The organism is Streptomyces sp. NPDC002698 (genome assembly GCF_042888945.1).
Taxonomy (GTDB): Bacteria; Actinomycetota; Actinomycetes; order Streptomycetales; family Streptomycetaceae; genus Streptomyces.
The window spans coordinates 441,877-548,674 of record NZ_JBIAQM010000001.1; the positions used below are offsets into that span (position 1 = coordinate 441,877).

Annotated in this window: 91 protein-coding genes, 1 tRNA gene and 1 pseudogene (1 of these 93 cut by a window edge); 60 read left to right on the forward strand and 33 right to left on the reverse strand. The window is 70.7% G+C overall.

Features of this window, described 5'->3' with window-relative positions; all coding sequences use genetic code 11:
• The 4 genes from ACFYW9_RS01955 to ACFYW9_RS01970 form a co-directional block, all read left to right on the forward strand.
• Positions 1–989, forward strand: the 3' portion of a protein-coding gene (locus ACFYW9_RS01955) for a replication initiator (protein ID WP_389143351.1). It extends 352 nt beyond the left edge of the window; the window shows 989 of its 1,341 coding nt (coding positions 353–1,341); the start codon falls outside the window, past its left edge; the stop codon is at positions 987–989.
• 20 nt (positions 990–1,009) lie between these two features.
• Complete coding sequence (locus ACFYW9_RS01960) at positions 1,010–1,180, forward strand: AlpA family transcriptional regulator (RefSeq protein WP_266765852.1); 171 nt, start codon at positions 1,010–1,012, stop codon at positions 1,178–1,180.
• Positions 1,177–2,550, forward strand: a complete 1,374-nt coding sequence (locus ACFYW9_RS01965) for a tyrosine-type recombinase/integrase (protein WP_389143354.1) — start codon at positions 1,177–1,179, stop codon at positions 2,548–2,550. The genes ACFYW9_RS01960 and ACFYW9_RS01965 overlap by 4 nt, the downstream gene beginning before the upstream one ends.
• A gap of 107 nt (positions 2,551–2,657) precedes the next feature.
• Entirely contained in the window at positions 2,658–3,536 is an 879-nt protein-coding gene (locus ACFYW9_RS01970) for a nuclease-related domain-containing protein (protein ID WP_389143357.1), read from the forward strand.
• Between the two features lie 215 nt (positions 3,537–3,751).
• On the opposite strand, the gene ACFYW9_RS01975 is transcribed toward ACFYW9_RS01970, so the two are convergent.
• Complete coding sequence (locus tag ACFYW9_RS01975) at positions 3,752–4,534, reverse strand: DUF3592 domain-containing protein (protein ID WP_389143360.1); 783 nt, start codon at positions 4,532–4,534, stop codon at positions 3,752–3,754.
• A gap of 272 nt (positions 4,535–4,806) precedes the next feature.
• Positions 4,807–4,878 (reverse strand) — tRNA-Arg (locus ACFYW9_RS01980).
• A gap of 256 nt (positions 4,879–5,134) precedes the next feature.
• On the opposite strand from ACFYW9_RS01980, the gene ACFYW9_RS01985 reads away from it, so the two are divergent.
• From ACFYW9_RS01985 to ACFYW9_RS02110, 26 genes are all read left to right on the forward strand, one after another.
• Positions 5,135–5,545, forward strand: a complete 411-nt coding sequence (locus tag ACFYW9_RS01985; protein WP_389143363.1) for a response regulator — start codon at positions 5,135–5,137, stop codon at positions 5,543–5,545.
• Positions 5,546–6,264: 719 nt separating this feature from the next.
• A complete protein-coding gene (gene nrtL, locus ACFYW9_RS01990; protein ID WP_389143366.1) occupies positions 6,265–7,452 on the forward strand; it encodes an ArgS-related anticodon-binding protein NrtL in 1,188 nt (395 codons plus the stop codon).
• A 42-nt stretch (positions 7,453–7,494) separates the two neighbouring features.
• The gene (gene lysA / locus ACFYW9_RS01995; RefSeq protein ID WP_326785502.1) at positions 7,495–8,886 is read left to right on the forward strand and encodes a diaminopimelate decarboxylase; all 1,392 of its coding nucleotides are present in this window, start codon (positions 7,495–7,497) and stop codon (positions 8,884–8,886) included.
• A 257-nt stretch (positions 8,887–9,143) separates the two neighbouring features.
• Entirely contained in the window at positions 9,144–10,436 is a 1,293-nt protein-coding gene (locus ACFYW9_RS02000; protein ID WP_351859459.1) for a homoserine dehydrogenase, read from the forward strand.
• A gap of 6 nt (positions 10,437–10,442) precedes the next feature.
• On the forward strand, positions 10,443–11,501 hold the full coding sequence (gene thrC / locus ACFYW9_RS02005; RefSeq protein ID WP_326785500.1) for a threonine synthase: 1,059 nt from the start codon (positions 10,443–10,445) through the stop codon (positions 11,499–11,501).
• 690 nt (positions 11,502–12,191) lie between these two features.
• The gene (gene thrB, locus ACFYW9_RS02010) at positions 12,192–13,121 is read left to right on the forward strand and encodes a homoserine kinase (protein WP_328671426.1); all 930 of its coding nucleotides are present in this window, start codon (positions 12,192–12,194) and stop codon (positions 13,119–13,121) included.
• Positions 13,122–13,509: 388 nt separating this feature from the next.
• Entirely contained in the window at positions 13,510–15,564 is a 2,055-nt protein-coding gene (rho, locus tag ACFYW9_RS02015; protein ID WP_351859463.1) for a transcription termination factor Rho, read from the forward strand.
• Positions 15,565–15,742: 178 nt separating this feature from the next.
• Positions 15,743–17,560, forward strand: coding sequence for a trypsin-like serine protease (locus tag ACFYW9_RS02020; protein WP_389143374.1), 1,818 nt, complete (start codon positions 15,743–15,745; stop codon positions 17,558–17,560).
• 212 nt (positions 17,561–17,772) lie between these two features.
• A complete protein-coding gene (locus ACFYW9_RS02025; RefSeq protein ID WP_389143377.1) occupies positions 17,773–18,909 on the forward strand; it encodes an LCP family protein in 1,137 nt (378 codons plus the stop codon).
• A gap of 202 nt (positions 18,910–19,111) precedes the next feature.
• Positions 19,112–19,333: a 50S ribosomal protein L31 gene (rpmE, locus tag ACFYW9_RS02030; RefSeq protein WP_100595864.1), complete on the forward strand. Its 222-nt coding sequence runs from the start codon at positions 19,112–19,114 to the stop codon at positions 19,331–19,333.
• Between the two features lie 170 nt (positions 19,334–19,503).
• On the forward strand, positions 19,504–20,580 hold the full coding sequence (gene prfA, locus ACFYW9_RS02035) for a peptide chain release factor 1 (RefSeq protein ID WP_389143383.1): 1,077 nt from the start codon (positions 19,504–19,506) through the stop codon (positions 20,578–20,580).
• A gap of 78 nt (positions 20,581–20,658) precedes the next feature.
• Positions 20,659–21,498 carry a peptide chain release factor N(5)-glutamine methyltransferase gene (gene prmC / locus ACFYW9_RS02040; RefSeq protein ID WP_351859471.1) on the forward strand — a complete coding sequence of 280 codons (840 nt, stop codon included), beginning with the start codon at positions 20,659–20,661 and terminating at the stop codon, positions 21,496–21,498.
• Between the two features lie 119 nt (positions 21,499–21,617).
• Positions 21,618–22,265, forward strand: a complete 648-nt coding sequence (locus ACFYW9_RS02045; protein ID WP_103550972.1) for an L-threonylcarbamoyladenylate synthase — start codon at positions 21,618–21,620, stop codon at positions 22,263–22,265.
• A gap of 52 nt (positions 22,266–22,317) precedes the next feature.
• A complete protein-coding gene (locus ACFYW9_RS02050) occupies positions 22,318–22,965 on the forward strand; it encodes a protein-tyrosine-phosphatase (RefSeq protein ID WP_351859475.1) in 648 nt (215 codons plus the stop codon).
• Between the two features lie 71 nt (positions 22,966–23,036).
• Complete coding sequence (glyA, locus tag ACFYW9_RS02055; protein ID WP_389143388.1) at positions 23,037–24,275, forward strand: serine hydroxymethyltransferase; 1,239 nt, start codon at positions 23,037–23,039, stop codon at positions 24,273–24,275.
• A gap of 129 nt (positions 24,276–24,404) precedes the next feature.
• A complete protein-coding gene (locus tag ACFYW9_RS02060; protein ID WP_389143391.1) occupies positions 24,405–25,760 on the forward strand; it encodes an MraY family glycosyltransferase in 1,356 nt (451 codons plus the stop codon).
• 293 nt (positions 25,761–26,053) lie between these two features.
• The gene (locus ACFYW9_RS02065; RefSeq protein WP_389143394.1) at positions 26,054–26,491 is read left to right on the forward strand and encodes a hypothetical protein; all 438 of its coding nucleotides are present in this window, start codon (positions 26,054–26,056) and stop codon (positions 26,489–26,491) included.
• Between the two features lie 225 nt (positions 26,492–26,716).
• On the forward strand, positions 26,717–27,538 hold the full coding sequence (gene atpB / locus ACFYW9_RS02070; RefSeq protein ID WP_351859483.1) for a F0F1 ATP synthase subunit A: 822 nt from the start codon (positions 26,717–26,719) through the stop codon (positions 27,536–27,538).
• A 72-nt stretch (positions 27,539–27,610) separates the two neighbouring features.
• Positions 27,611–27,841, forward strand: coding sequence for an ATP synthase F0 subunit C (gene atpE / locus ACFYW9_RS02075; protein ID WP_028804225.1), 231 nt, complete (start codon positions 27,611–27,613; stop codon positions 27,839–27,841).
• A 42-nt stretch (positions 27,842–27,883) separates the two neighbouring features.
• Positions 27,884–28,429, forward strand: a complete 546-nt coding sequence (locus tag ACFYW9_RS02080; RefSeq protein WP_389143398.1) for a F0F1 ATP synthase subunit B — start codon at positions 27,884–27,886, stop codon at positions 28,427–28,429.
• The gene (locus ACFYW9_RS02085) at positions 28,426–29,247 is read left to right on the forward strand and encodes a F0F1 ATP synthase subunit delta (protein WP_389143401.1); all 822 of its coding nucleotides are present in this window, start codon (positions 28,426–28,428) and stop codon (positions 29,245–29,247) included. Before ACFYW9_RS02080 ends, ACFYW9_RS02085 begins: the two co-directional genes overlap by 4 nt.
• Positions 29,248–29,374: 127 nt before the next feature.
• Positions 29,375–30,964, forward strand: a complete 1,590-nt coding sequence (gene atpA / locus ACFYW9_RS02090; protein ID WP_328671437.1) for a F0F1 ATP synthase subunit alpha — start codon at positions 29,375–29,377, stop codon at positions 30,962–30,964.
• A gap of 21 nt (positions 30,965–30,985) precedes the next feature.
• On the forward strand, positions 30,986–31,900 hold the full coding sequence (locus ACFYW9_RS02095; RefSeq protein ID WP_326785482.1) for a F0F1 ATP synthase subunit gamma: 915 nt from the start codon (positions 30,986–30,988) through the stop codon (positions 31,898–31,900).
• Positions 31,900–33,336 carry a F0F1 ATP synthase subunit beta gene (gene atpD / locus ACFYW9_RS02100; RefSeq protein WP_387306056.1) on the forward strand — a complete coding sequence of 479 codons (1,437 nt, stop codon included), beginning with the start codon at positions 31,900–31,902 and terminating at the stop codon, positions 33,334–33,336. Before ACFYW9_RS02095 ends, atpD begins: the two co-directional genes overlap by 1 nt.
• Before the next feature lie 127 nt (positions 33,337–33,463).
• Positions 33,464–33,838 (forward strand): F0F1 ATP synthase subunit epsilon, encoded by a 375-nt coding sequence (locus ACFYW9_RS02105; protein WP_328448111.1) that lies wholly within the window; start codon positions 33,464–33,466, stop codon positions 33,836–33,838.
• Between the two features lie 160 nt (positions 33,839–33,998).
• The gene (locus ACFYW9_RS02110; RefSeq protein ID WP_351859494.1) at positions 33,999–34,445 is read left to right on the forward strand and encodes a DUF2550 domain-containing protein; all 447 of its coding nucleotides are present in this window, start codon (positions 33,999–34,001) and stop codon (positions 34,443–34,445) included.
• A 222-nt stretch (positions 34,446–34,667) separates the two neighbouring features.
• Here the strand turns inward: ACFYW9_RS02110 and ACFYW9_RS02115 are convergent, their stop codons facing one another.
• Complete coding sequence (locus tag ACFYW9_RS02115; RefSeq protein WP_351859496.1) at positions 34,668–36,494, reverse strand: glycoside hydrolase family 18 chitinase; 1,827 nt, start codon at positions 36,492–36,494, stop codon at positions 34,668–34,670.
• 370 nt (positions 36,495–36,864) lie between these two features.
• A complete protein-coding gene (locus tag ACFYW9_RS02120; protein WP_103550959.1) occupies positions 36,865–37,437 on the reverse strand; it encodes a cob(I)yrinic acid a,c-diamide adenosyltransferase in 573 nt (190 codons plus the stop codon).
• A gap of 74 nt (positions 37,438–37,511) precedes the next feature.
• On the opposite strand from ACFYW9_RS02120, the pseudogene ACFYW9_RS02125 reads away from it, so the two are divergent.
• From ACFYW9_RS02125 to ACFYW9_RS02140, 4 genes and pseudogenes are all read left to right on the forward strand, one after another.
• Positions 37,512–37,851, forward strand: a pseudogene (locus ACFYW9_RS02125) (TetR/AcrR family transcriptional regulator); the annotation flags it as partial.
• Positions 37,852–38,001: 150 nt separating this feature from the next.
• Positions 38,002–38,850, forward strand: a complete 849-nt coding sequence (locus tag ACFYW9_RS02130) for a 3-hydroxyacyl-CoA dehydrogenase family protein (RefSeq protein WP_326785474.1) — start codon at positions 38,002–38,004, stop codon at positions 38,848–38,850.
• 216 nt (positions 38,851–39,066) lie between these two features.
• Complete coding sequence (locus ACFYW9_RS02135) at positions 39,067–39,390, forward strand: STAS domain-containing protein (RefSeq protein WP_261707178.1); 324 nt, start codon at positions 39,067–39,069, stop codon at positions 39,388–39,390.
• 272 nt (positions 39,391–39,662) lie between these two features.
• Positions 39,663–42,161: an ATP-binding protein gene (locus tag ACFYW9_RS02140; protein ID WP_389143412.1), complete on the forward strand. Its 2,499-nt coding sequence runs from the start codon at positions 39,663–39,665 to the stop codon at positions 42,159–42,161.
• A gap of 94 nt (positions 42,162–42,255) precedes the next feature.
• Here ACFYW9_RS02140 and nucS read toward each other — a convergent pair whose 3' ends face one another.
• Entirely contained in the window at positions 42,256–42,927 is a 672-nt protein-coding gene (gene nucS, locus ACFYW9_RS02145; RefSeq protein WP_328448097.1) for an endonuclease NucS, read from the reverse strand.
• 364 nt (positions 42,928–43,291) lie between these two features.
• Here nucS and ACFYW9_RS02150 point away from each other — a divergent pair, with 364 nt between their 5' ends.
• Positions 43,292–43,684 carry an SCO5389 family protein gene (locus ACFYW9_RS02150; protein ID WP_037624912.1) on the forward strand — a complete coding sequence of 131 codons (393 nt, stop codon included), beginning with the start codon at positions 43,292–43,294 and terminating at the stop codon, positions 43,682–43,684.
• A 104-nt stretch (positions 43,685–43,788) separates the two neighbouring features.
• On the opposite strand, the gene ACFYW9_RS02155 is transcribed toward ACFYW9_RS02150, so the two are convergent.
• Positions 43,789–44,817 carry an LLM class flavin-dependent oxidoreductase gene (locus tag ACFYW9_RS02155; RefSeq protein ID WP_389143417.1) on the reverse strand — a complete coding sequence of 343 codons (1,029 nt, stop codon included), beginning with the start codon at positions 44,815–44,817 and terminating at the stop codon, positions 43,789–43,791.
• A 254-nt stretch (positions 44,818–45,071) separates the two neighbouring features.
• Here ACFYW9_RS02155 and ACFYW9_RS02160 point away from each other — a divergent pair, with 254 nt between their 5' ends.
• Complete coding sequence (locus ACFYW9_RS02160) at positions 45,072–45,404, forward strand: ATP/GTP-binding protein (RefSeq protein WP_389143420.1); 333 nt, start codon at positions 45,072–45,074, stop codon at positions 45,402–45,404.
• 55 nt (positions 45,405–45,459) lie between these two features.
• Here ACFYW9_RS02160 and ACFYW9_RS02165 read toward each other — a convergent pair whose 3' ends face one another.
• The 3 genes from ACFYW9_RS02165 to ACFYW9_RS02175 all read right to left on the reverse strand — a co-directional run bounded on the left by ACFYW9_RS02165 (position 45,460) and on the right by ACFYW9_RS02175 (position 48,703).
• Complete coding sequence (locus ACFYW9_RS02165; protein WP_389143423.1) at positions 45,460–46,317, reverse strand: ABC transporter permease; 858 nt, start codon at positions 46,315–46,317, stop codon at positions 45,460–45,462.
• Positions 46,314–47,585, reverse strand: a complete 1,272-nt coding sequence (locus ACFYW9_RS02170) for an ATP-binding cassette domain-containing protein (RefSeq protein WP_389143426.1) — start codon at positions 47,583–47,585, stop codon at positions 46,314–46,316. Before ACFYW9_RS02170 ends, ACFYW9_RS02165 begins: the two co-directional genes overlap by 4 nt.
• Positions 47,586–47,812: 227 nt before the next feature.
• Positions 47,813–48,703, reverse strand: a complete 891-nt coding sequence (locus tag ACFYW9_RS02175) for a hypothetical protein (protein WP_389143429.1) — start codon at positions 48,701–48,703, stop codon at positions 47,813–47,815.
• Positions 48,704–48,974: 271 nt separating this feature from the next.
• Here ACFYW9_RS02175 and ACFYW9_RS02180 point away from each other — a divergent pair, with 271 nt between their 5' ends.
• The gene (locus ACFYW9_RS02180) at positions 48,975–49,919 is read left to right on the forward strand and encodes a hypothetical protein (protein WP_389143432.1); all 945 of its coding nucleotides are present in this window, start codon (positions 48,975–48,977) and stop codon (positions 49,917–49,919) included.
• Here the strand turns inward: ACFYW9_RS02180 and ACFYW9_RS02185 are convergent.
• From ACFYW9_RS02185 to mce, 5 genes are all read right to left on the reverse strand, one after another.
• Positions 49,900–50,667 carry an ABC transporter permease gene (locus ACFYW9_RS02185; protein WP_389143435.1) on the reverse strand — a complete coding sequence of 256 codons (768 nt, stop codon included), beginning with the start codon at positions 50,665–50,667 and terminating at the stop codon, positions 49,900–49,902. The two genes, ACFYW9_RS02180 and ACFYW9_RS02185, sit on opposite strands and share 20 nt — an antisense overlap.
• Positions 50,668–50,672: 5 nt before the next feature.
• The gene (locus ACFYW9_RS02190; protein ID WP_389143438.1) at positions 50,673–51,683 is read right to left on the reverse strand and encodes an ABC transporter ATP-binding protein; all 1,011 of its coding nucleotides are present in this window, start codon (positions 51,681–51,683) and stop codon (positions 50,673–50,675) included.
• A gap of 95 nt (positions 51,684–51,778) precedes the next feature.
• Complete coding sequence (locus tag ACFYW9_RS02195) at positions 51,779–52,714, reverse strand: cellulose-binding protein (protein ID WP_328671456.1); 936 nt, start codon at positions 52,712–52,714, stop codon at positions 51,779–51,781.
• A 229-nt stretch (positions 52,715–52,943) separates the two neighbouring features.
• Positions 52,944–56,792 (reverse strand): polarized growth protein Scy, encoded by a 3,849-nt coding sequence (gene scy / locus ACFYW9_RS02200; protein WP_389143442.1) that lies wholly within the window; start codon positions 56,790–56,792, stop codon positions 52,944–52,946.
• A 243-nt stretch (positions 56,793–57,035) separates the two neighbouring features.
• Positions 57,036–57,476: a methylmalonyl-CoA epimerase gene (gene mce / locus ACFYW9_RS02205; protein ID WP_351859524.1), complete on the reverse strand. Its 441-nt coding sequence runs from the start codon at positions 57,474–57,476 to the stop codon at positions 57,036–57,038.
• A gap of 148 nt (positions 57,477–57,624) precedes the next feature.
• Here mce and ACFYW9_RS02210 point away from each other — a divergent pair, with 148 nt between their 5' ends.
• The 3 genes from ACFYW9_RS02210 (at position 57,625) to ACFYW9_RS02220 (ending at position 60,418) form a co-directional block, all read left to right on the forward strand.
• Complete coding sequence (locus ACFYW9_RS02210) at positions 57,625–58,827, forward strand: acetyl-CoA C-acetyltransferase (RefSeq protein ID WP_351859526.1); 1,203 nt, start codon at positions 57,625–57,627, stop codon at positions 58,825–58,827.
• A 40-nt stretch (positions 58,828–58,867) separates the two neighbouring features.
• A complete protein-coding gene (gene meaB, locus ACFYW9_RS02215; RefSeq protein ID WP_328448070.1) occupies positions 58,868–59,824 on the forward strand; it encodes a methylmalonyl Co-A mutase-associated GTPase MeaB in 957 nt (318 codons plus the stop codon).
• 375 nt (positions 59,825–60,199) lie between these two features.
• Positions 60,200–60,418: a hypothetical protein gene (locus ACFYW9_RS02220; protein ID WP_389143448.1), complete on the forward strand. Its 219-nt coding sequence runs from the start codon at positions 60,200–60,202 to the stop codon at positions 60,416–60,418.
• A 368-nt stretch (positions 60,419–60,786) separates the two neighbouring features.
• On the opposite strand, the gene ACFYW9_RS02225 is transcribed toward ACFYW9_RS02220, so the two are convergent.
• From ACFYW9_RS02225 to ACFYW9_RS02240, 4 genes are all read right to left on the reverse strand, one after another.
• Positions 60,787–61,263 carry a MarR family transcriptional regulator gene (locus ACFYW9_RS02225; RefSeq protein WP_326785460.1) on the reverse strand — a complete coding sequence of 159 codons (477 nt, stop codon included), beginning with the start codon at positions 61,261–61,263 and terminating at the stop codon, positions 60,787–60,789.
• 104 nt (positions 61,264–61,367) lie between these two features.
• Positions 61,368–62,168 carry an AIM24 family protein gene (locus ACFYW9_RS02230; RefSeq protein ID WP_326785459.1) on the reverse strand — a complete coding sequence of 267 codons (801 nt, stop codon included), beginning with the start codon at positions 62,166–62,168 and terminating at the stop codon, positions 61,368–61,370.
• Positions 62,165–62,815, reverse strand: a complete 651-nt coding sequence (locus ACFYW9_RS02235) for an AIM24 family protein (RefSeq protein ID WP_389143453.1) — start codon at positions 62,813–62,815, stop codon at positions 62,165–62,167. The genes ACFYW9_RS02230 and ACFYW9_RS02235 overlap by 4 nt, the downstream gene beginning before the upstream one ends.
• A 1-nt stretch (position 62,816) precedes the next feature.
• Positions 62,817–63,449, reverse strand: a complete 633-nt coding sequence (locus ACFYW9_RS02240) for an AIM24 family protein (RefSeq protein WP_351859643.1) — start codon at positions 63,447–63,449, stop codon at positions 62,817–62,819.
• A 227-nt stretch (positions 63,450–63,676) separates the two neighbouring features.
• Here ACFYW9_RS02240 and ACFYW9_RS02245 point away from each other — a divergent pair, with 227 nt between their 5' ends.
• From ACFYW9_RS02245 to ACFYW9_RS02260, 4 genes are all read left to right on the forward strand, one after another.
• Positions 63,677–64,021, forward strand: a complete 345-nt coding sequence (locus ACFYW9_RS02245; protein WP_351859532.1) for a DUF3817 domain-containing protein — start codon at positions 63,677–63,679, stop codon at positions 64,019–64,021.
• Entirely contained in the window at positions 64,018–64,311 is a 294-nt protein-coding gene (locus ACFYW9_RS02250) for an MTH1187 family thiamine-binding protein (RefSeq protein WP_351859534.1), read from the forward strand. Before ACFYW9_RS02245 ends, ACFYW9_RS02250 begins: the two co-directional genes overlap by 4 nt.
• Positions 64,312–64,503: 192 nt before the next feature.
• Positions 64,504–66,318 carry a glycosyltransferase family 2 protein gene (locus tag ACFYW9_RS02255; protein WP_389143458.1) on the forward strand — a complete coding sequence of 605 codons (1,815 nt, stop codon included), beginning with the start codon at positions 64,504–64,506 and terminating at the stop codon, positions 66,316–66,318.
• Positions 66,319–66,321: 3 nt separating this feature from the next.
• Positions 66,322–68,328: a galactose oxidase-like domain-containing protein gene (locus ACFYW9_RS02260; RefSeq protein WP_389143461.1), complete on the forward strand. Its 2,007-nt coding sequence runs from the start codon at positions 66,322–66,324 to the stop codon at positions 68,326–68,328.
• A 27-nt stretch (positions 68,329–68,355) separates the two neighbouring features.
• On the opposite strand, the gene ACFYW9_RS02265 is transcribed toward ACFYW9_RS02260, so the two are convergent.
• Together ACFYW9_RS02265 and ACFYW9_RS02270 are read right to left on the reverse strand one after the other, a co-directional pair.
• Complete coding sequence (locus tag ACFYW9_RS02265) at positions 68,356–69,354, reverse strand: glycoside hydrolase family 6 protein (RefSeq protein ID WP_389143464.1); 999 nt, start codon at positions 69,352–69,354, stop codon at positions 68,356–68,358.
• 108 nt (positions 69,355–69,462) lie between these two features.
• Positions 69,463–70,443, reverse strand: a complete 981-nt coding sequence (locus ACFYW9_RS02270) for a DUF5937 family protein (protein ID WP_351859541.1) — start codon at positions 70,441–70,443, stop codon at positions 69,463–69,465.
• Positions 70,444–70,516: 73 nt separating this feature from the next.
• Between ACFYW9_RS02270 and ACFYW9_RS02275 the strand changes: the two genes are divergently transcribed.
• From ACFYW9_RS02275 to ACFYW9_RS02290, 4 genes are all read left to right on the forward strand, one after another.
• Complete coding sequence (locus tag ACFYW9_RS02275) at positions 70,517–71,974, forward strand: MFS transporter (protein ID WP_389143467.1); 1,458 nt, start codon at positions 70,517–70,519, stop codon at positions 71,972–71,974.
• A 210-nt stretch (positions 71,975–72,184) separates the two neighbouring features.
• Positions 72,185–72,694, forward strand: a complete 510-nt coding sequence (locus ACFYW9_RS02280) for a MarR family transcriptional regulator (RefSeq protein WP_351859544.1) — start codon at positions 72,185–72,187, stop codon at positions 72,692–72,694.
• A gap of 98 nt (positions 72,695–72,792) precedes the next feature.
• Positions 72,793–73,131, forward strand: a complete 339-nt coding sequence (locus tag ACFYW9_RS02285) for a DUF3817 domain-containing protein (RefSeq protein WP_389143472.1) — start codon at positions 72,793–72,795, stop codon at positions 73,129–73,131.
• Between the two features lie 75 nt (positions 73,132–73,206).
• Entirely contained in the window at positions 73,207–74,907 is a 1,701-nt protein-coding gene (locus tag ACFYW9_RS02290) for a methylmalonyl-CoA mutase family protein (protein ID WP_351859548.1), read from the forward strand.
• A gap of 446 nt (positions 74,908–75,353) precedes the next feature.
• On the opposite strand, the gene ACFYW9_RS02295 is transcribed toward ACFYW9_RS02290, so the two are convergent.
• Positions 75,354–76,010, reverse strand: coding sequence for a TetR/AcrR family transcriptional regulator (locus tag ACFYW9_RS02295; RefSeq protein WP_389143477.1), 657 nt, complete (start codon positions 76,008–76,010; stop codon positions 75,354–75,356).
• Positions 76,011–76,255: 245 nt separating this feature from the next.
• Between ACFYW9_RS02295 and ACFYW9_RS02300 the strand changes: the two genes are divergently transcribed.
• From ACFYW9_RS02300 to ACFYW9_RS02315, 4 genes are all read left to right on the forward strand, one after another.
• Positions 76,256–77,236, forward strand: coding sequence for a tetratricopeptide repeat protein (locus ACFYW9_RS02300; protein WP_351859552.1), 981 nt, complete (start codon positions 76,256–76,258; stop codon positions 77,234–77,236).
• A 620-nt stretch (positions 77,237–77,856) separates the two neighbouring features.
• Complete coding sequence (locus ACFYW9_RS02305; protein WP_351859554.1) at positions 77,857–78,492, forward strand: DUF6230 family protein; 636 nt, start codon at positions 77,857–77,859, stop codon at positions 78,490–78,492.
• Positions 78,493–78,613: 121 nt separating this feature from the next.
• On the forward strand, positions 78,614–79,189 hold the full coding sequence (locus ACFYW9_RS02310; RefSeq protein ID WP_389143481.1) for a DUF6114 domain-containing protein: 576 nt from the start codon (positions 78,614–78,616) through the stop codon (positions 79,187–79,189).
• Positions 79,179–80,492, forward strand: a complete 1,314-nt coding sequence (locus ACFYW9_RS02315; protein ID WP_389143484.1) for a hypothetical protein — start codon at positions 79,179–79,181, stop codon at positions 80,490–80,492. The genes ACFYW9_RS02310 and ACFYW9_RS02315 overlap by 11 nt, the downstream gene beginning before the upstream one ends.
• A gap of 91 nt (positions 80,493–80,583) precedes the next feature.
• On the opposite strand, the gene pyk is transcribed toward ACFYW9_RS02315, so the two are convergent.
• From pyk to pta, 3 genes are all read right to left on the reverse strand, one after another.
• Positions 80,584–82,014 (reverse strand): pyruvate kinase, encoded by a 1,431-nt coding sequence (gene pyk / locus ACFYW9_RS02320; RefSeq protein ID WP_351859560.1) that lies wholly within the window; start codon positions 82,012–82,014, stop codon positions 80,584–80,586.
• 96 nt (positions 82,015–82,110) lie between these two features.
• Positions 82,111–83,313, reverse strand: a complete 1,203-nt coding sequence (locus ACFYW9_RS02325) for an acetate kinase (protein ID WP_389143600.1) — start codon at positions 83,311–83,313, stop codon at positions 82,111–82,113.
• 56 nt (positions 83,314–83,369) lie between these two features.
• Positions 83,370–85,460, reverse strand: a complete 2,091-nt coding sequence (gene pta / locus ACFYW9_RS02330; RefSeq protein ID WP_389143488.1) for a phosphate acetyltransferase — start codon at positions 85,458–85,460, stop codon at positions 83,370–83,372.
• A 251-nt stretch (positions 85,461–85,711) separates the two neighbouring features.
• Between pta and ACFYW9_RS02335 the strand changes: the two genes are divergently transcribed.
• On the forward strand, positions 85,712–86,737 hold the full coding sequence (locus ACFYW9_RS02335) for an ATP-dependent 6-phosphofructokinase (RefSeq protein WP_389143491.1): 1,026 nt from the start codon (positions 85,712–85,714) through the stop codon (positions 86,735–86,737).
• Positions 86,738–86,889: 152 nt separating this feature from the next.
• Here ACFYW9_RS02335 and ACFYW9_RS02340 read toward each other — a convergent pair whose 3' ends face one another.
• From ACFYW9_RS02340 to ACFYW9_RS02350, 3 genes are all read right to left on the reverse strand, one after another.
• On the reverse strand, positions 86,890–87,603 hold the full coding sequence (locus ACFYW9_RS02340) for a helix-turn-helix domain-containing protein (RefSeq protein ID WP_389143603.1): 714 nt from the start codon (positions 87,601–87,603) through the stop codon (positions 86,890–86,892).
• Between the two features lie 208 nt (positions 87,604–87,811).
• Positions 87,812–88,489, reverse strand: coding sequence for a response regulator (locus tag ACFYW9_RS02345; RefSeq protein ID WP_389143494.1), 678 nt, complete (start codon positions 88,487–88,489; stop codon positions 87,812–87,814).
• Positions 88,486–90,360, reverse strand: a complete 1,875-nt coding sequence (locus tag ACFYW9_RS02350; protein WP_389143497.1) for an ATP-binding protein — start codon at positions 90,358–90,360, stop codon at positions 88,486–88,488. Before ACFYW9_RS02350 ends, ACFYW9_RS02345 begins: the two co-directional genes overlap by 4 nt.
• 303 nt (positions 90,361–90,663) lie before the next feature.
• Here ACFYW9_RS02350 and ACFYW9_RS02355 point away from each other — a divergent pair, with 303 nt between their 5' ends.
• Positions 90,664–92,052, forward strand: a complete 1,389-nt coding sequence (locus tag ACFYW9_RS02355; RefSeq protein ID WP_389143500.1) for a cation:dicarboxylate symporter family transporter — start codon at positions 90,664–90,666, stop codon at positions 92,050–92,052.
• A 105-nt stretch (positions 92,053–92,157) separates the two neighbouring features.
• On the opposite strand, the gene ACFYW9_RS02360 is transcribed toward ACFYW9_RS02355, so the two are convergent.
• Positions 92,158–92,775: a TetR/AcrR family transcriptional regulator gene (locus ACFYW9_RS02360; protein ID WP_326790790.1), complete on the reverse strand. Its 618-nt coding sequence runs from the start codon at positions 92,773–92,775 to the stop codon at positions 92,158–92,160.
• 178 nt (positions 92,776–92,953) lie between these two features.
• Here ACFYW9_RS02360 and ACFYW9_RS02365 point away from each other — a divergent pair, with 178 nt between their 5' ends.
• Both ACFYW9_RS02365 and ACFYW9_RS02370 read left to right on the forward strand, forming a co-directional pair.
• Complete coding sequence (locus ACFYW9_RS02365; protein WP_389143503.1) at positions 92,954–94,840, forward strand: MFS transporter; 1,887 nt, start codon at positions 92,954–92,956, stop codon at positions 94,838–94,840.
• 69 nt (positions 94,841–94,909) lie between these two features.
• Positions 94,910–95,674, forward strand: a complete 765-nt coding sequence (locus ACFYW9_RS02370; protein ID WP_389143506.1) for a DUF2127 domain-containing protein — start codon at positions 94,910–94,912, stop codon at positions 95,672–95,674.
• A gap of 90 nt (positions 95,675–95,764) precedes the next feature.
• Here the strand turns inward: ACFYW9_RS02370 and ACFYW9_RS02375 are convergent, their stop codons facing one another.
• Together ACFYW9_RS02375 and ACFYW9_RS02380 are read right to left on the reverse strand one after the other, a co-directional pair.
• Positions 95,765–96,664: an aldo/keto reductase gene (locus ACFYW9_RS02375; RefSeq protein WP_389143509.1), complete on the reverse strand. Its 900-nt coding sequence runs from the start codon at positions 96,662–96,664 to the stop codon at positions 95,765–95,767.
• 1 nt (position 96,665) lies between these two features.
• Positions 96,666–97,568 carry an NAD-dependent epimerase/dehydratase family protein gene (locus tag ACFYW9_RS02380; protein ID WP_389143512.1) on the reverse strand — a complete coding sequence of 301 codons (903 nt, stop codon included), beginning with the start codon at positions 97,566–97,568 and terminating at the stop codon, positions 96,666–96,668.
• 148 nt (positions 97,569–97,716) lie between these two features.
• On the opposite strand from ACFYW9_RS02380, the gene ACFYW9_RS02385 reads away from it, so the two are divergent.
• The 4 genes from ACFYW9_RS02385 to ACFYW9_RS02400 all read left to right on the forward strand — a co-directional run bounded on the left by ACFYW9_RS02385 (position 97,717) and on the right by ACFYW9_RS02400 (position 101,521).
• Positions 97,717–98,238: an Lrp/AsnC family transcriptional regulator gene (locus ACFYW9_RS02385; protein WP_389143515.1), complete on the forward strand. Its 522-nt coding sequence runs from the start codon at positions 97,717–97,719 to the stop codon at positions 98,236–98,238.
• A gap of 66 nt (positions 98,239–98,304) precedes the next feature.
• Complete coding sequence (locus ACFYW9_RS02390) at positions 98,305–98,733, forward strand: MerR family transcriptional regulator (RefSeq protein WP_351859584.1); 429 nt, start codon at positions 98,305–98,307, stop codon at positions 98,731–98,733.
• Positions 98,730–99,062, forward strand: a complete 333-nt coding sequence (locus tag ACFYW9_RS02395; RefSeq protein ID WP_328671486.1) for a thioredoxin domain-containing protein — start codon at positions 98,730–98,732, stop codon at positions 99,060–99,062. The genes ACFYW9_RS02390 and ACFYW9_RS02395 overlap by 4 nt, the downstream gene beginning before the upstream one ends.
• Positions 99,063–99,193: 131 nt before the next feature.
• Complete coding sequence (locus ACFYW9_RS02400; protein WP_389143608.1) at positions 99,194–101,521, forward strand: HelD family protein; 2,328 nt, start codon at positions 99,194–99,196, stop codon at positions 101,519–101,521.
• 57 nt (positions 101,522–101,578) lie between these two features.
• Here the strand turns inward: ACFYW9_RS02400 and glgB are convergent, their stop codons facing one another.
• The 3 genes from glgB to ACFYW9_RS02415 all read right to left on the reverse strand — a co-directional run.
• Positions 101,579–104,017 (reverse strand): 1,4-alpha-glucan branching enzyme, encoded by a 2,439-nt coding sequence (gene glgB, locus ACFYW9_RS02405; protein WP_389143520.1) that lies wholly within the window; start codon positions 104,015–104,017, stop codon positions 101,579–101,581.
• A 47-nt stretch (positions 104,018–104,064) separates the two neighbouring features.
• On the reverse strand, positions 104,065–105,471 hold the full coding sequence (locus ACFYW9_RS02410; protein WP_389143523.1) for a maltokinase: 1,407 nt from the start codon (positions 105,469–105,471) through the stop codon (positions 104,065–104,067).
• Positions 105,472–106,474: 1,003 nt separating this feature from the next.
• Positions 106,475–106,798 (reverse strand): alpha-glucosidase C-terminal domain-containing protein (locus ACFYW9_RS02415; protein WP_389143526.1); only part of this gene is annotated, 324 nt, incomplete at its 5' end.

Genomic DNA, 106,798 nt, shown 5'->3' on the forward strand with positions numbered 1-106,798 from the left:
CCACCTTCACCGCACCGTCCTTCGGCCCCGTCCACAACCGACCCGGTGGCGGCCGTTGTCGGTGCGGGCGCCTGCATGCGGACGGAGACGCCGAGCTTGGCACCCCGTTGAACGTGGACCGCTATGACTACCGTGCCGCCGTCCTGTGGAACGCCCACGCCGGTGCCTTATGGGCCCGTTTCGTCACGTACCTGCGCCAACAGCTGGCGTCCCGCGCGGGCATCGGTCGCTCGGAGCTGCGCGACTGCCTCAAGGTGTCGTACGCCAAGGTCGCCGAGTACCAGCGACGGGGTGCCGTCCACTTCCATGCCGTGATTCGCCTCGACGGGCCGGACGGTGCCGAGGATGCCCCGCCGGCTTGGGCCAGCACCGAACTCCTCACCGACGCCATCCACTCGGCCGCCGCTCTCGCCGAGATGCCCGGCCCGGTCCTGGAGGGCCGCGCGCACACCTTCCGCTTCGGCGAACAGCTCGACGTCCGCCCCATCCAGTCCGCCGACTTCACCGGGCCCACCAATCTGAGCAGCCGTGCCGTCGCCGCGTACATCGCCAAGTACGCCACCAAGGGCGCAGAAAGCGCGGGCACCCTGGACCGCCCCATCCGCAACCCCGTCACCGACCTCATCGGCGCCGAAGTCACCGACCACGCAAGGCAGATGATCCTCACCTGCTGGCGCCTCGGCGCCCTGCCCGAGCTAGGAGAACTGCGCCTGCGCAAGTGGGCCCACATGCTCGGCTTCCGTGGCCACTTCTCCACCAAGTCCCGCGCCTACTCCGTCACCCTCGGTGCCCTCCGCCAGGAACGCGCCGATCACAACGAAGCCCTCACCCGCGAACGCGCCGCCGGGTCGGGCCACCCGTTGCCCGACCCGGACACCGTCCTCGTCCTCTCGCACTGGAGCTTCGCCGGCACCGGCCTGACCGACGCCGAGACCTTGTTCGCCGCAGCACGACACCCCGCCCCCGAGACAGAAGGAGAACCGACGTGAGCTCGCATCGAGACGAGTTGATGACTGTTCGCCAGGTCCTGGACGAGCTGGGCGGGGTATCGCGCCGGACGTTCTACCGCTGGCGTGAGCTGGGGCATGGGCCGGCCGCATTCAAGCTGCCCAACGGGGAGCTCCGGGTGTGGCGGAGTGACTTCTCCACGTGGCTGCGAGAGCTGGAGGCCGCGGCGTGAAGTCTCTCGACGTGAAGGTCTGGGCCGTACGGAAGCGCGATACGAAGACGCCCTCATACGGCGTGCGGTGGTCTGTAGCGGGCAACGTCTTCTCAGACTCGTTCCGCACGAAGGCACTCGCCGACCACTACCGCTCGAAGCTGATGCGGGCGATGCGCGACGGCGAGGAGTTCGACAGGGGATCCGGGCTTCCGGACTCGATGGAACCGAAGAAGTCGGCTGTGTCCTGGTACGACTTCGCCCTTCGGTACCTCGCCATGAAATGGCCCCATGCCGCCCCCAATACGCGCAACGGCATCAACGAGTCGCTCACCAGCGTGACCGTGGGGCTCCTCGATGAGCGGGCTGGACGGCCGTCCGATCAGGCCATCCGCCAGGCGCTCCGCAACTGGGCCTTCGTCCTGCCGGGGCCTGATGACCGAGACGTCCCGGACGACGTGCGGAACGTCCTTCACTGGGTGTCGAAGGCATCGCGGCCGCTGGCCGATCTTGCTGAACCAGCTACGGTGCGTGCGGTGCTGGACTCGCTGAAGCTCAAGCTCGACGGCACGGCCGCGGCAGCCGAGACCGTGCGGCGTAAGCGGCGGACCCTCGTCAACGCCGCCAGTTACGCGGTCGACCTGGGGGAGCTGCGCGAGAACCCGATCACAGCCGTCCGCTGGCAGAAGCCGAAGGTCTCCAACCAGGTCGACCCTCGCGTTGTCGCGAACCCCGAGCAGGCTCGGAATCTCCTGGCGGCCGTCTCCTACGTGGGCGGCTACCGGCGGGCCCGTGGTCGGCGCCTGGTGGGTCTCTTCGCCTCGATGTACTTCGGCGGTCTCCGGCCGGCTGAAGCGGTCGGCCTCGTCGAGACGGACCTGAACCTCCCCGAACAGGGGTGGGGATCGGCACTGCTCCATCGGACTCGTCCATCGGTTGGCAAGCAGTGGACCGACTCGGGGGAGACCCACGACGACCGAGGTCTGAAGAACCGGCCTGTTGAGGACGTCAGGCGGGTGCCTATCCCGCCCCACCTCGTTTCCGCACTCCGCGAGCACCTGGCCACCTTCGGCACGGCGGACGACGGGCGGCTCTTCTTTAGCGAGAAGGGCTCGGTCGTTCCGTCCTCGACCTACTACCGCGTCTGGCAGGAGGCCCGTCTCATCGCGCTCCCGCCGTCCGCCGCGGCCTCGCCGCTCGCGAGCCGTCCGTACGACCTGCGACACTCGGCGCTGTCGACATGGCTCAACGCCGGTGTCGACCCCACCGAGGTGGCCGAGCGCGCCGGCAACAGCGTCGAGGTCCTGCTGACCCGCTACGCGAAGTGCCTCGACGGGCGGCAGGACGTCGCCAACCGGCGTATCGAGGACCTGTTGCGCGAATACGAGTGAGACACCCTGCACCCCACCGAGGCCCCGGGCAACTTGTCCGGGGCCTCTCTCGTCATGAGCCCTACCTGCTGCGACGCTTCGAGCCGAGAGCGGACGAGGGGGGACTCGTGGAGCTGAAGGTCACGCGCTGGAAGCGGTACGGACATGATCGCCTGTACGCGAACCTGCCTGATGGCACGGCGGTCGGCTGGGCGGATGTGAAGACGGGGGACATCACGGTTCTGGTCGCCGAGTATCGCGACGACGTGATCGCTGTGCTGACAGACCACTTACAGAACAACCCCGAACCGGTCCCGCCACACAAGACGCCCAGGACGCCCGAGGCTGAGGCGCCCCCACTACTGCCGCCTCTGACGGTGGCCGACGACCTGTCCGCCAACCGTCCCGGCGAGTCTCTGCTCGACAAGTCTGGGCCGGGCCTGATCAAGCGAGTCGTCTCACAGCTTCTGCGGCGCCCCACCGAATGGGACTCCTGGCGGAAGGGCCTGGCGGGGGAGAAGAGGGTGGGAGCCGAGCTGAACCGTTTGGCACGGCACGGCTGGCGCGTCCTGCACTCCATCCCCCTGGCCGACAAGGTGGATGTCGATCACTTGCTGATTGGACCTGGCGGAGTGTTCAGCATCAATACAAAGCACCACCACAAAAGGGCTGTATGGGTCGGCAACGACTCCGTAAAGGTTGATCACGGAAAGCCGGCGCCCTACGCGCGCAAAAGCCGGGCGGAAGCCAAGCGAGTAGCTCGAGTGCTTGAGCGTTATTGCGGCTTTCCCGTACCGGTGGAGCCGGTGCTCGTCTTCGTCGGCGTGACCGATTTGAAGGTGGTCGCCACGCAGCTCAGCGTGCGCGTGTACCAGGAGCGAGAGGTATCGGCACTGGTGCCGCTCTCAGGAGTGCTGACGGCCGAGCAGGTCGAGCAGGTGTATGGCGTCGCACGCCATCGCCAGGCTTGGAGCCAGGTCCCGCCGGCTGCGACACGAAGGGGCTGACCCGCTACGCGAAGTGCCTGGACGGACGGCGGGACGTTGCTGACGTATCGAGGACCTGCTTCACGAGTACGAGTAGCAATCCTGCCCGCATCCGAGGCCCCTGGCGTTCAGTCCAGGGGGCCTCGTCCTTTCCGCCCGGCACTGTGTGGTGGCCTGTCAGATCGGCAAAGCCGGGCTGAAATCGCAAGGCATGATCACGAGTTGCATAGTGGCGTTCAGGCTCCGGGGCGGGGGGTGTCCGCCTTGCCTGCTTCCGTCTGCTCCTTGACACGCACCACTTCCCGGACGGTCCCTACCAGAAAACCTGCCGCGACCAGCCCGAACACCACAGAACCCAGTCGAATCCCGTCGGCGTCGGATCCGTCCAGACGGTCAGCGTGACGGAGCTCCGTGGGGTCCGACGGGTTGTAGACGATGGGTACGTGGCCTCCGGGCTTCGCGTCGTTTCCCGAGCCGTCTCCGACATCGATGTCCGCTTGCACCGTGTCGGACGGTGTGCTGAAGCGCACGGTTAAGGAGTGCGTCCAGCCTTCCTCCGACCGGTCGGCAATGGCGACCACGGTCGCTTCGGTCCTGTGCCCGTGCTCCCGGAGGTTCTGCACTGTCTGGTCCTCCTGGCCGGCTTTCCATCCCATGAATCCGGCCACGGTGCCGAACATCAGGACACCCACAGCAGTCGCCCGGGCTCTGGCCCAGCGGGGGTCCTGCAGCGCCGATGGCACACCAAGCCCGGAGACCAGCCCTGCCGCGAGGCGGCCCGGCGGAGGAATCCGGCCGGCCCAACGACGAGCCCAGCCCCACCGGTGTAACAGCAAGCTCGCGACAGCGCCCGCTGCGGACAGCGCCACCGCGCCGCCGAAAACCTGGTTCCAGGTCAGCTCGAACGGATCGAATGCGAGCCACACCACGAAGGCCGTGACGCCTGCCAGCGAGGTCCACCCATAGAGAGAGTGGTACTTCCCCCGGCTGTCGCTCTGTACGGACCTGCGCTCACTCATCTGCGCCTCCTCGCCCCGTTACGAGCTAGGACACACCGGTCGCCGTAGAGGTTGCAGTGGTAGCCGACTCTGTGTCCGAGGCCCCGCGTTCCTGCCCGGAGGATGTGTTCGTTTCCGGGCTTGGCCTGCGGCAATAGACCAAGATCCCGTCCACGCCTCGTCCACAGACCTCGACATGGAGCGGCTTCGGGCTGCATCCGCCTGCACATACGCGAAGACCCCGGCCTCAGCGTTTCCGCTGGTGACGGGGTCTTTGGGCACCTCATGAGGGGTGCCCCCGGCAGGATTCGAACCTGCGCACACGGCTCCGGAGGCCGTTGCTCTATCCCCTGAGCTACGGGGGCGTGTCGGGCGCTTTGTGTGCGGCGACGGGTAGAACCCTACCAGCTCTTTCAGGGGTGATCGCCACGTGTTTTGGTCGGGGTCGGGTGGTGTTGCGGGAGTGGGGGAGGAGTGCGGGGCGGGTGTGGCGGGTGGCTGGGGTGGGGCTGTGGGGGGTGGTGTGGGCCGCACGGGGTGGAAGTGGGGAAAACCCGGACGCGGCAGTGGGCGCGGACCTACTCTCGAGTTGTGCCAGGCGTGTCCGGTCGGGTGCTTGTTGTGGACGACAACAAGGTCATCCGGCAGCTGATCAGGGTCAACCTCGAGCTGGAGGGTCTCGAGGTCGTGACCGCGGCTGACGGTGCCGAGTGTCTGGACGTCGTCCATCAGGTTCGGCCCGATGTCGTCACTCTCGACGTCGTGATGCCCCGGCTCGACGGTCTGCGTACCGCTGCTCGGCTGCGTGCCGACCCTCGGACCCGGAACCTGCCCCTCGCCATCGTCAGTGCCTGCACGCAGTACGAGGTCGAGAGCGGGCTCGACGTCGGTGTCGACGCCTTTCTCGCCAAACCTTTCGAGCCGTCCGAACTCGTCGACCTTGTAAGGCGGTTGATGGGGCGGCGTGAAGTGGGCGGTGTCACGGACGCCACCGTTGAGGAGACCGAGCGCGCGGGGCGCAGTGGTCATTGAGGCGTGTGGGTGTGTGGATGCGTGGGCGTCGGGGTGTAGGGGTGTAGGGGTGTAGTAGGGCTGTATCGGGTGGGGTGGGGCGTTCGTTGAGTTCCCGGGCTGGGGCAACGGGGTCTTCTTCGCTGGTCGGTCGGCGGGCTGTGTCGAGTACCCGTTCCGGTTGACGCCTGCGTACGTCGGCCCGCCGTCGATCACCGGGTCGCGCTCGTGTCCCTTCCGCGCTCGCCTCCTCGCCCCCTCGCCTGCTCGCGCCAGGTTCACGGACCTCGGCTCGCATGGACGAGCTCGGCTCAGCTGTACCGGTTATACCTGTCCGGCTTCGCCTCCCGTCTCGACGGTGGCCGGCTTCGGTGGCGTCCGTCTGCGCGCCTGGCCTCGACGGCGAGACTCATCTCTCCCGGTCCAGTACCTCCGCTCTCCCGGTCCAGTACCTCCGCACGCCGGCGACGGCAACGCCGCCCCCTGCCGACCCGTGCTCTGACCCCGGCATCAGCCCTGGCGTCAGCCCCCGGCATTAGCACCCCCCAGCATCAGTCCTCAACAACCGCGCCCCCGCAGATCGCCCCGCCGACCGCCCCCACCCCTCGGTCACGCCCCCTGGTGACTCCCCTCGGCCGCCCCCGCCTCCCTCCCTGCTCCCTCCCCACCCCCGTCCACATCCCGGACCATCACCCAAACCGGCTCGCTTTCACACCCCCCTTCTCCCCTAGGCTTGTGCCGTGACTCCCGTCGAGCTCTCCCGTACCGTGCTGCGCGCGGTGCGTTGTGCTGTCGACGGGGGGGAACTGAGCGTCTCCGTGCCCGCGAGTGCGGTGGTCACTCCGCCGGGGCCGGGTGGGTGCGGGGACTACGCGACGAACATCGCGTTGCGGCTCGCCGGGCCGGCCGGGCGGCCGGCTCCTGAGGTCGCCGAGATCCTGCGGCCGTACGTCGCCCGTGATCCCGGTGTCGCCGACGTGACCGTCACCGGACCCGGTTTCCTCAACATCACCCTCGCGGGTGGCGCCCTCGCCGACCTGGTGGAGGTGGTTCTGGAGCAGGGGACGCGGTACGGGTACGGCGACACCCTCGCGGGGCAGGTCGTCGAGCTGCGCGTGCCCTACGACACCCGGGCCGAGATCGTCGCCGACGCCCTCGTACGGATCGTCGCCACCCAGGGCGGACGTGTCGAAGTCCGCCACCTCGAGCCGGTGAACCTCCGGCCCGTGCCCGCGCCCGAGGACCCCGCACCCCTCGGCCACGACGCCGCCCGCTGGGCACTGCTCCACCCCGCGTCGCACGACCGGCCCCGGATCAGCGCCGACCATCTTCTCCAGCGCGAGAGCAACCCCCTCTTCCGCGTCCGTTACGCCCACGCCCGCACCCGCGCCCTGCGCCGCAACGCCGCCGCCCTCGGCTACACCGGCGCCCCCTTCCGGGAAGTACGTCCCGCGGGACGTTCCGGTGTTCTCGCTGGTGCTGGTGCTGGTGCCGGTGTGGGCGCGGGTGCGGGTCCGGGTGTCGGCGGCCCCGGTGGCGCCCGTCGTGCGGGTGTCCCGCCCCTGGCAACCGGCTCCCCCCTCGTCGGACCCGCCTCCGCCGAGTCCGATCTCCTGGTCGGATCCACCCCCGCCGAAGTCGATCGCCTCCTCGGACCCACCCCCGCCGAGTCCGACCTCCTCACCGCCCTGGCCGAATATCCGCATGCCCTGCGTCTCGCCGCGCGGCATCGGGCGCCCGACCGGCTGGCGCGGCATCTTGTCGTGACCGCTGACGCTGTTCTCGGTTTTCAGCACGTCGTGCTGCCGCTCGGCGACGAGAAACCCTCGGCCGCCCACCGTGCCCGGCTCGCGCTCGCCGAAGCCGCCGGGACGGTGCTGGCCGGCGGCCTGTCCCTGCTCGGCATCAGCGCACCCGAACATCTCTGATCAGCAGATGACACAGATGACACAGCAGAAAGCCCTACAGACATGAGCCGTTCCGCACACCCCGCCGGGCCCCGTCACGCCGACGTCCTCACCGAGGGCCACTACAGCGCCCCGCCCGCCGACCTCAACGCCCTCGACCCGAAGGTGTGGTCGCACACCGTGAGCCGTACGGAGGACGGTGTCGTGACCGTCGGCGGGCTCGAAGTCACCGCGCTGGCCGAGGAGTTCGGCACTCCGGCGTACTTCCTCGACGAGAGCGACTTCCGGGAGCGGGCGCGTGCCTGGCGCACCGCGTTCGGGCACGACGCCGATGTCTTCTACGCGGGCAAGGCCTTCCTCTCGCGCGCCGTCGTGCGGTGGCTGCACGAGGAGGGGCTCAACCTGGACGTGTGTTCCGGGGGTGAGCTGGCGACCGCCCTCTCCGCCGGGATGCCCGCCGACCGCATCGCCTTCCACGGCAACAACAAGTCCGTGAACGAGATCCGTACGGCCATCGAGGCCGGTGTCGGGCGGATCGTGCTCGACTCCTTCCAGGAGATCGTGCGGGTCGCCCACATCGCGCAGTCCCTGGGCAAGCGGCAGCGGGTGCAGATCCGGGTGACCGTGGGCGTCGAAGCGCACACGCACGAGTTCATCGCCACGGCGCACGAGGACCAGAAGTTCGGGATCGCGCTCGCCGACGGGCAGGCCGCCGAGGCCGTGCGGCGGACGCTGGCGCTCGACGCGCTCGAACTCGTCGGGATCCACTCGCACATCGGCTCGCAGATCTTCGACATGGCCGGCTTCGAGGTCGCCGCCCGACGGGTCGTGGCGCTGCTGGCCGCCGTGCGCGACGAGCACGGCGTCGAGCTGCCCGAGATCGACCTCGGCGGCGGTCTCGGCATCGCGTACACCAGCGACGACGACCCCCGCGAGCCGCACGAGATCGCCAAGGCGTTGAGCGAGATCGTGACGCGTGAGTGCGAGGCGGCGAAGCTGCGCACGCCGCGCATCTCCGTCGAGCCCGGGCGGGCCATCGTCGGGCCGACCGCCTTCACGTTGTACGAGGTCGGCACGGTCAAGCCGCTCGACGGGCTGCGGACGTACGTCTCCGTCGACGGCGGCATGTCCGACAACATCCGGACCGCGCTGTACGACGCCGAGTACAGCGTCGCCCTCGTCTCGCGCACCTCCGACGCCGAGCCGATGCTGGTGCGCGTCGTCGGCAAGCACTGCGAGAGCGGGGACATCGTGGTCAAGGACGCCTTCCTGCCGGCCGACCTCGCCCCGGGTGACCTCATCGCCGTGCCGGCCACCGGCGCGTACTGCCGGTCCATGGCCAGCAACTACAACCACGCCCTCCGCCCGCCGGTCGTCGCCGTGAAGGACGGCGCGGCGCGGGTGATCGTCCGCCGTGAGACGGAGGAGGACCTCCTGCGTCTCGATGTCGGGTGAGCGGGTGAGCGGGTGGGCCTGGGAGCAGGAGCGACGGCGTGGTTCCCGGTCGTTCAGGGATGACGTCAAGTGACAGGAGGTGACTTCAGGTGGTCGGATGGACCGGATCGGCCGGGTGCGGACCGGGACGGAAGATCTCCTGTCGTCACCTACCAGAAAAATGAAATGGACGTCTCACGATCCGGACGAAGGGTAGAAACTCCCGTCCGGTGAGTGAGACTGGTCCAACCGAAGACGGTATGAGGAAACGAGGTCGGATGATGCGTACGCGTCCGCTGAAGGTGGCGCTGCTGGGCTGCGGGGTTGTCGGCTCAGAGGTGGCGCGCATCATGACGACGCACGCCGACGACCTCGCGGCCAGGATCGGAGCCCCCGTCGAGCTGGCGGGCGTGGCCGTCCGCCGGCCCTCCCGGGTGCGCGAGGGCATCGACGCCGATCTCGTCACCACCGACGCCACCGCCCTCGTCAAACGCGGCGACATCGACGTGGTCGTCGAGGTCATCGGCGGCATCGAGCCCGCCCGGGCGCTGATCACCACCGCGTTCGAGCACGGCGCCTCCGTCGTCTCCGCGAACAAGGCGCTGCTCGCCCAGGACGGTGCCGCCCTGCACGCGGCGGCCGAGGAGCACGGCAGGGACCTCTACTACGAGGCCGCGGTCGCCGGTGCCATCCCGCTGATCCGGCCGCTGCGCGAGTCCCTCGCCGGCGACAAGATCAACCGGGTGATGGGCATCGTCAACGGGACCACCAACTTCATCCTCGACAAGATGGACTCCACGGGGGCGGGTTACCAGGAGGCCCTCGACGAGGCCACCGCGCTCGGGTACGCCGAGGCCGACCCCACCGCCGACGTCGAGGCCTTCGACGCCGCCGCCAAGGCCGCCATCCTCGCCGGGATCGCCTTCCACACGCGGGTGCGCCTCGACGACGTCTACCGCGAGGGCATGACCGAGGTCACCGCCGCCGACTTCGCCTCGGCGCGGGGGATGGGCTGCACCATCAAGCTGCTCGCCATCTGCGAGCGCGCCGTCGACGGGGGCTCGGTGACGGCGCGCGTCCATCCCGCGATGATTCCGCTGACCCACCCCCTCGCCTCCGTGCGCGGCGCGTACAACGCCGTGTTCGTCGAGGCGGAGGCCGCCGGTCAGCTCATGTTCTACGGGCCGGGCGCCGGCGGCGCCCCGACCGCCTCCGCCGTCCTCGGCGACCTGGTGGCCGTCTGCCGCAACAAGCTCGGCGGTGCCACCGGCCCCGGCGACTCCGCGTACACCCAGCTTCCCGTCTCGCCCATGGGCGATGTCGTCACGCGGTACCACATCAGCCTCGACGTGGCCGACAAGCCCGGTGTCCTCGCCCAGGTCGCCACGGTCTTCGCCGAGCACGGGGTGTCCATCGACACCGTGCGCCAGTCGGGCAAGGACGGCGAGGCCTCCCTCGTCGTCGTCACCCATCGTGCGTCCGACGCGTCCCTCGCCGGGACCGTCGAGGCGTTGCGCAGCCTCGACACCGTGCGGGGTGTCGCCAGCATCATGCGGGTTGAAGGAGAGTAACCAGCAATGACCCACCAGTGGCGCGGAATCATCGAGGAGTACCGGGACCGGCTTCCGGTGTCCGACAGCACGCCGGTCGTGTCGCTCCGCGAGGGCGGCACGCCGCTCGTACCCGCGCAGGTGCTCTCGGAGCGCACGGGATGCGAGGTCCACCTCAAGGTGGAGGGCGCCAACCCCACCGGTTCCTTCAAGGACCGCGGTATGACCATGGCCATCACGCGGGCGAAGGAGGAGGGCGCGAAGGCCGTCATCTGCGCCTCCACCGGCAACACGTCGGCGAGCGCCGCGGCGTACGCCGTGCGCGCCGGGATGGTCTGCGCCGTCCTCGTGCCGCAGGGCAAGATCGCGCTCGGCAAGATGGGCCAGGCGCTCATCCACGGCGCCAAGATCCTCCAGGTCGACGGCAACTTCGACGACTGTCTGACGCTGGCGCGCTCGCTGTCCGACAACTACCCGGTGGCGCTGGTCAATTCGGTCAACCCGGTGCGTATCGAGGGCCAGAAGACCGCCGCCTTCGAGATCGTGGACATGCTCGGCGACGCGCCCGACATCCATGTCCTTCCGGTGGGCAACGCGGGCAACATCACCGCGTACTGGAAGGGGTACACGGAGTACGCCGCCGACGGCATCGCCGGACGGACCCCGCGCATGTGGGGGTTCCAGGCCTCCGGCTCCGCGCCCATCGTGCGCGGCGAGGTGGTCAAGGACCCGTCGACCATCGCCACCGCGATCCGGATCGGCAACCCGGCCTCGTGGCAGTTCGCGCTGGCCGCCCGGGACGAGTCGGGCGGCCTCATCGACGAGGTGACGGACCGTGAGATCCTGCGCGCCTACCGGCTGTTGGCGGCACAGGAGGGCGTCTTCGTCGAGCCCGCGTCCGCCGCGTCCGTCGCCGGTCTGCTGAAGGCCGCCGAGCAGGGCAAGGTCGACCCGGGGCAGCGCATCGTCTGCACCGTCACCGGCAACGGTCTCAAGGACCCCGACTGGGCCGTCGCCGGCGCTCCCCAGCCGGTCACGGTCCCGGTGGACGCGGCGACGGCGGCGGAGCGGCTCGGTCTGGCGTAGTCCCGGGCCCGCTCCGGCCGAGGTCCAGGACCGGTCCGCCGGTCCGCCGGTCGAGGGTTCAGGACCGGTCCGTCGGCCGTGGTGCAGGACCGGTCCGGTGGGAAGCCGGGCCGGGTCTGCTGCCAGGGCAGGGGCAGGGGGCAGGGGGCAGGTCAGGGGCAGGTCAGGGCCGGTCCGGTCCGAAGTCGCTCTCGATCCGGGGTGACGTCACGACCGGTCCGGTCCCGGAGCAGGCCCGGATTGGCGGAAAACCGGCCCCGGACTGGCGCGAAGTCAGGCCTTGTCCGGCGTGAATCCGCCGGTGGTGACACGCCGGGCGTGAACCCGGAGCGCGGGCCGGGCGGACTCTTCTCGAGCCGTCCGTCCCGGGGAACTCGCTGTGAACGGGCGGGAAACCGTCCGAAAGCCGACGGAAACCGCCCGCTCGCGGGGGGTATCCCCATGTCGACCCGACGGGGGGTGCACGAGGGGCTTACGACACGCATCGTGCGCCTCCTGTGCGCCCTATGTCGCCACAGAACCTTCCTTCGATAGGCTGTACCGAACCCGCCCGCCGCATATGCCGCGGTGCCGCGCGGTCTTTGCGGACTCCGGGTCCTGGTTGCCCGTCCGTCGCAGTTCGTCTCGTGGTTCATCTCGCAGTTCTCGGAAATCTCGTACATCACGCAGCTCAAGGAGAGTCATCGAGCGATGGCCGGTCCAGCGTTCCGCGCCGCCGCCGTCCGGGTGCGCGTCCCCGCCACCAGTGCCAACCTCGGCCCGGGTTTCGACGCCTTCGGCCTGTCACTGGGGCTCTACGACGACGTGGTCGTCCGGGTGGCCGACTCAGGACTGCACATCGACATCGCGGGTGAGGGCAGCGAGACGCTGCCGCGCGACGAGAAGCACCTCCTCGTACGTTCCCTGCGCACCGCTTTCGACCTGCTCGGCGGACAGCCGCGCGGCCTCGAGATCGTCTGCGCCAACCGCATCCCGCACGGCCGGGGTCTCGGCTCCTCGTCGGCCGCCATCTGCGCCGGCATCGTCGCCGCCCGCGCGGTGACGATAGGCGGGGACAACAGGCTCGACGACACCGCGCTCCTGGAGCTCGCCACCGAGATCGAGGGACACCCCGACAACGTCGCGGCCTGTCTGCTCGGCGGGTTCACGCTCTCCTGGATGGAGTCCGGTGCCGCGCGGGCCATCAGGATGGACCCCGCCGACTCCATCGTCCCGGTGGTCTTCGTCCCCGGGAAGCCCGTGCTCACCGAGACCGCGCGCGGCCTGTTGCCGCGCACCGTCCCGCATGTCGACGCCGCCGCCAACGCGGGCCGCGCCGCACTGCTCGTCGAGGCGCTGACCCGGCGTCCCGAGTTGCTGCTGCCCGCGACCGAGGACCGGCTGCACCAGGAGTACCGCGCTCCGGCGATGCCGGAGAGCGCCGCCCTCGTGGAGCGCCTGCGCGCCGACGGCATCCCGGCGGTGATCTCCGGCGCGGGACCCACGGTCCTCGCGCTGGCGGACCGCGCGTCGGCCGACAAGGTGGCTGATCTCGCAGGTCAGAGCTGGGCCGCCAACCGTCTGGACCTCGACGCACAGGGGGCGTGCGTGCTGCCCCTCGCACCCGTCGAGGTCGATTGACGACGCACGGTCGCCGGATTTGGAGAGGGGGAATGTTTGTTGGATCCGGTAGTGTTAACCTCAAGTCTGCACCCGACCCCACCATGGCGAGGTGCTTCGCGTCCCTGTCCGGGACACCCATTCTTCCGGGAGCCTCCCAAACTGCTACGTGCCTTGCATTGGGTGCTATGCGCTGAGCAGTGCTGAGCACGCTCCGGAACCGGCGTGACCGAGCCGATGACACCGAACCTCAGTGCCACGGCTCCGGAACCGTCATCATCTGCAATGTCTTCCGCCGCTTTGGCGGACCACCGCCCCGGCACGGTCCACACAGCAAGGGCCAATGCCGGACAGCACAACCGGTCGCCGAGCCAGACAGGCCGACGTCCGCTCCAGGGAAGGACCCTTCGTGAGCGACACCACCGATCTGATGGGCGCACGTGTCGAGGAGACCGCTGCCGCGCCCGCCACGGACGCCTCCGCGCCTGCCACCGGTGCCGGCTCCAGGCGACGCCGCGGTACCGGCCTCGAAGGCATGGTGCTGGCCGAGCTGCAGCAGGTCGCATCCGGCCTCGGAATCAGGGGCACCGCGCGGATGCGCAAGAGCCAGCTGATCGAGGTCATCAAGGAGGCGCAGGCCGGAGCGGGCGCTCCGGCCAAGACGGCGTCCGACGCCGCCGCCGAGACCAAGCCGAAGCGCCGGACCGCCTCGAAGGCCCGTACGGGTGACGAGGCCGCCGCGCCGGCCGAGGCCAAGGCCGAGAAGGCCGCCGAGAAGGCCGTGGCCCAGCAGCAGATCGAGATCCCCGGCCAGCCGGCCGGAGGTCCCTCCCGCCCGAGCGAGGCCGACCGCGGGGGAGACGACGCCCCCGCCGAGCGCCGCCGTCGCCGTGCCACCGCCGAGGCGGGCAGCCCCGAGACGGTCACCGCCGAGGCGAAGACCGAGACGCAGGGCGACGCCGAGAGCGCCGAGGGCCGTCGTGAGCGCCGTGACCGCCGTGACCGCGACCGGGGCGGCCGTGACCGCGACCGCCGTCCGGTCAAGGGCGACGAGCAGCAGGGCGGCCAGGGTGCCGGCCAGCAGCGCCCGGACCGTCAGGAGCGCCAGGACCGTCCGGACCGTCAGCAGCAGGGCGGCGGCCGTCAGGACCGTCAGCAGCAGCCGCGTGACAGCGGTCCCCGCGACAACGGTCCCCGTGACAACGGCCCGCAGGACGACGACGACTTCGAGGGCGGGCGCCGCGGGCGCCGCGGCCGCTACCGTGACCGCCGTGGGCGTCGTGGACGCGACGAGATCGCCGAGCCGCAGGTCGCCGACGACGACGTGCTGATCCCCGTCGCGGGCATCCTCGACATCCTCGACAACTACGCGTTCATCCGTACGTCGGGCTACCTCCCGGGTCCCAACGACGTGTACGTCTCCCTCGCCCAGGTCCGCAAGAACGGCCTGCGCAAGGGTGACCACGTCACCGGTGCGGTCCGTCAGCCCAAGGACGGCGAGCGCCGCGAGAAGTTCAACGCGCTCGTGCGCCTGGACTCCACCAACGGCATGGCCCCCGACTCCGGTCGCGGGCGCCCGGAGTTCAACAAGCTGACGCCGCTCTACCCGCAGGACCGGCTCCGTCTGGAGACCGACCCGGGTGTGCTGACGACCCGCATCATCGACCTCGTCGCGCCCATCGGAAAGGGCCAGCGCGGTCTGATCGTGGCCCCGCCGAAGACCGGCAAGACCATGATCATGCAGGCGATCGCGAACGCGATCACGCACAACAACCCCGAGTGCCACCTGATGGTCGTCCTGGTCGACGAGCGTCCGGAAGAGGTCACCGACATGCAGCGGTCGGTCAAGGGCGAGGTCATCTCCTCGACCTTCGACCGTCCGGCCGAGGACCACACCACGGTCGCCGAGCTCGCCATCGAGCGTGCCAAGCGCCTGGTGGAGCTGGGCCACGACGTCGTCGTGCTGCTCGACTCGATCACGCGTCTGGGCCGTGCGTACAACCTCGCCGCCCCGGCCTCCGGCCGCATCCTGTCCGGTGGTGTCGACTCGACCGCGCTCTACCCGCCGAAGCGCTTCTTCGGTGCCGCGCGCAACATCGAGGACGGCGGCTCGCTGACCATCCTGGCCACCGCGCTCGTCGACACCGGCTCGCGCATGGACGAGGTCATCTTCGAGGAGTTCAAGGGCACCGGCAACGCCGAGCTCAAGCTCGACCGGAAGCTCGCCGACAAGCGTGTCTTCCCGGCGGTGGACGTGGACGCGTCCGGTACCCGTAAGGAAGAGCTCCTGCTCGGCAGCGACGAGCTCGCCATCACCTGGAAGCTGCGTCGCGTGCTCCACGCGCTCGACCAGCAGCAGGCGATCGAGCTGCTGCTCGACAAGATGAAGCAGACGAAGTCGAACGCCGAGTTCCTGCTCCAGATCCAGAAGACGACGCCGTCGCCGGGCAACAACAACGACTGACGTCTTCACGGCCGAGGTCGTCCGCGACCGGAGTTCGCAGGGCAGAAACCGCAAAGGGCCGCCCCCGTCACCCAGGTGACGGGGGCGGCCCTTTGCGCTGTTCGGCACACGTGTACGATCGCGCCCTTGAACACCTGCTGAAGCAGATCTGAACTCTTATCTCTGAGGGGGGACTTGAGTGGATACGTCCACGCCCGGGGGCGGTAGGCACAGACGCCGCATACGGATCGCCGTTCCGGTCGTCGCGGCCGGCCTCGCCGCCGCCGTCGCCGGTGCGCTCCTGGTGTCGTCCGCGAACGCCACGCCCAGCCCGACGCTGCCCACGCCCACCGTGCGGCTCGCCAACGCCACGCCGTCCCAGGCCGCGCTGGAGAAGCGCGTCGCGGGCGCTCTGGCCGGTGACGACACCGCGGGCCGGACGACCCGGAAGGCGTCCCTGAGCGCCGCCACGAACACGGCGCGCGTCGACCCGAAGATCATCGGCGGTACCACGACCACCATCTCCACGGCCCCGTGGATGGCGCAGCTCTGGTACTACGACGACAAGGGCACCACCAGCGAGGCCGACGACCTCGGCTTCTTCTGCGGTGGCTCCGTCGTGTCGCCGACGAAGATCCTCACCGCCGCGCACTGCGTCAAGGGCTACGACTGGAAGGCCAACGGCGCCGTCATCACCGGCACCGCCCAGCTGCCGACCAGCGACTCGGCGGGCAACACCAACCTGCACGGCGGTACGGTCACCGGCGCCTGGCGCCAGTGGAACCACCCGTCGTACAGCTCGACGACCATCGACAACGACATCGCGGTCATCACGCTGGCGAGGCCCGTCACGGCCAAGCCGATCCGCATGACGACGTCCGGTGACACCACGTCGTACGCGTCCGGCACCAACGCGACGCTGTACGGCTGGGGCCGCACCACCTCCACCACGCAGGACATCTCCGAGACGCTGAAGACGGCCACGCTGCCGATCAACTCGGACACCACCTGCTCCGCCGCCTACGGCAGCGACTTCGTCAAGGGCCACATGGTCTGCGCGGGCAAGAAGGCGACCGGCTCCGACGCCGGCACCACCACCGCCTGCAACGGCGACTCGGGCGGCCCGCTGATCGTCGGCGGCCGCATCGTCGGTGTCGTGTCCTGGGGTGTCGAGGACTGCGTCGCCGCCGGCGCGTACAGCGTCTTCTCGAAGGTCAGCACCTACGTCGGCGCCGCCTGGCCGCGCGTCGAGGACAGCAACCTGAACGACGACCACAAGGCCGACCTGTGGGTCCGTAACTCGTCCACGAAGACGGGCTACGAGAAGGACTCCAACGGCACCTCGTTCGGCGCGCGCCAGTCGTGGGGCTCGTGGGACGGCGTGAACGTCGTGCTCCAGGCCGACCTCAACCGGGACGGCTACCAGGACTTCGTCGTGCGCGAGAGCGCCACCGGTGACGTCCACTGGATGCACTGGCTGCCGTCCACCGAGGAGTGGGGCAACGACAGGATCTTCACCAACTGGAAGACCCGCACCCGGATCATCGCCCCCGGCGACCTCACCGGCGACGGCCTGCCCGACATGCTCTCCGTCGACTCCGCCGGAGCGATGTGGGAGTACCCGGGCAAGGGCAACGGCACCTTCTCGGCGCGCGTCCAGGTCCGCACCGGCTGGAACCAGTACAACTCCATCCGCGCGCACGGCGACTTCACCGGCGACGGCAAGGCCGACCTGATCGCGCGCAGCTCGTCCGGCTCGTACGTCTACCTGTACAAGGGCACCGGCAAGACCGGCAGCGACGCCTTCTCCGCCCGCGTCAAGGTGCGCACCTGGGCCGACTACAACGCCTTCGACGCCCCCGGTGACGTGACCGGCGACGGCAAGGCCGACTTCCTGGCCCGCACCCCCGGCGGCACGCTCTACCTGTACCCCGGGACCGGAAAGGCCACCTCCGAGATTTTTGCCACGAGGATCTCGGTCGGTATTGATTTCAAGCAGTACGACATCTTCGGCTGACATCGCAGGTGAGCGGGTTCTTCCCGCTCCGGCCGAGTGCACAGGGTGCCCACCGCGTCACGCGGTGGGCACTTTGCGTCGCGCAACCCTTTCCCGGGTTTCCCCGTCTGACCGTACGGAGTGACCATGGAGCGGTACGCCTCGTCACCACCAGATGGGCCTGGCCCTGAAAGCAGGGGGTAACCGACCGTAAAGAGGAAGCCGAGGTACACATGCCCGCCGAGAGCACGCCGGAGCCCGCCATACCGGGCGACCCCGGCGACAGCGCCCCGCCCCGACCGAAGGGCGGCCGCCGCAAGGCCCGCAGCCCGCGCAGCAAGGCCCTGCTCGTCACGGCCTGGACCGCGGCGGGTGTCGTGGCGCTCGGCGGCGCCGGAGCCGGGTACCTGTTCTTCAAGCTCAACGGCAACCTCAAGAGCGTCGACATCAACCAGGCGCTCGGCAGCGACCGGCCCCTGAAGGTCGACAACGGCTCGGAGAACATCCTGGTCCTGGGCTCCGACACCCGCTCCGGAACCAACAAGAAGCTCGGCGGCGGCACCGACGACGGCAGCGCCCGGTCCGACACCGCGATGATCGTCCACGTGTACAAGGGCCACAAGCGGGCCAGCGTGGTCTCCGTCCCCCGTGACACCCTCGTCGAGCGGCCCTCCTGCACCGACTCCCAGGGCACCGTCCACGGCGCGGTCTCCGGCGCGATGTTCAACTCCGCCTACTCCACCGGCGGCGCCGCCTGCGCGGTGAAGACCGTCGAGTCCATGACCGGCATCCGCATGGACCACTACATCGAGATCGACTTCAGCGGCTTCCAGAAGCTGGTCGACGACCTCGGCGGCGTCACGGTCACCACGACCAAGGCCATCTCCGACAAGGAGAGCCATCTGCACCTGGCGGCCGGGTCCCACGAGCTCGACGGCAAGCAGGCGCTCGGCCTGGTCCGTACCCGGCACGGCGTCGGCGACGGCTCCGACCTCGGCCGCATCCAGCTCCAGCAGGCGTTCATGAAGGCCCTGGTCGACCAGGTCAAGCACGTCGGGCTCCTGTCCAACCCGAAAAAGCTGTACGACCTCGCCGACACCGCGACCAAGACGGTGACCACCGACTCCGACCTCGGCAGCGTCACCGACCTCGCCTCCTTCGCGGGCGGCCTCAAGGGCATCGGCTCGTCCCACATGACCATGGTGACGATGCCGGTCCAGTACGACCCGGCCGACGCCAACCGCGTCCTGGTCGACAAGGCCAGGTCCGAGCTGATGTGGAAGGCGCTGAAGGCCGACCGGCCGATCCCGAAGGCGGCCACCGAGGGAACCGCCACCGGCACCGCGAAGGGCGTCGTCAGCCCCGGCTGAGCCCCCGCCGAGCCCCGGCCGAGTCCGTGCGGCTCGGGCGCGGACCGTCCCCGAGCGGCACGGGGCCGCACGGGGAATAGATCGTCGTGTCCCTCCGTTTTGGGGGATACGGCCAGTGCTGGCAGACTGGTACGTCGGCCCCGGTTCACGCATCCGCATCCAGCGGCGGCGACCCGGTGCCCTCCCGAAACTAGGAGACACCTTGAAGCGCGACATCCACCCCGAGTACGTCGAGACGCAGGTCAGCTGTACCTGTGGCGCGTCGTTCACCACCCGCAGCACGATCTCCAGCGGTACCGTCCGCGCCGAGGTCTGCTCCGAGTGCCACCCGTTCTACACGGGCAAGCAGAAGATCCTCGACACCGGTGGCCGTGTGGCCCGCTTCGAGGCCCGCTTCGGCAAGGCTGCCGCTGCCAACAAGTAGCGAGCCCACAGCGCCGGTCTTCGGAGTCCCCCGCACGGGGACGCCGGGACCGGCGCTTTGCGGTCCAGCCCCCTCCCCGGGCTCTCGACACGTTCGAGCAGGGGAACCCCACGCCGTACCTACGTCCCCACGCCCTGCACAGAGCCGGGGACAGTCCATTGGAGCCGGAGATGTTCGAGGCGGTCGAGGAACTGATCGGCGAGCACGCCGATCTGGAGAAGAAGCTCGCTGACCCGTCGGTGCACGCCGACCAGGCCAACGCGCGCAAGCTCAACAAGCGCTACGCCGAGCTGACCCCGATCGTCGCGACGTACCGCTCCTGGAAGCAGACCGGGGACGACATCGGCACGGCCAAGGAGTTCGCCGCCGACGACCCCGACTTCGCCGCCGAGGTCAAGGTCCTGGAGAAGCAGAAGGAGGAGCTCACCGAGAAGCTCCGCCTGCTGCTGGTCCCGCGCGACCCGAGCGACGACAAGGACGTCATCCTGGAGATCAAGGCGGGCGCCGGCGGCGACGAGTCCGCCCTGTTCGCCGGTGACCTGCTGCGCATGTACCTGCGCTACGCCGAGCGCGTCGGCTGGAAGACCGAGATCATCGACTCCACCGAGTCCGAGCTCGGCGGCTACAAGGACGTCCAGGTCGCCGTGAAGACCAAGGGCGGCCAGGGTGCGACCGAGCCCGGTCAGGGCGTCTGGGCCCGCCTGAAGTACGAGGGCGGCGTGCACCGCGTGCAGCGCGTGCCCTCGACCGAGTCGCAGGGCCGGATCCACACCTCCGCCGCCGGTGTCCTCGTCACGCCCGAGGCCGAGGAGGTCGACGTCGAGATCCTCGCGAACGATCTCCGTATCGACGTCTACCGCTCCTCGGGCCCCGGCGGTCAGTCCGTCAACACGACCGACTCCGCGGTGCGCATCACGCACATTCCCACCGGAGTCGTCGCTTCCTGCCAGAACGAGAAGAGCCAGCTGCAGAACAAGGAGCAGGCGATGCGTATCCTGCGCTCCAGGCTCCTCGCGGCGGCGCAGGAGGAGGCGGAGCGGGAAGCCTCCGACGTCCGCCGCAGCCAGGTCCGCACGGTCGACCGCTCCGAGAAGATCCGTACGTACAACTTCCCGGAGAATCGCATCTCGGACCACCGCGTCGGCTTCAAGGCGTACAACTTGGACCAGGTGCTGGACGGCGAGCTCGACGCGGTCATCCAGGCCTGTGTCGACGCGGACTCGGCCGCCAAGCTCGCCAACGCGTAACTGCAAACGACAACAGCTCAGCCCCGGAGGACCAGCGTGCAGCAACATTTTGGGGGTCGACCCCCGAACCCCCGCAGCGTGCTGCTCGCGGAAGTGGCCCAGGCCACCCAGCGGCTGGCCGACGCCGGCGTGCCCTCGCCCCGCAACGACGCGGAGGAGCTCGCCGCCTTCGTGCACGGCGTGAAGCGAGGCGAGCTGCACACCGTCAAGGACGCGGACTTCGACGCCCGCTACTGGGAGGTGACCGCGCGCCGCGAGGCCCGCGAGCCGCTCCAGCACATCACCGGGCGCGCCTACTTCCGCTACCTCGAACTCCAGGTGGGGCCCGGCGTCTTCGTCCCCCGCCCGGAGACCGAGTCGGTCGTCGGCTGGGCCATAGACGCCGTCCGCGCGATGGACGTCGTCGAACCGATGATCGTCGACCTGTGCACCGGCTCGGGCGCCATCGCGCTCGCCCTCGCCCAGGAGGTCCCGCGCTCCCGCGTGCACGCCGTGGAGCTGTCCGAGGACGCCTTCCGGTGGACGCGCAAGAACGTCGAGGGGTCCAGGGTCGACCTGCGCCAGGGAGACGCCCTCACGTCGTTCCCGGACCTCGACGGCCAGGTCGACCTGGTGATCTCCAACCCTCCGTACATCCCGCTCACCGAATGGGAGTACGTGCAGCCGGAGGCCCGGGACTACGACCCGGAGCTCGCCCTGTTCTCCGGCGAGGACGGACTCGACCTCATCCGCGGCATCGAGCGCACCGCGCACCGGCTGCTGCGGCCCGGCGGCGTCGTCGTCATCGAGCACGCCGACACCCAGGGCGGACAGGTGCCGTGGATCTTCACCGAGGAGCGGGGCTGGGCCGACGCGGCCGACCACCCGGACCTCAACAACCGGCCGCGGTTCGCGACCGCCCGCAAGGCGATGCCGTGAGCGCGGCTCACCCGGTCCCGGCGCGCGGTGGCGCCGTGGTGCGCCCGCGCGTCGGCTTCGCCCGCATCGCGTTTCTTCGCACCCCCAGCCAGCAGTACGTGTATGAGGAGGCCCGCTAAATGGCACGGCGATACGACACCAACGACGCGACCGACCGCACCACAGGTCTGCGTGAGGCGGCGTCCGCCGTCCGCCGTGGCGAACTGGTGGTCCTCCCCACCGACACCGTCTACGGCATCGGCGCCGACGCGTTCACCTCGGAGGCCGTCGCCGACCTGCTCGACGCCAAGGGCCGGGGCCGCAACATGCCCACCCCTGTCCTCATCGGCTCCCCGAACACCCTGCACGGGCTCGTCACGGACTTCTCCGAGATGGCCTGGGAGCTCGTCGACGCGTTCTGGCCGGGCGCCCTGACCCTCGTCGCCAAGCACCAGCCGTCGCTCCAGTGGGACCTGGGGGACACCCGGGGCACGGTGGCGATCCGTATGCCGCTGCACCCCGTCGCCATCGAGCTCCTCACGGAGGTCGGCCCGATGGCCGTCTCCTCCGCCAACCTCACCGGCCACCCCGCGCCGGAGGACTGCGACGCCGCCCAGGGCATGCTCGGCGACTCCGTCTCGGTCTACCTGGACGGCGGCCCGACCCCGGGCAACGTGCCCTCCTCGATCGTCGACGTCACCGGCAAGGTCCCCGTCCTGCTGCGCGCGGGCGCCCTGTCGGCGGAGGAGCTCCGCAAGGTCGTACCCGACCTCGAGGTGGCGAATTGACAGCCCCCGAGTCCCCCGGGCTCCCGGCTCGGCCGGAGCAGGGAGCAGTCCCATGCGTGGCATAGGCGCGGGGTTCACCGGGGCCGGCGGATCCCCGAGCGGGGCCTTCCGCATCCTCCACGTCAGCACCGGCAACGTGTGCCGCTCGCCGATCACCGAGCGGCTGACCCGGCATGCCCTGGCGGACCGGCTGGGCGACCCCCTGTGGGGCGGCCTCATCGTGGAGAGCGCCGGCACCTGGGGCCACGAGGGCGCGCCCATGGAAGCCAACGCCGCGACCGTCCTGACCGACTTCGGCGCGGACCCCTCCGGCTTCGTCGGGCGCGAGCTCCTCGACGACCACGTCATCCGCGCCGACCTGGTCCTGACGGCCACCCGCGACCACCGCGCCCAGGTCATCTCCATGGGCCACTCCGCCGGCCTGCGCACCTTCACGCTGAAGGAGTTCACCCGGTTGGTGCGCGCCATAGACAGCTCGACCCTGCCGCCCCTCCAGGACGGCGTGGTCGAGCGCGCCGTCGCGCTGGTACGGGCCGCCGCCGCGCTGCGCGGCTGGCTGCTGGCCCCGACCGCGGAGGCCGACGAGGTGTACGACCCCTACGGGGCGCCCCTGCCGTTCTTCCGGTCCATCGGGGACGAGATCAACGAGGCACTGGACCCGGTCGTCACTGCTCTGACGGGGGTACCCGCGCGGACGTGACACCGGGCGTGCGACCGGTCCCGGTTCTACATTGGACATAAGCGTCCCCCCGCAGATGTCCGGAGTCCACCATGCCGGTCGCCACCATGCCCGAAGCGGATGTCCTGAGCCGCCAGGATCCCGAGCTCGCCGAGATCCTGCGCGGTGAGCTGGACCGGCAGTCGACCACGCTGCAGCTCATCGCGGCGGAGAACTTCACCTCGCCGGCCGTGCTGGCCGCGCTCGGCTCACCGCTGGCGAACAAGTACGCCGAGGGGTATCCCGGCGCCCGCCACCACGGCGGCTGCGAGATCGTCGACGTCGCCGAGCGGATCGCCGTCGACCGCGCCAAGGCCCTCTTCGGCGCCGATCACGCCAACGTCCAGTCCCACTCCGGGAGTTCGGCCGTCCTGGCCGCGTACGCCGCCCTGCTGCGCCCCGGGGACACCGTGCTGGCGATGGGCCTGCCCTTCGGCGGTCATCTGACCCACGGGTCGCCCGCGAACTTCTCCGGCCGCTGGTTCGACTTCGTCGGCTACGGGGTCGAGGCGGAGTCGGGACTGATCGACTACGAGCAGGTGCGCACCCTGGCCCGTGCCCGCCGCCCCAAGGCCGTCGTCTGCGGATCGATCTCGTACCCGCGGCACATCGACTACGCGCTGTTCCGGGAGATCGCCGACGAGGTCGGCGCCTATCTCATCGCGGACGCCGCCCACCCGATCGGGCTCGTCGCGGGGGGAGCGGCGCCGAACCCGGTGCCGTACGCCGACGTCGTGTGCGCCACCACGCACAAGGTGCTCCGGGGGCCGCGCGGCGGCATGGTCCTGTGCGGTGGCGAACTGGCGGAGCGGGTCGACCGGGCCGTCTTCCCGTTCACCCAGGGCGGCGCCCAGATGAACACCATCGCGGCCAAGGCCGTCGCGTTCGGCGAGGCGGCGACCCCGGCCTTCACGGCGTACGTCCATCAGGTGACCGCCAACGCCCGGGTGCTGGCCGCGGGTCTCGAGGCGGAGGGGCTCGCGGTCACCACGGGCGGCACCGACACCCATCTGCTGGTCGCGGATCCGGTACCGCTCGGCGTCGACGGGCGCAGCGCGCGCGGCCGGCTGGCCGCCGCCGGTATGGTCCTCGACACCTGTGCGCTGCCTCACGGCGACGCCCGGGGTCTGCGGCTCGGCACCGCGGCGCTGACCACCCAGGGGATGGGCGAGCCGGAGATGGCACGGGTCGCGGCACTGTTCGCGGGGGTGCTCCGGGACGAGATCGAGAGCCGGGCGGCACGCGAGGAAGTGCGGGAACTGACCGGAAGATTTCCGCCTTATCCGGACTGACCGGGGGTACGCGTACCGAGGCGCACAGCCACACGTGCAACCATCGTCGCTACCCGAAAGTCCTCAACCATATGCGTGCATCGCTAGGGTGTGGGGCTGTGATGGCCAGCGAGACCTGTGGGGAAGCCCGTGCGTGAATACCTGCTGACGCTCTGCATCACGGCCGCGGTGACGTACCTGCTGACAGGGCCGGTACGGAAATTCGCGATCGTGGCCGGAGCCATGCCGGAAATCCGGGCGCGCGACGTGCACCGTGAACCCACGCCGAGGCTCGGCGGCATCGCGATGTTCTTCGGACTGTGCGCCGGTCTGCTGGTCGCGGACCACCTGACGAACCTCAACGAGGTCTTCGCCAACTCGAACGAACCGCGTGCCCTTCTCTCCGGAGCCGCGCTGATCTGGCTGATCGGCGTGCTGGACGACAAGTTCGAGATCGACGCCCTGATCAAGCTCGGCGGCCAGATGATCGCCGCCGGCGTGATGGTCGTGCAGGGTCTGACGATCCTGTGGCTGCCGATCCCCGGGGTCGGGCTGGTCGCGCTGACCCAGTGGCAGGGCACGCTGCTGACGGTGGCGCTCGTCGTCATCACCATCAACGCGGTCAACTTCGTGGACGGCCTCGACGGACTGGCCGCCGGCATGGTGTGCATCGCGTCCGCCGCGTTCTTCCTGTACGCCTACCGGATCTGGTACTCGTACGGCATCGAGGCGGCCGCCCCGGCGACGCTGTTCGCGGCGATCCTGATGGGCATGTGCCTGGGCTTCCTGCCGCACAACATGCATCCCGCGCGGATCTTCATGGGCGACTCCGGGTCGATGCTCATCGGTCTGGTGCTGGCCGCCGGCGCGATCTCCATCACCGGGCAGATCGACCCCGACGTGATGAACCTCTTCACCGGTTCCCCGCGCAACACCGTGCACCAGACGGTGCCCGTGTTCATCCCGCTGCTGCTGCCGCTGACGATCATCGCGATCCCGGCCGCCGACCTGGTGCTCGCCATCGTGAGGCGCACCTGGCGCGGGCAGTCGCCGTTCGCCGCCGACCGGGGGCATCTGCACCACCGCCTCCTGGAGGTCGGCCACTCGCACAGCCGGGCCGTCCTGATCATGTACTTCTGGTCGGCGCTGATCTCCTTCGGCGCCCTCGCGTACTCGGTCAACTCCGGGGCCATGTGGAGCGTGCTCGTCATCGCGGCGCTCAGCGCGGTCGGTCTCGTGCTGCTCCTGCTGCCGCGCTTCACACCGCGCGCCCCGCGCTGGGCCGAGCACCTCCTGCCGCCGCGCTACCGCCGCCGCAGGGCCGCCGCGGCCGCGGCCCGGGAGGTGGCGCCCGTGACCCACGAGGCGGCGCTCGAGAGCGAGCCGGACGAGGCGCGTGAGCACAGTGCTCCGGCGGTCGCCGGAGTCGCGGGAGTCAATGGAGCGACGGCGATCGGGACCCGTGCGCGACTTCTGGACCGGCGCGAGGCCGAGTCCTCGCGCTAGCCGAAGGTAAGAATCTGACTAACGCGTGACCAAATCGTGGGGAAGCAAAGCGCCCCAATACCAGACAAAGGGGCGCTTGAAATGCACAGACGCGCAGCTTCACTCTCATGTGTGACAGTCAGCACACCAACCAGGTAAAGACCTCATCAAATAGTTTGTGATACGGTTCACGAGAACCCAGGGCAGAGCCGAAGGACCCCAGTACGAAGGTCCTTTGGCGTGAGGTTCTCTCTCAGCCCGGGACTACGCTCGTCCATGACGACACGCCCCCCTTAGCAAGCGGAGTTGCCGCCATGCCGTCCAATGACGTCCGGATCCTCCTTCAGGCCGCTGTACCCACAGCTGCCGTCGGCGCGATTGCCGCCGTCGTCAGCGGTGTGGTCGCCGGCGGCAAGGGAGCGCTCGGGGCGGTCATCGCGACGCTGGTGGTCGTCCTCTTCATGGGGCTCGGCCTCTACGTCCTGCAGCGCACCGCCAAATCGCTTCCGCACTTGTTCCAGGCGATGGGTCTCCTGCTGTACACGGCGCAGATTCTTCTGCTGTTCATCTTTGTCGCCGCGTTCAAGAACACATCGCTGTTCAATCCCAAGTCCTTCGCGCTCACCCTGGTCGCCACCACACTCGTGTGGATCGGCGCACAGGCACGTGCCCATATGAAGGCCAAGATCCTCTACGTCGAACCCGACTCCTCGAAGGCCGAAAAGCCCGAAAACAAGGGGCACTCGTCGTGAGGGGTAGGGCCGGGATAAGTGCACGCGGGAGATCCTGCTATCGTCCGGTGCCAACTGCGGCATCGCGGGCGCGGGCATCTGAGCTGACGCCTGTTCGATCGCGAGGCTTGATGCCCCACTGCCGCCCCCACATCCGTAACACCAGTCCAGTGCCGAACCGCGGCTGTGCGCCGCGCCGACACAACGAGGTTGCCGTACCTATGCGCCACGCTGAAGGAGCCCGCGGTGAGTGCTGACCCGACGCAGGTGCTCGCCTTCGAGACCGACTGCCACATCTTCGACGGCTGTGGCTTCCCGGCTCCCGGGCTGCACTCGTTCCTGTTCGAACCCCTCTGGGGCGACGGGGACAGCAACTTGTACTTCAACAAGACGATGCTCCTGGCGCTGCTCGGCTCGATCGTCGTCGTCGGCTTCTTCTGGGCCGCCTTCCGCAAGCCGAAGGTCGTCCCGGGCAAGCTGCAGATGGTCGCCGAGACCGGCTACGACTTCATCCGCCGCGGTGTCGTCTACGAGACGATCGGCAAGAAGGAGGGCGAGAAGTACGTTCCGCTGATCGTCTCGCTGTTCTTCTTCATCTGGATGATGAACCTCTGGTCGATCATTCCGGTCGCGCAGTTCCCGGTCACGGCGATCATCGCCTACCCCGCGGTTCTCGCCCTGATCGTCTACGTCGTCTGGGTGTCCCTGACGTTCAAGCGCCACGGATTCGTCGGAGCGTTCAAGAACTTCAGCGGCTACGACAAGTCGCTGGGCCCGGTCCTCCCGCTGGCCATGTTCATCGAGCTGCTCTCCAACCTGATCGTCCGGCCGTTCACGCACGCGGTGCGACTCTTCGCGAACATGTTCGCGGGTCACACCCTGCTGCTGCTGTTCACGATCGCGTCCTGGTACCTGCTCAACGGCTTCGGGATCGCCTACGCCGGCGTCTCGTTCGTCATGGTCATCGTCATGACGGCCTTCGAGCTGTTCATCCAGGCCCTGCAGGCGTACGTGTTCGTGCTGCTGACCTGCACCTTCATCCAGGGCGCGCTGGCCGAGCACCACTGAGCGCCCGTCTCTGAACCCGCAGTCGTCCGGTGGCCAACCCCCACCGGTCCGTAAAGAAAAGGAAGAACTGGCATGTCCCAGACCCTTGCCGCTGTCTCCGGCTCGCTCGGCTCGATCGGTTACGGCCTCGCGGCCATCGGCCCCGGCGTCGGCGTCGGCATCATCTTCGGTAACGGCACCCAGGCTCTCGCCCGTCAGCCCGAGGCCGCCGGTCTGATCCGCGCCAACCAGATCCTCGGCTTCGCCTTCTGTGAGGCGCTCGCCCTCATCGGTCTGGTCATGCCGTTCGTCTACGGCACCTGATCCACCCGATCAGCGACAGCCCACTAGACGAAAGGCACTGACATGAGCCACCTGCTCATTCTGGCGGCCGAGGAGAAGGAAAATCCCCTCATCCCGCCGATCCCCGAGCTTGTCATCGGCCTGCTCGCCTTCGTCATCGTCTTCGGCTTCCTGGCCTGGAAGCTTCTCCCGAACATCAACAAGGTTCTGGAGCAGCGCCGCGAGGCCATCGAGGGCGGTATCGAAAAGGCCGAGGCCGCGCAGACCGAGGCCCAGAGCGTTCTCGAGCAGTACAAGGCTCAGCTCGCCGAGGCCCGTCACGAGGCCGCGCGCCTGCGCCAGGAGGCACAGGAGCAGGGCGCCACGCTCATCGCCGAGATGCGCGCGGAAGGCCAGCGGCAGCGCGACGAGATCGTCGCCGCCGGTCACACGCAGATCGACGCCGACCGCAAGGCCGCCGCTCAGTCGCTGCGTCAGGACGTCGGCACGCTTGCCACCGACCTGGCCGGCAAGCTGGTCGGCGAGTCCCTCGAGGACCACGCCCGCCAGAGCCGCGTCATCGACCGTTTCCTCTCCGAGCTTGAGGAGAAGGCCGAGGCGGCTCGATGACTGCACACGGAGCGAGCCGCGAGGCAACCGCAGCCGCACGTGAGCGTCTCGACGCGCTGACGGACTCGACGTCCGTGGACGCGGCCCAGCTCTCCGACGAGCTGGCCGCGGTCACCGCGCTGCTCCACCGCGAGGTGTCGCTGCGTCGGGTCCTCACCGACCCGGCGCAGCCCGGCGAGGCCAAGGCCGAGCTGGTCCGGCGCCTGCTGGGCACCCAGGTGGGCGGCAGCGCCGCCGACCTGGTCTCCGGCATGGTGCGTTCCCGCTGGTCGCAGCCCCGTGACCTGGTGGACGCCCTCGAGGAGCTCACCGCCACCGCCGACCTCACGGCGGCGCAGCGGACGGGCGCGCTCGACAACGTCGAGGACGAGCTGTTCCGCTTCGGCCGGATCGTCGCCTCGAACACCGAGCTGCGCGCCGCGCTGACCGACCGGGCCGCCACCACGGCGGCCAAGAGCGAGCTGCTGCGCAGCCTGCTCGGCGGCCGGGCCGACGTGACGACCGAGCGTCTGGTGACGCGCCTCGTGACCGCGCCCCGCGGACGTAGCCTGGAAGCGGGACTCGAGTCCCTGTCCAGGCTCGCCGCCGAGCGCCGCGACCGCATGGTCGCCGTGGTCACCTCGGCGGTGCCGCTGAGCGACGGACAGAAGCAGCGCCTCGGCGCCTCTCTGGCCAAGCTCTACGGCCGCCCGATGCACCTCAACCTCGACGTGGACCCCGATGTCCTCGGCGGGATCCGGGTGCAGGTCGGCGACGAGGTCATCAACGGCTCCATCGCGGACCGTCTCGAGGACGCCGCCCGCCGCATGGCGAGCTAGTAATCCCATAAGCAGTACGCAATTACGGCCCTGGTTGGGCCGTGCAGAGGATTCACCTCTCATCGGGGGGAGTCCCCCATCCCCCCAAGTGAAACTTCGGGCCCAACAAGGAGAGCAGGGAACCCAGATGGCGGAGCTCACGATCCGGCCGGAGGAGATCCGGGACGCACTGGAGAACTTTGTCCAGTCGTACCAGCCGGACGCGGCCTCGCGCGAGGAGGTCGGTACGGTCACCGTCGCCGGCGACGGTATCGCCAAGATCGAGGGTCTTCCCTCGGCCATGGCGAACGAGCTGCTGAAGTTCGAGGACGGAACCCTCGGCCTCGCGCTGAACCTGGAAGAGCGCGAGATCGGTGCGGTCGTCCTCGGCGAGTTCAGCGGTATCGAAGAAGGCCAGCCGGTGCAGCGCACCGGTGAGGTGCTGTCCGTCGCCGTGGGCGAGGGCTACCTCGGCCGCGTCGTCGACCCGCTCGGCAACCCGATCGACGGCCTCGGCGAGATCGAGACGTCCGGCCGCCGCGCCCTCGAGCTGCAGGCCCCGGGCGTCATGGTCCGCAAGTCGGTGCACGAGCCGATGGAGACGGGCTACAAGGCCGTCGACGCGATGACCCCGATCGGCCGTGGCCAGCGTCAGCTGGTCATCGGCGACCGTCAGACCGGCAAGACCGCGCTGGCCGTCGACACGATCATCAACCAGCGCGACAACTGGCGCTCGGGCGACACCAAGAAGCAGGTCCGCTGCATCTACGTCGCCATCGGCCAGAAGGGTTCGACCATCGCCTCCGTGCGTGGCGCCCTCGAAGAGGCCGGCGCGCTGGAGTACACGACCATCGTCGCCGCCCCGGCGTCCGACCCGGCCGGCTTCAAGTACCTTGCGCCGTACACCGGTTCGGCCATCGGTCAGCAGTGGATGTACGAGGGCAAGCACGTCCTCATCATCTTCGACGACCTCTCGAAGCAGGCCGACGCCTACCGCGCCGTGTCCCTCCTGCTCCGCCGTCCGCCGGGCCGCGAGGCCTACCCCGGTGACGTCTTCTACCTGCACTCCCGTCTGCTGGAGCGCTGCGCGAAGCTCTCCGACGACCTGGGCGCCGGTTCGATGACGGGTCTGCCGATCGTCGAGACCAAGGCGAACGACGTGTCGGCGTTCATCCCGACCAACGTCATCTCCATCACCGACGGCCAGTGCTTCCTCGAGTCCGACCTGTTCAACGCCGGCCAGCGTCCGGCCCTGAACGTCGGTATCTCGGTCTCCCGCGTCGGTGGCTCGGCCCAGCACAAGGCGATGAAGCAGGTCTCCGGCCGTCTTCGCCTCGACCTGGCCCAGTACCGCGAGCTGGAGGCGTTCGCCGCCTTCGGTTCCGACCTGGACGCCGCGTCGAAGGCGCAGCTGGAGCGCGGTCAGCGTCTGGTCGAGCTGCTCAAGCAGGCTCAGTACCAGCCGATGCCGACCGAGGACCAGGTCGTCTCCGTGTGGTCCGCCACCACGGGCAAGATGGACGACGTACCGGTCGCCGACATCCGCCGCTTCGAGAAGGAGCTCCTGGAGTACCTGCACCGCAAGGAGCAGGGCCTCATGACCTCCATCAAGGAGGGCGGCAAGATGTCGGACGACACGCTCACCGCCATCGCCGACGGCATCACGGAGTTCAAGAAGCAGTTCGAGACCTCGGACGGGAAGCTTCTCGGCGAGGACGCTCCGGCCGCCGCCAAGTGACGTAAGGAAGGGACCTGACTCATGGGAGCCCAGCTCCGGGTCTACAAGCGTCGCATCCGATCCGTCACCGCGACCAAGAAGATCACCAAGGCGATGGAGATGATCGCCGCCTCGCGCGTCGTCAAGGCGCAGCGCAAGGTGGCGGCCTCCACGCCGTACGCGACCGAGCTCACCCGCGCGGTCACGGCGGTCGGTACCGGCTCGAACACCAAGCACCCGCTGACCACGGAGGCGGAGACGGCGACCCGTTCCGCGGTGCTGCTCCTCACGAGCGACCGCGGTCTGGCCGGCGCCTTCAACTCCAACGCCATCAAGGCGGCGGAGCTGCTGACCGCCCGTCTCGAGGCCGAGGGCAAGACGGTCGACACGTACATCGTCGGCCGCCGTGGTCTGGCCCACTACAACTTCCGCGAGCGCAAGGTCGTGGAGTCGTGGTCGGGTTTCACCGACGAGCCCACCTACGCGGACGCGAAGAAGGTCGCGGGTCCGCTGATCGAGGCCATCGAGAAGGACACGGCGGACGGCGGCGTGGATGAACTCCACATCGTCTACACCGAGTTCGTCTCGATGATGACGCAGTCGGCCATCGACGGCCGTCTGCTGCCGCTTCGCCTCGAAGAGGTCGCGGAGGAGGCGCCGAAGGGCGAGATCCTCCCGCTGTTCGAGTTCGAGCCGTCGGCGGAGGACGTCCTCGACGCCCTGCTGCCGCGCTACGTCGAGAGCCGTATCTACAACGCGCTGCTCCAGTCGGCTGCTTCCAAGCACGCCGCCACGCGCCGCGCGATGAAGTCGGCGACCGACAACGCGGGAGACCTGATCACCACGCTCTCCCGACTTGCCAATGCGGCCCGCCAGGCCGAAATCACCCAGGAAATCAGCGAGATCGTCGGCGGCTCCGCAGCCCTTGCCGACGCGACCGCGGGGAGTGACAAGTAATGACGACGACTTCTGAGACGGCCGTTGCCACGGGCCGCGTCGCCCGGGTCATCGGCCCGGTCGTCGACGTGGAGTTCCCCGTCGACGCGATGCCGGACATCTACAACGCCCTTCACGTCGAGGTGGCCGACCCGGCCAACGCCGGCGAGAAGAAGACGCTGACCCTGGAAGTCGCCCAGCACCTGGGTGACGGCCTGGTCCGTACGATCTCCATGCAGCCCACCGACGGTCTGGTCCGCCAGGCCGTGGTCACCGACACCGGAACGGGCATCAGCGTCCCGGTCGGTGACTTCACCAAGGGCAAGGTGTTCAACACCCTCGGTGAGGTGCTGAACTCCGACGAGAAGTACTCGGGCGAGCGCTGGTCCATCCACCGCAAGGCCCCGCGCTTCGACGAGCTCGAGTCGAAGACCGAGATGTTCGAGACCGGCGTCAAGGTCATCGACCTTCTCACCCCGTACGTCAAGGGTGGAAAGATCGGTCTGTTCGGTGGTGCCGGCGTCGGCAAGACGGTGCTCATCCAGGAGATGATCTACCGCGTCGCCAACAACCACGACGGTGTCTCCGTGTTCGCCGGTGTCGGTGAGCGCACGCGTGAGGGCAACGACCTCATCGAGGAGATGTCCGAGTCGGGCGTCATCGACAAGACCGCGCTCGTCTTCGGCCAGATGGACGAGCCCCCGGGCACCCGTCTGCGCGTGGCCCTCGCGGGTCTGACCATGGCGGAGTACTTCCGCGATGTGCAGAAGCAGGACGTGCTGTTCTTCATCGACAACATCTTCCGCTTCACGCAGGCCGGTTCCGAGGTCTCGACCCTGCTCGGCCGTATGCCCTCCGCGGTGGGTTACCAGCCGAACCTGGCCGACGAGATGGGTCTCCTCCAGGAGCGCATCACCTCGACCCGTGGTCACTCGATCACCTCGATGCAGGCGATCTACGTCCCCGCGGACGACCTGACCGACCCGGCCCCGGCCACCACGTTCGCCCACCTCGACGCGACGACGGTTCTCTCCCGTCCGATCTCCGAGAAGGGCATCTACCCGGCCGTGGACCCGCTGGACTCCACGTCCCGCATCCTGGACCCCCGCTACATCGCGGCGGACCACTACGCGGCCGCGATGCGCGTCAAGTCGGTTCTCCAGAAGTACAAGGACCTTCAGGACATCATCGCGATCCTCGGTATCGACGAGCTGGGCGAGGAGGACAAGCTCACCGTCCACCGCGCCCGTCGCGTGGAGCGCTTCCTGTCCCAGAACACCCACGTCGCCAAGCAGTTCACCGGCGTCGACGGGTCGGACGTCCCGCTGGACGAGTCGATCGCGGCCTTCAACGCGATCATCGACGGTGAGTACGACCACTTCCCGGAGCAGGCGTTCTTCCTCTGCGGTGGCATTGAGGACCTCAAGGCCAACGCCAAGGAGCTCGGCGTCTCCTGAACCTCGTGTTCTGAGTGAGGGGGCGGGACCGCGCCTCGCGGGGTGCGGTCCTTCCCCCTCCGTACGCCTACTAGACTTTGACCCAACACCCGGCAGCAACGCCGGGTGGTGACCCGAGGAGCCCACCTTGGCTACTGAGCTGCACGTCGAGCTCGTCGCCGCGGACCGCAGTGTCTGGTCCGGCGAGGCCACCCTGGTCGTCGCGCGTACCGCGTCCGGCGACATCGGCGTCATGCCCGGTCACCAGCCGCTTCTCGGTGTGCTGGAGTCGGGCCCGGTGACCATTCGTACGAGTGATGGCGGAACGGTCATCGCCGCGGTGCACGGCGGTTTCATCTCGTTCGCCGACAACAAGCTGTCGCTGCTGGCCGAGATCGCCGAGCTTTCGGACGAGATCGACGTCCAGCGTGCGGAGCGGGCGCTCGAGCGCGCGAAGTCGGACGCCGACGCGTCCGCCGAGCGTCGCGCGGACGTCCGCCTGCGTGCGGTGGCGACCCGCTGACCATCGGTGCGACCCCGGCACCGCAGGCGCCGGGGGAGCACTGTGCAAGGCTTTGACTCAGCCGCGGCTGGGACCGGATCACTCCGGCCCTGGCCGCGGCTGAGGCGAATCCGGAAGTTTTTTCTTTTCCGTTACCTAGGAGACGAGGAGGTCGGTGTCGATGGTCCTCGCTCTGACTGTGTGCGGAGTGGTAGTGGCGCTCGTGGTGGTGGGGCTGTTCGTCTTCGGCCTCCGCCGCCGGCTCATCCAGCGTTCCGGCGGAACGTTCGACTGCAGCCTGCGCTGGGACGTCCCCGAGAAGGGTGACCCCAGCGGCAAGGGCTGGAGCTACGGAGTGGCCCGCTACAACGGCGACCGGATCGAGTGGTACCGCGTCTTCTCCTACGCCCCCCGCCCGCGCCGCGTCCTCGAACGCTCGGCGATCGAGGTGGACGGCCGTCGCGCCGCCGCGGGCGAGGAGGAGCTCGCGCTGCTCTCGGACGCGATCATCCTGGTCTGCCTCCATCGCGGGACGCGTCTCGAGCTGGCGATGAGCGAGGACGCGCTGACGGGATTCCTCGCCTGGCTGGAGGCGGCCCCGCCCGGACAACGGGTGAACGTCGCGTAGCGACGTTCAGGGCCCCGTTGGATGGGGGTCCCCCCGGCCGCGGAGCGGTTGGGGGAGGGTGAACGTCGCGTAGCGACGTCCAGGGCCCCCTCGGGGGAGTGCGAACGCCGCCTGAGGCCCCCGACCCCCGACCCCCGACAGCGAACCGCGGGCAGACCATGAGGTCTGCCCGCGGTTCGTTTCGTGGTGCGGGGTGGAGCGGTGATCGCTACGGGCCGGTGATCAGCTCAGGCCGCTGTTGATGGCGCTGACCAGTTCACCGTTGCTGGTGTCACCGCTGAACTCCCAGAAGAAGGCGCCGCCCAGGCCCTGGCTCTTGGCCCACGACATCTTCGTCCCGATGGTGGCCGGGGTGTCGTACGACCACCAGTTGTTGCCGCAGTAGGCGTACGCCGTACCGGCGACGAGGCCGGTGGAGGGGCAGGACGTCTTGAGGACCTTGTAGTCCTCGATGCCCTGCTCGTACGTACCGGCGGCCGGGCCGGTCGCGGTGCCGCCGGGCGCGGACTGGGTGACCCCGGTCCAGCCGCGGCCGTAGAAGCCGATGCCGATGAGCAGCTTGCTCGCGGGCACGCCCTTCGACTTGAACTTGGCGATCGCGTCGGCCGTGGTGAAGCCCGGCGTCGGGATGCCGCTGTACGAGGTGAGCGGGGAGTGCGGGGCGGTCGGGCCCTGTGCGGCGAACGCGCCGAAGAAGTCGTACGACATCACGTTGTACCAGTCGACGTACTGCGAGGCGCCGCCGTAGTCGGCGGCGTCGATCTTGCCGCCGGAGGTGCCGTCGGCCGTGGTGGCCGCGGTGACCAGGTAGTTCGCGCCGAACTTGGCGCGCAGGGCCTGCATCAGGTTCTTGTAGGCCGCGGCACCGCTGGTGTCACAGGACAGACCGCAGGAGTTCGGGTACTCCCAGTCGATGTCGATGCCGTCGAAGACATCGGCCCAGCGCGGGTCCTCGACCAGGTTGTAGCAGGACTGCGCGAACGCGGCCGGGTTGGCGGCGGCCTGGGCGAAGCCGCCGGACCAGGTCCAGCCGCCGAAGGACCAGAGGATCTTGATGTTCGGGTACTTGGCCTTCAGCTGGCGCAGCTGGTTGAAGTTGCCGCGCAGCGGCTGGTCCCAGGTGTCGGCGACGCCGCTGACCGACTGGTCGGCGGTGAAGGCCTTGTCGTAGTCGGCGTAGGAGTCGCCGATCGCGCACTGGCCGTTGGTGACGTTGCCGAACGCGTAGTTGATGTGCGTGATCTTGGCGGCCGAGCCGGACGTCACCAGGTTCTTGACGTTGTAGTTGCGGCCGTAGATGCCCCACTCGGTGAAGTAGCCGAGCTTGATGTTCTTGCCGGTGGGCGGCGGGTCGGTGGTGCCGCCGGTGGTGTGGACCGCGACCGCGCCGCTGACCGGACCGGTCTGGTCGGCGGTGTCACGGGCCTGCACGGTGTACGAGTAGTCGGTGCCGGCGGTCAGGCCGGTGTCCGTGTACGAGGTCGTCGTGACCGTCGCGACCTTGCTGCCGCCGCGCAGGACGTCGTAGTTCTTGACGCCCTTGTCGTCGGTGGCCGCGCTCCAGGAGAGCTTCACCGAGGTGTCGGTGACCGAGGACGCGGTGGGAGTGCCCGCCGCGGAGGGCGGGTTGTCGCCGGGAACGGTGGGGCCGCCGTCACAACTGCCGCCGTTGAGCGTGCAGTTGGACGGGGAGCCGGAGCCCGCCCCGTTGAAGCCGAAGGAGACGGAGGCACCCGCGGCGAGGGCGCCGTTCCAGGACTTGTTCTTGGCGGTCCAGTGGTTGCCCGAGCTGGTGACGTCCGCGTCCCAGGCCGAGGTGACGGACGTGCCGGAGGGGAAGTCCCACTGGATCGTCCACGAACTGATCGCGGTGGTACCGGTGTTCTTGACGGTCCACTTGCCTTCGAAGCCCGTACCCCAGTCCTGGGTCTTGGAGTACGTGGCGGTGGCGCTGCCGGCGGCGTGCGCCGGACTCGCGAGACCGACCAGGCCTGCCAGGGGGAGCAGCAGGGTGGCGAGCCCTGCCGTCGCTCGTTGTCTGAAGCGCATTCCGCGCCTCCTCGGGGGGAGTTGGGGAGGGAGGGGCGTGACTGAGCCTTCACACCCACGGTGCCCGTGAGGATAGGAAGGTCTGGACCACAGGTCAATAGGTCTGGACCACTGTTTCGCCGCTGTCCTTGATCCCCAACTCCCGTGCGGGTGTTGCCCATTGGTGAACGGCTGTGCGGTTCTGACGGTCCGGCAGGCGGCTGACGTGGGCCTTCGCGGCTCCGTGTACGGCCGGCCGGAGTCCTGTGCGAGGCCGTCCGGAGCCCCGGGCGGGGACGACGAAGGGCGCCCGCGGCAGCGGGCCCGAAGCGACCTTCGAGCCCGGCGCGGACGCCCTTCGTCCGGTCCGGCGGGTACGGCGGGGAGTCGCTCAGCGCTCCCCGCCCGGGACCCACAGCACGTCGCCGGTGTCCTTGTTCGCCGTGCGGGCCAGGATGAACAGGAGGTCCGAGAGCCGGTTGAGGTAGGTGGCGGTCAGCGGGTTCATCGCCTCGCCGTGGACCTCCAGGGCCGCCCAGGTCGAGCGCTCGGCCCTGCGCACGACCGTGCACGCCTGGTGCAGGAGCGCCGCCCCGGCGGTGCCGCCGGGCAGGATGAAGGAGCGGAGCTTCTCCAGGCGCTCGTTGAACAGGTCGCAGTCGGCCTCCAGCCTGTCGACGTAGAACTGCTCGACCCGCAGCGGCGGGAACTTCGGGTCCTCGACCACCGGCGTCGACAGATCCGCGCCCACGTCGAACAGGTCGTTCTGGACGCGGGTGAGGACCTGGACGACCTCGTCCTCCAGGCCGCCCAGGGCGATCGCCGTTCCGATCACCGCGTTCGCCTCGTTGGCGTCGGCGTACGCCGAGATCCGCAGATCGGTTTTGGCGACCCTGCTCATGTCGCCGAGGGCGGTGGTGCCCTGGTCGCCGGTCCTGGTGTAGATGCGCGTCAGATTGACCATGAGGCCAGCCTAGTTACGCTCCGGCCGTGCGGGACGCCCGTGTGCCCACCGTCACGGCGAGCGCGCCGCGGGCGAGGGGGCGCGGACGCCGCGAACGGCTCGCCCGCCGGGTGCGCGGACGCCCGAAGGGCGAGTCCGCCGCCGTCGCCGTCCTGCGCGAACCGCGCGAGGAGGCGGAGGCGGTCTCGCCCCGGCTCGGTCTGGCGGCGGGTGTCGCCCGGGGATCCCCTGCCGGGCCTCGTCGCCGGCCGGATCGACCGGGTGCACCGGACCGTCACGACGGTCATCGGCCGCGAGACGGGGGCGGGCCGCGCCCCGGACGAGGTGTCGCGCGAGATCCTCCTGCTCCTCGACGACGTGGAGGAGCTCCTGAGCCCGGAGGTTCCCGGCTGCGCCGTACGGGCCTACGGATGATCCGGGGCCCGGTGACGCTCCCGGACCGGACGTGACGGGTGTCTCACGCCCTGAGACCGTGACACGCGTTACTTACGGGTTTCCCGTCCCCTTCCGAACGCTACTCTCCGCCGAAGAGGCATACACAAGCAGCGTGTTAAGGGAGTACGAGTGGCTGGGAAGCTCGCCGTCATCGGAGCCGGACTCATGGGGTCCGGCATCGCCCAGGTCTCCGCGCAGGCGGGCTGGGACGTCGTCCTGCGCGATGTCACCGACGAGGCGCTGAACCGCGGCCTCGACGGCATCAGGGCCTCGTACGACAAGTTCGTGAGCAAGGGCAAGCTGGAAGCCGCCGACGCGGACGCCGCGCTCGCGCGGATCACGGCGACCACCGACCTGGACGCGGCCGCCGACGCCGACATCGTCGTCGAGGCGGTCTTCGAGAAGCTCGAGGTCAAGCACGAGATCTTCCAGGCCCTGGACAAGATCGTCCGCCCTGACACCGTGCTCGCCTCCAACACCTCCGCGATCCCGATCACCAAGATCGCGGCGGCCACGGAGCGCCCGGAGCGGGTCGTGGGCGTGCACTTCTTCTCGCCGGTGCCGATGATGCAGCTCGTCGAGCTGGTCCGCGGCTACAAGACCAGCGACGAAACGCTCGCCGCCGCGCGCGAGTTCAGCGAGTCCGTCGGCAAGACCTGCATCGTCGTCAACCGCGACGTCGCCGGCTTCGTGACCACCCGCCTCATCTCGGCCCTCGTCGTCGAGGCGACGAAGCTGTACGAGTCGGGCGTGGCCACCGCCGAGGACATCGACCTCGCCTGCCGGCTGGGCTTCGGCCACGCCATGGGCCCCCTGGCCACCGCGGACCTCACGGGCGTCGACATCCTGCTGCACGCCACCGGCAACATCTACACCGAGACCCAGGACGAGAAGTTCGCCCCGCCGGAGCTGATGCGCCGGATGGTTGACGCCGGTGACATCGGGCGCAAGAGCGGGCAGGGCTTCTACAAGCACTGAACGATCATGCGGCGACCGGGACACCGGTCGCCGCATGTGCCGCGGAAGCCGTGCACGCCTCTCGGATGTCACTCCATGAGGTGAATTCGGTATCGGTTCGCTTACAGACGGCAACCTCCACGGCCCTCAGGCAGTCAGACCATGCACAACATGCAAACGCGAAGACGCGGAAACAGACACACGCGGAGTTACGAGACGCATTCCCGGGGAGCGCATATGTACATCAGGGGCGACCACGCCGAGCTGGTCGTCGGGGGCCGCCTCGACGTACGCAGCGCGGCGGACGCCCGTACGGTCCTGCACTCGGCCGTCGACGACGGTGCCGGCGACCTGGTGCTGGATCTGTCCGAGCTGGATTCATGGGACGCCACCGGGCTCGGTGTCATCATGGGGGCCCACCGACGCGCCGGGCGGTGCGGCCGACGGCTCGTGCTGCGCGGCGTACCGCCGCAGATGCAGCGCCTGCTGGTGGCCACCCGACTGCACCGGATCCTGGCGATCGAGGGCGGCATCGGGGTCGAGTCCCTGCCCCGGGTGTGACCTGAGCGCACGCCCCGGTCACTCCTCCGCGTGCGCGACGGCGTACGCGCCCCGGCCGTCGCACCGGGCGCACCGCGTGCACAATCCTCACGAAGCTGTGATGCTTCGGGCGGCGCGGTACCCCGCCTGTTCATAGATACTGTGCGAAGGTTTAGGGTTCGGCTGCCCGCCGACCGAAACCCTACGAGCGGGCACCGGACCAGAAGCGACGAAGCGGTGTGCAGCCAGGCCGGGAGGGCATCGGCACACGACGCTTTTGGGGGGCTTGGAACATGGACCCGATCAACCGGGGAGCCGAAGAGCACGGCCATGACGACGACGGTCAGGTGACTCGCCCGCGCCCGCCGCGCGACCCGCTCGCAGCCGACCTCGGCCAGCACAAACCCGTGCCCGTCCGCACGGTCAGACTCGTCACGGGTGAATTCGCGCTCACGGTCAACCCCGTCGACGGCAGCGAGATAGAGAACTGCCCGCCGCACGAGCGGCCGTCGACCCCGGCCAGGCGCGGCGCCGAGAAGCGCGCCGAACTGGCCCGCGCGGCCCAGCCGCCCGTTCCGCCCGGCCCGGCACAGCCCCGGCTGCCGCTCCTCGAACGCCACGAGGAGCGCGAGCAGGTCGTGCGCCTCCTCGCGCGCGGCCGCTCGGTACGGCTCACCGGCCCCTCGGGATCGGGCCGCACCGTCCTGCTGGACGCCGTCTCCGAGGACTGCGCGGACCTCGCCCCCGACGGCGTCGTCCGCCTGTCCGGCCTCGGGCGCACCGCGAGCGACGTGCTGCACGACCTCTTCGCCGCCGTCTACGAAGCCCCCCTGTACCGCCCGGACCACGAGGAACTGCACCGGCTCGTGCGCGAGATCGGGGCGGTCGTCATCCTCGACGACGCGGAGATCGGCGGCAGCGCCCTCGACGTGCTGCTCGACGCCACCCCCGAGTGCGCCTTCGTGATCGCCGTCACCCCCGACGTCCCGGCCCCGTCCGCCCAGGCCCAGCTCGACGAGGTCCTCCTCGGCGGCCTCGACCGCAGCGGCGGCCTCGAACTGCTGGAGCGCGCCGTCGGACGCGTCCTGAGCGAGGACGAGTCGAACTGGGCGGGCGACCTGTGGTTCGAGTCCGAGGGACTGCCGCTGCGCTTCATACAGGCCGGAGCGCTGCTGCGGCAGCGCGACCGGACGCAGGCCAGCGAAGAGGCCTTCGACGACTACGGCGTCTTCCAGGAAGCCCCGGCCGACGCGGCCTTCGAGACCGGCGACGGCACCGACGTACCGCTGCCCTCGCTCGCCGAGGGCGCCGCGCCCGCCGCGCTGCTCGCCTCCCGGCTCAGCGAGTCGGCGCGCGCCACCCTGCGCTTCGCCGTCGCGCTCGGCGGCGAGGTGCCCCACCAGGCCCATCTGCCCGCGCTCGTGGGCGACACCCACGCGGATGCCGCGCTCGCCGAACTCGCGGCCTCCGCGCTGGTCTCCCCGGTCGGCTCCCGCTACCGGCTCGCCGCCGGGGTGCAGGCCCAGCTGGAGGCCTCCGGGTACGCGGACACCCTCCAGGAGAGCGCGCTGGCCGCGGCCCGGCACTACACCTGGTGGGCCGGGCACCCCTCGGTCACCCCGGAGCGGGTCTGCGCCGAGGCCGACGCGCTGCTCGCCGCCCTGGACGTGCTCGTCCCGGTCACCACCGTCCCGCAGGGCGAGGACGAGGAGAGCGTCTCCGTCCAGCTCGCCCGCGCGGCCGCGCCCGCCTTCGCGGCGGGGCTGCACTGGAGCGCCTGGGAGCGCGTCCTGCGGTTCGGCGTCGAGGCCTCCGAGCTGGCCGACGACCTCGGTGAACAGGCCTACTTCCACCACGAGTTGGGTGTACTCGCGCTCTGCGGCCACCAGCTCGACCGGTCCCGCGCCGAGCTGGAGGCCTCCGTCGCCATGCGCGGCGAACTCGCCGACAAGCGAGGCACCACCGCCGGCCGCCGCGCCCTCGCGCTGGTCACCGACCGCTCCGGAACCCTTCAGCTGACCGGCGGGCGCACCCCGGCGGGCGAAGAGGTGCCCGAAGCGCGTCACGAGGAGTCGGTGTCGCCTCCCGGCGGTGTACCGGCCGCCTTCCCCCGCACCGGCCCGTCGGGCGACACCCTCGCGGTGCTCGCCCACCCGGGCGGCCCCGGCGTTCCCGCGGCCGGGCCGCGGAGCGTCGCGGGGCGACTGGTCGCCGGCACCCGGCGCAATCTGGTGGCCGCGGGCGCGGGCGCGCTCCTCGTCGCCGTGCTCGGGACCGTGGTGACCCTCGGAGCGACCTCGGAGCACGACAACGAGACGCCGTCCGAGAAGGTCGGCGTCAACCCGTCGGCCACGCAGGACAGTCAGGAGGACAGCCTGGGCGCGGACACGCCGAAGAAGGGCGACGACTCCTCTTCCGGCGCGGCGGCCACCCCCACCGACCCGACCCCCACCGCCACGGCGAGCCGGCAGCCGTCCGGCGAACCGAGCGGGACGCGCACCGGCACGAGCAGGCCCTCGAAGCCGTCGTCCGCGCCGACGTCGAAGTCGCCCACGCACAGGCCCTCCCCGTCCCCGTCGAAGTCGTCGAGCGCCTCGCCGTCGGCGTCCTCCACGAAGTCGTCGAGCCCCTCGCCGTCCACGTCGCCGTCGGCCAGTACGTCGACGACCCCGGCCACCACCGACTCCGCGAGCGGCCCCGTGCCGAGCAGCGCGCCGGCGCAGACGTCGGCGGGCGGCGGGCCGACGGGAACCGGCTTCGCCACGACGTCGCAGGGCGGCACGGTGATCTGACCGCGGGGTCCGGACGTACCGGACCTTCCGGGCAAAGGAGAGGGCCGGGTCCGATGACGGACCCGGCCCTCTGCCGTATACGAACCCGGGGGGCTCAGAACAGCCGCAGCTTGTCGTCCTCGATGCCGCGCAGGGCGTCGTAGTCCAGGACCGCGCACCCGATGCCGCGGTCGGTGGCGAGGACGCGGGCCTGCGGCTTGATCTCCTGGGCGGCGAAGATGCCGCGGACCGGCGCGAGATGCGGGTCGCGGTTCAACAGCTCCAGATAGCGCGTGAGTTGCTCCACGCCGTCGATCTCTCCGCGGCGCTTGATCTCCACGGCGACGGTCTGCCCCTCGGCGTCCCGGCACAGGATGTCGACCGGGCCGATGGCCGTCATGTACTCGCGGCGGATGAGCGAGTAGCCCTCGCCGAGGGTCTCGATGCGGTCGGCGAGCAGCTCCTGGAGGTGCGCTTCCACGCCGTCCTTGATCAGGCCGGGGTCCACGCCGAGTTCGTGCGAGGAGTCGTGGAGGATCTCCTCCATCGTGATGATGAGCTTCTCGCCCGCCTTGTTGATGACGGTCCAGGTGCCTTCGTCGTCGCCGGACCCCTCCTTCAGTGTGCAGGGCGGCGACATCCAGTTGAGGGGCTTGTAGGCCCGGTCGTCCGCGTGGATCGAGACGCTGCCGTCCGCCTTCACGAGGATCAGGCGGGGGGCCGACGGGAGATGGGCGGTGAGCCGGCCCGCGTAGTCCACGGAACAGCGGGCAATGACGAGACGCATGGTCGGCAACGCTACTCGACCGGCGGCGGTGCACGCGATTCCCGTGCCCGTCCCGGACCCGCCTCCCGTGCCCGGCCCCGACGAGGAACTCATGGTTCGCCCCATTTGTTCCCCCGGCTTCCGTCGCCCGGTCCGGCCGGCGTTCTCGCGGGTCACCCCATTGATCCTGAAGATTCCCTGTTCCTCCGTGGCCGATTGTCGGCCTACCCGCGGTTCGCTATGTGCCCATTCTCCTGGTGCCGTTACCTGCCGATGCTTACCGTATGAACGGGAGGTCGCGATACATGTACTCAGCGTGTTCGGTATCGCGGTCCCCGTCCCTGTCCGGCAACCCCCGAGGTGTGGGGGTGCGAGAGGAGTACCCATGTCGCTCGACGTCTCACCGGCCCTACTCCAACAGGCCGAGCGAGGCGAGGTCGATGAAGCGGAATTCGTCGACTGCGTCCGGACCTCCCTGCCCTACGCATGGGAGATGATCAGCTCCCTGGTGGCCCAGCTGAAGGTGGACGGCGGCAAGTTCGCCGACAACCAGACGCCCCCGCCGGACGAGCAGGCACGTGGCCAGCTGCTGCGTGCGCTCGCGAGTGACGCGATACGCGGCGCGCTGCAGCGGCACTTCGGAGTGCGGCTGGCCTTCCAGAACTGCCACCGGGTGGCGGTGTTCCCACTGGACGACTCGGTGGACGACACACTGGCACGCTTCACCTCGGTCCGCAGTCAGCTGCTCAACCAGTCCCCGGAGTTCAGGGACTGCTGACGCACTGATGCCGCATTGCTTGCCGCTCCGTACGCGGGAGGTGCATTGGTACTGGGGCGGCAAGCTCCCCGCGTGTCCGGCCCGTCGGGCCGGACTCCGTGCGGTCACCTGAGCTGGGGCAGTACCTCGGCCCCGAGCCGCCGTACGTTCTCCTCGGTCGCCGCCAGGTCGCCCGAACCCTCGACCAGCAGGGCGAACCGCGCGATGCCGGTCCGCTCCGAGGTCGCCGCGAGCCGGTCGGCGCACAGCCGCGGGGTGCCCACCGGGTGCAGTCCGCAGAGCAGTTCGGTGTACGCCACCGGGTCCCGCATCGAGCGGGCACGGCCGTCGACCGTCACATGGGCGTCCAGTCCCTGCCTCAGCCAGCCCGGCATCGCCTTGACGAGGGTCTCGACGGCGTCGGTCCGGCGGTCCGCGATCTGGCAGACGCCGGCGGAGACGTGGGAGGCCGTGAGGATCTCGTCCGACGGGTGGCCCGCCGCACGCGCGTGCCGCCTCCACAGCGCGACCATTTCGGCCTTCTCCTCGTCCCCGACGTGCATGCCGAGAAGCATCGGCAGCCCGCGTTCGGCGGCGAGCCGGACGCTCGCGGGCGAGGTGCACGCCACGACGACCTCGGGGCCCGGAGCGCCGCTCAGTGCCTCCGACGGGCGCGGTACGACGGGGACTTCACGGAACGGGAACCGCTCGGAGGTGCCGGCGACGGACGGCTCGCGCAGCCAGCGGAGCAGCAGATCGAGTGAATCCGGGAACCCGTGTTCGTACGCCGCGAGGCCCGCGCCGAAGACCTCCAGGTCGACCCAGGGGCCGCCGCGGCCGACTCCCAGCGAGAACCGCCCCCCGGACGTCAGGTGCAGCAGGGCGGCCTGCTCGCCGAGCGCCACGGGATGGACGGTGGGCAGCACGCTGACCGCCGTGCCGATCCGGATCCGGTCGGTGCGGCCGAGCAGATACGCGGCGAGTGTGACGGCCGACGGGCATGTCCCGTACGGCACGAAGTGGTGTTCGGCCAGCCAGACCGCGTCGAGCCCGGCCTCCTCGGCGACCTCGGCCGACCGCACCGCGCGGTGCAGGGCCTCTCCCTGGCCCTGTCCAGGGAACTGGGCGGCGAGTACAAAACTTCCAACGTGCATCGAACTTCCTGCTTCCTCGGCTCCGACACGGAGCTCCCCCACCCGGCATAACCGCCTGACACGTGCCGAAGACACGGCCTTGCGGGGAGATTTGCGGATTGTCTGGGAATTGGGCTGTCCGAAGACCGTCCGAGGACTGCCCGAGGACCGTCCGAGGGGGGATTTGAGCGGGTCGGCGGAGTACGCGTACCCGTGTGCGTCCCGCGTAGGCTGGTGTCGGCCCCTGCTCCCTGTATAGCTCCGTGAGGTGTCCCTTGTCCCCGCGTCGCAACCGTCCGAAGGACACCGGCTCGGCCGGCAGCAGCCCCGAGGAGGACTCGTCGGACCGTTACGGCGGCTGGCAGTCCACGGAGAGCTGGCAGGGCGACGAGTGGAGCGTGCGCCATGTGGCGGGCGCGAGCGCGCAGGGCAAGACCTACCGCTGCCCCGGCTGCGACCAGTTGATCCCCTCGGGGGTGCCGCACGTGGTGGCCTGGCCGGAGCACTCGGGCGTCGACGAGCGGCGGCACTGGCACAAGGCCTGCTGGAACGCGAAGGACCGCCGCACTTCGCGGGTGCAGCGGTCCCGTAACGCGCCCAGGTTCTAGGGTCTGTTGTCCGGTTCAGGTGGCGCCGGGGCGCGGTGCGCCGCCGGCCGGGCCGTCACACGTCCCGGCGCTCCAGGAGGACGAAGGCGCCGACGACCGCCGCCGCCGTCACCCCGGCGAGCAGACCGAGCTGCGCACCGCCGGTGCCGTTCTCCGAGTCGAGCCGGAAGACATGGGCGAGGGCGTTCGGGGCGTTGTACTCCTGCATCTTCTCGCCGATCGTGCGCATGCTCTCGGACATCATCAGGAACGCGGGCATGATCGCGGGCAGGAGCACGACACCGAGCATCGTGGTGATCGCGCCCGCCGAGTGACGCAGCATCGAGCCCACCGCGAGCGCGAGCACGCCGAGCAGGGAGACGTACAGCGCGCCCATCACGACGGTGCCGCCCCAGGCGATCTCGGAGGCTTCGCCGGAGGCGTCGCCGTGCATCCCCTCGGTGAACAGGCCGACGAGCCCGATCGCGAACGCCGAGACGCCGAACGCCACCGCGAAGAAGATGACCAGCTTGGCGGCGAGCACCCGGTGACGCTGCGGCGAGGCCGTGAACGTCGTACGGATCATGCCCGTGCCGTACTCGGAGGAGACCACCAGCACGCCCAGCGTGATCAGGCAGATCTGTCCGAGCATCAGGCCGAAGAACGCCGGGATCGTGTACGGCACGTCGCCGAAGTCCTCGTTCGTGGTCTGTACGGCGACCAGGAAGCCGATGCCGACCACCAGGAGCAGGAAGATCCCGAGCGTCCACATCGTGGAGCGCACCGACTTGATCTTCGTCCACTCGGAGTTGAGCGCGTGCCCGAGGTGGGTGCGGGTGACGGGGATCGGGGAGGTGTACGAACTGCCGGGCGCCGCCTGCCAGTCGGGGGCAGCGGCGGCCTGCTGCGGCATCGGGGGCTGGGGCGTGCTCATCGGGCGTCCTCGGGCTTGGTCAGGTCGGCGGCGGCGGGCGCGGTCGTGGGTGCGGACTCGGGCGCGGGCGCCGGAGCGGGCGCGGCGGCGGGCGGGCTCGCGGGGCCCTGGGCGTACGGGTTGACGTCCGTGGCGCCGGGGGCCGCCGGAGCGCCGTACGGGCCCGGAGCGCCCGTGCCGGGGGCCGCGGGGGCGCCGTAGGGCCCGGTCTGCGGCATGGCGAAGGGCTGCCCGCCCTGCTGGGGCGGCAGTGGCGCGTACCAGCCGGGCTGGCCCTGGCCCGCCACCGGCATCTGCGGCGGCGGCATGGCGCCCGGCGGCAGCTGCTGCTGGAGCCCGGCCTTCTGGTCGACGGTCGAGCGGTAGTCGACGGCGCCCTGCGTCATCCGCATGTACGCCTCCTCCAGCGAGGCCTGGTGCGGCGACAGCTCCCACAGGCGGACGTCGGCGGAGTGCGCGAGGTCGCTGATCCGGGGGAGCGGCAGTCCGGTGACGCGCAGCGCGCCGTCCTGCTCGGGCAGCACCTGGCCGCCGGCCTCGGTCAGCGCGGCGGTCAGCTTCTCGCGCTGCTGCGGCTCGGTGTCGGGGGTGCGCACCCGGGCGAAGTCGGCCGAGTTGTGGGAGATGAACTCCTTGATGCTCTGGTCGGCGAGGAGCTGGCCGCGGCCGATCACGATGAGGTGGTCGGCGGTCAGCGCCATCTCGCTCATGAGGTGCGAGGAGACGAAGACCGTACGGCCCTCCGCGGCGAGGGACTTCATCAGGTTGCGCACCCAGAGGATGCCCTCGGGGTCGAGGCCGTTGACCGGCTCGTCGAAGAGCAGCACCTGGGGGTCGCCGAGGAGCGCGGCGGCGATGCCGAGGCGCTGGCCCATACCGAGCGAGAAGCCCTTGGAGCGCTTTCGGGCCACGTCCTGGAGACCGACGACGCCGAGCACCTCGTCCACGCGGCGGGCCGGGATGCCCGAGAGCTGGGCCAGGCTCAGCAGGTGGTTGCGGGCGCTCCGGCCGCCGTGGACGGCCTTGGCGTCGAGGAGCGCGCCGACCTGGCGGGGCGCGTTCGGCAGCCTGCGGTAAGGGAAGCCGCCGATCGTCACCTGCCCGGAGGTCGGGTTGTCGAGGCCGAGGATCATGCGCATCGTCGTCGACTTGCCCGAGCCGTTGGGCCCGAGGAACCCGGTGACGGCACCCGGCCGGACCTGGAAGGAAAGGTTGTACACGGCTGTCTTGGCGCCGTAGCGCTTCGTCAGGCCGACTGCCTCGATCATTCTCCGCACCCATCGAAAGGTTCAGGACGTCGGGGCGCACGCCCCCGTAAGGGTTAGGAGGATATCCGGGCGCCGGCGGTTCCACTCAAGGGCAGGTAAAGTCCCGCCCATCGTCTGGTGAAAGATCCAGGAGAGGGCGAGATTTCGTACGGCCGTTCTGTCAGGTACTCGTCTTTCCTGGTGGGACGGGAAAAGAGAATGCGCGCCGGCCCGGCGGCGGGAAAATCTCAGACGCGCCCCGGCAGGGAATCGTCCAGCGGCGGAAGATCGTCGTACAGCCGCAGCTCGGCCGATTCGTCGAGGTAGGGCAGGAAGTCGGTCTGCGGCAGTACCCAGCCCTCCTCGCCGAAGATCAGCGTGCCCGCCTCGCGCAGCGACGGGTCGGCTCCCGCACGGCGCACCCAGGTCGCGGGGTCGGGCCCGAGCAGGCCGCGCAGGCGCTCGGAGCCGGCCAGCAGGGCCGCGAGCAGCTCGGACTGGTCACCCCCGCCCGCGCGGGGCCGTCCGGTCTCCGGCTCGGCGAGCACACCGTGCGCGCTGAAGTAGATGTACGCGCCGCCCAGCCGTTCCCCGGAGGGCATCGTCATCGTGAACGCGTCGCCGGGGAGTATCGCCCGCCGGTAGTCGGGGAACTCGGTGTCGTCGACGGCCTTGAGCTGCGTCGAGTCCAGCCAGGTCACCACGAGTGTCGTCTCGGCGCCACGGTCCACGTACGGCGTCCCGGCCACGTAACCCGCCGGACTGATGTGTCCCGAGCAGCCCACGCCGATTCCACGCACCCGCACCGGAACCATCGGCACCGCCGCCGGGATGCCCAGCCGGGTCAGCTTGTGGGAGACCTGCCCGGGAGAGGCGTTCGAACCGACGGCGATGACCGGGTGGCGCAGCCCGGTGCCCACCTGCCCCAGGTCGGCGAGGGCCTCGTCCAGCCGCTGCTGCGCCTGGCGCTCCTCCACGTACCACTCGCCGAGCCGCAGCGGCCGTACGTCGAGCTGGAGCAGCTCGCCGCCGGTCAGCAGGGACGGCTCGGTGGTGGGCCGGCCGGGATACGTCAGGGGCTTCTGCGCGGGCACGTCGCTCAGGCCCAGCGCCTCGAGGCTTCGGTCCTTCGTCGTCACGGTGACGCCCTCCGGGGGTGGTGTCGCGCGCGTGTGTGGCCACAGCCTTTCACGCGAGATGAACCTGGGCCTTCATCCGATGTGTACCCGTCGTGGGCCCCGGTCTCCCCGGATGGACGCGGTTGGCCTGAACCGGCACCGGGAATCATGTCGCCCCTATCGTATGGGTCGGGGCGAAATCGGTTGCGGGGGAAGCGAGTTGAGGCTCATGAGGCAGGGGCTGGGGCGAGTGGGACGATCGGGGCGGGGACCGGCGCATCCGCGCTATCGCATGTCCGTTCGCTGGTGGATCGCGGGACGCACCGTCCACGCGCTGCTGCTGATGACTCTGGGCGCGCTGGCCGCGCTCTCGGTCGTCGTGGCGGCGGCGTGGACGCTGACCGAGGACTCGCCGCGCTCGATGACGGAACGGTTCTCGGACGGGGAGCGGCTGCTCGACCTCAGCCTGGGGGTGCTGCGGGCCTGCGTCGGCACCGACAGCCTCGACCCCGAACCGGACAGCACCGCCCACCAGCTGCTCGCCACGCTCGCCTCCGTGACCGGAGCGCTGGTGCCGGCGGTGCTGCTCGGCATCGCCCTCATCAAGCTGTTCGCGCTGCGGCCCTTCGTCTGGCGGCGGCGGGCCAGCGTCTCGCACGCCTGGACCGCCGACTTCCCGGGCTACTCGCGGCGCCACGCGGACAGCGACGACGCCATCATCGCCGTCCGCTTCTACAACCGTTTCGACAACCTGTCGGTCGTGGACCTGCGGGCCCGCGCCCATCTGCGCTACCTGGAGGACTCCCCGCACGACGGCAGTCTCGTCATCTACAAGCAGTGGCTGAAGGTCCTGGACGCGCAGGGCGAGCCGGCCGACGAGCGGAGCTGGCTCGCGGTCGAACGAGGGGCCCCCTTCACGGTCTGGATACCGGTCGAGGCGCCGGTGGCCGAACTGCCGTTCCGCCGGATCCAGGGCAAGGACCTGTCCCGCTCGTCCGGGGTGAAGCTGCTCGTCCGGCTGACCGCACGGACCGTCGGACTCGGCACCGAGGTCGCCGACGAGCGCTGGTTCGACCTGGAGGCCGGGGACTTCGAACTCGGCCGTTTCGTGCCGCTCCAGCCGGACCTCGACAAGGACGTGTGGCAGTGGGAGGGGTGGTCCGACTTCGACGGACTGACCCACCCCGGCGCGGACGGTGACGAGCCGCCCGGACGTCCTACGCGTCCCGTCTCTTGAGCAGGACGTAGCCGCCGGCCAGGGCCACGGCCACCCACAGCACCATGATGCCGAGGCCGCCCCAGGGGCCGTAGGGGGTGTCGTCGACGGGGGTCACCACCCGCAGGATCCTGCTGCCGGCCTGGTCGGGGAGGTAGCGGCCGACCTTCTTGGTCGCGGAGACCGCGCCCAGGATGTTGGAGATCAGGAAGAAGAACGGCATCAGGATGCCGAGCGAGAGCATCGGAGAGCGCAGCATCGCCGCGACACCCATCGAGAAGACGGCGATGAGCGTCATGTAGAGCCCCCCGCCGATCACCGCGCGCAGCACCCCCGGATCACCGATCGACGTCCTGTGCGTGCCGAGCGCCGCCTGGCCCACGAAGAACGTGATGAAGCTGGTGATCATCCCGACGACCAGGGCGAGGCCGGCCGCCACCGCGACCTTGCTGAACAGGAAGGTGCCGCGCTGGGGGACCGCCGAGAGCGAGGTGCGGATCATGCCGGTGCTGTACTCGTTGCCGACGACGAGCACCCCGAACACGATCATCGCGAGCTGGCCGAGGGTCATGCCCGCGAAACTGATGAACGTCGGGTCGAAGGTGAGCCGGTCCTGCCGGCTCATGTTGTCGAACTCGTTCTTGGAGAGGAGCGAGATGAGCAGGCCCAGCGCGATCGTGACGACCGCCGCGAGGCTCAGCGTCCACACCGTGGACGACACGGAACGGATCTTGGTCCACTCGGACCTGAGGACCTGGGTCGCCGCCATCCCGCTCAGCCCTTCTTCCAGTCGCTGCCCCACTGCGGGCCAGGGCCAGGAGCGGGAGCGGGGGCGGGAGGCGTGCCCGGCGGGCTCGACGCGAGCTCCTGTCCCGGAGTGTCCGTGTGCGCGTGGTACTCGACCGACTCCGCGGTCAGCCGCATGAACGCCTCCTCCAGCGAAGCCTGCTGAGGGCTCAGCTCGTGCAGCACGAGCTGGTGCTGCGCGGCCAGTTCCCCGATGTGCTCCGGTTTCCCGTCGTCCACCTCCAGCGCCCCGCCGCCCGTCTGGAAGACGGTGATCCCCGCGCTCCTCAGCACGTCCAGCAGCCGCTCGCGCTGCGGGGAGCGGACACGGACGTAACTGCGCGAGTTCTGCCGGATGAAGTCCGCCATCGAGGTGTCGGCGAGCAGCCTGCCCTGGCCGATGACGACGAGGTGGTCGGCGGTCAGCGCCATCTCGCTCATGAGGTGGGAGGAGACGAAGACCGTACGGCCCTGGGACGCGAGGGATTTCATCAGGTTGCGGATCCAGTGGATGCCCTCGGGGTCGAGACCGTTGACCGGCTCGTCGAACATCAGGATCCGCGGGTCGCCCAGCAGCGCGCCCGCGATGCCGAGCCGCTGGCCCATGCCCAGCGAGAACCCCTTCGCCTTCTTCCGCGCGACCGCGGTGAGGCCGACGGTGTCGAGGACTTCGTGCACCCGCGCCCTCGGGATGCCGTTGCTCTGGGCGAGGCACAGCAGATGGTTGAAGGCGCTGCGGCCGCCGTGCATGGCCTGGGCGTCCAGCAGGGCGCCGATGTACTTCAGAGGGTCCTTGAGCCGGTCGTAGTGCTGTCCGTCGATCCGTACGTCGCCGGCCGTGGGACGGTCGAGCCCGAGCATCATCCGCATCGTCGTGGACTTCCCGGCGCCGTTGGGACCGAGGAAGCCGGTCACGATGCCCGGTCTGACGGTGAAGGTGAGGTTGTTGACCGCCACCTTCTCGCCGTACCGCTTCGTCAGCCCCTCGAGCTCGATCATGCGGCCACGCTAAGACGGCCCCCGGGGGCCTGCCACCCGACGACAAGGCCCGCGCCCTCGGCAGAGGGAGCGGGCCCTGGTGTCGTGCCGTGCGGTTACCGGGACTGCTGTGCCGGAACCCCGCGGGAGATCGGCTCGTCCTCCGCCGGGCCGGTGGCGGCGGCCACCGCGGCGCCCGTGAGCGTCGCGAGCATCTCGCGGACGTTCGTGAGCTGCGCGTTGATCGAGTCGCGGCGGTTGGTGAGGGCGGCCAGCTCGCGCTCGGATTCCGAACGGATCCGGTCGGCCTTGGCGTTGGCGTCGGCCACGATGTCCTCGGCCTGGCGCTGAGCCGTCTCCACCGTCTGGCGGGCGCGGCGCTCGGCGTCCGTGCGCAGCTTCTCGGCCTCCAGGCGGAGCTGCTCCGCGCGGTGCTCGATCTCCGCGAGGCGCTTCTCGGCCTTGGCCTGACGCGAGGCCAGGTCGCGCTCGGACTGCTCGCGGCGCTTGGCGAGGTTCGTCTCGAAATCGGCGGCGGCCTGGGCGGCCTTGGCGCGGGTCTCCTCGAAGAGGGCGTCCGCCTCCTCACGCTTGGACGCGGCGTCCTTCTGCGCGTCGGAGCGCAGCTGAGAGGCGTCGCTCTTGGCCTTCTCGACGATCCGGACGCCCTCGTCCTCCGCCTTGGACTTGCGGTCCGCGGCGAACGACTCGGCGTCGTTGCGCACCTGCTGAGCCGCCGACTCGGCGAGCTCGCGGTGCTGCTCGGACGCGCGACGGGCCTCCTCGCGCAGGTCCTTGGCCTCCTCCTCGGCGAGGCGGAGGATCTTCTCGACGCGTGCGCCGAGACCGGCGTACGACGGCTCGGCGTCGCTCACCTGCGCCTGGGCGTTCTGCGTTTCGAGATGGAGTTCCTCGATGCGCTTTTCAAGGGCGGTGATACGGGCCAGAGCGCTGTCACGGTCGGAGACGAGCTTCGAGATGCGTTCGTCCACCTGAGCGCGGTCGTATCCACGCCGCACAAGCTCGAAGCCGTAGGGGGAAGTGTCGCTCATGGGGTTCCTGTCGAATGAGACCGGTGAGGTGATAGGTGGAATCCTAGGGGGCAATGCGGTGTGTCATCGAGCGGATACGTGTTTGATCTGGAGAATGACACCCCTTTTGGGTGGCCGACCGCCGGAAGGCTTGCCAGAACCTGTGACAAACGTCCTACTAAGCACGTAATCCGCGCTTCCGTCCAGCTCTCCGGCGCCTGCCCCCCGACCGACCGTTGCCTGTCGGGGCCTAGCTCTCCGACGCCTTGCCACCCGACCGTGCCGCTCCCGCGGCCGCACCCGCCTTCACCCCACCGTCCTTGCCGGCCGTAGGAGCCTCGAAGGACTCCAACGCCTCCAGGACATCCTGGACACGGGAGATCTCCGTGTTGATGTCCTCACGCCGGCGGACCAGGACCTCCAGGTCGCGCTTGCCCTCCTCGACGGCGGCCTTCGCCTCCTGAATGGCCTCGGACCTGATCTTCTCCGCCTCGGTGACGAGCGAGGACTTCTTCTGCTCGGCCTCCTTGAGGAGCCCCTCGGCCTTGCGCACGGCGGCGATCCGGACCTTGCTCGCCTCGGAGTTCGCCTCCGCCACCAGGTCCTTGGCCTTCGCCTCGGCCTCGGCGAGCTGGTCCTCGGCGGCCTTGATGAGCGCGTCGCACCGGTCGCCCGCGTTCTTCATCGCCTCGGACGACTCGCGGCGCGCCCGCTCGTGCAGATCCTCGATCTCGGACGTGACGCGGTCGCGCAGCTCCTCGGCGCGTTCCCGGATCGCCGTGGCGTCCCGGCGCGCGCCGATCAGCAGCTCGTCCGCGTCCGCACGGGCCCGCTCCACGCGGGTGTTGCCCTCGACGGTCGCCTCCGAGACGAGCCGCTCGGCCTCGCCACGCGCCACACCGACCATCGTGTCGGCCTGCGACTCGGCGTCCGCCGTCATCTTCTGCGCGCTCTGCTGCGCCTCCGAGAGCAGCTTGTCCGCCTCGGACGCCGTCTCGGTGATGAGCGTGTCGACCTGCTCGGCCGCCTCGGAGCGCTTCTTGTTGGCCTCCTGGCGTGCCTCGTCCAGCAGGCGCTCGGACTCCTCGCGCGCCGCCGCCGTACGCCGCTCGCCCTCCTCGGTCGCCCGTACCTTGAAGCGCTCGGCCTCGGTGCGGATCCGCTCGGAGTGCTGCTGGGCGGAACCGACCGCCTCGGAGGCCTCGGCGCGCAGCCGTTCCGCGTCACCGGTCGCGTCCGAGATGAGCTTCTCTGCCTTGGCCACGGCCTCGGCGCGTACCCGCTCGGCCTCGGCCGCGGTCTCGGTCCCGAGCCGCTCGGCCTCCGCCGTCGCCTCGGTGATGAGCGTGTCCACCTGCGCGGCCGCGTCCGAACGGATCCGGTTCGCGTCCTCCCGGGCGTCCGCACGGGTGCGCGCGGCGTCCTGGTCGGCGTTCGCGATGGCGTCCGACACCTCGGTGCGCACCCGCTGGGCGTGGTCGGAGGCGTCCGAACGCATCCGCTCCGCCTCGGCGATCGCCTCCGCGACGGTGCGCTCCGCGAGCGCGCCCGCGGCCTCCCTCTCCTCGTTCGCCTCGCGCCGCAGCCGTGCCGCGTCCTCGGAGGCCCGCTCGCGCTCGGCGTACGCGTCGGCGCGGACCCGGTCCGCCTCCTCCTGCGCCTCGGTCCGCGTACGGTCCGCCGCGTGCTCGGCGGCCGAGCGGAGCCCGGTGATCTCCTCCTGGGCCTGCTCGTGCAGCCCCGCCACCGACTCCCGCACCTGCTGCGCGGTCTGCTCGGCGTTGGAGACCATCTCGGTCGCGCGCCGGTCGGCCTCCTCGACGAGACGTACGGCCTCGGCCTGCGCCTCCTCGACGCGCTTGCGCGCGGAAGCCAGCAGTTCCTCGCTCTGCTCGCGGGCCCGCTCGCGCTCCTGGTCGGCCTCCTGGCGCGCCGAACCGAGGGTCTCCTCGGCCTCGCGGCGGCGCCGGGCGGCCTCCTCCTGGGCGGCGGCCAGCGTCTCGGCACCCTCGGCGGCCAGGCGCTCGGCCGCGGCCTGTGCCTCGCCGCGCACCCGGTCGGCGCTGTCCTGTGCCTCCGACTTGAGCCGCTCGGCCTCCGCCGCGGCGTCCGAACGCAGCCGTACGGCGATGGACTCGCCCTCGGCACGGGACGCCGACGCGTCCGCCGCCGCCTCGTCGCGCAGCCGGTCGGCCTCCGTCTCGGCCTGGGCCTGGAGCGTACGGATCCGCTCGGCGGACTCCGAACGCAGCCGGTCGATCTCCTCGGAGGCCTCGCGGCGGATCCGCTCGGCCTCCGCGCGCGCGTCGGTCAGCGCCTGCTCGGCGGCGGCCAGACGCTCCTCGGTCTCCGTGTGCAGCCGGGTCAGCCCCTCGGCGGCCTCGGCCTGGCGTGCCTCTATGGCCCGCTCGGTCTCCTCGCGCTGCCGCTCGGCGGCCCGCTCCGCGTCGGCCGCGATCGTCTCGGCCTGCTCGACGGCGTCCGCGCGGTTCCGCTCGGCCTCCGCGCGGGTGCGCTCCAGCGTCTCCTCGGCCTGCCGGCGCAGCGTCGTGGCGCGCTCGATGGCCTCGGTGCGGACCTTCTCGCTGTCCGCCGTGGCGGCCTGGCGCAGCTCGTCCGCGTCCGCCTTCGCCTTGGCGAGCACCTCCTCGGCGGTCCGCGCGCCCTCCTCGATCTGCTGGACGGCCTCGCGCCGGGCCTCGGCGCGGATGCGCTCACCCTCGGCGACCGCGTCCGAACGCAGCTGCTCCGCGTCCCCGCGCAGCCGCCGCGCCTCCTCCTGGAGCTCGACCGTCTTGGCGCGGTACTCCTTGGTGTCGTCCTTCGCCGTGCCCTTGAGCTGCTCGGCGATGTCGTGCGCCTCGGCGCGCAGCCGGTCGGCCTCGGTCTCCGCCTCGGTGCGGATCCGCTCGGCCTCCTCGGACGCCGCCTTCGTGGTCCGCTTGGCCTCCTCGGACGCCTTGTTCAGCACGTCCTCGGCGGTCCGGGCCGCCTTGGCGAGCTGGGAGGCGGTCTCCTCGGCGGTGAGGCTGCGCGCGCTCTCCTCGGCCTCCGCGACGATCGTCTCGGCCTTGCTGCGGGCGTCCGCGACGATCTGCTCGGCCTCGGACTTGGTGGTCTCGGCCTCCTGGCTGGCCTCGCTGACCAGCCGGGCGACCTGCTCCTTCGCCGTCCGGGTGCGCTGTTCGTTGACCGACTCGGCGCTCGCGATCGTCTTCGCGGCGGCTTCCTTGGCCTCGTTCAGGACCTTGTCCGCCTCGGCCTGCGCCTCGCGCAGCGCCGTCTCGGCGGCGCTCATCCGCTGCTCGGCGGCCCGGCTCAGCTCGGTGGCCTGGCGGCGGGCGTTGTCCGACTCGTTCGCCGTGGAGCTGCGCAGCTGCTCGGCGTGGTCGGTGGCCTCCTGGGCCTGCGTCGAGGCGGCGTTCAGCAGCCGCTCGGCGTCCGTGCGGGCACGGCGCAGCAGCGCCTCGGCCTCCGCGCGGGCCGCCTCGGCGTCGGTGGTGAGCCGCTGGCGCGCCTCGGCGGCGACCCGCTCGGCCTCGGCGCGGGCCGCGGCGAGCGCCTGCTCGGCCTCGGCACGCGACTCGTCCAGCAGACGGCGGGCCTGGGACTCGGAGCGGGCGCGGAGCTGTTCCGCCCACGCCACGTTCTCGTTGACGTGCGACTCGACGGTCTGGCGGCGTTCCGCCAGCTCCTGGTCGAGCTGCTGACGCCGGGTGACGGCCTCCTGGTGCAGCTCCGCCTGGAGCCGGGCCGAGTGCTCGGCGTGCTCCTGGAGGAGACGCTGGGTCTGCGCCCGTGCCTGGCTGATCTCCCGCTCGGCGTCGACGCGCAGCTGGTCGGCCTGCATCTGGGCATTGCGGAGCATCTGCTCGGCCTGATAGCCGATGTCGGCCCCGTCGTAGGCAGGACGGGTCGCCAGACTGCGGCGCGCCTCGTGCAGCTTGGCGCGCAGCACCTCGACCTGATAGCCGCGGTCCTCGGCGTGCTGGACGGCCTTCTCCCGCTCGGTCTTCAGCCGTTCCATCTCGGCCTCGAACCGAGAGAGGTGGTCGACGTCAGCCGCCGGCTCTCGCTCCTGGCGTTCGTAGCCCCGCACTGCGCGGTCCCATCCGTCCCCTGGTCGCAAGTAATTCCGAACGAGCACCGTTCTTCCGCCGAACGGGGCCCCCGGGGAATGGTGTCAGATCAACGGCTGAGCACGGGCTGCTGCCCCGACGCTCGCCCCCCGAAACCTGGACCCCGGCCCTTGGTCCCGCTCGCCGGAAGGCGCCAGGACCACGGCCGTCCCCCGTGAAAGGCGACGGCCGACCCCAACCCTACCGGCCCAGATATACGGAGGTCAGTGCTCAGGTGACTCAACCGCCGCCGAAGTGACCAGTTCTGTCAGTACTCCGTGGCAATCCTTGGGGTGCAGGAACGTGATCCGGGACCCCATGGACCCGGTCCGGGGCTCGTCGTAGAGCACCCGGACGCCCTTGGAGCGGATGTCGGCGGCGTCACCGTCGACGTCCGCGGTGCCGAAGGCGATGTGGTGCACGCCCTCGCCGTTCTTGGCCAGCCACTTGCCCACGGCGGAGTCCTCGCGGGTGGGTTCCAGCAGCTGGAGGTAGGAGGCGCCGCCGTCGGACGTCTCGTTGATCTTGAGCATGGCCTCGCGGACGCCCTGCTCCTCATTGATCTCGGAGTGGAAGACTTCGAAGCCGTACGTCGCACGGTAGAACTCGACAGTGGCGTCGAGGTCGAAACAGGCGATCCCGATGTGGTCGATTCGCGTCAGCATGGAGTCAGTGCAGCGCTCCTGGCGTGGTTACGCAACGTGCGCGCGATCACACTGCGGGCCGGATGACGGGTGGCCTACCGCTCAGTACATTCTCAGTAAACCCTCGTTCACTCCTCGGCTGTGCAAGCCGGTAAGGGGATCGCACCTCATGTCTGGAACGAACAGCAACACCTCGGTGATCGTCGCGGGCGCCCGAACGCCCATGGGACGGCTGCTGGGCTCGCTGAAGTCCTTCTCCGGGGCCGACCTCGGTGGCTTCGCGATCAAGGCCGCCCTCGACCGTGCGGGCATCGGCGGCGACCAGGTGCAGTACGTGATCATGGGCCAGGTGCTCCAGGCCGGGGCAGGGCAGATCCCGGCACGCCAGGCCGCCGTCAAGGCGGGCATCCCCATGAACGTCCCGGCGCTCACCATCAACAAGGTGTGCCTCTCCGGCCTCGACGCCATCGCCCTGGCGGACCAGCTGATCCGCGCCGGCGAGTTCGACATCGTGGTCGCCGGCGGCCAGGAGTCCATGACGAACGCCCCGCACCTGCTCCCGAAGTCCCGCGAGGGCTACAAGTACGGTGCCATCGAGATGCTCGACGCCATGGCCCACGACGGTCTGACGGACGCCTTCGAGAACATCGCCATGGGCGAGTCGACGGAGAAGCACAACACCCGTCTCGGGATCCAGCGTCCGGTGCAGGACGAGATCGCCGCCCTCTCGCACCAGCGCGCGGCCACCGCCCAGAAGAACGGTATCTTCGAGGCGGAGATCACACCGATCGAGATCCCGCAGCGCAAGGGCGAGCCCGTCGTCTTCAGCAAGGACGAGGGCATCCGCGCCGAGACGACCGCCGAGTCGCTCGGCAAGCTGCGTCCCGCCTTCGCCAAGGACGGCACCATCACCGCCGGCAGCGCCTCCCAGATCTCGGACGGCGCGGCCGCCGTGGTCGTGATGAGCAAGGCCAAGGCGCTGGAGCTCGGTCTGGACTGGATCGCGGAGATCGGCGCCCACGGCAACGTGGCGGGCCCGGACAACTCCCTCCAGTCGCAGCCCTCGAACGCGATCCTGCACGCCCTGAAGAAGGAGGGCCTGGAGGTCGAGGACCTCGACCTGATCGAGATCAACGAGGCCTTCGCGGCCGTCGCGGTCCAGTCAATGAAGGACCTCGGCGTGTCCACGGAAAAGGTGAACGTCAACGGCGGCGCCATCGCCCTCGGCCACCCGATCGGCATGTCCGGCGCCCGTCTCGTGCTGCACCTGGCCCTCGAACTGAAGCGGCGCGGCGGCGGTGTGGGCGCGGCCGCCCTGTGCGGCGGCGGCGGTCAGGGCGACGCCCTGATCGTGCGGGTGGCCAAGGCCTGACCCTCGTTCGAACGACCGACCCCTCGTGAACGGAGCTGTGATGCAGGACGTCTCCTCGCTGGTGACCCAGGCCAGGGAAGGACGGCCGCGGGCGGTGGCCCGGCTGATCTCCCTCGTGGAGGGAGCGGCACCGCAGCTCCGTGAGGTCATGGCCGCGCTGGCCCCGCTCACCGGCAACGCGTACGTGGTGGGGCTCACCGGCTCGCCCGGCGTCGGCAAGTCGACGTCGACGTCGGCGCTGGTGACGGCCTACCGCCGGCAGGGCAAGCGGGTCGGCGTACTGGCCGTCGACCCGTCCTCGCCGTTCTCCGGCGGCGCGCTGCTCGGCGACCGCGTCCGGATGTCCGACCACGCCTCGGACCCGGGCGTCTACATCCGCTCGATGGCGACGCGCGGCCACCTGGGCGGACTGGCCTGGTCGGCCCCCCAGGCCATCCGTGTCCTGGACGCGGCGGGCTGCGACGTGATCCTGGTGGAGACGGTGGGCGTCGGCCAGTCGGAGGTGGAGATCGCCTCCCAGGCCGACACCTCCGTCGTCCTCCTCGCCCCCGGCATGGGCGACGGCATCCAGGCCGCCAAGGCGGGAATCCTGGAGATCGGCGACGTGTACGTCGTCAACAAGGCCGACCGCGACGGCGCCGACGCCACCGCCCGCGAGCTCAACCACATGCTCAGCCTCGGCGAGTCCCGGGGCCCGGGGGACTGGCGCCCGCCGATCGTCAAGACCGTGGCCGCGCGCGCCGAGGGCATCGACGAGGTCGTCGAGGCCCTGGAGAAGCACCGGGCGTGGATGGAGGAGCGCGGCGTCCTGGCCGAGCGCCGGCTCGCCCGGGCGTCCCAGGAGGTCGAGACGATCGCCGTCACCGCGCTGCGCCGGCGGATCGGCGACCTCCACGGCGACCGCCGTCTCAGCGCCCTCGCCGAGCGCATCGTCGCGGGCGAACTGGACCCCTACGAAGCCGCCGACACCCTGATCCAGGGCCTGACGGAGAGCTGAACCGGCCCGGCCCGCGCGAGACCGGGCACACGCTCCGAGCCGACCCGCACCCTCCCGTGCCGGGCCGGCTCGACGCGCCCCGGCACAATGCGGCGCGCACCCGCGCGGCACGGTGCGCCGACCCTCGCGGGAGCGGCACGGCACGGTGCGCCCGGACCCTCGCGGGAACCGTCCGGAGACGACGCCACGCCGCACCGCCCACCGGGGCGGAGCACTCGTGATCCGTCCCGGGGTGCGATGACACGGGCGGGTGCGCTCGCGGAGCGAGCGCCCGGACAGGCGCCGGCTTCGCGCCGGTGCCCCGTGGGGCGCCTCGGAGCACCGGCGCCACGCACGGGCGCGGCGCCAGGCACGGGCGCGGCGCCAGGCACGGGTGTGCAGGCGGGACGAGCTCCGGAGGCCGCGCCCGTCGTCGTGGCGCCGGGCGTGGGTCACCACCGTGCGGACGGGGTGGCCCGGGTGCTCGCCGCGCTGTCGCCGGGCAGCGCGCTCGGCGGCCTGCCGAACGGCACGGTCGACCGGCGTACGGCCCCGGCGTACGGCTGCCGCTGTCGGCCGGCGTGCTGGGCCTCACGCTGCTCGCCGCAGGGCTAGCCCCTGGCCTCGGGGCGCTGACCGCGACCGTCGCCCGCGCCGGTTTCCTCGTCGCCCCGGCCCTGACGGCGCCTTGTCCGACGGCCGGCGCGGCCGCCCCGCCCGGCTTCCGCCCCCAGGTCGGCGTCTGGGTCGACACCGCGGTGAACGCCGGGAGTTCAGGGGACGCTGCCGGTGCGGGCGCCTGATTGCGCTCCGGGTGCCGCTGGGGCTGTGCTTCGCGGTCTCGGGGGCGGCGGCGATGGCGGCGGCCCCTGGTCTGTGCGCGGAACGCACGGACCCCGCGTCCGGACGCGGACGCGGGGCACTGTGCGGGCGGGGTCGCGCGCCCCGCCGAGGCGGACGGCGCGCGACTGCCCGCCCGAGTCCTACGGCTTGCCGCGCTGTCCCAGCAGGTGTTCGGCGATCGGGCGCAGGGACTTGTGCAGGTCCTCGAGCGCCTCGGGTGACAGCAGGTCGATGAAGTGCCGCCGCACGGACGCCACATGATGAGGCGAGACCTTCTGCATCGTCTCCATGCCGTGCTGGGTGAGGACCGCGTACAGCCCTCGCCGGTCGGACTCGCAGTTCTCCCGGCGCACCAGATCCGCGTTCTCCATGCGCGTGATCTGGTGCGAGAGCCGGCTCTTGGACTGGAGGGTGGCGGACGCCAGATCGCTCATCCGCATGCGCACGCCCTCCGACTCGGAGAGGTTCACCAGGATCTCGTAGTCGTTCATGGTCAGCCCGAACGGCTGAAGGTCCCTCTCAAGCTGGTACGTCAACAGCCTGTTGACCTCCAGGTGGGTGCGCCAGGCGCACTGCTCCGCATCGGTCAGCCAGCGCGTGGCCGTCTCGGTCTCCATAAATGAAGTCTACCTAAAATGTTGAAATGCGAACTAGTGAGGGGTTGTGTGACCGTGCGCACGTGTTCGACGCGCGTTCGACGTCACACTCCGCAGACTACCGCTCACAGCCCGAAGCGACGCTGGAGGTCTCCCAGCTGTCCGGGAAGGCGCGGTGCGCCGGCTTGCCCCCCGTGCTGACCGGGCACCCCTCCCGCTCCGGGCACCCCAGCCTGCTGCGGGACCGCCCCCGTGGCCTGCTCGGCCATCAGGATCTCGGTGGACTGGAGCAGCACCGTGCCCGCCCCCACGAACTCGAACTGGTGCTCCTCGCCGGAGGCCCCTCCGAGGCCCGTCATCGCACGTAGACCGCCCATCACGCCCGTCATGTACGCATGGTCGTAGTGGTGGCAGGGGGAGGGGCAGTCCGCCCATCCGACGAGGGCCTGCGGGTCCACCCGGATCGGGGGTTCCATGAACACCACCGGACCGTTGGACGCGGCCACGAACTTGCCGGTTCCGATCAGTGTCAGAAAGCCCGGCACGATCGACTGCTTGAGCGCGAGACTTGGCTGAAAAGCGAGCAAGTTGCCGGAGCGAATGGTCAGGTTGCCGTCGTCGAGGTCGTACGAATTCACGTCGAAGGCCCGGTCGGCGAGCAGCATCTTGCCCGAGCCCTGCGCCACGACCCAGTCGCTCGCGTGCAGTGGCGAATGGAACGACGTACGGACAAGTCGGTCAAGCCGGCCGTGCCCGATGCCGTTGAACTCCATCGATCCGTAGTAGGCGATCATCTTGCCCTTCTGCAGGAACCACTGGCTCCCCTTGAGCTCCACGCAGAAGGTGTAGTTGTTGACGTTGTCGTCGACCGGCAGCGACATCGGATCGTGGATCACCGGACCGCCGGGGGTTCCGTACCCGCTCACAGCTTCTCCTCCGAGGCCTGGACGTACACCGAACCGCTGCCGCTCAGCTCCAGCTGGAACGCCTCGCCCGAACCGCGTCCCACCATGTCGCGCCAGCCCAGCGCCGTGGACAGCTTGTTGCGCACGTCGCCGTGGTGCGCCACGTACGCCTGCGGGTCGACGTGCACCGCGCGCTGCGGGGTGATCGGGACCTCGAAGACACCGCCGTGCGCCATGACGGCCACCGCCCCGTGGCCCTTGAGCGTGGTCGTGAAGAGCCCCTGACCCGTCACCTGGCCCCGCACCATGCCCATGACGCCGCCCTGCGAGCCCAGGAACATCGTGCCCTGCTGGAGCGTCCCGTCGAAGGCCAGCAGCCGGTCCGCCTCGACGTACAGCGTGTCCCCCGTGAGGCCGATCACCTGGACATGGTGGCCGCCGTGCCCGAAGAGGACCGTGCCCGAACCCTCCACGGTCATGAGGGGAGTCGCCTCGTTGGCCAGGCGGCGGCCGATCATGGACATCACCCCGCCCTGCCCGCCCTGGATGTTGGGGGTGAACGACACCTCGCCCTTGTAGGCGAGCATCGCGCCACGCTGACTGAACAGCCGCTGCCCCGGCACCACCGTCGCCTCGACGACCTTCGAGTTCACCTCGCGGAACGCCATCTCACACATCCCCCGCGATCGTGTTGCGCTCACTGGGCTGGACGTAGACCAGCCCGTCGCCCTCGAAGCGCATCTGGAACGCCTCGCCGCCGCCCTCGCCGATCAGCGTGCGGAACGTCACACCGGACTGCAGCGACTGCCGCACGTTGCCCTGGTGCGCGATGTACGCGCCCGGATCGACCGTCAGCGGGTACTGGGAACTGACCCGCAGCACCACCGCCGGCCCGTCCGACGTGATCGCCGCCTGGCCGTGGCCCTCGACGGTCGTCGTGAACAGACCGTTGCCCTGCGAGGCGCCGCGCAGCCCCGTGAACGTGGTGCCCGTGCGCAGACCCGTGTCCGTGGCGAGCAGATTGCTCGACTCCACGTACAGCTTGTCCCCCTGAAGGGTCACCAGGTTGATCTCCGAGGCCCGGTCGGCGAACCAGCAGGTGCCGTGCCCCTTCACCTCCATCACCGTCATCTGCTCGCCGGTGAGGCGCCGGGTCACCATTCCCCGGAGCCCCTCACCGCCCCCGCTGAGCTTCTTGAAGGCCATCTGGCCGTCGTACGCGACCATGGAGCCGTTCTTCGCTTTCACGGCGTCCCCGGTCATGTCGACGGCGAGCACCTTGCTGCCCTGAAGTCGAAACATCGCCACGGTGTGAAGGTAGCCGCAGCGCGGGACGGCGGACAGAGCCCACGGGTGGATCCTGTCCCTGATCCGCCCCCTAGGGGGTGTGCCGTCCGGTATCGCCCGGTGTCGTCGGGGCCCCCGGGCCCGGGAGCCCGCCCGCCGGATGCCACAATGTCCGGGACGCTTGTGCTTGCGTTCACAAGGTCAGCGTTCCCCCCGACAGCGAATCCCACCGAAGGTGACCCGTGGACATGAAGACCGCCACCGCACTCCGCCGGCTCCGACTGGTCTCGGCCCCCGAGGCCGTCTCCTTCCTGCTGCTGCTCGTCTGCTCGGTGCTGAAGCGGACCACGGACTTCAACGCCGTGCCCGTCATGGGCGCGGTCCACGGTGCCCTCTTCGTCCTGTACGTGATCTTCTGGGCGGACGCCTGGAACCGCGCCCGGTGGAGCACCGGCACCGGCGTCCTCTACTTCGTCCTGTCGGTGCTGCCCACCGGCGGCTTCTTCGCCGAGCGCAAGCTCAAGCGCGAGGCCGAGGACGCGGTCGTCGCCTCCCGCGCGTTCTCGGAAGGGGCCGTGAAGGCATGATCGTCGCCTTCTCCGTGACACCGCTCGGCGTCGGCGAGGACGTGGGGGAGTACGTCGCCGACGCCGTCCGTGTCGTCCGCGAGTCGGGGCTGCCCAACCGCACCGACGCGATGTTCACCTCGGTCGAAGGCGAGTGGGACGAGGTGATGGCCGTCGTCAAGCGCGCCGTCGCCGCCGTCGAAGCCCGCGCGCCCCGCGTCTCGGTCGTCCTCAAGGCGGACATCCGTCCCGGCGTGACGGACGGCCTCACCTCGAAGGTGGAGACGGTGGAGCGACACCTGTCGGAGTGATCCCGGGGCGCGGCCCCCGTACCCGGAACCCCGGTCCCTCGGACCGGGGTTCTTTCGTGCCCGCACGACGACCGGGACGGAGGTGACGGAACCTCAGGGACGAAAGACCACCCGCCCGCACGCCCCCGTACCCCTTCGGACCCGCACCGTTCGACATGGCACGGAAACTCCACTTATGTGTGGATACCAGCCATGACGATCACGGGACTCGTCGAACCACGGGAGGGCGATGTGCGGCCCGCGGGCTACGACTACGACACCCACAGCCGGCTCGCCGGACCCCTGACCCGGCCGTCCGGCACCGGCTACCGGGTGCAGTACACCAAGCTCCTGTCGCGCGAGCCGCGCCGAATAGGCGCCATCCTGCTGACGACCCTCGCCCCGGTCCTCACCGGCGCGCTCCTCGTCTACCTCGTGTGGCCCACCCACTGGGTGCGACGCGAAGACGGCGAGCCGTGGCGGAACGCCCTCGACACCACGATGCTCGTCGTCATCGGCCTGATCGAACTCTTCATGGTCGTCAACGTCATGAGCATCGCCCACGCGACGCTGGTCGCCCGCGACCCCGTACCCGTCCTTCCCGCGCAGGGCACCCGGGTCGCCTTCCTCACCACCTACGTCCCGGGAAAGGAACCCCTCGCCACGGTCCGCGCCACCCTCGAAGGCGCGGTCCGGCTCACCCACTGCGGCCCCCTCGACGTCTGGCTGCTCGACGAGGGCGACGACGAGCAGGCCAGAGCCCTGTGCGCCGAGCTCGGCGTCCGGCACTTCACCCGGTCGGGCGTGCCCGAGTGGAACCGCCCCGAGGGAAGCCACAAGGCCCGTACCAAACACGGCAACTACAACGCGTGGCTCGCCCTGTACGGGCACGCGTACGACTTCTTCGCCTCCGTCGACACCGACCACGTCCCGCTGCCCGGATTCCTCGAGCGCATGATGGGCTACTTCCGGGACCCCGACGTCGCGTTCGTCGTCGGCCCCCAGGTGTACGGGAACTACGAGAACCCCGTCACCAAGGCCGCCGAGTCCCAGCAGTTCCTCTTCCACGCCCTCATCCAGCGCGCCGGCAACCGCTACGGCTCGCCCATGTTCGTCGGCACCAACAACGTCGTCCGGATCGCGGCCCTCAAACAGATCGGCGGGCTGTACGACTCCATCACCGAGGACATGGCCACCGGGTTCGAACTGCACCGGCACCGCAACCCCCGGACGGGCCGGCACTGGCGGTCCGTCTACACGCCGGACGTGCTCGCCGTCGGTGAGGGGCCCTCCTCCTGGACCGACTTCTTCACCCAGCAGATGCGCTGGTCGCGCGGCACCTACGAGACCCTGATCAAGCAGTACGGGAAGGCGCTGGCCACCATGCCGCCCGGCCGGCTCCTGTCGTACACGCTGATGCTCCTCTACTACCCGATGACCGCCGTCAACTGGCTTCTGGGCATCGTCAGCTGCTTCCTGTTCCTGTGGTTCGGGGCATCCGGGACGCAGGTCACCGCGTCCATGTGGCTGATGCTCTACAGCGACGCCGCCGCCCTCCAGATCTGTCTGTACCTGTGGAACCGGCGGCACAACGTCTCACCGCACGAACCCGAGGGATCCGGCGGCCTGGCCGGCATGGCGATGTCGGCGCTGTCGGCCCCCATCTATCTGAAGGCGCTGACCGAGGCGGTCGTCCGGCGCCCCAGCCGTTTCGTCGTCACCCCGAAGGGCCACGACGCGAGCCCCGACCGGCTGGGGACCTTCCGTGTCCATCTCGGCTGGGCCGCGCTGCTCGCCGTCTCGCTCGGCGCCTCGGCCGTCCTCGGCCACACCCACGCGGCCATGCGGGTCTGGGCGCTGCTGGCCATGGGGATCTCCCTCGCCCCGGTCGCGGTCTGGATCCGCACCCTCGCCGGGGAGCGCGGGACCCGGCTCGTGGCGCCCGCTCCCGTCCGTGTTCCCGACAGCCGGGAATCGCCGGCGGCCACCCCCGTCACGGTCACCGGCTCCACGACAGGAGGCACCTAGTCCATGGCCCACCGGCCCTCGAAGAAGACGACGAAGACGACGAAGACGGAGACGAAGAAGGCGAAGAAGGCGAAGAAGACGAGGAAGACGCTGATCGGCATCACGGGCCTCGCCGTCCTCGCGGGGCTCAACGCCCCGGCCGCGCTCGGCTTCGCCGGTGAGACGTACCACGAGTACAAGATCTCCCGGCCCTCCTACACGGCGAAGTACGGCTCCTGGAGCAGCGTCGAGATCCCCGCGGAGTACCGCACCAACGCGATCCACGCGGCCCTGCTGCACACCGGGAAGGTGCTCATCGTCGCCGGCTCGGGCAACGAGCAGAAGAAGTTCGACCAGGGGTCCTTCGACACGGTCCTGTGGGATCCGAGGACGGACACCTTCAAGAAGATCCCCACACCGGACGACTTCTTCTGCTCCGGACACGCCCAGCTCCCCGACGGCAGGCTGCTCGTGGCAGGGGGCACCGCCCGCTACGAGAAGCTGGACGGCGAGGTCGTCCGGGCCGGCGGCGGCATGCGCGTGAAGAACGAGAACCCCGACAAGGCCGTCGTCCTCAAGAAGGGCACGGTCTTCCGCTCGCCCGCCGGCGTCGACTACGTCAGCAGGGTCGACGTGACGGTCCCCAGGGCGAAGCGGAACCAGATCATCACCTATGACCGCAACGGCGCCATGCAGCCCTGGAGGACCGAGGTCACCGCCGGAGAGGCCCGCGTCTTCGTGGAGGCGCGGGAGAAGGGACCGGGCTCGGTCACCGACCGGCAGGCCCAGTACGAGATCGTCGGCCTGCGCGGCGAGGACGCCTACAACACCTACGGCCTCTCGGAGAAGATCACCCTGGACAAGCAGGACTTCCAGGGCATCAGGGCCGCCTACGAGTTCGACCCGAGGGCCGAGCGGTACATCCCCGTCGACCCGATGGACAAGGCCCGCTGGTACCCGACCCTCGTGGGGCTGGACGACGGACGCGTCCTCGCCGTCTCCGGGCTCGACGACGTCGGGGTCGTCGACCCGGGCGACACCGAGATCTACGACCCGGTGACGAAGCGGTGGAGCCCCGGGCCCCACCGCTACTTCCCCACCTACCCGGCCCTCTTCCTCACCAAGGGCGGCAAACTCTTCTACCCGGCCTCCAACGCCGGGTACGGACCCGCCGGCCAGGGCCGCGATCCGGGCCTGTGGGACCCGCGGACCGACACCTTCCAGAAGGTCCCCGGCCTGCGGGACGCGGACCGGACGGAGACCTCCGCGTCGGTCCTGCTCCCGCCCGCTCAGGAGCAGAAGGTGATGATCCTCGGCGGCGGAGGCGTCGGCGAGTCCAGGAAGTCCACCGCCCGCACCGCCGTCGTCGACCTCAAGAAGGACAGCCCGGCCTTCGAGGACGGCCCCGACCTTCCCCAGGGCACGCGCTATCTGAACAGCGTGATCATGCCGGACGACACCGTGTTCACCACGAACGGCTCCCGGGACTACCGCGGCCGCGGCGCCAGCAACATCCTCAAGGCGCAGTTCTACGATCCCCGGACCAACGCCTTCCACGAGGCCGCGTCCCCCCGCGTGGGCCGCAACTACCACTCCGAGGCACTGCTCCTGCCCGACGGCCGTGTCGTCACCTTCGGTTCGGACCCGCTCTTCGACGATCAGCGGAACACCAAACTGGGCCACTTCGAACAGCGCATGGAGGTCTTCACCCCGCCCGCCCTGCACCGCAACCGCGCGAACCGCCCGGTGCTGGGGGCCGGCCCGCAGGAGCTCGACGCGAACCACCGGGCGACGTTCGCCACCGGCCACCCGGAACGGGTCGTCAAGGCCCGGCTGATGCGGCCGAGCGCCGTCACCCACACCACGGACGTCGAGCAGCGGTCGATCGAACTGGGGCTGACGAGGACGGCGGACTCGGTCACCGTGGACGTACCGAGGGACCCGGCGCTGGTGCCGCCCGGCTGGTACATGCTGTTCGTGACCGACGCGCGGGGCACGCCGTCCGAGGCGAAGTGGATCCACGTCGGGTGACGCCGCGCACGGAGCCGTCGGCGGCCGTCAGCCGGTGGGACCGCGCGTCAGCTCCAGGGCGTACTCCGGCCACCACCGGCCGGCCGCCGGTCCGCCCCCGCACTCCCCGTCCGACTCGCCGGGCCGTTTGATCCACAGGTAGGCGTCGAGGGCGGGCTCGCCGGTGGCCGTGGTCGGCGGGGTGCCCAGCGCCCGGCCCGGCGGGTTGCACCAGACCCCCTCCAGCGGGCCGTTGCCGTTGCGGCTGGTGTCGACGACGAAGTGCTTGCCGCCGAGTCTGCCGGAGAGGCGGACGCCGTACTCCCTGCTGACCGTGTCCGTCTGGAAGTTGGCGACGTTGAGCGAGAAGCCGTCGGCGTGCGCGACGCCCGCGCGTTCCAGGGGCCCGACCAGCTTCTCCGGGTCGGGGATCCAGGAGGGGTTTCCGGCGTCCAGGTACACCGTGGTGCCCGGCTGGCGCTTCAGCCGGACGATCGCCTCGCTCAGCAGCCGTTCGCGCTCCTCGTGGTACTCGCCCGGCGTACAGCCGTCCACGATGTGGGCGACCGCGTCCGGTTCCAGGATCACCAGGGCCCGGCCGTCGCCGAGGGCGTCGGCGAACCTGCCGATCCACCGCCGGTAGGCGTCCGCGTCCGCCGCCCCGCCCGCCGAGTGCTGGCCGCAGTCCCGGTGCGGGATGTCGTACGCCACGAAGAGCGCCGTCCGCCCCTCGCGGGTCGCGGACGCGGTCGCCGACCGGACCGCCGGACCCGGGTCGAGCTCGCCGGCCGGCCACAGGGCGACGGGCTCGTCCGCGATCCGCTTCAGCAGCGCGGCGTCCCCGGCACGGCCCTGCCGGCGCCACAGCTCGATCTGCCGGGCCGCCGGTCCCCGCGGGTCGACCCAGAAGGGCGAGCGGGCGGCGGGGCCCGCCTGCTTCGAGGCGCCACCGGCGACCGGGGTCCGGCCCGTCCCGGGCGAGGGCGCGCAGCCCGCCGTGAGCCCGAGCACCGCGAGCGCCACGAGGGCGCGGATCAGCCGGGGCATGCTGCTCCCTTGTACGAGGGTGACAACCGGTCACCAATCGTGACACAAGGGGGCATCGCGGCGGCGTCTACGCGGGGCAGCGGCATGGCGCGGTGGGGCACCCCGCGGTCAGCCGCCCGAGGCCAGCGCGATCCCGAGCGGCGTCCGCTCGTACAGCACCTGGTGCCCGTAGCGGCGCGACACGAGCAGGCCCGCGTCGCGCAGGGCGGTGAGATGCGCGGAGACCGACGACGGGGCGAGGCGCAGCCGGTGCGCGAGCGCGGTCGTGCCGGCCGGTTCGTCGAGCGCGGTGAGCACGGCGGCCCGGCCGCGCCCGAGGAGCCGTACGAGCACATCGGGGGTGCGGTCCGTCGGCTCGGCCCACAGGCCCCCGATGCCGCGCGCCGGATAGACGAGCGTCGGCTGCCACGGAGGTTCGAAGCCGCTGATCACGTCCGGCCACGAGAACACGCTCGGCATGAGGACAAGGCCCTGCCCGGCCAGGTGCCGTTCGTGCCGGCCCGCGACCTCGACGGTCAGGGTGTGGGAGCGCCAGCCGAACCGCCGGTCGATCTCCGGGAGGAGTCCGCCGAGGCCGACCTCGGCGAGCCGCCGCGAGTGGAAGGCGACGTCGGCCTCCAGCAGGGCGCGCAGCCGTGGCCAGTCCGGTTCGACGAGGGTGTGCCAGGCCTGTTCCAGCAGGCCGGTCAGTTCGCGCACCATGCGGGCCGGGTCGGCCAGCATGGCCCGGCCGCGCGCCGAGGCCAGGGCGCCGGGGGTGTCGGCGAGCGAACGCGCGCTCTCCTCGCGGGCCACGTCCGGGTCGGCCGCGCGGATGGCGGCGATCTCCTCCTCGAAGCTCGCCACGGGGCCCAGTGGTGGCGGGCCGAGCCAGTCGGGGGAGTAGCCGCGCTGCGGCATCAGCAGCCACAGCGGGGTGAGGTCGAGTCCGGCGGCCGCCGCGCGCATACGGCGCAGCCAGTGCGCGTGATAGCCGTGCCGCGCGGGCCGGTTGAGCGTGCGTACCGCCTCCTGCGTCTCCCACAGCGGCGACACCGCGAACCGGCAGTTGAGGAGGTCGTCCTCCCCGAAGTGCAGCAGCGACGGCATGAAACGACCCCACAGGATTCGGCTGAGGCCGAAACTCTACGGGGCCGGAGCGGGGCGGGGCACGCTGCCGCCCATGCCGGAAGCAGAGACGAAGGGCACGACGACGGTGCCCGCCGCGGCGCGGGCCGCCAAGGGGAACACCGTGCTGCCCGCCACGGGGAACCCGACCACGCCGCCGGAGGATGCCGCGGAGCAGTCCGCCGGGCCCGCCTCGGAGGGAGCCGTCGGGCCGCTGACGCCCCCGGCGGAGAGTGACCCGGAGGCCGTCCCCGCGCGGACCGGGTACGGTCCCGTGTTCGCCGTGCCCGAGTTCCGTGCCGTCTTCGCCGCGCACGCGTTCTCGCTGCTCGGGCTCGTCGTCAGCGAGATCGCGCTCTCCGTCCTCGTCTACGGTCTGACGGGCTCCCCGCTGCTGAGCGCCCTGACGTTCGCGCTCGGCTTCCTGCCCTACCTGATCGGCGGGACCCTGCTCGCGGGCGTCGCGGACCGCTTCCCGGCCCGCCGGGTCCTGGTGGTGTGCGATCTGGTGTGCGCGGGCTGCGTGGCCGTGATGGTGCTGCCGGGCGCGCCCGTCGCGGTGCTGCTCGTGATGCGGGCCGCGCTCGCCCTGGTCGCACCGGTCTTCCAGGGGACGCGGACGGCGACCCTCGCGGACGTCCTCGGTGACGGGGAACTGTTCGTACTGGGCCGGTCCCTGCTGCGGATCCTGTCGCAGAGCGCGCTGCTCGCCGGTTTCGGGACGGGCGGCCTGCTGCTCACCGTCGTCTCCCCGCGCCACGCGCTCCTCGTCACGGTCTGCACCTTCCTCGCCTCCGCGGCGCTGCTGCGCTTCGGCACCCGGCGGCGGCCCGCGCGGGCGCACCGGGGGCAGCCGCTCGTGCGCGACTCCCTGCGCGGTGCCCGTCGGGTGCTGGCCGACCGGCGGATCCTCGTGCTGCTCCTGCTGTTCTGGGTCCCGCCGATGTTCGTCGTCGCGCCGGAGGCGCTGGCGGCGCCGTACGCCGAGGGGCTCGGGGCCGGTACGGCCGGGCTCGGCCTGCTGATGTGCGCGCTGCCCGTCGGCACGATCGCGGGGGAGCTGTTCGCGGGTTCGCGGCTGCGGCCGGTGACCCGGGGCCGGCTCACGCTCCCGCTGGTCTGCGTCACGCTGCTGCCCTACGCCGCGTACGCGCTGCGGCCCGGTCTCGGCTGGACGCTGGTCCTGCTGGTGCTCGCGGGCGCCGGATCGGCGTACACCCTCGGCCTGGACCAGTGGTTCGTGCGGACGGTGCCGGACGAACTGCTCGGGCGGGCCATGACGCTGAACACGGCCGGGCTGATGACCGTTCAGGGCGTGGGGATGGCCCTGTCGGGCGCGGTGGCGGAGTTCGCCGGGGTGAGGGCGACGGTCGTGGGCGCGGGCGTCCTCGGGACCGTGGTCTGTGCGGCCCTGGCGGTGGCGGCCCGGCGTGCCGGACACGGCACGGAACCGGGCGAGGAGAACGAGCGGGACGTCGGACAGGACGACGACCGGGACGACGGGGAGCGGTGAACGGAGCGGGGAACGGGCGCGGCGAGCGGAACGGGGCGCGGAGGGCACCCGGCAGGCGCGGGGAACCGCCGGCCGGACCGGCCCCCGCCCCATCTCCAGGACCTGTCGTCGCGGGGCCGGGGCCCGTCCCGGAGCCCGCTCGCGCGGGGGCGGATACCGAAAAGCGAGACGGGGCTGACCACGATGTGACCGGCCGGTAAGGTCGTTGGCGTGCCGAAGCCGCTCAGCCTTGCCTTCGATCCCATCGCCCGCGCCGACGAACACTGGCGCCAGCGCTGGGGCGCCGTGCCGTCCATGTCCGCGATCACCTCGATCATGCGCGCGCACCAGATCCTGCTCGCCGAGGTGGACGCGGTCGTCAAGCCGTACGGACTGACCTTCGCGCGCTACGAGGCGCTGGTGCTCCTCACGTTCTCCAAGGCGGGCGAGCTGCCGATGTCCAAGATCGGCGAGCGGCTCATGGTGCACCCGACGTCCGTCACGAACACGGTGGACAGGCTGGTGCGGTCCGGGCTCGTCGACAAGCGGCCGAACCCGAACGACGGCCGGGGCACCCTCGCCTCCATCACGGACAAGGGCCGTGAGGTCTGCGACGCGGCCACCCGCGAACTGATGGCGATGGACTTCGGTCTCGGGGTCTACGACGCCGAGGAGTGCGCGGAGATCTTCGCCATGCTGCGGCCGCTGCGGGTCGCCGCGCACGACTTCGACGAGGCGTAGCCGCCGGGGGTGCGGCGAGGGGTGTGTGCCCGGGAGCCCGGGCGGCGTGGCGTGGGGGCGCGTGAAGATCGGCCGAAAAGGGTGGCTACCCTCGTGCCATGAAGAAGAGCGTGTTGACCCGCTACCGCGTCATGGCCTACGTCACCGGCGTCCTGCTGGTCCTGCTGTGCCTCGGCATGATCGCCAAATACGTCCTGGACGTCGACGGTGCCGCGGGCTTCACCCGTGTCGTCTCCATCGCGCACGGCTGGCTGTACGTCGTCTACCTGATCTTCGCCTTCGACCTGGGCTCCAAGGCGAGGTGGCCGATCGGCAAGCAGCTCTGGGTGCTGCTGGCGGGCACGATCCCCACGGCCGCCTTCTTCGTCGAGCGCCGCGTCAGCCAGGAGCTGGAATCCAAGGTCGCGGAGGGCGTTCCCGCGCCCGTCAAAGCCTGACCCACGACCGCCGTGCGGTATCGCACGGCGGTTTGCCATCGACATTTACTAGGACGTCCTAGTAAATTCGAGGGTATGGACGCTCACGCCATCGAGGAAGGCCGCCGACGCTGGCAGGCCCGTTACGACGCTTCGCGCAAGCGCGAGGCCGACTTCACCACGCTCTCGGGTGATTCCGTGGAGCCGGTGTACGGTCCCCGGCCCGGGGACAACTACGAGGGCTTCGAGCAGATCGGCTGGCCCGGGGAGTACCCCTTCACGCGCGGTCTGTACGCGACCGGCTACCGGGGGCGTACGTGGACCATCCGGCAGTTCGCCGGGTTCGGCAACGCCGAGCAGACCAACGAGCGCTACAAGAAGATCCTCGCCAACGGCGGCGGGGGCCTCTCGGTGGCCTTCGACATGCCGACGCTGATGGGCCGCGACTCGGACGACGCCCGTTCGCTCGGCGAGGTCGGGCACTGCGGTGTCGCGATCGACTCGGCGGCCGACATGGAGGTCCTCTTCCAGGACATCCCGCTCGGTGACGTCACCACGTCGATGACGATCAGCGGTCCGGCCGTGCCGGTCTTCTGCATGTACCTGGTCGCCGCCGAGCGCCAGGGCATCGACCCCGCCGTGCTGAACGGCACGCTCCAGACCGACATCTTCAAGGAGTACATCGCGCAGAAGGAGTGGCTCTTCCAGCCCGAGCCGCACCTGCGCCTCATCGGCGACCTGATGGAGCACTGCGCCGAGAAGATCCCCGCGTACAAGCCGCTGTCCGTCTCCGGGTACCACATCCGGGAGGCCGGCTCCACGGCCGCGCAGGAGCTCGCCTACACGCTGGCGGACGGCTTCGGCTACGTGGAACTGGGCCTGTCCCGCGGGCTCGACGTGAACGTCTTCGCCCCCGGCCTCTCGTTCTTCTTCGACGCGCACGTCGACTTCTTCGAGGAGATCGCCAAGTTCCGCGCGGCCCGCCGGATCTGGGCCCGCTGGATGCGGGACGTGTACGGCGCCACCTCCGAGAAGGCGCAGTGGCTGCGCTTCCACACGCAGACCGCCGGCGTCTCGCTGACGGCCCAGCAGCCGTACAACAACGTCGTGCGCACCGCCGTGGAGGCGCTCGCGGCGGTCCTCGGCGGCACGAACTCGCTGCACACCAACGCGCTGGACGAGACGCTCGCCCTGCCCTCCGAGCAGGCCGCGGAGATCGCCCTGCGGACGCAGCAGGTGCTCATGGAGGAGACCGGCGTCGCCAACGTCGCCGACCCGCTGGGCGGTTCCTGGTACGTCGAGCAGCTCACCGACCGGATCGAGGCCGACGCGGAGAAGATCTTCGAGCAGATCAAGGAGCGCGGACTGCGGGCGCACCCGGACGGGAAGCACCCCATCGGTCCCATCACCTCCGGCATCCTGCGCGGGATCGAGGACGGCTGGTTCACCGGCGAGATCGCCGAGTCGGCGTTCCAGTACCAGCGCTCGGTCGAGAAGGGCGACAAGCGGGTCGTCGGCGTCAACGTCCACCACGGGTCCGTGACCGGAGACCTGGAGATCCTCCGGGTCAGCCACGAGGTGGAGCGCGAGCAGGTGCGGGTGCTGGCCTCCCGCAAGGGCGACCGCGACGAGGCGGCCGTGCGCGGTGCGCTGGACGCCATGCTCGCCGCCGCGCGCGACGGTTCCAACATGATCGCCCCCATGCTGGAGGCGGTCCGCGCCGAGGCGACGCTGGGCGAGATCTGCGGTGTCCTGCGCGACGAGTGGGGCGTGTACACGGAGCCGGCCGGCTTCTGAGCCCCCGGGCAGCCCGGAGTCCCTGGCTGCCCGGCATCCGGGCCGGGCCCGGGGCTCCGGGCCCTCGCGCGACCAGCGGGGGCCCGCCCCGCCACAACCTTCTTTCGCCCCCTCCGCCCCTACCCGTCCCGTACCCGGGGCTCCGCCCCGGACCCCGCTCCTCAATCGCCGGAGGGGCTGAGTGGGTGCCCCCGCACCCGAAGGCGGCCCGGAGGGAGGCGACCCCCGGGGCTCCGCCCCGGACCCCGCTCCTCAATCGCCGGAGGGGCTGAAATCACGCCCGTGAGGGACGGCACCCAAGCCACCGCACACCCGCAGCCGGGATCCGGCGGAAGGGGACGTGCCGGTACATCGATGCCCGTCGCCACCGACGTTCACGCCTCATCCAACGGCGACGGGCTGATGCACCGGCACGGCCCCGACCCACGACGCTCCCGGCCGCCCCGTCAGACCCCGGAGGGACCCTCCGCGGATGCCGGGCCGGAGGCCGTCGCGCCGGTCAGGCCGAAGAGCAGGACCCGGGTGAACGAGCGCACCCACTCCTCGTCCGCGGGTTCCGCGCTGACCAGGGTGCGATGGACGACCGCCCCGGCGACCACGTCGAAGATCAGGGCGGCGGTGCGGTCGGCGGCGGCCGGGTCCGGCTCCGGGGGGAGTTCGCCGCGCTCCTGGGCGCGGGCGCGGCCCTCCATGACCAGGCGCTTCTGCCGGTCGACGATGGACGTGCGGATGCGCTCGCGCAGCGGCTCGTCACGGGTGGACTCCGCGACCACGGCCATCAGCGCCGTCTTCGCCTCCGGGCGGTCCAGGATCGCCGCGAACTGGAGCACCACGCCCTCGATGTCGGCGGCCAGACTGCCCCGGTCGGGGAGCTCCAGCTCGTCGAAGAGCTCGGCCACCGCGTCGACGACCAGTTCGTTCTTGCCCGCCCAGCGACGGTAGAGGGTCGTCTTGGCGACTCCGGCGAGGGTCGCCACGTACCCCAACGTCAGTTTGGACCAGCCGAGTTCGACCAGCGCCGTGCGGGTCGCCTCCAGGATCGCGGCGTCGGCGGCGGCGCTGCGGGGACGGCCCGTCCGGGCGGCCTGGGAGCGACATTGCATGTCAGTGACCATATCCGGCCGCATCACCGTCGATATCCGGCGGTTGTGTGAAGCCGTGAGGGAGATCACCGCAAGACGGTACGCGGGCATGTCCCCGTGCAGTTACGCTACGACTCGTAGCGAAAGCTCGACCGCGGCGACAACCGCACGGGCGCCAGGTGGGGACCCGGCGCCGAACAGGCCTGACACAGCCTGGCTTTCACGACGCTTTTCACACGTGCGCGAGGAAGGGGGAGGATGTACTCATGCAGCCACGGAACATGTCCATGAGCGGAGTCGTCGACCTCGCCGCGGTGAAGGCGGCCCAGGAGGCCAAGTCGAAGGCGGAGCAGGCGCGAGCCGAAGCCGCCAGGCAGGGCGGAGGCGGGGCCGTGACTCCCGCGAGCCTCGTCATCGACGTCGACGAGGCCGGATTCGAGCAGGATGTCCTGCAGCGCTCCACCGAGGTGCCCGTCGTCATCGACTTCTGGGCCGAGTGGTGCGAGCCCTGCAAGCAGCTGAGCCCGCTCCTGGAGCGGCTGGCCGTCGAGTACAACGGGCGCTTCGTGCTCGCCAAGATCGACGTCGACGCCAATCAGATGCTGATGCAGCAGTTCGGGGTCCAGGGGATCCCGGCCGTATTCGCGGTGGTGGCCGGACAGGCCCTGCCGCTCTTCCAGGGGGCCGCCGCCGAGGCGCAGATCCGCGGGACCCTCGACCAGCTCGTCCAGGTGGCCGAGCAGCGCTTCGGCCTGACCGGCCTGACGGTCGACGCCGACGCCGACGCCGGGCCGGGCGAGTCCCCCGCGGCACGGGAGGTGCCGGCCGGACCGTACGACGCTCTGCTGGAGGCCGCCGTACAGGCGCTGGACGCGGGCGACTTCGGCGGCGCCGTCCAGGCGTACAAGAACGTGTTGGGCGACGACCCGGGCAACACGGAGGCCAAACTCGGCCTGGCTCAGGCCGAGTTGCTCCAGCGGGTGCAGAGCCTCGACCCGCAGCGGGTGCGCCGGGACGCCGCCGAGAAGCCCGGTGACGTGGCCGCGCAGATCGCGGGGGCCGACCTGGACCTCGTCGGCGGCCATGTGGAGGACGCCTTCGGGCGGCTCATCGACACCGTGCGGCGCACGGCGGGCGACGACCGGGACGCCGTGCGCGTGCGGCTGTTGGAACTCTTCGAGGTCGTCGGCGCCGACGACCCCCGCGTGGTCGCGGCGCGCAGGGCCCTTGCCCGGGCGCTGTTCTGACCAGTCCGTAAACGCCAGGGCCTGTGATGCCCGGGTGAAAGATTGGCCGACAGGGACGCATGTGGCCGCGCTTTACCAAAACTTGGTAAACGCGGCCGCTGTTACTCGTAGTAAGTCGAGAGCGTTGAACTGTCTGATTCCGTCCGGAATTTGACCACTGTGTCACCCCTGGTGGTGCCACCCTGAGTCGCCACCCGATACCGACGGGTCGTTCTTCGGTTATCCCGCCGTTACTAGCCAGTAACGAACCCCCTTGTGCACGCGGCGAGAATGCACCACGATCGGCGACGCTCGGTCCATTCCCGCACCCCGACAGCCAATCGGGTCGGCGGACTTTCTGGGTCCCCACCGAGTAGGGCCGACAGCAGTGCGATCGGTTCTTGGGCAGGGGGGTCTTCGCCTTCCGGCGGAGCCTGTCCAGCAGGTTGTGCGTGATGTGTTCAGGCGCGACCAGTGGTTGTCGCTCGGGGGTGATCGCCGGTGATTCGGGTGCATTTCGCACCTCCGGGTACGGGCGCTCTCCTTCCCGAGGACGTAGCACTTCTCCCATCCCTGCCCGACTGAGCCGCCGCAACGTGGCAGTCAGGGCCAGGAGATGTACGTCCGAGAAGGAGGAAATTATGATGTCCCAGGTGCGTGGCGGGACCAGATGGAAGCGGTTCGCCGTCGTCATGGTGCCCAGCGTGGCGGCCACGGCAGCGATAGGTGTCGCCCTCGCGCAGGGTGCCCTCGCCGCATCGTTCAGTGTCTCCGGTCAGTCCTTCAAGGTGACCGCGGACAAGCTTGAGGGAACGGGCTTCTCGCAGTACGGAGCCCTGGACCAGGGCACGGGCCTCGACGGCAAGGCTGCGCTGCACCCCGTCGCGGTGTCGGCGTTCAAGAGCGCCGACATCACGAGCATGTGTCAGTCCGTCGTCACCCCGAACATCCCGGTGCTCGGTTCCGTCAGCCTCGTGCTGAAGGCGGGCGGCAGCGGTACGCCGGTTCACGCCGACAACCTCTACATCGATGTCGAGGAACTCGGCGCCGACGCGACGTTCAAGAACATCGACATCGGTGTTGCGGCCAAGGACGCCACCAAGGGTCCGGGCATGAAGGGCGGCGGCGAGCAGGCCAACCCCTTCGGCTTCGCCCAGCAGGCCGAGTCGGCCACGCTGACCAACGTGAAGCAGACGGCGTGGGCGACCACCGCCGGCACGTTCAAGCTCAGCGGTCTGAAGATGTCGGTGTCCCCCGGCGTCAAGGAGTGCTACTAAGCACCCCTGGGGCGGGCGTCGAGGCCCAGGCCGCTTCGCCCGCCCCGCCCGCTCCGCCCGTCGTGCGCGGAGCACTCAACGCGTACTTCTCACAGCAATGCCGTTCCAGGGAGCTGTTTCCATGAGCGCCGAGACCCCTGCCGCGCCCGGCCAGCACGATGAGCACTACCTTCAGGTGTTCCGGCGGAACTTCCGTAACTGGAGGGGCGATCGCCCGTTCTGGGCGGGTCTGTACATCGTGTTCGGTGGTTTCCCCATCGCCTACTTCCCGTACGCGCACCTTCACCTCGGCCATCTGACGCTGGCGATGTCCACCACCGCCGGTGCAGGGTCCCTGATCATCGGCGTACTCCTCGTCGTGCTCGGGGTCAGCCTCTGGTTCCAGAAGCACGTACGGACGTTCGCGGGGGTCGCCGCGATCCTCCTCGCCCTGGTGTCCATCCCGGTGGCCAACCTGGGCGGCTTCCTGATCGGCTTCCTGTTCGCCCTGCTCGGCGGTGCCATGGCGGTCTCCTGGGTTCCCGGAGAGCCCGAGGAGGGCTACGCCACGTCAAGTTCCCTCACCAAGCAGGACACGCCGGACGGTTCGGCGGCCGAGCCCATCGGGCACGAGGCCGCGGACGGTGCGGACGACCCGAACGATCTGTCAGGAACGAGCCCGACCAACGGGGCGAACGGGAGGCACAGTGCCGGCTGACGAGGTGACCCACGGGACTGATGTGGAGGGGTCCCGTGTGAGAACCGGGCCGCGCCACGCGGCCCCGAGGAAGCCGCTGTTCACCAGGTTCCAGATGCCCGCCGGCAAGGTGATAGCCATAGCGGCGATGCCGACGGCGGTGCTCATGGGCATGGGGTTCACCCCGACGCTCGCCCAGGCCGACGACCACTCCACCTCCAAGAGCCTCACGGCCGAGGAGTACCAGGCGTGTGTCGAGGCCGTCACCGGTGAGGAGGCGTCGGACACGGCGTCGCCCTCCGCCTCGGCGAGCGCGAGCGCTTCCTCGGACCAGGCCACGCCGAGCCCCTCCGCGTCGTCGGACTCGACGGACAAGGACACGGCCTCTTCGTCGGATTCAGGTTCCGACGACAAGGCCGAGCCCACCGCGTCCCCGTCGGCCTCCGCGAGCACGCAGGAGAAGGCGGCGGACAAGGCGGCGGACAGTGCCGCCTCCACGCCGACCCCCTCGGCGACCGAGAGCAGCAAGAACCCGCTCGACCCGCTGGGTGTCGGCGACGCCATCAAGGACATCCTCACGCCCGACGAGACGGCGAGCTCCACTCCGGCGCCGTCCGCCTCGGCGAGCGCGAGCGCGACCGCCGGTTCGGACACGTCGGACGGCAAGGGCGCCGCGGACACCGTCAAGGACACGACCGACAAGGTCACCGAGACGGTAGAGGACACCACCGACGAGGTCACCGACACGGCGTCGAAGGCCGCTTCGGAGACCACCGGGACGGCCGAGGACGAGGCCGCCGAGGCCACCGCGACGCCCAGCCCCTCCGCGAGTGCCACCACGGACGCCGCGGACTGCCCCGTCGCCACCGACGACGAGGGCGGCGTGGACAACCAGGTCGCCCTGCCGACCGAGCCCTGGTACCTCAACGCCAGTTCGCTGCTGCTCAAGGGCGCCGACTACCAGGGCATAGTCAAGGTGAAGACCGCCGACGGCACCGTCAAGAAGGTGCTGAAGTACGTCATATCCGACGGCACCGACATCGGCGATCTCCACCAGACCGTGAACGACAAGCAGTCCGGCAAGACCTACCACGTGCAGGCCGCCTCGGGTTCGACGTCCACGATCCGTGACGGCAAGACGATCATGTACACGGAGAGCATCTCCGGGAACCTGCTCGGGCTCATCCCGGTCACGTTCGACCCGGACAACCCTCCGCCGCTGAACATCCCGCTGATCTACTTCACCAAGGTGAAGGTCGTTCAGGCCGGCCAGTTCGGCGGCACCCTGCACGTCCCCGGACTCCACCAGTACACGACCGGCTGAGTCGTCCAGAGCCCGTCCGGGAGCCGCACAGAACGCTGAGGGCGCCCCCTGTTCGCAGGGGGCGCCCTCAGCGGCGTACGGCGGGCGGGGATCAGGCGGGGCCGGCCTCGCCCAGGTGGTGCACCCGGACCATGTTGGTGGTGCCGGGGACGCCGGGGGGCGAACCGGCGGTCATCACGACGACGTCGCCCTCGTTGAACCGCTTGAGCTTCTGCAGCTCGCGGTCGACCAGTTCGACCATCTCGTCGGTGCTGTTCACGAACGGCACGACGTGCGACTCGACGCCCCAGCTCAGCGTGAGCTGGTTGCGGGTGCCCTCGTCCGTGGTGAAGGCCAGGATCGGCTGGGCCGCGCGGTAGCGCGAGAGCCGGCGGGCGGTGTCACCGGACTTGGTGAAGGCCACCAGGCCCTTGCCGCCGAGGAAGTCGGCGATCTCGCAGGCGGCGCGGGCGACCGAACCACCCTGCGTGCGCGGCTTCTTGCCCGGGACCAGCGGCTGGAGACCCTTGGAGAGGAGCTCCTCCTCGGCCGCGGTGACGATCTTCGACATCGTCTTCACGGTCTCGACCGGGTACGCGCCCACGCTGGACTCGGCGGACAGCATGACCGCGTCCGCGCCGTCCAGGATCGCGTTGGCCACGTCGGAGGCCTCGGCGCGCGTCGGGCGGGAGTTGGTGATCATCGACTCCATCATCTGGGTCGCCACGATCACCGGCTTGGCGTTGCGGCGGCACAGCTCCACGAGGCGCTTCTGCACCATCGGGACCCGCTCCAGCGGGTACTCGACGGCCAGGTCGCCACGGGCCACCATGACGGCGTCGAACGCCGCGACGACGCCCTCCATGTTGTCGACCGCCTGCGGCTTCTCCACCTTGGCGATGACGGGGACGCGGCGGCCCTCCTCGTCCATCACCTTGTGGACGTCGTTCACGTCGTTGGCGTCGCGCACGAAGGACAGGGCGACCATGTCGCAGCCCATCCGCAGGGCGAAGCGCAGGTCCTCGACGTCCTTCTCCGACAGCGCGGGCACGTTCACGGCCGCGCCGGGCAGGTTGATGCCCTTGTGGTCGGAGATCACGCCGCCCTCGATGACGACCGTCTTGACCCGCGGGCCGTCGACCTCGACGACGCGCAGTTCGACGTTGCCGTCGTTGATGAGGATCTGGTCGCCGTGCGAGACGTCGCCGGGCAGACCCTTGTAGGTCGTGCCGCAGATGTGCTTGTCACCCGGCACGTCCTCGGCCGTGATGACGAACTCGTCGCCACGCTCCAGCTCGACGGGGCCTTCGGCGAAGGTCTCCAGGCGGATCTTGGGGCCCTGCAGGTCGGCGAGCACACCGATGGCGACACCGGTCTCGGCCGAGGCGGACCGGACACGGTCGTAGCGGCCCTGGTGCTCGGCGTGGGAACCGTGGCTGAAATTGAAGCGGGCCACATTCATGCCGGCCTGGATCAGCTCGACCAGCTTCTCGTGGGAGTCGACCGCGGGGCCGAGAGTACAGACGATTTTCGAACGGCGCATGGGGCGATCCTATCGGTTTGTTTCGCAACGGAATATTCCGTCTGGCGGAAGATACAAATGGGCGGGCGGGTGCTCAGGCGTGGCTTTCCGGCCCGCTCAGGCATTGCCCTTTCCGACCAGCGCGTACGTCTGTGTGGCGATTTCCAGTTCCTCGTCCGTCGGCACGACGGCGACCGCGACGCGCGCGTACGGCGGTGAGATGAGCCGGGGCTCCGCACCGCGCACGGCGTTCAGTTCGCCGTCGACCGCGAGCCCCAGTTCCTCCAGTCCTCTGATCGCGGCCTCGCGCACCGGGGCGGCGTTCTCACCCACTCCGGCGGTGAAGGCGACGGCGTCCACCCGGCCGAGGACCGCGTAGTAGGCGCCGATGTATTTCTTCAGCCGGTGGATGTAGATGTCGAAGGCGAGCCGGGCCTGTTCGTCCCCCTCGTCGACACGGCGGCGGATCTCCCGCATGTCGTTGTCGCCGCACAGGCCGATCAGACCGCTCTTCTTGTTGAGAAGAGTGTCGATCTCGTCCGTGGACATGCCGCCAACGCGCTCCAAATGGAAGATGACGGCCGGGTCCACGTCGCCGGACCGCGTTCCCATCACCAGCCCCTCCAGGGGGGTGAGCCCCATCGAGGTGTCCACGCACCGCCCGCCCCTGACCGCGGACGCCGAGGCCCCGTTGCCCAGGTGCAGCACGATGACGTTGACCTCCTCGGGCGCCTTGCCGAGCAGCTCGGCGGTCGTCCGGGAGACGTAGGCGTGCGAGGTGCCGTGGAAGCCGTACCGGCGGATGCGGTGCTCGTCGGCGGTCGCCACGTCGATCGCGTAGCGCGCGGCCGCCTCCGGCATCGTCGTGTGGAACGCGGTGTCGAAGACGGCGACCTGGGGGAGGTCCGGGCGCAGTGCCGTCGCGGTGCGGATGCCGGTGAGGTTCGCCGGGTTGTGCAGCGGAGCGACCGGGATCAGCCGCTCGATCTCGGCGAGCACCGCGTCGTCGATGACCGTCGGTTCGGTGAAGGCCTGTCCGCCGTGCACCACCCGGTGGCCGATGGCGGCCAGTTCGGGGGAGTCGAGGCCGAGTCCGTCCACCGCCAGTTCCTCCGCCATCGCCTTCAGCGCGGCGTCGTGGTCGGCGAACGTGTCGGCCCTCTCGCGGGTCTCGCCCGTCGTTCGCGTGGTGTGCCGCAGCAGGGAGGTTCCCTCGCCGATGCGCTCCACCAGGCCGACGGCCAGCCGGGTGCCGTCGCGCATGTCGAGCAACTGGTACTTCACCGACGACGAGCCGGAGTTGAGGACGAGGACCCGCACGGCCGGCGGGGCGGCGGGCTCCTTCGGCGCGGCGGCCGAGGGGGACGGGTGGTCGCTCACGGACGGGCAGCCTTCTGGTCGGGGGCCTGGGACTGGATCGCCGTGATGGCGACCGTGTTGACGATGTCCTGGACGAGCGCGCCGCGGGACAGGTCGTTGACGGGCTTGCGCAGACCCTGGAGCACCGGGCCGACGGCGATCGCGCCGGCCGAACGCTGCACGGCCTTGTAGGTGTTGTTGCCGGTGTTGAGGTCGGGGAAGATCAGCACGGACGCCTGTCCGGCGACCTTCGAGCCCGGCAGCTTGGTCGCCGCGACCGACGGCTCGACGGCGGCGTCGTACTGGATCGGCCCCTCGATCCGCAGGTCGCCCCGGCGCGCGCGCACCAGCTCGGTCGCCTCGCGCACCTTGTCGACGTCGGCGCCCGAACCCGAGGTGCCCGTGGAGTACGACAGCATCGCGATCCGCGGCTCGACACCGAACTGCCGCGCGGTGGCGGCCGAGGAGATGGCGATGTCGCAGAGCTGCTCGGCGTTCGGGTCGGGGTTCACCGCGCAGTCGCCGTAGACCAGGACCTTGTCGGCCAGGCACATGAAGAAGACGGACGAGACGATCCGCGACTCCGGCCTGGTCTTGATGATCTCGAACGCGGGCCGGATCGTCGCCGCCGTCGAGTGCACGGCCCCCGACACCATCCCGTCGGCGAGGCCTTCCTGCACCATGAGCGTGCCGAAGTAGTTCACGTCGGCGACGACGTCGTAGGCCAGCTCGACCGTGACCCCCTTGTGGGCGCGCAGTTCGGCGTACTTCTCGGCGAAGGAGTCCCGCAGCGGTGACGTCTGCGGGTCGATGATCTGGGTGGCGCTGATGTCGATGCCGAGGTCGGCGGCCTTCTTGCGGATCTGGTCGACCGGGCCCAGCAGGGTCAGATCGCACACACCCCGGCGCAGCAGCACCTCGGTGGCGTGCAGGACGCGCTCCTCGGTGCCCTCGGGCAGCACGACGCGACGCCGGTCGGAGCGGGCCTGCTCCAGGAGCTGGTGCTCGAACATCATCGGGGTGAGCCGGTCGCTGCTGGGCGCGGAGACCCGCTTCAGCAGGTCGGCGGTGTCCACATGCCGCTCGAACAGGCCGAGCGCGGTCTCCGCCTTGCGGGGCGTGGCCGCGTTCAGCTTGCCCTCCATGGCGAAGAGCACCTCCGCGGTGGGGAAGGAGTTGCCGGCCACCGAGACGACCGGGGTGCCGGGTGCGAGGCGGGCCGCGAGCGTGAGGATCTCGCTGCCGGGCCGCTCGTCCAGGGTGAGCAGGATGCCGGCTATGGGCGGGGTGCCGGCGCTGTGCGCGGCCAGCGTGCCGATCACCAGGTCGGCCCGGTCCCCCGGCGTGACCACGAGGCATCCCGGGGTCAGCGCCTTGAGGAAGTTCGGCAGCATCGCTCCGCCGAAGATGAAGCCGAGTGCGTCACGGGCGAGCCCCGCGTCGTCGCCGAGGAGCACCGTGCCGCCGAGCGCGTGGGTGATCTGCGCGACCGTGGGGGCGGAGAGCGCGGGTTCGTCCGGAAGGACGTAACAGGGCACCGGGAGCCGGGAGTCGAGCCGTTCCACGATCGCCGTGCGGTCCTCGGGGGCCACCCGGTTCACCACCATGGCGAGGACGTCGCACCCGAGCCCGTCGTACGCGCGATAGGCGTTGCGGGTCTCGGCGCGCACCGACTCGGCGCTCTGGCCCCGGCCGCCGACGACCGGGATCACGGACGCGGCGAACTCGTTGGCCAGACGGGCGTTGAGCGCCAGCTCGTCGGGCACCTGGGTGCCGGCGAAGTCGGTGCCGAGGACGAGGACGACGTCGTAGTCGCGGGCGACCAGGTGGAACCGGTCGACGAGCGTGGACACCAGCTCGTCGGTGCCCTGCTCGGCCTGGAGCGCGGACGCCTCGTGGTAGTCCATGCCGTACACCGTCGCCGGGTCCTGCGTGAGCCGGTAGCGGGCCCGCAGCAGCTCGAAGAGCCGGTCCGGACCGTCGTGCACGAGGGGACGGAACACCCCCACCCGGTCGACCTGGCGGGTCAGCAGTTCCATGACCCCCAGTTCGACGACCTGACGGCCGTCACCTCGGTCGATCCCGGTCACGTACACGCTGCGCGTCACGCGTGCTCTCCATCCGTTTCGTCGCCAGGCCGTGTCTGGGCTCGGAAAAAGGGCCCACCAACGTGAGCAGAACCCTCTTGACAATACCTCTGGCGCTGGCTAGGACGCCCGCCAGGAGAAACGTGCCGGTCAGCCGGGGGGCGGCCGCCGGGCCGCGCGGGCGGCGGCGGACGGAATCGGCGGGTCACCCCGGGCCGTGAAACAATCGAAGCGGCTCACACGAACCGGCAGGGAGCAGGAGACACAGCACGATGCGCATCGGAGTTCTCACCGCAGGCGGCGACTGCCCTGGCCTGAACGCAGTGATCCGGTCGGTCGTGCACCGAGCGGTCACCAACTTCGGGGACGAGGTCATCGGCTTCGAGGACGGCTACGCCGGACTCCTCGACAGCCACTACCGCACCCTCGACCTCAACGCCGTCAGCGGCATCCTCGCCCGCGGCGGCACCATCCTCGGCTCCTCCCGGCTGCAGCGCGACCGGCTCCGCGAGGCCTGCGACAACGCCCAGGACATGGCCCGTGAGTTCGGCATCGACGCGCTCGTCCCGATCGGCGGCGAGGGCACGCTCACGGCGGCCCGGATGCTGTCGGACGCGGGTCTGCCGGTGGTCGGCGTGCCGAAGACCATCGACAACGACATCTCCGCGACGGACCGCACCTTCGGCTTCGACACCGCCGTCGGTGTCGCCACGGAGGCCATGGACCGTCTGAAGACGACGGCCGAGTCCCACCAGCGCGTGATGGTCGTCGAGGTCATGGGCCGGCACGCGGGCTGGATCGCCCTGGAGTCCGGCATGGCGGCCGGCGCCCACGGCATCTGCCTGCCCGAGCGCGCCTTCGACCCGGCCGACCTGGTCGCGATGGTCGAGGAGCGCTTCGCGCGCGGCAAGCGGTTCGCCGTCATCTGCGTCGCCGAGGGCGCCCACCCCGCCGAGGGCACCATGGACTACGGCCACGGCGAGATCGACCAGTTCGGCCACGAGCGCTTCCAGGGCATCGGCACGGCCCTCGCGTACGAGCTGGAGCGCCGCCTCGGCAAGGAGGCCAAGCCGGTCATCCTCGGTCACGTCCAGCGCGGCGGCTCGCCGACCGCGTACGACCGCGTCCTGGCCACCCGCTTCGGCTGGCACGCCGTCGAGGCCGCGCACCGCGGCGACTTCGGCAAGATGACCGCGCTGCGCGGTACGGACATCGAGATGGTGCCGCTCGCGGACGCGACCACCGAGCTGAAGACCGTGCCGAAGGACCGGATGGACGAGGCGGAGTCGGTCTTCTAGGCCCCGGGACGCGGACTTCCGGGCTCCGGGACCCGGACTTCCAGGCCCGGGGACCCGGATGCGGAAGGTCGGTCCGGCGCCCGGCCGGGTGTCGGACCACGGCCCCGTCGGCGGCTCCCGCCCGGGCCGTGGTCCCTCATGGGTCCGGGATCTCAGTACGCGCCGGCGCGGACAGCTGTCCAGAAATGGTCGACGATCCGGTCGAGGAAGTCCTGGCCGGACTCGCCGGAGCCGGTGGCGGCCGGACCGCCGCCCCGGTTCGGTGTGGCGGCCATCCGCCCCTGGTAGTCGGTGTGCAGCTCCTGGAGCACGACCTCCAGGACGTCGCGCTCCAGCGGCACCACCTTCGCGACCGGGCGCACAGAGGCCTGCCACCGCGCCGTCACGGCGCCGCGCAGCAGGTCGGCGAGCCGGCCGTCGCGGCCCGTCACCGTGATGAAGTCGGGCAGCGAGAGGTCGAGCGCCTTGGCCAGCGCGGTCGACTGCCGCTCGTTTCCGCGCCAGGTGCCGGACTCCTCCATCCTTTCGTAGGCGAGGAGTTCGATCCCGACGGCGTGTGCCACGTCCTCCGGGGCGAGATCACGGGCGACGCGGTGTTCGCGCAACGTGCGCGGCGCTCCTATGAGTTCATTCGCGGAACACCACAACACGCCCGCGAGAGCGGTGAGTTCGGGACTGCTCGGCGCGGCGATGCCACGCTCCCAGGCGATGACCAGATCGGGTGTGGCGTACGGCAGCCCGTACGAGGCTCTCAGGCCGTACGCGACGTGCTCGGGCCCCATTCCGAGTGCTGCACGCAGTCTTCGGGCGGCCGGGGCGTTGAAGGGCGGGGTGGGCTGTTGGGCTTGCGGTCGGTGCACGCGCACAAGGTATGGGCCGGGGGCAGCGGTGACTACGGTCTGTTCGGCCACAATCACAGATTGTAGGAACATACGGTTTCGGCCGCGGCCCTGAATTCGCCGTGCCGTCGGGGGGCGTTCGGACTCGAAAGCCGGCCGAGGGCGACCGGGCCCTCCGCCGGGCTGTCTTCGGCCCGCCCGCGCCGGATCCGTCCGCGGGGACCCGGCCCGACGGTCAGCCCTTGATCCAGCGGTACTGGAGTTCCGGCCGTCCGACCGTCCCGTACTGCGGGGCGCGTGCCGCCCGGCCCCCCTCCACCAGGTGTTCCAGATAGCGCCGGGCCGTGATCCGGGAGATGCCGACGGCCTCGGCGGCCTTGGCCGCCGTCAGGCCGTCCGCGTGGTCCCTGAGGGTGACACTCACGCGTTCCAGGGTCGGCGCGCTCAGGCCCTTGGGCAGCGCGGCCGGACCGGGAGCCCGCAGGACGGCCAGCGCGCGGTCCACCTCGGCCTGGCCGCTCGCCTCGCCGGCCGCCGCGCGGAACTCCGCGTACCGGATCAGCCGGTCGCGCAGGGTGGCGAAGGTGAACGGCTTCAGCACGTACTGGACGACGCCGAGCGACACCCCCTCCCGTACGACCGCCAGGTCCCGCGCGGAGGTCACCGCGATGACGTCCGCGCGATGGCCGGCGGCGCGCAGCGAGCGTGCGAGCCGAAGGCCGTGCGTGTCCGGCAGGTGCAGGTCGAGCAGCAGCAGGTCCACGGGCGTTCGGTCCAGCGCGCGGCGCGCCTGCGCGCCTGTGTGGACCTTGCCCACCGCCGTGAAGCCGGGCACCCGGCCGACGTACATGACGTGCGCGTCGGCGGCCACCGGATCGTCCTCGACGACGAGCACGCGGATCGGATCGCTCATGCGCCACCTCCGGGCGGAACGGTCTCGGACGGCAGCGCCTCGGACCGCGCGCGCCGGGCGGGGCCCGCGTGCGGGACCGGGCCGGGACCGGCGTCGGGGTCCCGGTCCGGGCCGGGGCCGGTGCCCGGGGTCCGGGCCGGGGCGGGACCGGGATCCTGGGGCCGGTCCGCGGTGGGTCCTGCGTCCGGGGTCCGGGCCGGAACGGAACCGAGGGCCGGGGTGTCGTCCTGGGGCTGGGGCTGGGGCTGGGACTGGTTCGGGGTCGGGTCGGCGGGTGTGGTGGGGAGCGGCAGGCGTACCTCGAACTCCGCTCCGCCGTCCGCTCCTTCGCGCACGTTCAGCGTGCCCGCGTGCCGGCTCACCGTCTGGCGGGCCAGGGCCAGACCGAGACCACGGCCGCCGGGGCCCGCCGGTTTCGTGGACCAGCCGCGCCGGAAGACCTGCTCGGCGTGGGCGGGGTCCACCCCGGCGCCGGTGTCGGCGACCCGCAGCACCAGTGCCGACTCCTCGGTGAACGCCGTCACCGTGACGCGGGCGCCCGCCGTCCCCTGCGCCGCGTCCATCGCGTTGTCGATCAGGTTGCCGAGCACGGTGACCAGGTCGCGCGAAGTGAGCGAGGCCGGGAGCAGTCCGTCGTCGATGCCGCTGTCCTCGGAGACCACGAGCTCCACTCCGCGCTCGTTCGCCTGTGCCGCCTTGCCCAGCAGCAGCGCGGCGAGGACCGGTTCGCTGACCGCGGAGACCACCTCGTCGGTGAGCGCCTGCGCCAGCTCCAGTTCGGCGGTGGCGAAGTCGACGGCCTCCTCGGCGCGGCCCAGTTCGATGAGGGAGACCATCGTGTGCAGACGGTTCGCCGCCTCGTGCGCCTGCGAGCGCAGCGCCTGGGTGAAGCCGCGCTCCGAGTCCAGTTCTCCCGTCAGCGACTGGAGTTCGGTCACGTCGCGCAGGGTGACCACCGTGCCGCGGCGCTCGCCGCCGGACACCGGGGAGGTGTTCACGACCAGCACCCGCGTGTCCGTCAGGTGGACCTCGTCCACGCGGGGCTCCGCCGACAGCAGCGCGCCCGTCAGCGGCGCGGGCAGCCCGAGTTCGGCCACCGAACGGCCGACCACGTCGTCCGTGACGCCGAGCAGCTCCCGTCCGCCGTCGTTCATCAGCGCCACCCGGAACTGCCCGTCCAGCATCAGCAGCCCCTCGCGTACGGCGTGCAGCGCGGCCTGGTGGTAGTCGTGCATCCGGCTCAGCTCGGCCGCGTTCATGCCGTGGGTGGAGCGCCGCAGCCGGGCGTTGATGACGTACGTGCCGACGGCGCCCAGCAGCAGCGCGCCCGCCGCGACCCCGATCAGGGCCGTCACCTGGTCCTGGACGCGCTCGGTGATCGCCTCGACCTTGATGCCCGCGCTGACCAGGCCGATGGTCCGCCCGCCGTCCCGGACCGGGGTGACGGCGCGCACGGAGGGGCCGAGGCTGCCCGTGTACGTCTCCGTGAAGGACCGGCCCGCGAGCGCCGGGGCGGTGTGCCCGAGGAAGTGCTTGCCTATCAGCCCCTCCTCGGGGTGCGTCCAGCGGATGCCGCGCGGATCCATGATGGTCACGAAGTCGACGCCGGTGTCCCGCTGGACGCGCAGGGAGTACGGCTGGAGCTCCGCGGTGGGGTTCGCCGTGCCGATGGCGGCGTGGACGGACGGGGAGTCCGCGACCGAGCGCGCGACCGCCATCGCCTGGCGGCCCGCGGCCTCCTCGGCCTGGCTGCGGTCGCTGACGTAGGTGAACAGCGCGTATCCGGCGACGAGGACCGCGATGAGCACGGCCTGCATGCCGAAGAGCTGGCCGGCCAGGCTGCGCGGTCGCGGGACACGGGGAAGACGCATGCCGTTCAGTGTGCCTCGCCCGGCCGGGTGCGCCTCGGGCCGTACGGACTCGGCGTACCGACTCGTGTGCGGGCTCGGCGTACCGACGCGGCGTACGGGCTCGGCGTACGGGCTCGGCGTACGGGCTCGGCGTACCGACTCGACCGGGCGGTTCCGGTGGGGTCCGTGAACTCAATGAACGGAAGGGTGACCGCCCTCACACGCCGGGAGATAGTCCCCTCAGCCCGGGAGCGAAGCCTTCCGGATCCCCGGACGTGAGCCGCACGCCGGATGATGCCGATGACGTCGTCAAGGAGGGCAGCCGTGACCAGCACGCCGCAAACGGCACCTGCCGCACCCGCCGCCGAGCGGGACCGCACGCACTATCTGTACATCGCCGTGATCGGCGCCGTGGCCCTCGGGATCGCGGTGGGCCTGATCGCCCCCGACTTCGCCGTCGAGCTCAAGCCCATCGGCACGGGCTTCGTGAACCTCATCAAGATGATGATCTCCCCGATCATCTTCTGCACGATCGTGCTGGGCATCGGCTCGGTCCGCAAGGCCGCCAAGGTCGGTGCCGTCGGCGGTATCGCGCTCGGCTACTTCCTGGTCATGTCGCTGGTCGCGCTGGCCATCGGTCTGGTCGTCGGCAACATCCTGGAGCCGGGCAGCGGCCTGGCGATGACCGACGCGGTCAAGGAGGCCGGCCAGGGCCAGGTGTCGGCGGAGGCGCTGCCGCCGGTCGACTTCGTGCTCTCGATCATCCCGACCACGATGGTCTCGGCGTTCACCGAGGGCCAGGTCCTGCAGACCCTGCTCGTCGCGCTCCTGACCGGGTTCGCCCTCCAGGCCATGGGAGCTGCCGGACAGCCGGTCCTGCGCGGGGTGGAGCACATCCAGCGGCTCGTGTTCCGGATCCTCGCCATGGTCATGTGGGCCGCCCCGCTCGGTGCCTTCGGCGCGATCGCCGCCGTCACCGGTTCCGCCGGCCTGGACGCGCTCAAGAGTCTCGCCGTACTGATGCTCGGCTTCTACGTCACCTGTTTCCTGTTCGTCTTCATCGTGCTCGGCACGCTGCTGCGGGTGGTGACGGGCCTGAACATCCTCACGTTCTTCAAGTACCTGGGCCGCGAGTTCCTGCTGATCCTGTCCACCTCCTCCTCCGAGTCCGCCCTGCCGCGGCTCATCGCGAAGATGGAGCACCTGGGCGTCGGCAAGCCGGTCGTCGGCATCACCGTCCCGACCGGCTACTCCTTCAACCTCGACGGCACGATGATCTACATGACCATGGCCTCGCTCTACATCGCCGACGCGATGGGCACGCCCATGTCGATCGGGGAGCAGATCCCGCTCCTGCTCTTCCTGCTGGTCGCGTCCAAGGGCGCGGCCGGCGTCAGCGGGGCGGGCCTCGCCACGCTGGCCGGCGGCCTCCAGTCGCACAAGCCCGCCCTGGTGGACGGCGTCGGCCTCATCGTCGGCATCGACCGTTTCATGAGCGAGGCACGCGCGCTGACGAACTTCGCCGGCAACGCCGTGGCCACGGTCCTGATCGGAACCTGGACGAAGGAGATCGACAAGGAGCGGGTGTCCCGGGTCCTCGCCGGACAGCTTCCCTTCGACGAGAAGACCCTGCTGGACGACGCCGGCGCCTCCGCCGACGTCCACGCGGACGTGCCGGAGCAGGGCGGAGAGAAGGAGCCGGCCGCGGCGTAGGGGCCCCGAGAACGCCGGACGGCCGGGCATCCCCCACGGGCCCGGCGGTCCGGTGCACGGCTGAGGACGGCCGGGTCCCCGGAGGTTCCTGACGCCTCCGGGGACTCAGCCGCTCAGCTTCGCCACCAGTTCGGTGGCGCGCGAGGCGGGTACGCCCGCCGCGGTCAGCATGGTGACCGTGGCGGAGCCGCCCGCCTCCTCCGCTGCCAGGAGACCGTCGTTCACCGCCTCCATGAGGGCGAACAGGGTCTGCTCGTGCACGTACGCCAGCGCGTACGGAGGCAGCGGCGAGGCGAACACGCCCTGCTCCAGGCCGCGCCGGAGGATCTCCGCGCAGGCCTCGCGGACCGGCGTCAGACGTTCGCGGATCCCCTGCATGGTGACGCTGCGCTGGGCGAGGGCGACCAGCAGCCGGTAGCGGTCGGCGATCTCCCAGACGGCCAGGGTCGAGCGGGCCAGCGACTCGGCCGGGTCCGCGACCCCTTCGCGGCCCGCCGCGTGCGCCGCCGCGACCGCCGCCACGGCCTCGTCGGTCAGGGTGCCGACCAGCGCCTCGCGGCTGGGGAAATGCCCGTAGACCGTGCGTCGTACGACCCCCGCCGCCCGCGCGATCTGGTCCATGGACGCGTCGGGGTCACGCAGCAGTTCGGCGAGCGCGACGTCCAGGATGCGGCGACGGTTCACATCGGCGCGGCTCGGGTTACCCGTGGTCATGGCTGCCATTCTGCCCGCCCGCCGCCGGGCGGCCGCTTGTTCTGTGATCACGGGCCTCGACCTCCTTCATTTGCACAGCGCTGTGCAATCTCGTATCTTGCACATCGTTGTGCAGTTGCACTCCACTGTGCAAGTTCTGGCGCGGACGATCTCCGTGCCCGTCGATGAAGGAAGGGCGACCGTAGCCATGCGTCTCGTCATGAACGAACCGGTCGAGGGGATGGACCGGCCCTACGCCAGGCGGTGGTGGGCGCTGCTGGTGCTCTGCCTGAGCCTGCTGATCATCGTGATGGCGAACACCGCCCTCACGGTCGCGGCACCCGACATGACCCAGGACCTCGGGCTGTCCAGCGCCGACCTGCAATGGGTCATCGACGGCTACACCGTCCCGTACGCCGCCCTGATGCTGCTGCTCGGCGCCATCGGGGACAAGTACAGCCGCCGTGGCGCGCTCGTTCTCGGGCTCGTCGTCTTCGGCGGCGGCGCGATCGCCGGTTCGCTCGTCGGCAGTTCCACCGGGGTCATCGCGGCCCGTGCCGTCATGGGCGTCGGCGCCGCGCTGATCATGCCCGCCACGCTCTCCCTGCTCGCCGCGACCTTCCCGCGCGCCGAGCGGGCCAAGGCGATCGTCCTGTGGACCGCCACCGCCGGACTCGCCATCGCGGCCGGTCCGCTGGTCGCCGGCGCCCTGCTGGAGCGCCACGGCTGGTCGTCCACGTTCCTGATCAACGTGCCGGTCGCCGCCCTCGCCATCGTCGGCGCCCTCGTCCTCGTACCGCCGTCCAGGGCCGCGCACCACAACCGCATCGACTACGTCGGCGGGCTGCTCTCGGTCGTCTGGATCGGCTCGCTCGTCTACATGATCATCCAGGGTCCGCACTTCGGTTGGGGCGTCAAGGCCGTGACCGCCGCCGTGGTCGCGGGGGCCGGACTCGTCCTCTTCGTGCTGTGGGAGCTGCGCCACCCGCGCCCGGTCGTCGACGTACGGCGCTTCGCCAACCGTCGCTTCGCCGGCTCGAACCTCGCCGTCGCCCTCTTCTTCCTGGCCGTCTTCGGCGCCTTCTACTACCTCACCCAGCACCTCCAGTTCGTCCTCGGCTACGACGCCCTGGACACCGGGGTGCGGATGCTGCCGCTCGCCGGCGCCGTCTTCGCGGGCTCGGCGCTCACCGGATACCTCACTCCGCGCATCGGCATGAAGTTCACGGTCACCGCGGGCATGGTCGGCGGCACCGTGGCGCTGGCCCTGCTCACCCAGGTGGACGCCTCCTCGGCGTACGGCGACCTCGTGCTGCCCCTCGTCATGCTCGGCCTCGCCATCGGGCTGGCGCTCTCGCCCTGCACGGACGCCATCATGGGCGCGTTCCCGGAGGCCGAACTGGGCGTCGGCGGCGCGGTCAACGACACCTCGCTGGAACTCGGCGGCTCGCTCGGCATCGCCATCCTCGGCTCGGTGCTGGCGAGTTCGTACTCCTCGCACCTCGCCGACGCGACCGCGGGCAGCGAACTCCCGGCGGGCGCCCTGACCACGGCGCAGGACTCGGTGGGCGCGGGGTACGCCGTGGCCCAGGGCATCGGCGACAAGGCCCGCGCGCTCGGCGAGCAGGCCGCGCAGTCCGCGAACGCGGAGCAGGCGGCCCAGTTGAAGGCCCAGGCCGGGCAACTCGCCGACGGCGCCCGGCAGATGGCGGACGCCGTCAGCTCGTCCTTCTCGGACGCGGTGGCGCACACCAGCCTCGTCGGAGCGGTGATCCTGGGCGTGGGCACGGTGCTGGTGGCGGTACTGCTCCCGCGCAAGGCCCGGACGGAGGGCGAGGCCGAGGCCCGGCCCGCAGCCGCAGCCACAACCGAAGCAGAGGCCCAGCCCGAGGCCGAAGCAGAGGCTCAGCCCGAGCCCGAGGCCGAAGCCGAAGCCAGGCCCGAGGTCGAAGCCAGGCCCGAGGTCGAGCCTGAAGCCGATATCGAGGCCGAGGCCGAGGCCGGGAAAGAGGGGGACTCGGCGGGTGGCGGTGGGGCCGAAGGGGTGCGTGGTGCTCCGGACGGAACCGTGACCCCCCGGGCCGCCGTCTCGTAGGACGTGCATGACCGTGCCGTGCCGGACCGACCGGCGCGGCACGGCACGTTTCCGCGGAGGACACCGAGCATGAAGATCGACTGGGACCGGCGTACCTGTGCGCGGCGCGGCCACGTGACGTACGCGCCCGACGAGCGCGTGCTGCGGGAGCGGCTGCGCGCCGAGACGGGTCTCGGCGAGGCCTGGCGCTGCCTGCGCTGCGGCGACTTCGCGCTCGGCGATCCGCACGGCTCGGGCCCCGCGGACGAGGCGCCGCTGGTGCCGCGCGGCAAGGTGCTCCGCGACCTGTTCGTCCTGCGGTTCCTGGCGATCGAGCGGGCCGTGCGCGGGGTGTTCATCGTGCTGGTCGCGGCCGCCGTGTGGAAGTTCAGCAACAGCCAGGACGCGGTGCGCCGGCTCTTCGACGAGTACCTCGACGTCCTCAGGCCGGTCTTCCGGCACTTCCACTACGACCTCGACCACTCGCCCGTCGTCGGCACCATCCAGAAGACCTTCGGCTACGAGCACTCCACGCTGCTGCTGGTCGCGGTCCTGCTGCTGGCGTACGCGCTGATCGAGCTCGTCGAGGCCTTCGGGCTCTGGTACGCCAAGCGCTGGGCGGAGTACCTCACGGTCGTCGCCACCGCCGCCTTCCTCCCGCTGGAGATCTACGAACTCACCGAGCACGTCAGCTGGCTGAAGATCGCGACGCTCGTCATGAACATCCTCGCCGTCCTCTACATCGCCCTCACCAAAAGGCTGTTCGGCCTGCGCGGCGGACACAAGGCGTTCGAGGCGGAGCGGCAGAGCGCGTCGCTGCTGGAGGTGGAGGAGTCCGCCGGGGTCCTGGTCTGACCCTGACCCCATGACCCCTGACCCCATGCCCCGGGGCCCGGACCCCGGGATCATGGGTGTCCGCCCGTCCGCCCGTCCGCCCTTTAGGGCTCATGGGCCGAGGCGGGCCAGGTCCTCCGCGCTCAGGACCAGGTCCGCGGCCCCCGCGGAGTCCCGGGCGGTCCGCGGGCGACTGGCGCCGGGGATCGGGATCACCGTGGGGGACCGCCGCGAGAGCCAGGCGATACAGACCTGCTGAGGGCTCACGCCGTGCTCCCGGGCCACCGCGTGGAAGGCCCCGAACCGCTCCCGCGAACCGTCGGCGGTCCCGTCGCCGGAGGGACCGGCGGGGCCGTCCAGGGAGCTGCGGGAGATACCGCCCAGCGGGCTCCAGGGCAGGAAGGCGAGCCCCAGCTCGGCGCAGAGGCGCAGTTCGGGCTCGCTGTCGCGCACCGCGGGGGAGTACTGGTTCTGCACGCAGACCAGCCGGTCGCCGAGGATCGCGTGGGCCCGGCGGATCTGGCCCGCGGTGGTGTTGGAGATGCCGGCCAGCCGGATCGTGCCCGCGTCGAGCAGGTCGCGCAGGGCGCCCACCGAGTCCTCGAAGGGGACGGCGGGGTCGGGCTTGTGGAGCTGGTAGAGGCCGATCGCCTCCAGACCCAGCCTCTTCAGGGAGGCCTCGGCCGCGGCTTTGAGATGACGCGGGGAGCCGTTCACCGTCCAGGAGCCGTCGGCGGGTCTGCCCCGCCCGCCCTTCGTGGCCACCAGGACGTCCGCCCGGTCGCCGCCGTACGTCGCCAGGGCACGGGCCACGAGCCGTTCGTTGTGGCCGGGTCCGTCGCCGGGCAGGTGATACGAGTCCGCCGTGTCGAGGAGCGTGACGCCCGCGTCGAGGGCCGCGTGCACCGTCGCCATGGCCCGCGCCTCGTCCGGCCGCCCCTCGACGGACAGCGGCATCGTGCCGAGCCCCACGGCGCTCACCCGGAGTCCGCCCAGGGTGCGGTAGCGCATGTCAGACGTCCTCTCCGAGCGTCTCGGCCACCGCGCGCGGCAGCCAGGCCCGCGCGTCGCCGAAGGAGAACCCGAGCCGGGCGGCCCGTGTGTTGTCCATGCCGTAGGAACGGCGGAAGGAGAAGGGGGAGACCTCGCCCACCTCGACGGCCTCCAGCACCGTCCGGCCGTCCGGGAGGCGCGCGCTGATCGCCTCGCACAGCTCCCGGGTGGTCAGCGGTCCGTCGGAGGCGGCGTTGACCGGGCCGGTGAAGTCCTCGCCCACCGTCCAGAACAGGAAGTCGGCGATCTCCTCGACGTGGATGTAGGTTGCCGGACGGTTCACGGAGGGCACGACGATCGTCCCGCCGGTGCGGATGCGGTCGGCGTAGTGCTCCAGCCGCCCGGTGAAGTCGTCGTCCCCGCCCAGCACATGGGCGACGCGCACGGCCACGTACGGGAAGGCCGGACCGGCCGCGAAAACCGCCTCGGCCTGCCGCTTGCCCTCGCCGTAGTGGGCGTCGAGGAACTCCCTGTCGTCCCAGGGAAGGGCGAGATCGACGGCGACCCCACGCGGGTCCACGGCGTCCTCGGCGACCGGCTCCGCCGTGTCCTCGTACTCGTACACCTCGACGGTGGACGTCATCACATACCGGCGCGTGCGCCCCGCGAAGACCCGGCGGGCGATCTCCGCCTGCCGCGGTGTGTAGCAGACCTGGTCGACGACGACGTCGAAGACCCGAGAGCCCAGCGCCTCCTCCAGAGCCTTCTCGTCGTCGCGGTCGGCGACCAGATGCACCGTCCCGGCGGGCGGCGCGGACGACCCGCGGTTGATGACGGTGACCCGGTCTCCCGCCGCCGTCAGCCGGGCTATGAGACGTTTTCCGAAATACCGGTTTCCGCCGATGACGCAGATCTCCCGCACGTCGCCCTCCCCTTTTCTCCGCGCACCCGTGCCCCATGCACCCGTGCGTCCCGCTCCACGCGTCCCGCACCGATCGCCGGGCGTCCACGGCGCTTCGGCCTGTGGTCATAATTCTCCCGTCGCAGGGGTCGGGCCCGAAGGGGGAGACATGGGAGATCCGGCTGTCGCACCGAAGGAAACACGGCATCCGCGCGTCGTCTCCGGCGAAACGTCGGTGGGCTTCGACGCGCTCGACCGGCAGATCCTGGAACTGCTCCAGAGCGAGGGCCGCATCAAGCTCAGCGAGCTGGGCCGCCGCGTCCGGCTGAGCCCGGCCGCGGTCGCGGAGCGGGTGCGCCGGCTGGAGGCGACCGGGGCGATCACCGGATACGGCGCCCAGGTGTCGGCGTCCCGCCTCGGCTACGGCATCCAGGCCTTCATCCGCGTCGATCCGCACGGCGGCTACACCCTCAGGCATCCCCGGACGCTGGAACTGCTGGCCCGTCCCGAGGTCACCGAGGCCCACCACGTCGTCGGCGAGGACTGCTGGATCCTCAAGGTCGCCGTCGAGGACACGATCCACCTGGAGGACGTCCTGGAACAGACCTCCGCGCTCGGGCGGACGACGACCTCGATCGTGCTGTCGTCCCCGGTGGACCGCAAACCCCTGCTCCCGCGCGCCCCACGCTGACCCGCGCCGGGGCCGCCCCCGGGGACGCTTGCCTTGACGTCGGCGTCAAGGACTACCGTCGGGGTCATGCGAATCGGCGAGCTGGCCGCACGGGCCGGGACGACCACGCGGACCCTGCGCTACTACGAGTCGCGGGGGCTGCTGCCCGCGCGGCGGGGCGAGAACGGGTACCGGACGTACGACGAGCACGATCTGCGGCTGCTCCGGCAGATCAGGACCCTTCAGGACTTCGGGTTCGACCTGGAGGAGACGCGGCCGTTCGTGGAGTGTCTGCGGGCCGGACACCCCGAGGGCGACTCGTGCCCGGCGTCGTTGGACGTCTACCGGCGCAAGCTCGGCGAGCTCGACGAGCTGATCGACGAGCTGAGGTCGGTGCGCGCGCAGGTCGGCGAGCAGCTCGCGCGGGCGGAGCGGGCCCGTGACGAGCTGGCGGCCGACGCGGAGGTTCCGGGCGGTCCGGAACCCGTGTGCGAACTGGGAGGGCGGACGCGATGATCAGGGCGGCAGGCGTGGCCGAGGTGACGGACGCGGACTTCGGGGCGGAGGTGATCGGCTCGGATCTGCCCGTGCTGGTGGAGTTCACGGCCGACTGGTGTCCGCCGTGCCGGCAGATGGGGCCGGTGCTCAGCGAGCTGGCCTTCGAGGAGGGCGACCGGTTCAAGGTGGTCCAGCTCGATGTCGACACCAACCCGGAGACGACGCTGGCGTACGGCGTGCTGTCGATGCCGACGTTCATGGTTTTCCGGGACGGTGAGCCCGTGAAGTCGATGGTGGGCGCCCGGGCCAAGCGACGGCTTCTCCAGGAGCTGGCCGACGTGCTCTGATGCCACCCGGCACACGGCCCGGCACACAAAAAATCCCCTGGGCAATTGCGCCCGGGGGATTTCGCTGCGTATATTCAATGATTCGCGACTTCGAGGAATCAAGTCGCGAAGAAGTTCAGTAGGCGCAGTATATCCGGGCGGGAGCGGAATTGTCAAACAAGGGATCGCACACAGAATTCCCCGATGATGAACTGCGAAGTGAGCAGGAATTCATCGACGGGTTGTACGCGCGTGTCGACGCCCTGCGCGGTGCCACCGAGGCCTCCGTCGGGGACGCGCTCGCCCAGGGCAACACACCCATGCAGGCCCGGCTCGAACGGGACGTCCTGGTCGCCGAACGCTCGGGTCTGCTGGCCGCGCTGAACGCCGTGGACGGTTCGCTCTGCTTCGGCCGCATCGACCTGGCCCCGGTGGAGTCCCCCGGAGAAGGCGCACCCCCCGCCGGCGTCACCCATCACATCGGCCGCATCGGCATCCGCGCCGACGACATCGAGCGCACCCCGATCCTCGTCGACTGGCGGGCCCCGGTCGCCCGCCCCTTCTACCTGGCCACCGGGCACACCCCGATGGGCCTGCGCCGCCGCCGGCACATCGGCACCGCGGGCCGGCACGTCACCGACCTGCACGACGAGATCCTCGACCTCGGCGACCGGGAACGCACCGGCCACGAGGACCCGACCGGTGACGCCGTGCTGCTCGCCGCGCTCAACTCGGCCCGCACCGGCCGGATGGGCGACATCGTGCAGACCATCCAGGCCGAGCAGGACCGGATCATCCGCGCGCCGCACCGGGGCATCATGGTCGTCGAGGGCGGCCCCGGCACCGGCAAGACCGCCGTGGCCCTGCACCGCGCCGCGTATCTGCTGTACGAACACCGCGAACTGCTCGCCAAGCGGGCCGTCCTGATCGTCGGTCCCAACCCCGCCTTCCTCGGCTACATCGGCGAGGTGCTGCCCTCGCTCGGCGAGACCGGCGTGCTGCTCTCGACCGTCGGCGAACTCTTCCCCGGTGTCCACGCGACCGCCGCCGACACCCCCGAGGCCGCCGCCGTGAAGGGCCGCGCCGAGATGGCCGACGTCCTCGCCGGAGTCGTCCGGGACCGGCAGGCCCTGCCCGACCCCGTGATCGCCGTCGAGCACGACCGGGACGTCCTGATGCTCGACGCGGGCCTCGTCCAGGTCGCCCGGGACCGCACCCGCGCGGCCGGTCTGCCCCACAACGCGGCCCGCGAGCACTTCGAGGGCCACATCCTCAACACCCTCACCGACATGCTCGCCGAACGCATCGGCACGGACCCCTTCGACGGCTCCAACCTCCTCGACCCGAGCGACATCACCCAGATCCGCGACGAACTCGCCGAGAACCCCGAAGTCTGGTCGGCCATCGACCGGTTGTGGCCGAGACTGACCCCGCGGCGACTGGTCGCCGACTTCCTGGCCGACCCGTACGGCCACGTCCCCGACGAGGACGCGGCGGCGATCCTGCGCCCCTCGACCCGGGCCGGCGACTGGACCCCCGCGGACGTCCCGCTGCTGGACGAGGCGGCCGAACTCCTCGGCGAGGACGACCGGGTCGCACGGGCGCTCGCCGACCAGGAACGCCGTACCCAGATCGCCTACGCGCAGGGCGTGCTGGACGTCTCCTACGCCTCGCGGACCTACGAGTTCGAGGACAAGGACGAGGAGGACTCCGAGATCCTGTCCGCGCACAACATCATCGACGCCGAGCGGATGGCGCAGCGGCACGAGGAGGACGACCACCGCAGCGCCGCGGAGCGGGCCGCCGCCGACCGGACGTGGGCCTTCGGCCACATCATCGTGGACGAGGCGCAGGAACTGTCGCCGATGGCGTGGCGGCTGCTGATGCGCCGCAGCCCCACGCGGTCGATGACACTCGTCGGCGATCCCGCGCAGACCGCGGAGGCGGCGGGGGTCGGATCGTGGGAGGAGATCCTCTCCCCGTACGTGGAGGACCGCTGGGAGCACACCCGGCTCGGCGTCAACTACCGCACCCCGTCCGAGATCATGGACGTCGCCGCCGGTGTGGTGCGGGCCGAACGCCCCGGTTTCGAGCCGCCGCGCTCCGTCCGGTCCACCGGGGTACGGCCCTGGGCGCGCGAGGCCGGGGACGACCTGCCCGGCGCGGTCGCCAAGGCCGTCGCCGAGCTGACCCCGGCCGAGGGCCGGCTCGCGGTGATCGCGCCGCGGGCCCTGCACCCCGCGCTCGCCGGCCGGCTGGACGGGGTGACGGCGGGCCAGGAGCCCGACCTCACCCGCACGGTGGTGCTTCTCGACCCCCGGCAGGCCAAGGGGCTGGAGTTCGACTCCGTCCTGGTGGTCGAACCCGCGTCGTACGGGACGAGCGATCTGTACGTGGCACTGACCCGGGCCACCCAGACGCTGGGCGTGCTGTACACCGGCGAACTGCCCGCGTCGCTGCGGGGCACCGGCCTGGAGTGACGCTCCCGCCCGGTCCCCGGTGGAGTGCCACCGGGGACCGGGCGCGCGGGAGCGCCGCTACGCGGGCCGCAGCCACACCGTCGCGAGGGGCGGCAGCGTCAGCCGGATGCTGGCCGCGCGCCCGTGCCAGGGCGTGGATTCCGGTTTGACGGGGTCGGGGTTGGTGATGCCGCCGCCGCCGTAGCGGGCGGTGTCGGTGTTGAGGATCTCGTGCCAGGCCGGGATGTCCTCGGGGACGCCGAGGCGGTAGCCGTGGCGGACGGCGGGGGAGAAGTGGGAGACGGCGAGCAGGGGGGTGCCGTCGGCGGCGTGACGCAGGAAGGCGAAGACGTTGTCGTCGGCGGAGTCACCGGTGACCCAGGCGAAGCCGGACGGGTCGGTGTCGCGTTCCCACAGCGCGGGTTCGCCGCGGTAGCGGGCGTTGAGGTCGCGGACGAGGTCCCGCACACCACGGTGGTCCGGTTCGGCGCCGTAGGCGGGGTCCAGCAGCCACCAGTCGGGGCCGTGCGCCTCGGACCACTCGGCGCCCTGGGCGAACTCCTGTCCCATGAAGAGGAGTTGCTTGCCGGGGTGGGCCCACATGAAGGCGAGGTAGGCGCGGAGGTTGGCGCGCTGCTGCCACCAGTCGCCGGGCATCTTGGAGACGAGCGAGCGTTTGCCGTGCACGACCTCGTCGTGGGAGATCGGCAGGACGTAGTTCTCGCTGTAGGCGTACACCATCGAGAAGGTCATCTCGTCGTGGTGGTACTTGCGGTGCACCGGGTCGTGGGACACGTAGTCCAGCGAGTCGTGCATCCACCCCATGTTCCACTTCAGTCCGAACCCCAGCCCGCCGAAGCCTCCGGGGCCGGTGTGGTGGGTGGCCCGGGTGACGCCGTCCCAGGCGGTGGACTCCTCGGCGACGGTGACCACGCCGGGGTTGCGGCGGTAGACGGTGGCGTTCATCTCCTGGAGGAAGGCCACCGCGTCCAGGTTCTCGCGGCCGCCGTGCTCGTTGGGGACCCACTGGCCGGGTTCGCGGGAGTAGTCGAGGTAGAGCATGGAGGCGACGGCGTCGACGCGCAGGCCGTCGATGTGGAACTCCTCGCACCAGTAGGTGGCGTTGGCGACGAGGAAGTTGCGGACCTCACGACGGCCGTAGTCGAACTCCAGGGTGCCCCAGTCGGGGTGGTCCGCCCGGAGCGGGTCGGCGTGCTCGTAGAGCGGGCGGCCGTCGAACTCGGCGAGGGCCCACTCGTCGCGGGGGAAGTGCGCGGGTACCCAGTCCATGAGGACGCCGACCCCAGAACGGTGCAGGGCGTCGACGAGGTACTTGAAGTCGTCGGGGGTGCCCAGGCGCGCGGTGGGCGCGTAGAACCCGGTGACCTGGTAGCCCCAGGAGCCGCCGAAGGGATGCTCGGCGACGGGCATCAGCTCGACATGGGTGAAGCCGAGGTCCGTGACGTAGGCGGGGAGCTGGTCCGCCAGTTGACGGTAGGTCAGGCCCGGTCGCCAGGACGGCAGATGCACCTCGTACACCGAGAACGGCGCCTCGTGGACCGGCCGGTCGGCCCGCCTCGCCATCCACTCCGTGTCGTGCCACTCGTGGTGGGACGCGTGGACGACCGACGACGTGGCGGGCGGCGCCTCGGTACGGCGGGCCATCGGGTCCGCGCGCAGGGTGCGCGAGCCGTCCGGGCGGGCGATGTCGAACTTGTACAGCTCGCCCTCGCCGATCCCCGGGACGAACAGCTCCCACACCCCGGACGAGCCCAGCGACCGCATCGGATGTCCCGTGCCGTCCCAGAAGTTGAAGCCGCCGGCCAGCCGCACACCACGCGCGTTCGGGGCCCACACGGTGAACCGCGTTCCGGCGACGCCCTGATGCTCCATCGGCTCGGCGCCGAGCGCCCGCCACAGCTCCTCGTGCCGGCCCTCGCCGATCAGGTGCAGGTCCAGCTCACCGAGCGCGGGCAGGAACCGGTACGCGTCCTCGGTCTCCAGCACCGTCCCCTCGTAGGCCACGAGCAGCCGGTACGCGTCCGGGACCGCGCGCAGCGGCAGCAGTCCCGAGAAGAAGCCGTCCCCGTCGTCACGCAGTTCCGCGCGCAGTTCGTCCGTGACGACGGTGACCCCGAGCGCGTACGGGCGAAAGACCCGGAACGCGACGCCGTCGGGCACCGGATGGGCGCCCAGCACTCCGTGCGGGTCGTGGTGCGTGCCGTCGAGCAGCCGCTGACGGTCCGCCGGGCCGACTCCGACTCCGGCGGGACGCGTCGCGCCCGCGGGGCCACCGCTCCCGGCCGGGACGGGACCTGCCGGGTCCCGGACCCCGACCGCCCTTTCGTCCGCCGCCTTTTCGTCCGTCGCCCTCTCGTCGGCAGGCGTCTCGTCCGCCGTCCTCCTGGCCGTCGGCGGCCCGGCGGGCTTCTTGTCCTCGGGCGCCGGTTTCTTCGCGCCGGTCCTCTTCGCGCTGGTCTTCTTCGGAGTGTCGTCGGGCCGGGGGCGGGGCGTCACGGGCAGGGCCTCCTCGGGCGGATGAGCTGGGGCGGGGCACAGGGGGTTCAGGGAGACGAGGCCAGCCGCCGTACCGCCGCCAGCGGAACCGGCAGCCAGTCCGGGCGGTGCCGGGCCTCGTACACGACCTCGTACACGGCCTTGTCCGTCTCGAAGGCACGCAGCAGTACGGGATCCGTGCGCGGGTCGAGGCCGCTGACCTCGGCGTATCCGGTGCAGTAGGCGGCCCGGCAGGTGTCGGCCCAGCCGGACTCCTGTGGTGTCCCCGCGGCACCGGACGTCTGGGGCACGGAGTGGGCCGCGTAGTCGAAGGAGCGGAGCATGCCCGCGATGTCGCGTGCCGGGGGCTGGGGCATACGGCGCTCGGCGAGCGGTTTCGACGGTTCGCCCTCGAAGTCGATGAGCGACCACTCCCCGTCCGGGGAGCGCAGACACTGGCCGAGATGCAGATCGCCGTGGATGCGCTGGGCCGTCCACGTGTGGCCCTCGGCGGCCAGATCCCCCAGCGCCTCGAACGCGGTCCGCAGACCGGGCGCGTGGGGCCGTAACACGGGCACCGCCTGCGCGGCGGCGTCCAGCCGCTCGGCCATCGCGTCGGCCAGCGGCCTCACCTGGGCGTGGCCCAGGGACACCACGGGCAGCGCGCGGGCCAGTGCCGTGTGCACCTCGGCGGTGGCGCGCCCCAGCGCCCGCGCCTCGGCGACGAAGTCCTCGCCCTTGGCGAGCTCGCGCAGCGCCAGCTCCCAGCCGTCCGAGGCGCCCTGCACGAACGGCTGGAGCACGCCCAGGACGTACGACTGCCCGGACAGCTCGGCCCGCAGCCAGGCGGTGGGGGCCGGAACCCGGGCGCAGCCCTCGCGGGCCAGGGCCAGCGGCAGTTCGAGGTCGGGGTTGATCCCGGGAACGACCCGGCGCAGCAGCTTGAGGATGAACGTGTCCCCGTAGACCACGGACGAGTTGGACTGCTCGGCGGTCATCATCCGCGGTACGAGACCGGGCCGTATCTCCTGCCCGGTGTCCCGCTCGAAACGCAGTCCGCCGATGCGGGCCCGGGAGCGCAGGGCTTCCAGGAGCACATCGGCGGGCTGGGGGTCGTAGAGGGCCTCGTACACGGTGCGTCCGGAGAGCGGTCCCTCGGTCAGGTGTCCGATCAGCGCCGGCGCCAGCCGGGGCGGCAGTGCCTCGCGTACGCCTATCAGTAACTGGTAGCAGTCGCCGGGGGCGGCCGGCACACCCGGCACGGGCGGCTGATGGGTGCGCACCAGCAGGTGGTGGAGGCCGAGCGGGCCGTTCGCCGGGAGCAACTCGGTGGCGGTGACCAGCGAGAGGCCGGTGACGGGCCGTCCCTTGCCGGCGAACCAGCGCTGCCGCGGCAGCCAGGTGCGCAGCAGTGGATCGAGGGACGCCAGAAGGCCGGGACCTGTGGGTGCGGTGCGTGTGACGGCTTCCGACATGGGTCGCGTCCTTTCCCCGGGGGCGGGGTGTTACGTATGCGTGCCCCGGGCGCGGCCGTGGAAACCGCCCCGCCCGGGGGCCTTTTCAGTCGGCCGGGTCCTGGAGATTTCCTGCGGACATGGCACAAGGGTGTCCAATTCCGGTGTGTGATACCAGACCTGGACACCCTTGTGGTGTTCACTCCCGGCCGCGCGTGCCGCGTGGGACCGACACCACCGGTGTTCTGCGCCGTGAACCCGTCGCCGGCGTTCAGTGCGCCGGTCGTCAGTTCGGCGGCTTCTGCGGGCCGTGGGCGTCGGGGTGGGACTGGCGGAAACCGGGGTCCGAGGGGCTGTGCTCCTCGTTCCCGCTGTTCTCTTCTGCGGAGAAGTTCGGGCATACGGGCTTTACGGAATTCGCGGCCGGCGAGCCACCGGGGGGTGGCGCGGGGGAATTTCGCTCGGGGGCGTGCGAATCCCCCGCGCCGGTCATGGGGAGGAGCCGCGGAGGCCGCGGGATTCCGTGTCCGAGTGCGGGTCGGAAACGTGGCGGCGACAGGACGGGCCCTTTACCCGGGATGCGGAGCGGGTTCCCGAGCCGTTCCGTCGTCGCGGTCTTCACGGGACGCGCACAACGCCGGGTCGGCGGCCGGTCGACCGTGAGGTCACCCGCTGATGCGGGGCGCCGGTTCGCCGAGCAGGGGAGCCGCTATAGAACGGTGCCTGACCTGGACACTCTCATCCACTCCCGCGTTACGCGCATGCCGTGAACTCCCCCCCAGGGAGTGGCCTCCGTCGAGGTGGCCAAGATCAGATTAGGGGTGTGTGTGCATGGTGGGAAGTGTGTGGACGAAGTGTGGAGGTCGCGTTATCGAAACGTAATGCCAGGATGGTTTGAAGATGGTGAGACGGGTGCTATCGGGGCTTCCCGGGGGATGTGTCTGGATCTGATGGGTACTGAACCGTCGCTGTCCGGAACCCGGTCGGGCTCCGGACAGCGTTCTGGACGGCTTGCCGAAACCCGCTAGGCGGCTTCCTTCCGGAGTCGGAACCAGTAGAAGCCGTGACCGGCGAGGGTGAGCAGGTAGGGCAGCTCGCCGATGGCGGGGAAGCGGACGCCGCCGATCAGCTCGACCGGGTGCCTGCCGTTGAACTCGCGCAGGTCGAGCTCGGTGGGCTGGGCGAAGCGCGAGAAGTTGTGCACGCACAGCACCAGGTCGTCGTCCTCCTCGCCCTCGGCCGAGGGCGCTTCGCGCAGGAAGGCGAGGACGGCGGGGTTGGAGGAGGGGAGTTCGGTGTAGGAGCCGAGTCCGAAGGCCTTGTTCTGTTTGCGGATCTCGATCATGCG

What these genes read in the sequence shown, in the direction of transcription:
- ACFYW9_RS01960 (WP_266765852.1), top strand. Translation starts at nt 1,010, where the DNA reads ATGACTGTTCGCCAGGTCCTGGACGAGCTGGGCGGGGTATCGCGCCGG.
- ACFYW9_RS01975 (WP_389143360.1), bottom strand. Translation starts at nt 4,534, where the DNA reads ATGAGTGAGCGCAGGTCCGTACAGAGCGACAGCCGGGGGAAGTACCAC.
- lysA (WP_326785502.1), top strand. Translation starts at nt 7,495, where the DNA reads ATGAGCCGTTCCGCACACCCCGCCGGGCCCCGTCACGCCGACGTCCTC.
- ACFYW9_RS02000 (WP_351859459.1), top strand. Translation starts at nt 9,144, where the DNA reads ATGATGCGTACGCGTCCGCTGAAGGTGGCGCTGCTGGGCTGCGGGGTT.
- thrC (WP_326785500.1), top strand. Translation starts at nt 10,443, where the DNA reads ATGACCCACCAGTGGCGCGGAATCATCGAGGAGTACCGGGACCGGCTT.
- thrB (WP_328671426.1), top strand. Translation starts at nt 12,192, where the DNA reads ATGGCCGGTCCAGCGTTCCGCGCCGCCGCCGTCCGGGTGCGCGTCCCC.
- ACFYW9_RS02025 (WP_389143377.1), top strand. Translation starts at nt 17,773, where the DNA reads ATGCCCGCCGAGAGCACGCCGGAGCCCGCCATACCGGGCGACCCCGGC.
- prfA (WP_389143383.1), top strand. Translation starts at nt 19,504, where the DNA reads ATGTTCGAGGCGGTCGAGGAACTGATCGGCGAGCACGCCGATCTGGAG.
- ACFYW9_RS02045 (WP_103550972.1), top strand. Translation starts at nt 21,618, where the DNA reads ATGGCACGGCGATACGACACCAACGACGCGACCGACCGCACCACAGGT.
- ACFYW9_RS02050 (WP_351859475.1), top strand. Translation starts at nt 22,318, where the DNA reads ATGCGTGGCATAGGCGCGGGGTTCACCGGGGCCGGCGGATCCCCGAGC.
- glyA (WP_389143388.1), top strand. Translation starts at nt 23,037, where the DNA reads ATGCCGGTCGCCACCATGCCCGAAGCGGATGTCCTGAGCCGCCAGGAT.
- ACFYW9_RS02065 (WP_389143394.1), top strand. Translation starts at nt 26,054, where the DNA reads ATGCCGTCCAATGACGTCCGGATCCTCCTTCAGGCCGCTGTACCCACA.
- atpE (WP_028804225.1), top strand. Translation starts at nt 27,611, where the DNA reads ATGTCCCAGACCCTTGCCGCTGTCTCCGGCTCGCTCGGCTCGATCGGT.
- ACFYW9_RS02080 (WP_389143398.1), top strand. Translation starts at nt 27,884, where the DNA reads ATGAGCCACCTGCTCATTCTGGCGGCCGAGGAGAAGGAAAATCCCCTC.
- ACFYW9_RS02085 (WP_389143401.1), top strand. Translation starts at nt 28,426, where the DNA reads ATGACTGCACACGGAGCGAGCCGCGAGGCAACCGCAGCCGCACGTGAG.
- atpA (WP_328671437.1), top strand. Translation starts at nt 29,375, where the DNA reads ATGGCGGAGCTCACGATCCGGCCGGAGGAGATCCGGGACGCACTGGAG.
- ACFYW9_RS02095 (WP_326785482.1), top strand. Translation starts at nt 30,986, where the DNA reads ATGGGAGCCCAGCTCCGGGTCTACAAGCGTCGCATCCGATCCGTCACC.
- atpD (WP_387306056.1), top strand. Translation starts at nt 31,900, where the DNA reads ATGACGACGACTTCTGAGACGGCCGTTGCCACGGGCCGCGTCGCCCGG.
- ACFYW9_RS02110 (WP_351859494.1), top strand. Translation starts at nt 33,999, where the DNA reads ATGGTCCTCGCTCTGACTGTGTGCGGAGTGGTAGTGGCGCTCGTGGTG.
- ACFYW9_RS02115 (WP_351859496.1), bottom strand. Translation starts at nt 36,494, where the DNA reads ATGCGCTTCAGACAACGAGCGACGGCAGGGCTCGCCACCCTGCTGCTC.
- ACFYW9_RS02120 (WP_103550959.1), bottom strand. Translation starts at nt 37,437, where the DNA reads ATGGTCAATCTGACGCGCATCTACACCAGGACCGGCGACCAGGGCACC.
- ACFYW9_RS02135 (WP_261707178.1), top strand. Translation starts at nt 39,067, where the DNA reads ATGTACATCAGGGGCGACCACGCCGAGCTGGTCGTCGGGGGCCGCCTC.
- ACFYW9_RS02140 (WP_389143412.1), top strand. Translation starts at nt 39,663, where the DNA reads ATGGACCCGATCAACCGGGGAGCCGAAGAGCACGGCCATGACGACGAC.
- nucS (WP_328448097.1), bottom strand. Translation starts at nt 42,927, where the DNA reads ATGCGTCTCGTCATTGCCCGCTGTTCCGTGGACTACGCGGGCCGGCTC.
- ACFYW9_RS02150 (WP_037624912.1), top strand. Translation starts at nt 43,292, where the DNA reads ATGTCGCTCGACGTCTCACCGGCCCTACTCCAACAGGCCGAGCGAGGC.
- ACFYW9_RS02155 (WP_389143417.1), bottom strand. Translation starts at nt 44,817, where the DNA reads ATGCACGTTGGAAGTTTTGTACTCGCCGCCCAGTTCCCTGGACAGGGC.
- ACFYW9_RS02165 (WP_389143423.1), bottom strand. Translation starts at nt 46,317, where the DNA reads ATGAGCACGCCCCAGCCCCCGATGCCGCAGCAGGCCGCCGCTGCCCCC.
- ACFYW9_RS02170 (WP_389143426.1), bottom strand. Translation starts at nt 47,585, where the DNA reads ATGATCGAGGCAGTCGGCCTGACGAAGCGCTACGGCGCCAAGACAGCC.
- ACFYW9_RS02180 (WP_389143432.1), top strand. Translation starts at nt 48,975, where the DNA reads ATGTCCGTTCGCTGGTGGATCGCGGGACGCACCGTCCACGCGCTGCTG.
- ACFYW9_RS02185 (WP_389143435.1), bottom strand. Translation starts at nt 50,667, where the DNA reads ATGGCGGCGACCCAGGTCCTCAGGTCCGAGTGGACCAAGATCCGTTCC.
- ACFYW9_RS02190 (WP_389143438.1), bottom strand. Translation starts at nt 51,683, where the DNA reads ATGATCGAGCTCGAGGGGCTGACGAAGCGGTACGGCGAGAAGGTGGCG.
- ACFYW9_RS02195 (WP_328671456.1), bottom strand. Translation starts at nt 52,714, where the DNA reads ATGAGCGACACTTCCCCCTACGGCTTCGAGCTTGTGCGGCGTGGATAC.
- mce (WP_351859524.1), bottom strand. Translation starts at nt 57,476, where the DNA reads ATGCTGACGCGAATCGACCACATCGGGATCGCCTGTTTCGACCTCGAC.
- ACFYW9_RS02210 (WP_351859526.1), top strand. Translation starts at nt 57,625, where the DNA reads ATGTCTGGAACGAACAGCAACACCTCGGTGATCGTCGCGGGCGCCCGA.
- meaB (WP_328448070.1), top strand. Translation starts at nt 58,868, where the DNA reads ATGCAGGACGTCTCCTCGCTGGTGACCCAGGCCAGGGAAGGACGGCCG.
- ACFYW9_RS02225 (WP_326785460.1), bottom strand. Translation starts at nt 61,263, where the DNA reads ATGGAGACCGAGACGGCCACGCGCTGGCTGACCGATGCGGAGCAGTGC.
- ACFYW9_RS02235 (WP_389143453.1), bottom strand. Translation starts at nt 62,815, where the DNA reads ATGGCGTTCCGCGAGGTGAACTCGAAGGTCGTCGAGGCGACGGTGGTG.
- ACFYW9_RS02240 (WP_351859643.1), bottom strand. Translation starts at nt 63,449, where the DNA reads ATGTTTCGACTTCAGGGCAGCAAGGTGCTCGCCGTCGACATGACCGGG.
- ACFYW9_RS02250 (WP_351859534.1), top strand. Translation starts at nt 64,018, where the DNA reads ATGATCGTCGCCTTCTCCGTGACACCGCTCGGCGTCGGCGAGGACGTG.
- ACFYW9_RS02255 (WP_389143458.1), top strand. Translation starts at nt 64,504, where the DNA reads ATGACGATCACGGGACTCGTCGAACCACGGGAGGGCGATGTGCGGCCC.
- ACFYW9_RS02260 (WP_389143461.1), top strand. Translation starts at nt 66,322, where the DNA reads ATGGCCCACCGGCCCTCGAAGAAGACGACGAAGACGACGAAGACGGAG.
- ACFYW9_RS02265 (WP_389143464.1), bottom strand. Translation starts at nt 69,354, where the DNA reads ATGCCCCGGCTGATCCGCGCCCTCGTGGCGCTCGCGGTGCTCGGGCTC.
- ACFYW9_RS02270 (WP_351859541.1), bottom strand. Translation starts at nt 70,443, where the DNA reads ATGCCGTCGCTGCTGCACTTCGGGGAGGACGACCTCCTCAACTGCCGG.
- ACFYW9_RS02275 (WP_389143467.1), top strand. Translation starts at nt 70,517, where the DNA reads ATGCCGGAAGCAGAGACGAAGGGCACGACGACGGTGCCCGCCGCGGCG.
- ACFYW9_RS02285 (WP_389143472.1), top strand. Translation starts at nt 72,793, where the DNA reads ATGAAGAAGAGCGTGTTGACCCGCTACCGCGTCATGGCCTACGTCACC.
- ACFYW9_RS02290 (WP_351859548.1), top strand. Translation starts at nt 73,207, where the DNA reads ATGGACGCTCACGCCATCGAGGAAGGCCGCCGACGCTGGCAGGCCCGT.
- ACFYW9_RS02295 (WP_389143477.1), bottom strand. Translation starts at nt 76,010, where the DNA reads ATGCAATGTCGCTCCCAGGCCGCCCGGACGGGCCGTCCCCGCAGCGCC.
- ACFYW9_RS02300 (WP_351859552.1), top strand. Translation starts at nt 76,256, where the DNA reads ATGCAGCCACGGAACATGTCCATGAGCGGAGTCGTCGACCTCGCCGCG.
- ACFYW9_RS02305 (WP_351859554.1), top strand. Translation starts at nt 77,857, where the DNA reads ATGATGTCCCAGGTGCGTGGCGGGACCAGATGGAAGCGGTTCGCCGTC.
- ACFYW9_RS02310 (WP_389143481.1), top strand. Translation starts at nt 78,614, where the DNA reads ATGAGCGCCGAGACCCCTGCCGCGCCCGGCCAGCACGATGAGCACTAC.
- pyk (WP_351859560.1), bottom strand. Translation starts at nt 82,014, where the DNA reads ATGCGCCGTTCGAAAATCGTCTGTACTCTCGGCCCCGCGGTCGACTCC.
- ACFYW9_RS02335 (WP_389143491.1), top strand. Translation starts at nt 85,712, where the DNA reads ATGCGCATCGGAGTTCTCACCGCAGGCGGCGACTGCCCTGGCCTGAAC.
- ACFYW9_RS02345 (WP_389143494.1), bottom strand. Translation starts at nt 88,489, where the DNA reads ATGAGCGATCCGATCCGCGTGCTCGTCGTCGAGGACGATCCGGTGGCC.
- ACFYW9_RS02350 (WP_389143497.1), bottom strand. Translation starts at nt 90,360, where the DNA reads ATGCGTCTTCCCCGTGTCCCGCGACCGCGCAGCCTGGCCGGCCAGCTC.
- ACFYW9_RS02360 (WP_326790790.1), bottom strand. Translation starts at nt 92,775, where the DNA reads ATGGCAGCCATGACCACGGGTAACCCGAGCCGCGCCGATGTGAACCGT.
- ACFYW9_RS02365 (WP_389143503.1), top strand. Translation starts at nt 92,954, where the DNA reads ATGCGTCTCGTCATGAACGAACCGGTCGAGGGGATGGACCGGCCCTAC.
- ACFYW9_RS02370 (WP_389143506.1), top strand. Translation starts at nt 94,910, where the DNA reads ATGAAGATCGACTGGGACCGGCGTACCTGTGCGCGGCGCGGCCACGTG.
- ACFYW9_RS02375 (WP_389143509.1), bottom strand. Translation starts at nt 96,664, where the DNA reads ATGCGCTACCGCACCCTGGGCGGACTCCGGGTGAGCGCCGTGGGGCTC.
- ACFYW9_RS02385 (WP_389143515.1), top strand. Translation starts at nt 97,717, where the DNA reads ATGGGAGATCCGGCTGTCGCACCGAAGGAAACACGGCATCCGCGCGTC.
- ACFYW9_RS02390 (WP_351859584.1), top strand. Translation starts at nt 98,305, where the DNA reads ATGCGAATCGGCGAGCTGGCCGCACGGGCCGGGACGACCACGCGGACC.
- ACFYW9_RS02395 (WP_328671486.1), top strand. Translation starts at nt 98,730, where the DNA reads ATGATCAGGGCGGCAGGCGTGGCCGAGGTGACGGACGCGGACTTCGGG.
- ACFYW9_RS02410 (WP_389143523.1), bottom strand. Translation starts at nt 105,471, where the DNA reads ATGTCGGAAGCCGTCACACGCACCGCACCCACAGGTCCCGGCCTTCTG.